89 protein-coding genes and 1 pseudogene are annotated in these 115343 nt (G+C 40.3%); 55 read left to right on the forward strand and 35 right to left on the reverse strand.

Annotated elements, in window-relative coordinates:
- Nucleotides 1-26: 26 nt before the first annotated feature.
- Nucleotides 27-683 carry an NAD(P)H-dependent oxidoreductase gene (locus K5Q58_RS07550; protein WP_220753338.1) on the forward strand — a complete coding sequence of 219 codons (657 nt, stop codon included), beginning with the start codon at nucleotides 27-29 and terminating at the stop codon, nucleotides 681-683.
- A 98-nt stretch (nucleotides 684-781) separates the two neighbouring features.
- Here K5Q58_RS07550 and K5Q58_RS07555 read toward each other — a convergent pair whose 3' ends face one another.
- The 6 genes from K5Q58_RS07555 to K5Q58_RS07580 all read right to left on the reverse strand — a co-directional run bounded on the left by K5Q58_RS07555 (nucleotide 782) and on the right by K5Q58_RS07580 (nucleotide 7740).
- Nucleotides 782-2065 (reverse strand): O-antigen ligase domain-containing protein, encoded by a 1284-nt coding sequence (locus K5Q58_RS07555; RefSeq protein ID WP_220753339.1) that lies wholly within the window; start codon nucleotides 2063-2065, stop codon nucleotides 782-784.
- Nucleotides 2005-3672, reverse strand: a complete 1668-nt coding sequence (locus tag K5Q58_RS07560; protein ID WP_259651274.1) for an exopolysaccharide biosynthesis protein — start codon at nucleotides 3670-3672, stop codon at nucleotides 2005-2007. The genes K5Q58_RS07555 and K5Q58_RS07560 overlap by 61 nt, the downstream gene beginning before the upstream one ends.
- A gap of 10 nt (nucleotides 3673-3682) precedes the next feature.
- The gene (locus K5Q58_RS07565) at nucleotides 3683-4891 is read right to left on the reverse strand and encodes a polysaccharide biosynthesis/export family protein (protein ID WP_220753340.1); all 1209 of its coding nucleotides are present in this window, start codon (nucleotides 4889-4891) and stop codon (nucleotides 3683-3685) included.
- Nucleotides 4892-4965: 74 nt separating this feature from the next.
- Complete coding sequence (locus tag K5Q58_RS07570) at nucleotides 4966-5361, reverse strand: STAS domain-containing protein (protein WP_220753341.1); 396 nt, start codon at nucleotides 5359-5361, stop codon at nucleotides 4966-4968.
- Between the two features lie 515 nt (nucleotides 5362-5876).
- Nucleotides 5877-6269 carry an ATP-binding protein gene (locus K5Q58_RS07575; protein ID WP_220753342.1) on the reverse strand — a complete coding sequence of 131 codons (393 nt, stop codon included), beginning with the start codon at nucleotides 6267-6269 and terminating at the stop codon, nucleotides 5877-5879.
- Nucleotides 6270-6504: 235 nt separating this feature from the next.
- Nucleotides 6505-7740, reverse strand: coding sequence for a SpoIIE family protein phosphatase (locus tag K5Q58_RS07580; protein WP_220753343.1), 1236 nt, complete (start codon nucleotides 7738-7740; stop codon nucleotides 6505-6507).
- A gap of 254 nt (nucleotides 7741-7994) precedes the next feature.
- Here K5Q58_RS07580 and K5Q58_RS07585 point away from each other — a divergent pair, with 254 nt between their 5' ends.
- Both K5Q58_RS07585 and K5Q58_RS07590 read left to right on the forward strand, forming a co-directional pair.
- Complete coding sequence (locus K5Q58_RS07585; RefSeq protein WP_220753344.1) at nucleotides 7995-11537, forward strand: PAS domain S-box protein; 3543 nt, start codon at nucleotides 7995-7997, stop codon at nucleotides 11535-11537.
- 100 nt (nucleotides 11538-11637) lie between these two features.
- Nucleotides 11638-13182, forward strand: a complete 1545-nt coding sequence (locus tag K5Q58_RS07590) for a sigma-54 dependent transcriptional regulator (RefSeq protein ID WP_220753345.1) — start codon at nucleotides 11638-11640, stop codon at nucleotides 13180-13182.
- 109 nt (nucleotides 13183-13291) lie between these two features.
- Here the strand turns inward: K5Q58_RS07590 and K5Q58_RS07595 are convergent, their stop codons facing one another.
- The 3 genes from K5Q58_RS07595 to K5Q58_RS07605 all read right to left on the reverse strand — a co-directional run bounded on the left by K5Q58_RS07595 (nucleotide 13292) and on the right by K5Q58_RS07605 (nucleotide 16562).
- Nucleotides 13292-14761, reverse strand: coding sequence for a capsule assembly Wzi family protein (locus tag K5Q58_RS07595; protein ID WP_220753346.1), 1470 nt, complete (start codon nucleotides 14759-14761; stop codon nucleotides 13292-13294).
- Between the two features lie 184 nt (nucleotides 14762-14945).
- Nucleotides 14946-15398 carry a hypothetical protein gene (locus tag K5Q58_RS07600; RefSeq protein ID WP_220753347.1) on the reverse strand — a complete coding sequence of 151 codons (453 nt, stop codon included), beginning with the start codon at nucleotides 15396-15398 and terminating at the stop codon, nucleotides 14946-14948.
- A gap of 540 nt (nucleotides 15399-15938) precedes the next feature.
- Nucleotides 15939-16562 (reverse strand): LysE family translocator, encoded by a 624-nt coding sequence (locus K5Q58_RS07605; RefSeq protein ID WP_220753348.1) that lies wholly within the window; start codon nucleotides 16560-16562, stop codon nucleotides 15939-15941.
- 104 nt (nucleotides 16563-16666) lie between these two features.
- Here K5Q58_RS07605 and K5Q58_RS07610 point away from each other — a divergent pair, with 104 nt between their 5' ends.
- From K5Q58_RS07610 to K5Q58_RS07620, 3 genes are all read left to right on the forward strand, one after another.
- Nucleotides 16667-17194, forward strand: coding sequence for a tRNA-uridine aminocarboxypropyltransferase (locus tag K5Q58_RS07610; protein ID WP_220753349.1), 528 nt, complete (start codon nucleotides 16667-16669; stop codon nucleotides 17192-17194).
- A gap of 31 nt (nucleotides 17195-17225) precedes the next feature.
- Complete coding sequence (locus K5Q58_RS07615; RefSeq protein WP_220753350.1) at nucleotides 17226-17603, forward strand: hypothetical protein; 378 nt, start codon at nucleotides 17226-17228, stop codon at nucleotides 17601-17603.
- 122 nt (nucleotides 17604-17725) lie between these two features.
- Nucleotides 17726-18187, forward strand: coding sequence for a hypothetical protein (locus tag K5Q58_RS07620; RefSeq protein WP_220753351.1), 462 nt, complete (start codon nucleotides 17726-17728; stop codon nucleotides 18185-18187).
- Nucleotides 18188-18282: 95 nt separating this feature from the next.
- Here K5Q58_RS07620 and K5Q58_RS07625 read toward each other — a convergent pair whose 3' ends face one another.
- The 10 genes from K5Q58_RS07625 to K5Q58_RS07670 all read right to left on the reverse strand — a co-directional run bounded on the left by K5Q58_RS07625 (nucleotide 18283) and on the right by K5Q58_RS07670 (nucleotide 35175).
- The gene (locus K5Q58_RS07625) at nucleotides 18283-20952 is read right to left on the reverse strand and encodes a glycoside hydrolase family 3 protein (protein WP_259651275.1); all 2670 of its coding nucleotides are present in this window, start codon (nucleotides 20950-20952) and stop codon (nucleotides 18283-18285) included.
- Between the two features lie 134 nt (nucleotides 20953-21086).
- Nucleotides 21087-21842 carry a DUF6445 family protein gene (locus K5Q58_RS07630; RefSeq protein WP_220753352.1) on the reverse strand — a complete coding sequence of 252 codons (756 nt, stop codon included), beginning with the start codon at nucleotides 21840-21842 and terminating at the stop codon, nucleotides 21087-21089.
- Between the two features lie 45 nt (nucleotides 21843-21887).
- Complete coding sequence (locus K5Q58_RS07635; RefSeq protein WP_220753353.1) at nucleotides 21888-23420, reverse strand: tryptophan halogenase family protein; 1533 nt, start codon at nucleotides 23418-23420, stop codon at nucleotides 21888-21890.
- Nucleotides 23421-23538: 118 nt separating this feature from the next.
- Complete coding sequence (locus tag K5Q58_RS07640) at nucleotides 23539-24552, reverse strand: cupin-like domain-containing protein (protein ID WP_220753354.1); 1014 nt, start codon at nucleotides 24550-24552, stop codon at nucleotides 23539-23541.
- Between the two features lie 48 nt (nucleotides 24553-24600).
- Nucleotides 24601-25320 carry a SapC family protein gene (locus tag K5Q58_RS07645; RefSeq protein WP_220753355.1) on the reverse strand — a complete coding sequence of 240 codons (720 nt, stop codon included), beginning with the start codon at nucleotides 25318-25320 and terminating at the stop codon, nucleotides 24601-24603.
- A 103-nt stretch (nucleotides 25321-25423) separates the two neighbouring features.
- Nucleotides 25424-27007 (reverse strand): tryptophan halogenase family protein, encoded by a 1584-nt coding sequence (locus K5Q58_RS07650; protein WP_220753356.1) that lies wholly within the window; start codon nucleotides 27005-27007, stop codon nucleotides 25424-25426.
- A 256-nt stretch (nucleotides 27008-27263) separates the two neighbouring features.
- Nucleotides 27264-30263 carry a TonB-dependent receptor gene (locus K5Q58_RS07655; protein ID WP_220753357.1) on the reverse strand — a complete coding sequence of 1000 codons (3000 nt, stop codon included), beginning with the start codon at nucleotides 30261-30263 and terminating at the stop codon, nucleotides 27264-27266.
- 932 nt (nucleotides 30264-31195) lie between these two features.
- On the reverse strand, nucleotides 31196-32203 hold the full coding sequence (locus K5Q58_RS07660; RefSeq protein WP_220753358.1) for a LacI family DNA-binding transcriptional regulator: 1008 nt from the start codon (nucleotides 32201-32203) through the stop codon (nucleotides 31196-31198).
- A 232-nt stretch (nucleotides 32204-32435) separates the two neighbouring features.
- The gene (locus K5Q58_RS07665; protein WP_220753359.1) at nucleotides 32436-33755 is read right to left on the reverse strand and encodes a glycoside-pentoside-hexuronide (GPH):cation symporter; all 1320 of its coding nucleotides are present in this window, start codon (nucleotides 33753-33755) and stop codon (nucleotides 32436-32438) included.
- Between the two features lie 85 nt (nucleotides 33756-33840).
- Nucleotides 33841-35175: a GH1 family beta-glucosidase gene (locus K5Q58_RS07670; protein WP_220753360.1), complete on the reverse strand. Its 1335-nt coding sequence runs from the start codon at nucleotides 35173-35175 to the stop codon at nucleotides 33841-33843.
- A gap of 298 nt (nucleotides 35176-35473) precedes the next feature.
- Here K5Q58_RS07670 and K5Q58_RS07675 point away from each other — a divergent pair, with 298 nt between their 5' ends.
- The 7 genes from K5Q58_RS07675 (at nucleotide 35474) to K5Q58_RS07705 (ending at nucleotide 45648) form a co-directional block, all read left to right on the forward strand.
- On the forward strand, nucleotides 35474-36787 hold the full coding sequence (locus tag K5Q58_RS07675) for a sugar MFS transporter (protein ID WP_220753361.1): 1314 nt from the start codon (nucleotides 35474-35476) through the stop codon (nucleotides 36785-36787).
- 87 nt (nucleotides 36788-36874) lie between these two features.
- Nucleotides 36875-39502, forward strand: a complete 2628-nt coding sequence (locus K5Q58_RS07680) for an exo 1,3/1,4-beta-D-glucan glucohydrolase (RefSeq protein ID WP_220753362.1) — start codon at nucleotides 36875-36877, stop codon at nucleotides 39500-39502.
- A 136-nt stretch (nucleotides 39503-39638) separates the two neighbouring features.
- Nucleotides 39639-41717 carry a glycoside hydrolase family 16 protein gene (locus K5Q58_RS07685; protein WP_220753363.1) on the forward strand — a complete coding sequence of 693 codons (2079 nt, stop codon included), beginning with the start codon at nucleotides 39639-39641 and terminating at the stop codon, nucleotides 41715-41717.
- 376 nt (nucleotides 41718-42093) lie between these two features.
- Nucleotides 42094-42912, forward strand: coding sequence for a 3'(2'),5'-bisphosphate nucleotidase CysQ (cysQ, locus tag K5Q58_RS07690; protein ID WP_259651276.1), 819 nt, complete (start codon nucleotides 42094-42096; stop codon nucleotides 42910-42912).
- 148 nt (nucleotides 42913-43060) lie between these two features.
- A complete protein-coding gene (gene mak, locus K5Q58_RS07695) occupies nucleotides 43061-43966 on the forward strand; it encodes a fructokinase (RefSeq protein ID WP_220753364.1) in 906 nt (301 codons plus the stop codon).
- Nucleotides 43967-44150: 184 nt separating this feature from the next.
- Nucleotides 44151-44930 (forward strand): ElyC/SanA/YdcF family protein, encoded by a 780-nt coding sequence (locus K5Q58_RS07700; RefSeq protein ID WP_259651277.1) that lies wholly within the window; start codon nucleotides 44151-44153, stop codon nucleotides 44928-44930.
- Nucleotides 44920-45648: a DUF2982 domain-containing protein gene (locus K5Q58_RS07705; protein ID WP_220753366.1), complete on the forward strand. Its 729-nt coding sequence runs from the start codon at nucleotides 44920-44922 to the stop codon at nucleotides 45646-45648. The genes K5Q58_RS07700 and K5Q58_RS07705 overlap by 11 nt, the downstream gene beginning before the upstream one ends.
- Nucleotides 45649-45734: 86 nt before the next feature.
- On the opposite strand, the gene K5Q58_RS07710 is transcribed toward K5Q58_RS07705, so the two are convergent.
- The 3 genes from K5Q58_RS07710 to galE form a co-directional block, all read right to left on the reverse strand.
- Nucleotides 45735-46163, reverse strand: a complete 429-nt coding sequence (locus K5Q58_RS07710) for a polymer-forming cytoskeletal protein (protein WP_220753367.1) — start codon at nucleotides 46161-46163, stop codon at nucleotides 45735-45737.
- 160 nt (nucleotides 46164-46323) lie between these two features.
- Entirely contained in the window at nucleotides 46324-46818 is a 495-nt protein-coding gene (gene napF, locus K5Q58_RS07715) for a ferredoxin-type protein NapF (protein ID WP_220753368.1), read from the reverse strand.
- Nucleotides 46819-46903: 85 nt separating this feature from the next.
- On the reverse strand, nucleotides 46904-47917 hold the full coding sequence (gene galE, locus K5Q58_RS07720; RefSeq protein ID WP_220753369.1) for a UDP-glucose 4-epimerase GalE: 1014 nt from the start codon (nucleotides 47915-47917) through the stop codon (nucleotides 46904-46906).
- Nucleotides 47918-48348: 431 nt separating this feature from the next.
- Here galE and phhA point away from each other — a divergent pair, with 431 nt between their 5' ends.
- The 6 genes from phhA to K5Q58_RS07750 all read left to right on the forward strand — a co-directional run bounded on the left by phhA (nucleotide 48349) and on the right by K5Q58_RS07750 (nucleotide 54188).
- Nucleotides 48349-49146: a phenylalanine 4-monooxygenase gene (phhA, locus tag K5Q58_RS07725; RefSeq protein WP_220753370.1), complete on the forward strand. Its 798-nt coding sequence runs from the start codon at nucleotides 48349-48351 to the stop codon at nucleotides 49144-49146.
- A 65-nt stretch (nucleotides 49147-49211) separates the two neighbouring features.
- A complete protein-coding gene (locus tag K5Q58_RS07730) occupies nucleotides 49212-49550 on the forward strand; it encodes a 4a-hydroxytetrahydrobiopterin dehydratase (RefSeq protein ID WP_220753371.1) in 339 nt (112 codons plus the stop codon).
- 216 nt (nucleotides 49551-49766) lie between these two features.
- Nucleotides 49767-51308, forward strand: coding sequence for a transcriptional regulator TyrR (gene tyrR, locus K5Q58_RS07735; RefSeq protein WP_220753372.1), 1542 nt, complete (start codon nucleotides 49767-49769; stop codon nucleotides 51306-51308).
- A gap of 378 nt (nucleotides 51309-51686) precedes the next feature.
- Nucleotides 51687-52673 carry a fumarylacetoacetate hydrolase family protein gene (locus tag K5Q58_RS07740; RefSeq protein WP_220753373.1) on the forward strand — a complete coding sequence of 329 codons (987 nt, stop codon included), beginning with the start codon at nucleotides 51687-51689 and terminating at the stop codon, nucleotides 52671-52673.
- Nucleotides 52674-52804: 131 nt separating this feature from the next.
- Nucleotides 52805-53455 carry a maleylacetoacetate isomerase gene (gene maiA, locus K5Q58_RS07745; protein WP_220753374.1) on the forward strand — a complete coding sequence of 217 codons (651 nt, stop codon included), beginning with the start codon at nucleotides 52805-52807 and terminating at the stop codon, nucleotides 53453-53455.
- A gap of 181 nt (nucleotides 53456-53636) precedes the next feature.
- Complete coding sequence (locus K5Q58_RS07750; protein WP_220753375.1) at nucleotides 53637-54188, forward strand: nucleotidyltransferase family protein; 552 nt, start codon at nucleotides 53637-53639, stop codon at nucleotides 54186-54188.
- A 23-nt stretch (nucleotides 54189-54211) separates the two neighbouring features.
- On the opposite strand, the gene K5Q58_RS07755 is transcribed toward K5Q58_RS07750, so the two are convergent.
- Nucleotides 54212-55330, reverse strand: a complete 1119-nt coding sequence (locus K5Q58_RS07755; RefSeq protein ID WP_259651278.1) for a hypothetical protein — start codon at nucleotides 55328-55330, stop codon at nucleotides 54212-54214.
- A 419-nt stretch (nucleotides 55331-55749) separates the two neighbouring features.
- On the opposite strand from K5Q58_RS07755, the gene ompW reads away from it, so the two are divergent.
- Entirely contained in the window at nucleotides 55750-56400 is a 651-nt protein-coding gene (ompW, locus tag K5Q58_RS07760) for an outer membrane protein OmpW (RefSeq protein WP_220753423.1), read from the forward strand.
- Nucleotides 56401-56498: 98 nt separating this feature from the next.
- Here the strand turns inward: ompW and K5Q58_RS07765 are convergent, their stop codons facing one another.
- Nucleotides 56499-57239 carry an SDR family oxidoreductase gene (locus K5Q58_RS07765; RefSeq protein WP_220753424.1) on the reverse strand — a complete coding sequence of 247 codons (741 nt, stop codon included), beginning with the start codon at nucleotides 57237-57239 and terminating at the stop codon, nucleotides 56499-56501.
- Nucleotides 57240-57377: 138 nt separating this feature from the next.
- On the opposite strand from K5Q58_RS07765, the gene K5Q58_RS07770 reads away from it, so the two are divergent.
- The 20 genes from K5Q58_RS07770 (at nucleotide 57378) to K5Q58_RS07865 (ending at nucleotide 82914) form a co-directional block, all read left to right on the forward strand.
- Nucleotides 57378-57791, forward strand: a complete 414-nt coding sequence (locus K5Q58_RS07770) for a YbaY family lipoprotein (protein WP_259651279.1) — start codon at nucleotides 57378-57380, stop codon at nucleotides 57789-57791.
- A gap of 93 nt (nucleotides 57792-57884) precedes the next feature.
- Nucleotides 57885-58829: a homoserine O-succinyltransferase gene (gene metA, locus K5Q58_RS07775; protein ID WP_220753377.1), complete on the forward strand. Its 945-nt coding sequence runs from the start codon at nucleotides 57885-57887 to the stop codon at nucleotides 58827-58829.
- A gap of 273 nt (nucleotides 58830-59102) precedes the next feature.
- Nucleotides 59103-61430, forward strand: coding sequence for an immune inhibitor A domain-containing protein (locus K5Q58_RS07780; RefSeq protein WP_220753378.1), 2328 nt, complete (start codon nucleotides 59103-59105; stop codon nucleotides 61428-61430).
- Between the two features lie 358 nt (nucleotides 61431-61788).
- Nucleotides 61789-63708, forward strand: a complete 1920-nt coding sequence (locus K5Q58_RS07785) for a GGDEF domain-containing protein (RefSeq protein WP_220753379.1) — start codon at nucleotides 61789-61791, stop codon at nucleotides 63706-63708.
- A gap of 552 nt (nucleotides 63709-64260) precedes the next feature.
- Complete coding sequence (locus K5Q58_RS07790) at nucleotides 64261-65448, forward strand: acetyl-CoA C-acyltransferase (RefSeq protein ID WP_220753380.1); 1188 nt, start codon at nucleotides 64261-64263, stop codon at nucleotides 65446-65448.
- Between the two features lie 141 nt (nucleotides 65449-65589).
- Entirely contained in the window at nucleotides 65590-67083 is a 1494-nt protein-coding gene (locus K5Q58_RS07795) for a CoA-acylating methylmalonate-semialdehyde dehydrogenase (protein WP_220753381.1), read from the forward strand.
- Nucleotides 67084-67357: 274 nt separating this feature from the next.
- A complete protein-coding gene (locus K5Q58_RS07800; protein ID WP_220753382.1) occupies nucleotides 67358-68515 on the forward strand; it encodes an acyl-CoA dehydrogenase family protein in 1158 nt (385 codons plus the stop codon).
- Between the two features lie 24 nt (nucleotides 68516-68539).
- Nucleotides 68540-69349: an enoyl-CoA hydratase gene (locus tag K5Q58_RS07805; protein ID WP_220753383.1), complete on the forward strand. Its 810-nt coding sequence runs from the start codon at nucleotides 68540-68542 to the stop codon at nucleotides 69347-69349.
- Entirely contained in the window at nucleotides 69349-70464 is a 1116-nt protein-coding gene (locus K5Q58_RS07810) for an enoyl-CoA hydratase/isomerase family protein (protein WP_220753384.1), read from the forward strand. The genes K5Q58_RS07805 and K5Q58_RS07810 overlap by 1 nt, the downstream gene beginning before the upstream one ends.
- Nucleotides 70465-70491: 27 nt before the next feature.
- Nucleotides 70492-71397 (forward strand): 3-hydroxyisobutyrate dehydrogenase, encoded by a 906-nt coding sequence (gene mmsB, locus K5Q58_RS07815; RefSeq protein ID WP_220753385.1) that lies wholly within the window; start codon nucleotides 70492-70494, stop codon nucleotides 71395-71397.
- A gap of 67 nt (nucleotides 71398-71464) precedes the next feature.
- A complete protein-coding gene (locus K5Q58_RS07820) occupies nucleotides 71465-72223 on the forward strand; it encodes an SDR family oxidoreductase (RefSeq protein WP_153916073.1) in 759 nt (252 codons plus the stop codon).
- A gap of 218 nt (nucleotides 72224-72441) precedes the next feature.
- Nucleotides 72442-72672, forward strand: a complete 231-nt coding sequence (locus tag K5Q58_RS07825) for a hypothetical protein (RefSeq protein ID WP_220753386.1) — start codon at nucleotides 72442-72444, stop codon at nucleotides 72670-72672.
- 330 nt (nucleotides 72673-73002) lie between these two features.
- Nucleotides 73003-74598 (forward strand): ABC-F family ATPase, encoded by a 1596-nt coding sequence (locus tag K5Q58_RS07830; protein WP_220753387.1) that lies wholly within the window; start codon nucleotides 73003-73005, stop codon nucleotides 74596-74598.
- 187 nt (nucleotides 74599-74785) lie between these two features.
- Nucleotides 74786-76780 (forward strand): methyl-accepting chemotaxis protein, encoded by a 1995-nt coding sequence (locus tag K5Q58_RS07835; protein WP_220753388.1) that lies wholly within the window; start codon nucleotides 74786-74788, stop codon nucleotides 76778-76780.
- Nucleotides 76781-76959: 179 nt separating this feature from the next.
- Nucleotides 76960-77766, forward strand: a complete 807-nt coding sequence (locus K5Q58_RS07840) for a bifunctional 2-polyprenyl-6-hydroxyphenol methylase/3-demethylubiquinol 3-O-methyltransferase UbiG (RefSeq protein ID WP_220753389.1) — start codon at nucleotides 76960-76962, stop codon at nucleotides 77764-77766.
- Nucleotides 77760-78164, forward strand: a complete 405-nt coding sequence (locus K5Q58_RS07845) for a hypothetical protein (protein ID WP_220753390.1) — start codon at nucleotides 77760-77762, stop codon at nucleotides 78162-78164. Before K5Q58_RS07840 ends, K5Q58_RS07845 begins: the two co-directional genes overlap by 7 nt.
- Before the next feature lie 454 nt (nucleotides 78165-78618).
- On the forward strand, nucleotides 78619-79497 hold the full coding sequence (locus tag K5Q58_RS07850) for a virulence protein (RefSeq protein ID WP_259651280.1): 879 nt from the start codon (nucleotides 78619-78621) through the stop codon (nucleotides 79495-79497).
- Nucleotides 79497-80417, forward strand: a complete 921-nt coding sequence (locus K5Q58_RS07855; RefSeq protein ID WP_259651281.1) for an alpha/beta fold hydrolase — start codon at nucleotides 79497-79499, stop codon at nucleotides 80415-80417. The genes K5Q58_RS07850 and K5Q58_RS07855 overlap by 1 nt, the downstream gene beginning before the upstream one ends.
- Nucleotides 80414-81727, forward strand: coding sequence for a DUF4056 domain-containing protein (locus K5Q58_RS07860; RefSeq protein ID WP_259651282.1), 1314 nt, complete (start codon nucleotides 80414-80416; stop codon nucleotides 81725-81727). The genes K5Q58_RS07855 and K5Q58_RS07860 overlap by 4 nt, the downstream gene beginning before the upstream one ends.
- Complete coding sequence (locus K5Q58_RS07865) at nucleotides 81727-82914, forward strand: BamA/TamA family outer membrane protein (RefSeq protein WP_220753391.1); 1188 nt, start codon at nucleotides 81727-81729, stop codon at nucleotides 82912-82914. The genes K5Q58_RS07860 and K5Q58_RS07865 overlap by 1 nt, the downstream gene beginning before the upstream one ends.
- A gap of 107 nt (nucleotides 82915-83021) precedes the next feature.
- Here the strand turns inward: K5Q58_RS07865 and K5Q58_RS07870 are convergent, their stop codons facing one another.
- The 6 genes from K5Q58_RS07870 to K5Q58_RS07895 form a co-directional block, all read right to left on the reverse strand.
- Nucleotides 83022-83462, reverse strand: a complete 441-nt coding sequence (locus K5Q58_RS07870) for a YiiD C-terminal domain-containing protein (protein ID WP_220753392.1) — start codon at nucleotides 83460-83462, stop codon at nucleotides 83022-83024.
- Between the two features lie 62 nt (nucleotides 83463-83524).
- On the reverse strand, nucleotides 83525-84169 hold the full coding sequence (locus K5Q58_RS07875; RefSeq protein ID WP_220753393.1) for a DsbA family oxidoreductase: 645 nt from the start codon (nucleotides 84167-84169) through the stop codon (nucleotides 83525-83527).
- Between the two features lie 121 nt (nucleotides 84170-84290).
- A complete protein-coding gene (locus K5Q58_RS07880; RefSeq protein WP_220753394.1) occupies nucleotides 84291-84602 on the reverse strand; it encodes an EthD family reductase in 312 nt (103 codons plus the stop codon).
- A 51-nt stretch (nucleotides 84603-84653) separates the two neighbouring features.
- Nucleotides 84654-85454, reverse strand: a complete 801-nt coding sequence (locus K5Q58_RS07885) for an SDR family oxidoreductase (RefSeq protein WP_220753395.1) — start codon at nucleotides 85452-85454, stop codon at nucleotides 84654-84656.
- Nucleotides 85455-85598: 144 nt separating this feature from the next.
- Nucleotides 85599-86420: an AraC family transcriptional regulator gene (locus K5Q58_RS07890; protein ID WP_259651283.1), complete on the reverse strand. Its 822-nt coding sequence runs from the start codon at nucleotides 86418-86420 to the stop codon at nucleotides 85599-85601.
- 466 nt (nucleotides 86421-86886) lie between these two features.
- On the reverse strand, nucleotides 86887-87480 hold the full coding sequence (locus tag K5Q58_RS07895; RefSeq protein WP_220753397.1) for a TetR/AcrR family transcriptional regulator: 594 nt from the start codon (nucleotides 87478-87480) through the stop codon (nucleotides 86887-86889).
- 108 nt (nucleotides 87481-87588) lie between these two features.
- On the opposite strand from K5Q58_RS07895, the gene K5Q58_RS07900 reads away from it, so the two are divergent.
- The 4 genes from K5Q58_RS07900 to yfcC all read left to right on the forward strand — a co-directional run bounded on the left by K5Q58_RS07900 (nucleotide 87589) and on the right by yfcC (nucleotide 92211).
- A complete protein-coding gene (locus K5Q58_RS07900) occupies nucleotides 87589-88407 on the forward strand; it encodes a peroxiredoxin family protein (protein ID WP_220753398.1) in 819 nt (272 codons plus the stop codon).
- A 96-nt stretch (nucleotides 88408-88503) separates the two neighbouring features.
- Nucleotides 88504-89019 (forward strand): BamA/TamA family outer membrane protein, encoded by a 516-nt coding sequence (locus K5Q58_RS07905; RefSeq protein WP_374758485.1) that lies wholly within the window; start codon nucleotides 88504-88506, stop codon nucleotides 89017-89019.
- Nucleotides 89020-89934: 915 nt separating this feature from the next.
- Nucleotides 89935-90417: an AAA family ATPase gene (locus K5Q58_RS07910; RefSeq protein WP_220753399.1), complete on the forward strand. Its 483-nt coding sequence runs from the start codon at nucleotides 89935-89937 to the stop codon at nucleotides 90415-90417.
- Between the two features lie 315 nt (nucleotides 90418-90732).
- Entirely contained in the window at nucleotides 90733-92211 is a 1479-nt protein-coding gene (gene yfcC, locus K5Q58_RS07915; protein ID WP_220753427.1) for a putative basic amino acid antiporter YfcC, read from the forward strand.
- An 80-nt stretch (nucleotides 92212-92291) separates the two neighbouring features.
- Here yfcC and K5Q58_RS07920 read toward each other — a convergent pair whose 3' ends face one another.
- Complete coding sequence (locus K5Q58_RS07920) at nucleotides 92292-94967, reverse strand: TonB-dependent receptor (protein WP_220753400.1); 2676 nt, start codon at nucleotides 94965-94967, stop codon at nucleotides 92292-92294.
- 558 nt (nucleotides 94968-95525) lie between these two features.
- On the reverse strand, nucleotides 95526-96602 hold the full coding sequence (locus K5Q58_RS07925; protein ID WP_220753401.1) for a methyltransferase: 1077 nt from the start codon (nucleotides 96600-96602) through the stop codon (nucleotides 95526-95528).
- Nucleotides 96603-96752: 150 nt separating this feature from the next.
- Here K5Q58_RS07925 and K5Q58_RS07930 point away from each other — a divergent pair, with 150 nt between their 5' ends.
- Nucleotides 96753-97286 carry a GNAT family N-acetyltransferase gene (locus tag K5Q58_RS07930; RefSeq protein ID WP_220753402.1) on the forward strand — a complete coding sequence of 178 codons (534 nt, stop codon included), beginning with the start codon at nucleotides 96753-96755 and terminating at the stop codon, nucleotides 97284-97286.
- Nucleotides 97287-97382: 96 nt separating this feature from the next.
- Here K5Q58_RS07930 and cysK read toward each other — a convergent pair whose 3' ends face one another.
- Nucleotides 97383-98348: a cysteine synthase A gene (cysK, locus tag K5Q58_RS07935; RefSeq protein WP_220753403.1), complete on the reverse strand. Its 966-nt coding sequence runs from the start codon at nucleotides 98346-98348 to the stop codon at nucleotides 97383-97385.
- Between the two features lie 361 nt (nucleotides 98349-98709).
- Between cysK and K5Q58_RS07940 the strand changes: the two genes are divergently transcribed.
- Both K5Q58_RS07940 and K5Q58_RS07945 read left to right on the forward strand, forming a co-directional pair.
- Entirely contained in the window at nucleotides 98710-99831 is a 1122-nt protein-coding gene (locus tag K5Q58_RS07940; RefSeq protein ID WP_220753404.1) for a beta-ketoacyl-ACP synthase III, read from the forward strand.
- Between the two features lie 20 nt (nucleotides 99832-99851).
- Complete coding sequence (locus K5Q58_RS07945) at nucleotides 99852-101084, forward strand: response regulator (protein ID WP_220753405.1); 1233 nt, start codon at nucleotides 99852-99854, stop codon at nucleotides 101082-101084.
- Nucleotides 101085-101260: 176 nt separating this feature from the next.
- On the opposite strand, the gene K5Q58_RS07950 is transcribed toward K5Q58_RS07945, so the two are convergent.
- Together K5Q58_RS07950 and cysZ are read right to left on the reverse strand one after the other, a co-directional pair.
- The gene (locus K5Q58_RS07950; RefSeq protein ID WP_220753406.1) at nucleotides 101261-103615 is read right to left on the reverse strand and encodes a carbohydrate binding family 9 domain-containing protein; all 2355 of its coding nucleotides are present in this window, start codon (nucleotides 103613-103615) and stop codon (nucleotides 101261-101263) included.
- Nucleotides 103616-103837: 222 nt separating this feature from the next.
- Nucleotides 103838-104602, reverse strand: a complete 765-nt coding sequence (gene cysZ, locus K5Q58_RS07955; protein WP_220753407.1) for a sulfate transporter CysZ — start codon at nucleotides 104600-104602, stop codon at nucleotides 103838-103840.
- Nucleotides 104603-104788: 186 nt separating this feature from the next.
- On the opposite strand from cysZ, the gene K5Q58_RS07960 reads away from it, so the two are divergent.
- The 8 genes and pseudogenes from K5Q58_RS07960 (at nucleotide 104789) to K5Q58_RS07995 (ending at nucleotide 115334) form a co-directional block, all read left to right on the forward strand.
- Complete coding sequence (locus K5Q58_RS07960; protein WP_220753408.1) at nucleotides 104789-108226, forward strand: chromosome segregation protein SMC; 3438 nt, start codon at nucleotides 104789-104791, stop codon at nucleotides 108224-108226.
- Nucleotides 108227-108246: 20 nt separating this feature from the next.
- Nucleotides 108247-109389, forward strand: coding sequence for a cell division protein ZipA (gene zipA / locus K5Q58_RS07965; protein ID WP_220753409.1), 1143 nt, complete (start codon nucleotides 108247-108249; stop codon nucleotides 109387-109389).
- A gap of 67 nt (nucleotides 109390-109456) precedes the next feature.
- The gene (gene ligA, locus K5Q58_RS07970; RefSeq protein WP_220753410.1) at nucleotides 109457-111463 is read left to right on the forward strand and encodes an NAD-dependent DNA ligase LigA; all 2007 of its coding nucleotides are present in this window, start codon (nucleotides 109457-109459) and stop codon (nucleotides 111461-111463) included.
- Nucleotides 111464-111651: 188 nt separating this feature from the next.
- Nucleotides 111652-112113 (forward strand): annotated as a pseudogene (locus tag K5Q58_RS07975) (DUF2919 domain-containing protein); the annotation flags it as partial.
- Nucleotides 112114-112451: 338 nt separating this feature from the next.
- On the forward strand, nucleotides 112452-113645 hold the full coding sequence (locus K5Q58_RS07980; protein ID WP_220753412.1) for an HD-GYP domain-containing protein: 1194 nt from the start codon (nucleotides 112452-112454) through the stop codon (nucleotides 113643-113645).
- A gap of 70 nt (nucleotides 113646-113715) precedes the next feature.
- A complete protein-coding gene (locus tag K5Q58_RS07985; RefSeq protein ID WP_220753413.1) occupies nucleotides 113716-114552 on the forward strand; it encodes an SDR family oxidoreductase in 837 nt (278 codons plus the stop codon).
- A 142-nt stretch (nucleotides 114553-114694) separates the two neighbouring features.
- The gene (locus tag K5Q58_RS07990; protein ID WP_153915639.1) at nucleotides 114695-114928 is read left to right on the forward strand and encodes an RNA-binding S4 domain-containing protein; all 234 of its coding nucleotides are present in this window, start codon (nucleotides 114695-114697) and stop codon (nucleotides 114926-114928) included.
- A gap of 10 nt (nucleotides 114929-114938) precedes the next feature.
- The gene (locus K5Q58_RS07995) at nucleotides 114939-115334 is read left to right on the forward strand and encodes a ribonuclease E inhibitor RraB (protein ID WP_220753414.1); all 396 of its coding nucleotides are present in this window, start codon (nucleotides 114939-114941) and stop codon (nucleotides 115332-115334) included.
- Nucleotides 115335-115343: the final 9 nt, after the last annotated feature.

Here is a 115343-nt window from a genome sequence, read left to right on the forward strand (position 1 = left end):
ATACAGAGTTACACACGGAGTAGAGCATGACACACCCAATTATTACTGATTTAAATAATCGCTACACTGCAAAGCGTTATGATCCGACTAAACGTGTTTCTGCCGATGACCTTGCTGTTATCTATGAAGCCATGCGCCTGTCTGCATCTTCAATTAATTCACAACCTTGGAAGTTTATTGTGATTGAAAGTGATGTAGCAAAACAAAGAATGCATGACACTTTTGCTAATAATTTTCAGTTTAATCAACCACACATTAAGGCTTGTTCTCACGTTATTTTATTTGCACATAATCCAAATTATACCCGTGAAGATTACGCTAAAGTCGTCGATAAAGGCATTGAGGATAAACGCACTAAAGCAGAAGATCGTGAAGCGGCATTTGGTGGTTTTGCTTTTGTTGAATTGAATACTGATGAACAAGGTAATAATGCGTCTTGGACTAAGTCACAAACCTATTTAGCTTTAGGCAATACATTACATGTACTGGCTCGCCTTGGTATCGACTCAACCACGATGGAAGGTGTCGATAGCGCATTAATTGGCGAAATATTTGCTGAAGAACTTGGTGGATTTAAATGCGAAGTAGCACTGGCATTTGGCTACCATCACAGCTCAGAAGATTACAATGCTAATTTACCTAAGTCGCGTTTAGCGAAAGAGCAAGTATTGACCGTTCTTTAAAGGTAACAAATCTATGATGCTTTAAGTTGGTAATGCATTACTTAAAGCATCTTTTATTTAATTTTAAAGGGCTATTTTTTAGTCAATATCATTTCACTTTATGCCGCTTCAAGGGCTTTTGCTTTGCTTAAAACATCATCTGGCTCTTCAGCCCTTAAGGCCATCCCCAAAATAATTAAACCTGGCCAGAATAAGTAAGCTAGGATTTCTAAGTTTTCTCCGAATGTGTATAAGCCAAGCATCAATAAAATTGCCATTCCTACTTTTGCTAATGGGTTACTGAATAGCCTGATGAGCAAAAAGATGAAAGTGACTAACATTGGGATAGCCAAAGCGACAGCGCCGACAACACCTTTAACGAATAGTAATCCGTACCATGTGTGATGTGAGCCGATAGGCATGTATTCCACCACATGAGGCCCCCGTTCTACAATGCCATGACCAAAGATAACCGCTTCATTTAGCCATCTCTCAACGGCAATGTCGGCTAACGTCTGCCTGACTCTAGTTGATCCCGCGCGTGCGGCTTTTACGGCGGCAATACTTTGCTCAATTTTTGAAATGGTTGACTCACCTATGACCCCGACAAATATCATCACTGGACTGAGTAGCAGGTATAACCATGGTGAACGGATAAAACGTAGTGTCGAGAAGAAACCAATTAACGCCAAATAACAAGCAATTGCGAGGCGAGATTGTGATATTAGTATCATTAATAAACTGCCAGCAAGCCCCCACCTTTTCCATTTTTGCTGTTTTTCTTGTATTGCAAAAATGAAATATAAGTTGCCTAACATACCTAATGCGGGAGCCCATGGGGTGAACAATCGCCAGCGGGGTACACCACTACCTGGGTCAATTTCATAAAGGCTGACATTAAAAAATTCAGGCCCTGGTCCACCGATAATACTTAAAGGCGAAACGTACAGTGTCGTGGGTAAACCCATTTTCCAAGCAAATAGAAAAAACGGGAACAGTAGGATTGTGTGCTTACAAACTCGGCAGCTGGCGCGGTAGATAATTTCAGGCCTGATTGGCAAGCAACCTATAATTGGAAAAATCGCCAATAATGCCCAACCTTTAGCCCAACCAATAGAGGACTTAATCAACTTGCCAGTCCCTAGGCCAAATTGCAGATGACCGACAACTAAGGCAATTAGCATCACCCACATGCCTAGTGCCCAAACATAGTGACTAATGCTAATACGGTATGCAGGTTGATGTGCGAGTTTTTTAAATATTAAGCGTAAAAATAGAATCCAAGCAATCACAGGTGCAATGACATATAACGCACCTAACAACCAAAATAAGTAACTGAAACTTATGCAGTTGTAGATGATTTTTTCGTCAACATTTTCCGCAGTAATGGTTTGCGAATCCATAAAATGCTTAATCCTACTAGTGACATGAATGAGGCGCACAAACCACCGAACGCAATGAGTATGACAGCCAACTTATCAGGTGATGAAGGCAAGCTTGGCGCAGACAGTAATTGCAGCATAGGGTACGCAGTGTAAATATCGGATTTACCCACATCCATTTTGGCCATTGCCGAAGTTAATACTGCTGAAGCAAGTTGATGCTCTCGCTGTAAGTCTGCAAGTTTAGCTGCATCGTCATTACTGTACTGAAGACGTTGCTCCCAGGTATTAATCTGAGATGTTAACGAGTCAACTTCAGATTGAGTTGCTTTTCGGTCTGATGCAATGGTGATGAATTCTTGCATCATTTCAGCTCGGCCATCTAAATCATTCACTGTTAGAATTTTAAGCAGTTCATCGTCTTGAAAACCAATAATGATTTTAAAGCGTTGTTGCATGCTTTTTAAAATACTGTCTAGCTCAGCTTGTAAAGTAACAAGCATAGGGTGTCTTGTTCCCAACCTTCCTGCATTTTCAATATATTGTGTATTTGCGGCATTATGTTTTTCAATCAGTTGTTGAAAAAGTTTATCGTTATTCAGTTTCAATAAAATAGCAGCTTGTGCATCGCTGATACCTAAGTGTTTTTCGTATAAAAAATAGCTGGCATTTAATCCTTGAAGCTCAGCTAACATGGTTACTTTACTGTGTCTTAATCGCTCAATCGTGATGGCGAGCTCTTTGAACTGATCAAGTGTTACTAGGCCACGCTCAGACTGGAAATCTAGTAATTGATTCTGGGTTTCCTTTACACGAGATGAATAACTTTTAAGGCCTCTTTTTATGCCTATTTCGCGCAAGGCTATTTCATCTGCACGTAAGTCAGTTAATATATTTTGCAATGAGCGATACATCGCCCATGCGCGCTCTTGAGCATCCTCAGGGCTTGCGGCTTTTACGCTATATTCCATTAAACCTGTTTGGCTCGGCAGTTTAAGTTTTGGCTTATTAATTGCTGAAGTCGGTACATCAAGGTAATGCGCTGCGCTTTGCATTAATAAGGTACTCATTGATATCGCTTTATAATTTTCTCGAGGATCAATGGCTGAGCTCATATAAGGTGACATGCTGGAAGTACTCGCTTGGCCAAGACTATCAAGACTTAACGATGATCCAGCTGCTGCACCGGGCAAAATCAGTACCCATTTACTGACATATTGAGTCGGTGCCAGATAGATAAAAATGGCTGCAAAAATCCAGATTATGAGTAATGAACCAAACGCTGTTTTAAGGTAAAGACGTTTACGTAACTTAGGTGTGAGTCTACTGCCTTCTAATGTCGCACGTTTAATCCAGTATAAGTATGCCAATTCAGAAAAACTTGTTTGCTCAATAGGTTCGTCTGCTGCTGTGTATTGAGCTTGTTTGACAGCCTCTTGTTTAGAAGCATCTTGTGAGGAAATACCTTGTTCGGTTTCTGATGTAGTTATCGCCTCTTCTTCAGAGGCGGGTTGGTTAACGGATGATGGTTGCGTGATGTTTTCACTAGCGTCTTGACTAGTGTTTTGACCGCTTTGTTTGCTATCCGTGCTCGTATGAGTCTTATCTTCATCATGAATTCGGCTCATTTATTACTCCTTACAACCATCCAATAAGGGTTGTTGGTACCACTAACTCAGTTACAGTTCGCGCTATTTCACGTATATTGGTCACACGTGAGTCGTAACAAGCTAAACCATCACCAGGAAGTAACACTGGGTTTGACTGGTCATTCCATGCGCTTTGAATCAGTCCATCTATTGAACGCTCAACAATATCAATTTGGTTCGAAAGTGGATTCTTAGTCACTAAAATAACGTATCGACTGGCATTGGTTGTTTGAGCCCCCCCAACACAGTTAGCTGCAATTGCACCATTTAATAATCGTGTACCATATGGGAAACGAGTCGCCTCACGATCGACCGCTGACTGGCTATTTGAGCTCGCTGGCTGTGTTAAGTTTGACATAAAAACCCTAATCCCTGGCGCTGTCAGTTGTGATGGTCTAGCTAATTGATCATTAAAAGAATGTGTTGATGGGACATGGATATGATCGCCAGCCATTAATGTCATGCTAGGTACTTTCTCACCAGTTAGCATACCACGTAAATCCATATTGAAAACCTGTCCATCACGAATCACTTTAATCGCAGATATGTCGGCATCTGGGCGCACTCCACCAGAGGATTTTACCGCTGCTGCAACGCTACGTTTAATCGCTTGATCACCTGCATAGTTACTACCGTCATCTTTTAATTCTATAGGCAATTTCTTGTTAATCATGTGCTGACCAGGTTCAAAAACAGCACCTGAGGTGGTGATTTCAATAGGTGCCCAGCTTATAGGTAAAATACTGATGCGAACGGCGTGCGCTAACATAAGATTTTCATCTATTAATAAGTCATTGATTAATTGGTTTAACTGTTTAAGCGTTAAACCTTTTGCTGCAATTGCAGGCAAGTAAGGTAGATAAATATTACCATCGGCATCGACTTCAACATCTTTACTAAATTCTTCGCCATTCAGAATCTTAACTGAGATTTTGTCACCAACTGATAATGATAAGGCTTGTTCAGTATCGACAATCATGGCTTTATTGCCAAATATTGGCGCTGTTGGAAAAGTGGTGTGATTTGAGGTTACTGCACTGACTTTGCGGTTGTATGGTGTTTGTTGACCAAAGTAATGACAGCTGGTTAATTGCTTTTCTAAATCACAAACGTCTTGCTGCGCTGGCTGCGAAGGGGTTACGCAAGCGGTTAAACTTGCGATCATTGCGATTGAAATTAGAGTATTAATCGTTTTCATTGCGTTATTCCCTATACGTTTTGATTCAGATATTGATTGATTCGCATGTGTTAAATGAGCTTGTTGTTTAAGTGCTAGCTAGCTAAATCTGCGATAACTCTTTTATCGAAATCTGAGTGCTCAACAATGCTGCTGTGACGCAAAAAATCCAGTGCGAGTTTTTCTGTTTCAAATATTTCAAAAATATGATGTAAGCGAGTCAATTCAATCAATGATCTCACTGCTGGAGTCGGTGATAACAATACGATGTTACCTTGATAATTCAGTGCTTGATTACGTGCAGAAATTAACACTGATAAGCCACTAGAATCGATGTACTCAAGATGCTGCATATCGATGACTAAACGGGTATGCCCTCTATCGATATAATCAACAAGTGCGGCTCGATAAGTTGGTGTGTGCGCCATAAACATTCTGATTGGTAGGGTTACTACGCTCGCATGTTGCGCTACTTTTAATTCAAATTTCATAACGTGCTCCTAGAAATTAATGATGCTTTACAGTGTGCCGGTGTTATTTCTAATTACGCTCAAATAGATATTGCAGGGAGTGTGCCAACTTTTAAGTTGTTTATTTACAGATGTTTACGTTGTTCTGTTGGAGAGTGGTTCATACTGGTTTGCTGTTTGCAAAGGGATATATTGCTGTTTGCAAAAGATTAACTAGGCGAGATTTTCGATTTTGCATTCTGCAAATAGCAGAAATAACGTGTTAATGGATTCAGTTTTACTGCAGAGGTAAGTCATTTAATGATTAGGTTTATAGCGGGGGGAAGCTCTAAAGGAGAAGTAAGAAGTAAGAATTAAGAAGTAAGAAGAAAATAATAAGCCGTTAAAAAGGGCTAACGGCTTAATTTAGTTTCGAGATGATAATACGGTTTTTGATTTCATTTAGTCACCTTGACTGTTTTCATTATTATGCAAATTCCTATGCTACTTCTCCTAGGCGTTAAATTTAGCATTGAGAAGTCATTAGCTTTCACAAATCACGCCTTTTGGAGGCAAAGCCTTAAGTGTGTACCAAGCACAGTTGCTTGCTTCTGAACTTGATCCATCCATTGCTCCATAATCCATAAACCTCGACCGTTGGGTTTATCAATTTGTGGACATTTCTTAGGCGTTGATAATTCGACAAATTCAGTATTATCTAGAATATCAATGACAATGTTTTCTTGATTGTTTTGCAGCATAACGGTGAGTGTTTCAGCATTTTCTGGACAGTGCTGAACGACATTGTTTACTGACTCTAAAATACACAGTATTAGCTTAAATCGTTGTTGTGACTCGATATTGTTAACGATTAAAAATGCTTCTATATCGTCATATATCTGCTCAGAAGTCATGTCATCTATTGCGATATTTATTTGTAAACTGTTCATAATAAATCCTTAAAAGCCGTTAAAAAATATTTGAAATTTGCGGCTTTGGTGAGTACTAAATCTGTCAAAATACTTTTTTACATTAATTAAGACGGTGACATTAATAGCTTGTTTTTGCTGATTAAATCTTTGTTTCGGTTTTAAGTGAACCTCTTGCCATACTTCAACATGAATTGGTGATGCCGGCGTTTACGTCGTCGATTCATTGTTAGCTCCTTTTTATTTGCTTGCTGTATTATTTACTCACTGTGGACATTAATGGCTCTATTTGTGAGTCTTCATTCTCATGCATGGGCGCAGTAAACAGTAATAGTGACATGTCGTCTTGAGGTTCATTTTGGTTCCACAAATTCAATACATAGGTTAAATGTTCAAGTAATTTATTGGCAGGCATTGCCTTTGCTTCTTGGCAACGCTGCTTGAACCTTTCTAAACCAAACATGCCATGTTGAGGGTGATTCACTTCATAAACACCATCAGAAAATAACAGCAGTTGTTCACCTGGGTATAGTTGGTATTCACCACTTTCATAGTGGCTATGTTTATCAATTCCTATCGGTAAACCTGAGGGAACTTCAAGTGTTTGCACATCTAAACTAGAAATTAAAAGCGGCATCGGGTGACCTGCATTACACATTTGAACTTGATGGGTTCTAGTATTAATTTTACCGATAATGACGGTTGCAAACTGGCCTAGATTGGCAGGATCATCAAAAAGGTTATTCAGTCTACTCATTAAGACTTCAGGGGGGAGTTGCCAATCCATCCGCTGTGGTGACAAACCTTGGGCTAAAGTAAAACTCAGCATGGCTGAACGTGCGCCATGACCAGACACATCAATCACGTAAAAACCAATCCAATCATCGGTAATTTTAAAGCATTGAAATATGTCTCCAGCAAGCTCAGCAGCAGGTTCAAAGTAATGTTTAATATCCCAATTATCGAAAGATAGATCTTCTTTGGGCAGTAGTGATTGCTGTAATGCGGCAGCTTGTTGCAACTCTGTTTGTTTATGACTGAGTAGGGTTTCAAGTTTTTTATTGCTATCTAGAATCGACTGCTTTGCTTGTATTAGCCTAACTGCGGCAAGAATTTTGACTTTAAGTACTGAGGCGAGAAATGGTTTTGTGATGTAATCATCCGCGCCTGTTTCCATGGCAAAAACCATATCTTGAGTTTTATCATTACCCGTTAATAATATAAAAAAGGCTGGATTATTGGTTTCTTTTAATCGTTTACAGAATTCGACTCCGCTCATTTTAGGCATTCGCCAGTCACTGACTATTAAGTCGAATTTATGTAATTTGCAGGTATCGAGTGCGGTGAGTCCATCTTCACACTGAGTGATGACAAACTCGACATCTTCTGGCTGGAAGCTCTTGATGAGGCTAGCAATGTAATAACGCTCACTAAAAGTGTCTTCGACTAACAAAATAGACAGTCTTTTTGCGGGAGCACTTGCATTTTGCATAGCTGTTTCCTAAAAATAAAGGGATATAATGTTTTAAAGCAATTTATGTTCCTAGTTTTATTTGTTGTTTATTATCATTGGTATAGGTGTTAATTCGCAATGTGCGACATTGTGTGTTTTCATTTTGCAAATTAATTTTTGCAAAATGCAACGAGGTGTTCCATAGTGAGTTGTGGCGTGCTAAATATTGTATATAGAATCAGTATTTACCCAACAATATGGATAGATGTGCAAACTGCATTAGGAGAAGGAATTTGTCTTTTAGATTAAAAGCAATCATTGCGATTGGGTTAATGCAAGCCGCGTTACTCTTAATGCTAATTTATAGCAGTTTAGGTGTTATTCAAGTTGCCAATCAGACAGAAATTCAACAGCAAGGCCACATATCTGCCATCTTGGTGGCTAATAGTGTAGACGTTAATAACCCACGTCAATCGATACTCCTTCTCAAGCAATCCCTAGAAGAGCACCACATAAGTCACATCGAATCAGTTCAAGTATTCAAAGGTGATATACGACTTTATGCCGCTCAACGAAATAGCCAAGGTGTTTTTGAATTACTTGATGCTGCAATGTCTGTGCGAACTGAGGACTTAGTCTTAGTTGAGGCCGAATCGAATAATGGTACGGGTATCGATATCAAGTTGATGGTCAATACCATTGAGTTTGATGCCAGTGTTGAAAATGTAGCGATTAAATACAGCGCATTGATGTTACTGGTTATTATTTTGATTTCTATTTTGTCTTGGTTTCAAGGCTTACAGCTTATTAAGCATGTATTTAATATTCAACATGCTTCAAAGAGAGTGCTTGAAGGGGAAATGGGAGTGCAGGTTGATGAACCTGGCACCCAAGATATTATCGATACCACCAATGCGTTTAATGAAATGCTAAAAACCGTCGATGAAGAACGTCACGATTTAAAAGGCGCGAATGTGCGACTTAATACCATTCTCGATTCTGCCGCTGATGGTTTTGTCATAATCGATGTCGACGGTGTGATTAATGAAGTGAACAATGCGGTAAATAAGCTGTTTGGTTACCAAAAGGAAGAGTTAATTGATGAAAACGTATCAATCCTCATGCCGATGGCAGACCGTTTTATGCATGATGGTTATATTCAAGATTACTTGAACGGTGGCGATGCTAAAATTATTGGCTTTAGTCGTGGTCGTGAGCTTCAAGCGCAGCATAAAGAGGGACACCTATTTCCTATAGAGTTATCAATTTCTAAAATGGAGATTGATGGTCAAGTGTTATTTTTAGGCTTTATAAAAGATGTATCCGAACTTAAAAACGAGCAAGCTTCAGCTGCAAGAACCCAATCGATTCACTTAGCCACGCTAGAGGCGAGTCATGATGCGTTAATTACCATTAATATTGCAGGGCGTGTAGAAGAGTTTAATGCTGCGGCGGTAAAACTATTTGGTTATGAGCGAGAAGAAGCCCTTGGAGAATTACTGGAAGATTTAATTATTCCTGATGGTTTTCACAAGGCGCACAAAAATGGCATGGACCATCACCGTAAGACCGGTGAAGGCCCTGTATTGAATAATCGAATAGAAGTACCAGCACACAATAAAGCGGGTGATGAGTTCCCTGTCGAATTAAGGGTCATCCCTGTTCAGCTTGGTGATGAGATGTATTACACCGCGTTTTTACGTAATATTTCAGAGCAAAAATCTAAAGAAGAAGAATTACGCCAAGCCAAAGAACAAGCGGAAGAAGGCAGTAAAGCTAAATCGCGCTTCTTAGCCACCATGAGCCATGAAATTCGCTCGCCTCTTAACGCTGTTTTAGGCAGTGTCGACTTATTACTTGATTCAAGTCTTGAAAAAGGTCAGCGAATGTATGCTCGCACAGCTAAAGAGGCTGGTTCGGTTTTATTAAGTACCATTAATGACATTCTCGACTTTTCAAAAATCGAAGCCGGCCAAATGGTACTTGAGCCGAAAGAGTTCGAGCCTGATCAATTAGTTGCACAAGTGCTGCAAATTCTATCTCATAAAGCTCATGATAAAGGCGTGCACTTAGCCAGTTACATTAACCGAAATGTACCGCAAATGCTGGTGGGTGATGCTCAGCGTATTAGGCAAGTTGTGCAGAACTTAGTGGATAATGCGATTAAGTTTTCGACCAGTGGTTGTATATCCGTTGAAGTATGGATCCCTAATCGCGGCAATGACAAGGTGGAACTATGTTGTCGTGTGACCGATCAAGGAATTGGGATAGGTGAAGCTTCCCAGGAAAAACTATTCCGTGAATTTTCTCAAGTACATGATACCCACACCACCAGTTACGCTGGGACGGGGTTAGGTTTGGCGATATGTTCAGAGCTGGCCAAAATGATGGGAGGCTCGATATCAGTAACGAGCACGCTAGGCGAAGGAAGTCAGTTCACATTATCTGTGCTATTGGATGAGTCCAGCCAAGCCACTAATCATAATGTGAGGCTGCCAGAGCATCCAAGAGTCTTATTACTACACCCTGATGAAACCGTATGTAAGCTAATTAAGAAGCAATATAGTCAATATGGCGTTGAAACTAGATATGAGCATCAGGTTAATAACGTATTTAATAGTGTTCGTGTGCGCGGACGTTTTGATTTGGTGATGATAGATGATACCTGTTTAATAGCGGCGAAAGAAAAAGAGATTGGCTTATTAAGAAGCGATTATTTGTTTGAGTCAGGTTATATCTCGGCATTATCTTCTGGAGGCCATAACGATATTCAGAAGACGATCTCATCTTTTGGGATAGAGGAATCAGTAAGCAAGCCACTAAGTCGTGAAATGTTACTGAGCCTGATAAGTGGCGCAACTGCAGATAATAACCATGAAAAGCCATTAGAAAAAATTGCGAGTTTGCCTGAAGGTTGCCGTATTTTATTGGCTGAAGATAGCCCTGCCAATCAAATGGTTGCAGGCACAATGTTAACTAACGAAGGCGCCGTGATGACTTACGCCAATAATGGCGTCGAAGCTGTAGAGCAAGCACTTAACCATGATTTTGATTTAATCCTGATGGATATCAGAATGCCTGAGATGGATGGTCTTGAAGCTTGTCAGAAAATTTTGGCTCATAAACCAGACCAAATTATTCTGGCAATGACGGCAAACGTGTTTAGTGAAGAGATAGCAGCTTGTAAAGCTGTTGGAATGTTAGATTGTATTGGTAAACCGGTTAATAAATCTGACTTGATTTCTGGTGTCAGTCATTGGCTTGGGCAAGTGAAGCAAGACTCGGCAATGGGAATGGGCATGCAATTAAATCATTCTGTTGATAGCGATATAGATTCTAACAATGTTTCTAATTGCGATGCTAATGCTAATGCTGATAAGCATGAGAAAGATACAGCAGCTGAAGCAACTGCAGTTAGTGAAAACACGATTTTAAGTGACACTAATACTAATACTGATACTGACACTGCTAGTGTAAGTAAAGAAGCTTCATTATTAAATCAGCAAGTGTTTGATGAATTACAACATGCAGTTGGTAAAGCCAGTTTAGCTAAAATGATGAATGTGTTTTATGGCGAAACTAAAATGAGGATTGATACCTTAAAAGAGCTGACGCCAGAAGGAAATCGAGAAGAAATTGAAGATCAAGTTCATACCATAAAGAGTAGTGCCGGTAGCTTTGGCGCACAAAAGCTATCAGAAGTCGCAACCGAGTTAGAAGCGGCTTCAAGAACAAGTGACGAGCCATTAACAGCACTGTTTGAACAAATATTTACAGTCTCTGAGCAAAGCTTATTACAGATTAAGCTGAGGTTTGATATTAAATCTGAAGATTAAATATCAAATCATAGTTATGGAAATCTGAATGGTTAAATAAAGAATCATTGGGTTAAGAGTCGTTGAAACAAAAGACATTGAAATAAAAAGGAATTACCTCATGGGATTTAGTGCCATTCTTGTAGAAGACAGCATGTCATTAGGCGCGTTATACAGTGAATACCTCTGCGCAGAAGGCGCGGAAGTCACCCATGTTAATTTTGGTGAAGACGCATTAAAAGAATTAGCGCTAAAGCAGCCTGATTTATTGGTATTGGATATCAAATTACCTGATATGTCAGGTATGGATATTTTGACGAAAGTACAAAAAGAATACCCAAATATTACGGTCATAATGATCACTGCCCACGGCACCATTGATTTAGCTGTCGATGCTATGCGTGCAGGTGCGTTTGATTTTTTGATTAAACCTTTTGATAGTAAAAGGTTGTCAATTACAGTTCGAAACGCCCTAAAGCAACGTGATTTACTCGCGTTAGTTTCAAACTATGAAAGTAGTTTACCGAAAACAAATTTTCATGGTTTTATTGGTGATTCATTGGCGATGCAAACGGTTTATAACACCATTGATTGTGTTGCGAACAGCAAAGCATCTGTATTTGTCGTGGGTGAAAGTGGCACAGGTAAAGAGGTATGTGCGCAAGCGATTCATGAAGCTGGAATTCGAGCGCAGGAACCATTTATAGCGTTAAACTGTGCATCTATACCTAAAGACTTGATTGAGAGTGAGATATTCGGCCACACCAAAGGGGCGTTCACCGGCGCTGTAAGTAATCGTGATGGCGCTGCAACACGAGCAGATGGTGGTACTTTATTTCTTGATGAATTATGTGAGATGGATTTAGAGTTGCAAAGTAAATTGCTGCGCTTCATCCAAACAGGTGTCTTTCAGCGAGTCGGTGGTAGTAAAGAAGAAAAAGTCGATGTACGTTTTATTAGTGCAACCAACAGAGATCCTTGGAAAGAAGTTCAAGATGGTCGCTTCAGAGAAGATTTATATTATCGCCTCCATGTTATTCCCATTGAATTACCGCCATTAAGGCAACGTGGAAAAGACGTTATTTCAATTGCGAAAAAACTGCTTAAACAATACAGCAAAGAAGAGGGTAAGACCTTTAAGCGTTTTAGCACAGAAGTTGAGCGTTGCTTCACTCAATATTCTTGGCCTGGTAATGTGCGTCAGCTGCAAAATGTCATACGGCAGGTTGTAGTACTTAATATTGCTGACGAAGTGAGTGTATCGATGCTTCCAGTTCAAGTTACAGCCGCGTTAACCTTAAAAGATAAGGTTGCTGGACAAGGAAGTACAATTGCGACAGTGACTGAGATTAATGCTAAATCATTATCTGAATTGGAAGCTCAAACGGAACAACAATTGCAATCATCTGTAGAATCATCTGTTAACTCACAACAAATTACCAGTGCAAGTATTGCTTCGAGTGCGTCAGCTGCTGTTGCTGAATCGGTCGCTAGCGCAGTGGTATCAGAAGAGGACATTCAGCCATTGTGGTTAACCGAAAAAATCACGATTGAAACTGCGATAGCACAATGTGATGGTAATATTCCCAAAGCAGCAGCTTTATTGGATGTAAGTCCATCAACAATTTATCGTAAAAAACAGCAATGGGAAGATAAAGGCTTATAACGACAGGTTCGTTTCAACGCTATAAAAAAGCCCATCAAACGTGATGGGCTTTGTTTCTATCATATTAAATACCAAGAATGATTTTTAACTTAACTCTTGCTATTGGGGGTTAAAAATCACGTTCCCAACCTGCATAGAAGGTGGTCTCCCAGTCGCTACTGGTGTCGATTTCTGGGTATTCGCTATAACCGACAGTACCACCAAGTTTGAGTTTTCCGTCATAGAAAGGGCGGTGATAGCTAGCATCTAATTGGTAAAGGCGTTCATAACGACCTGGAGAAACAGGGTTACCTCCACTTGGTCTTCCAGTATCAGTGCCGTCAAAGTTTAATTTGGCATAACGCAACTTAGTACTTAGGCTCTGCCCGTGCTCTAATTGGGTTATACCACCTAGAACCATCACTCGAGAATCATTATCATAGGTGCTACCGAGACTTCTTCCGTAATAGCGGTAACCATCTTGGTAGAATCCATGCTCATACATACAGTTATAAACATCTGACTCAATCCCACATGCTGCCGCTGTGTCAGAATACTCAGCAAAAAAGCGTGTGCTTAACTTAGCAATGTAGATATCTATGCCACCCATGTTGGATGCATTAATTAACTGGTTTTTTCCGTTGTGGTAATCTTCGTGAATTCGTTCGTAATAAATGCCGTATGGCACGCCCCAGGCAGTATCTGACCATCTGAAATCATAGCCTGCAAGCATGTTTTCTTGACCATTTTCATAGTCACCTTCATCGACGCCGCCATTGGTTAGGCCATCCCACCAATCAGATAAGCTATTACCATAGCCTTCACCGCCCCATTGCATGGTCCATGAAAAGCCAACTTCTAACTTAGAAATAGGCTTGAAGGTACCGCGTGCGCCCCAATGCTGGGTATCAGGTACATAGCGGTCACTTTCCATTTGGCTAAAACTGGTGGTAAATGTCCATGGGCCAATCCAGTTAAGCCATGGCGTTTCAAAAGCATTACTGTTGTTACGTGATAAAGTCACACCAGGCATTGGACGAGCATTGGTGGTTTGAATTAAGCCTGAATCCCAACCTGGTCCCCAGTACTTTTGCACAGCGCCGCCAGTGAGTATCCAGTTGCCAAGTTTCACCGCTGCAAAACTGTTATCAAGACGAGACTCATTACCATCAATAGCATCGTAATGATAACTTGCAGCAAGGCGACCACTAAACCAGTCTTGCGTCACTTCAGCAGTGAATTCTACTTCGGCTTTATCACGGTAATCATTACCGTAACCGATAAACCTAGCTTGTTCGTTCGCACCTGCAAGGCTGGCACCTAAATTGACCGCTTGGTGATCTTTGTTATAAGCGCGCATCACACGATGAAAAGCATCTTTTTGATGAACCGTCATCGGGCTTTCTGCAGCATTATCAAGATCTGATTTTATTCCAGACCACATTAATGGGAAAGTCGTTACAGGTTGGAGAATAATACCTGTATCGGCTAAAAGTTGAATGTCGGCGCGAAGTGGTAAGTCGGTAGGTTCAATCCACCAAGCCGCTTGTGTTGAAAAGCTACTCAGTAATGCTATCCCTGCTAGTATTTTTAACTTCATTTGGTTCTCATTTAGATGAAAGTGTTGCATCAAAAAATAAAAATAGGCTGTTATCAGTAATGATAACAGCCTATTGAATATGAGACCTAATATTGAAGTGAATTTTTTACTGCTTGTTACACATGAGTAAGAGGGTCAGAAACTATAGTTAATGTAATTAATATAAATGTTATACATTAGCCATTTAAACACTTTCATTAATACTTTGCGTCGTTTCAATATAAGTATTCAACATATCTTGTTGATTGTTCATGTTGGCAGCTTGAACGGTTGCAGCTCTAGCATCATCATTATTTTTAACCATATAGACTGAGGTTGCGCTCATCGAACCATCATTACCGTTAGCAACGCCAGCTAAGTCAGAATAGAACTGATATTGTGCTTGGGCTTTTTTGTAATGAACATAGTTCTCAACTTTTTCCCCGTCATTTGGCAGTGTTGGCTGAGTTTCTGGCTCAGAGTGTGTTTTAGCTGCTTCAGACAGAGATATTGCTTTAGCACTTAAGTTCACGGTATCTGATTGAGGGTTCGATTGGGCTATGGTTGAAGTCGCGATAGGTTGTGCAACTGCAGTGTTATTATCCACAGAACTTGAGGTATTGACTTGATAACTATTGACTGAAGATTGAACCTGCATTTCGAACTCCTAAATTAAAAATAATATTTATAACCACTCACCCAGACTAACAGTAGATGCTAATTCTAGAAGTTAATTGTAAACATAGTTCTTCACGGTATCAGCTGTTTTTATAATTGATTTGACTAAATATATGAGTCTATGAATTCAACTATAGCCTAGTTTAGCTTAACTGTTATTGAACCAACTCGTTATAAGCCATTTCTTGCTTATATAAGGTGAGGGTTCTATTTTCTTCAGCTAAATGAGCGATATCATTTAGAAACGGCATCTCGAAATCTACCCCAAAAGAACGGTATGAAAATATAAGTCATTATTATAATGTTTACGTGCAATGTGCGTCATTGGTTTATTTTTCCGCAGTAAAACGAGTGCGATCTGCGCAACATCTGTATGTTATAGGTTATATCTTTAGCTGTTTTATATTAACAATTGATCTTTGGTTTAACATGCTAGAGGTTGATTATGGTCTTGAACTAAGGTTCATTGTTTTAGAGAGAATGTAAGCTTATTGATAGAGTTTATTGTTTTTTGGGAAATTCAAATATTCACAGCGATTAATACTCCAGCGATAAGCATAATACTACCTGCAACTCGATTTATAACTCTATGAGCCTTAGCTGAACTGAATATTTTTTTAGCTTTTACAGCCATTAATGCATAACACAAGTTGATACTGCCAAATGCAAGGGTTGCAATCCCCATGACGATAGCTGCATCATTAAAGCTAATATTACTCGAAGGGACAAATGCTGGAAAAAATCCAACATAAAATATAATCGCTTTAGGGTTACTTAGTCCTATCATTAAGCCTGTTACTGTATTTTTAATTCCGTTTGAATATATTCCGTCTGTGATTTCGGTTATTTCAGCCGTATGTATTTTGCTAGAAATGAGTTGATACCCTAACCAGCAAAGGTAAGTGGCACTTAAGTATTTTATAACCACGAATGCTGTTCCCATTACGCTTGCTAATGCGGTTAGGCCAAACAGTGCAATACAAATAAATAAGTAATCTGCTATTAAAACCCCGACAAATAATTGTATTGCAGGGACTAAGCCGTGAGAAAAGGAGCGTGAAATTATTGCAAATACTACTGGGCCTGGAACCATTGCGAGGACTAGCATGGTAAATAAAAGGCTGAGTGATTGCTGTAGTTCCATTATAATTGTGCTTCCTGTGATATGAGTTGCTGAGCTTATCTTAATTAAATACAAAAACGCAATGTCCTCTTAATGCGTAATGCTGAGTTAAAAATCCTTTTAAAATGAAAATTATATTGCTCACCCATCAAAAAGAAACTACCAGACCGACTAATACTGGCCGTTGGGTCAAACAGATTATGGATGACAACGCGTTAGTTATTGAATGGGATAGAGTTAACCCAAATATTGATCTGATTAGATTCATAAATGAGGCAAGAGTAGGCTTACTATTTCCTGACACTACCCAGCAACATACTTTATCTAATTCTGCTGTTCATTCTGTGACTTCTTCTGTTCGTACTAGCGATAAAGAGACCAATGATGTGTCAGATTTTGATGCATTAATTATTATTGACTCTACATGGCAAGAAGCCCGTAAAATATACAATCGTAGTCCTTATTTAAAGGAACTAAAAAAGGTGTCAATTGATAGTTCTGTTGGTTCTATTTATGAACTAAGAAGAAATCAGCTAGAAGGTGGTTTGTGCACTGCAGAGTGCGCAGCGCATATTTTAAAACAATGCGGTAATTTACAATCCGCTGAGAAAATTATGGATTTACTTAGGTTACAAATCTCAGTTACAAATTGAATTGAAAGAATAGCGAGAACATGGACGTATTATGATTAGAAAATTATTAGCAGTCTTATTAATTCTATATGGGTTAATTGCTGCTATGTTATTGATGTTCGCACAGCCGACTCATACACAATGGTTTTATCAGTTTAGTTATAGCCTAGTGTTTATTGGTACTCCTTTTGCTGGGAGTTACTGCGTGCTTAAAGAAAATAGATGGGGAATATTTCCTTTGGTGTTTTTGTTTGCCACGCAAATCATAAGACCATTAACACCCTTTGAGTATTTTCCTTTTCAGGCGCCTTTTTCTCTTGCAATCCCTTTTGGTAACTTGTCACAGGGAGAAGGTTATCTAGTCGATTTTTTTGCTATTACCATGTTACTTGTTGTCGTCTTAATGTTAGCTAAACAGAAAGTTAAATAGGAATTGTGATTATATTTCGGAACTCGAGGCTAGTTATTCAGTCTTATTAAACATCAAATATCAAGTCGGTGCCTCCAATAGCGCTTTTGGGTAAGGTGTTCAAATAGATTAAGGGAAGAGTAATGTTTATCATCAAGGGATTGTTAATCACCGCTGCAGTAGTTGTTGCACTTTATCCATTATGGGGAGTATTGCAGCCAATGAGTTATTTGGCTGAAATACTAGAGACGTATCCATTTGCAAAGGGGGCTAATGAGGCGCAAATTAGAATAGCTTCAGGGTTACTTTTAATTAGTAACAGTATTATGAGCTTATCGCTTTTATTTATTTCATTTTACATAACACGTCCAATATCTACACATTTTTTAAAGTTATCTGCTTTATTGCTGATTAGTTACCCTTTAATATTAAGCGTTGTTGAAGTTTTTTCTTCTAAAGAGTTATCAAGACATTTGGACTCACCAATAGTTACGTTAGAGTTTTCAGCCATTAAATTGCTCTATATGGTATTCGGTATCGCTTTATTCGGCATTTATAAAACGCTAAAGCAAACAGAGCCTGCAAAACTTGGATCTAGAAGCTAGAAGTTAGAAACTGAAGAACGAATAACGTAAACCGAGAGTGAATTTGCTCGGTTTACGCAGTTTTGAAGGATGGACTTTAGCTCAGTTCTATTAAGCTATTGTTGATATTGAAAACTTTTATGTAATCGAATGTCTTCGACTGATGAACCAAGCATAACCTTAAACTCACCTGATTCAGCTAACCAGTCATTGGTTTTTACATCCCAAAACGATAAGTCACGCTTATTAAGATTAAAACTTACTTTGCCTGTCTGGCCAGCTTTAAGCCAAACTTTATCAAAACCTTTCAGCTCTTTAAGCGGACGAGGCACACTGGCCTTCATATCATAAAGATAAAGCTGCACAACTTCAGCGCCATCGGTTTTGCTGGTATTGGTGATACTGGCAGAAACAGTTAACGTGTCATCTCCGCTGAGCTTGCTACTGGAGAATTTAATATCGTCATAGCTAAATTCACTGTAAGACAAACCATGGCCAAACGGGAATTCTGGCGCAATTTTTTGTTGCTCAAACCAGCGATAACCAATAAATACGCCTTCAGAATATAACGACTCTTTTTCGTTATAGTCATTTAAAGCGATTGGCGCAGTATCTTGCAGCTTTTTAGGTAAAGTAATCGGCAATTTACCGCTTGGGTTAACATCTCCAAATAAGACATCGGTATAAGCATGGCCAGCTTCCATACCACCATACCATCCCCAAGCAATGGCATTCGCTTTTTCAGCCCAAGGCATTTCAACGGCAGAGCCACCAATTATGAATATTACGGTGTTAGGGTTAACAGACAATAGCTTGCTAATGATTTCATCTTGCTGGCCAGGTAATTTCATGTCTGGTCTATCAATGGATTCGCGGTCATCAGCATGGCTTAAACCTGCGTAATAAATGACCGCATCAGCACTTTTGGCAGCGTTTAAATACTCTGACTCTGAGTTATACAAGCTATTGGGTGTTTCCCAACCTAATGTGACATTTTTCTTACCTTGGTAAACTAATTTAAAGGCATAAGTTTCACCAGCTTTAAGTTCAATATCTTCATTAATCACATTGGTATGCTGAGCGTTTTGGCTAAATAATAGTTTATCATTAATCAGCAGAGAAACCTTACCATCACCTAGGACTTTTAATGTGTGTTTACCTGATTCCATCGGTTTGATATTTGCCTGTATTTCAACGTTTTGTTGCTGACCTTTGGCATCAAACTGCGGATCTGCTATCCATGACTCACTGGTTAACTGTTTAAGTTGATTATCTGCATAATAGTTAATTTGCCAAGAAGGGGTACCAGTCCAGTGACGTGTGGTTAAGTAGTCATTGGGAATAGGCATAAATTTGCTACTTGCTGGGCGCATATGCTGGATATTGACCTTGTTACCTACTTGCTCAAACTTGGCTTTTAGGCCATCAAGCGGGCTAACTTCATATAAAGCTTTTACCTCTGATGAACCGCCACCAAAACCGTGTCGTTTATCTGCGTTAGGTCCTAATACTAAGATGTTTTCGACCTTATTTGTATCAAGGGGTAATACTTGATTATTGTTCTTTAATAGCACCACGCCATTGGCCGCTATAGTGCGGGCATCTTCACGGTGGGCTTGAGTATTGCGCTCACCTGATAAACGTTGTTTGTCCATCATACCGATGCTTAATTGCACTCTAAGAATACGGCGAACTTTGTCGTCAAGCTCAGATTCAGGCACTTTACCGGCTTTTATCATCGCTAGTAGTGGATCTGCTAAAAAGTATTCATCATAACTTTCGACAGCGGTGCCCATTTCAATATCTAGGCCGTTCATGGCAGCGTCATAGGTATTGATGTCGACATTCCAGTCAGTAAGGAGCACACCTTCGTAGGCCCATTCACCTTTTAAAATAGTTTTAATAAGATGATGGCTTTGGTTAGCATTAGTGCCGCGAAACTCATTATATGCCCCCATAATGGCATGCACATTGGCTTCTTTTACAGCAGCTTCGAATGCGGGTAAATAAACTTCACGCAGAGTACGCTCATCGGGTTTCGCATTCACACCTGTACGGTTTAGCTCTTGGGTATTAAGGGCATAGTGTTTAACCGTTGCCCCTACGTCATTTTCTTGAATTGCCTTGACTGTGGGAACGACCAAAGTAGCAGCTAAATAAGGGTCTTCGCCCATGTATTCGAAATTACGTCCGTAAAGCGGCAATCTGGCAAGGTTAACCCCAGGCCCGAGAATAAGGTCTTTATTACGGTGGCGCGCCTCAGCGCCAAGAACATTACCATGAAGACTTGCCATTTCAGGATCCCAACTTGCGGCTACGGCCGTGAGTGGTGGTAGATAAGTTGAATAGTCATTGGTCCAGCCAGCAGGTGCCCAAGAGTTTCTGTCAATTTCGTAACGTACACCGTGGGGACCGTCAGACATCCACATTTCATGGATATTTAATCGCTCAATAGCGGGGATATGAAACTTACCGCCGGCATGCACCAGTGATACTTTTTCTTCTAAAGTGAGCTGTGGCAGTAAACGTTCAATTTCAGATTCAACCGTAGATAAGCGAGCTTGTAAGCGTTGTTGTTCGCTATTGCTAAGAACAGAAAGGGCATGAGATTGACTGACCATACTCTCTGAAGGTGCCGCAACCGTTACAGTTGTACTAAGCAATAACATTGAAGCTGAAATGGGCAATGAAACCGACAATGTTCTAAGCATACGATTATTGAACATTTTTGTGTCTATCACACCTTTTGTAAGCGCTTTCATTTTTGGCCGTTTTTTGGCTGTCATCTCAGGCTCCTTGCTGATTGGTTATTGATTAAGTATTGATTGGGATATCTGTTAAATGCTCTATTCGAGTGAGCAATTTTTGTGATGACTCATTTGAAGCTACACCTAGAAGCAATGTTAAATAGAACTAAATCCTAGCTAACATTGATAAATATATTGGCAGTCAAACGTCCAGTTTTGGGGTTACTGTCAATATCAGTTTGGTAATTAACTAAAGTCGAATGCAATAAATTCCCTGGGTATATGACCAAGCGATGCTGTTTGTATTCTATGTGATGATGCTGTTGATAATGCTCGTTACTTTCAACAAAATATTGAGCCGGAAAGGGGGCTAACTCTTGCAAATAGGGCTCCGCGGCTCTGAAGTATTTGTCCATGTTTGACTGGGTTATACGCTCATAACCTGTGGGTTGGTGCTTAAAAAATGCAGTGGCACCATGAGGGCTATCATTGAGATATTGGAGTACAGCAAAGTAATAAGGTGCTGGTGTGTCAAAGTGTGGAATACGCTGTAAAGTACTCAAGCTTTCAGGCTGTCGATTGATTAATGAAAAGTAAGTCGCTTGAGGTTTGATACGTAAATTAGTTGGGATCTTGTAAACATCATAAATTAATTGAAAAACATGGTTCAGCACTTCGATGACGTAATCTTTTGGCAACTTAGCCCTTACTCCTGGGTAGTAAGAGCCTTTATCTAAATCAAAGTCGACTTGGTTAGCACAGTGTTGTAGTTCAGAGATATCAGCAGTAAAGTTATCGATGACAATCACAGGTGTGCGCAGCTCACCGATATAATGAATCTCAGGCTTCATTGGCTTATTCACCAATATCAGCGGATTAAGATCTGTTATGTCCTGTGCTTGTTTACGCTGTGTATTTTGATCTGTCATATACAACCTTACTGACTCGCTATTTAAATAATACTACAAGTGGATTTACAACATTTTTGACTTGCAATAATTCTGCACAAAATCGTAATGATCAGGCAAGTTAGCTACTTTTTGCTTCGCTTTTAACTTTATATTACCTAAAAAATGCTCAAGCTCTTCATCTTCCATCATATCGACAATAGGGTGATATTGCTTAGGTGCGAGCCCTTGACCCATCATCACCTGTATCCATGAGCTTTCGCCAAATAACTCATTGCCGTGCTTATAGACTTTGCCTGAGGCATCAAACATATCGATACGATGCTGCAGCGACGCTGGCACACTCATGTTTTTACAATAGCGCCAAAAGCGAGTATCAGTGCGGTCAGTGACTTTATAATGCAACACAATAAAATCACGGATATTTTCAGTTTCAGTGCGGGTTTGTTCGTTAAATTCATTAATGTCTTCTTCAACAATACCTTGTGAAGGGAACATCTGGAGTAGGCGAACAATACCGCGTTGAATAAGGTGGATGCTGGTGGACTCTAATGGTTCTAAAAAACCAGATGATAGTCCTATTGCAACACAGTTTTTATGCCATGTTTTACGGCGGCTACCAGTGCGGAATTTGATCACCCGAGGGTCGGTTAACGGCTCACCTTCAATGTTGTTCATTAAGGTGGCTTTGGCATCTTCATCACTCATGTATTTACTGCAAAAAACGATACCATTACCGGTACGGCTTTGTAGTGGAATACGCCATTGCCAACCTGAATCTCGAGCGATTGAACGAGTGTATGGGATCGTTTTTTCGGTGGTTTTAGTTTGCACTGCAATAGCGCTATCACACGGTAACCAATGGCTCCAATCATCAAAACCTGTATTAAGTGTGCCTTCGATAAGCATGGCTCTAAAACCCGTGCAATCAAGGAATAAGTCACCCTCAACCAGTTCACCTGACATCAGCTTTAAACCACTGATATTACCAGTATCTTCATGCTGAAGAACATCTGAAATCTTGCCTTCTATACGGGTAATACCGTGTTTTTCAGCGATGACCCGTAAGAACTTGGCATAAAGTGTTGCATCCATATGATAAGCATGGTTGTAATCTTGATTCGGCAGCACAGCAAAGCGGCCTTCACGGGCTGCTAAATGCTCGGTGCAGTAATCGCCAATTTCACTGACGATACCGCGCTGTTGTCCTTTAAGCCAAAAATGTTGGAAACCACAAGCCCAGCAGTCTTTACCCAAAAATCCAAAGGAGTGAATATAGTCTTTGCCTACATCATGCCAATTTTCAAATGAAATCCCGAGCTTGAATGTGGCATTAGTCGCTGCCATGACATCTTGTTCTTTAATGCCCAGTAACCGATGAAAAATATGTAATGTGGGAATCGTGGCTTCGCCAACACCGACAGTACCAATCTCGTCAGACTCAACGAGTACTACTTCTAAATTTTTACCTAATAGTTTTGTTAATGCAGCGGCCGCCATCCAACCAGCAGTTCCGCCACCTGCGATAACCACTTTTTTAATCGGCTTGTTGCCAGTGTTAGCTTTACTGTTTTCATTACTGGAGTGTTGCTTTTGCATAACAGGATTTCCTTAGGACTAAGCCACTAAATAGTGATTTACTCTTTGTTATTCGTTTCTAAAGTTATCAATGAGCACTTTATTAATCAGTTATATGTTTAGTTGTGCTCATACACGATTATCGTTTTAGTTTATTAATTAAATCAGCTCTTAATTTTCTGGCATTTAATTCATCAAGCGGCTTGGTTTGCATCCCTTGGGCATCTTGGGGGATGTGACTAACATCATCGTCATCATGATCGAAAATATAATGATCGAAGTGTGCTTTCCAGGCTTGTCTTTGCGCTTTAGGTAGTGAGCGAAGGCTTAACATTGCCATAGCGAGGGCGTTATTGGGTCTACCAAGGTAAGCGGGCGTATCACGCCACCAGTGGGTAATTAATACGTTAAATGATTCAATACCACTCACTTGATGCCACCACATGCTTGGCACATAAAGTACATCACCAGCTTCAAGTTCTGCGGTTTTTGCAGCGGCTAATGCCTGCTTGTATTTAGGATATTTTTCAAAGTCTGGATTATCAAAATCAACCATACTGATTTCTTGACCACCGGGAGCAAACTCCATAGGGCCGATATACAAATTACTCACTTGTTCAGGTGGGAAAAGGGTAAAGGTTCGTTTGCCAACTACATTACAAGCGAGATTTTGAGGAAAATCAAAATGGGCTGCGATTCTTGATTGATTGCCTAGCCAAACACTGGTTAAAGGTCTAATAGGCTCAAGCTTTAAGCTATTGTCATCAGCTAACCCCGGCAGGAACTGATTAATTTCAGTAGAGCCCATATAAATGCTTGGTGGCAGTTCGTCATCTTTATGGGCGAATAGCTTATCAATTACTTGATTTAAATTAAGTTGAGCAGCTTGGTAATTAAAACCATTAACCTGCTCATTATAAAACACTCGGCCTTTATGTTTAGGCTCAACATAATAAGCCGTTACAGGTGTATCTTTATAAAAACTAAGTAAGTAGTCAGCTGCTGCTTTAGCGGAATCTAAACCAGCTTGCACAAGTGGCCATGCCAGACAAGCGCCTTTAAAAATGACTGGCTCATCCGTTTGAGCCATCATTAATGCGATATCAGATAATGGACAATTTTCAATTACCTTAACTGTCTGACTATGTTCCATCTACAACAACCTTGTTTACCTAGTTACGGCTAATGACATAGCCTAATGTTATTGAGCGTTTTTAAAATTCAATAACTGCCTGATATTGGATTGTGACGCCAAGGTCATATAGATTGCATTGAGATAACCTTGCTGATGGAGTTCTGCCAATGTTTCAGCTGGGAGAGCTGCGAGGGTTTCTTCATTAATGGTATAAAAACCGATCATCTGATGCTTTTCACCGTTATCTAACTCAATATCTAAAGTAAATGACTCAAGTAATTCGAGTTTGATTAAGGTTTCAATAAAGTTTTTGCTATCAATTAACCCATGGTGAATGGTTTCTAGCATTTCACCGACTTCATCAAGATAAGGCGTATTACCTCCATAAGGGAAGAACAACGGTTCACCTTCTTCCTCATTGATTCTTGGATGATTTGGGTCTAAGTGGATCACGCGTTGAATTTGTTCTACGCCATCTTCTTGAACGGTTTGCTGACCGATTAAAAATGGCTGACGGCGAACGGTTAATGGAATATAGGCAGCTTGCCATTTTCCATCTTGGAGGAATAGATTCTCTTTATGTTGGAAACCAAACATTGCAATTGAGTAAAATTGACCAGTATTGCTGTCTTTTTGAAAAAAGATGGGATAGTGCGCTTGAACACTTCTAAATTCGGCTGGGAAAGTCACTGTATACCAAAGATTGTCACCATACTTTTCTGAACGTTCGGTGATGATTTTTAGATCTTTATGATCGACACTATTAAGTAATACTGGTTTGTTCATGCTGACATCCTAATCAAATACAGCCATAGCTGTGCTTATTTTTTAATGATAATTTTTTAGTTTTAATGCTCATTTATTACAGCTCAAATATTCTTGTTTAGAGCTAAATCTTAGGTAATCCATATTGGGCAATTTTTGCCAATAACTCACGGTTAGTGGGCAAAAGTTGTTTCAATCCTTGGGTGCGTTTTACATTTTCAGCAAACAGTTGTTGTGCTCGGTTTTGCAGTGATGGTTTTAAATGGCTTGGGCTCATAGTTTGAAACTCCATGCCGTAGAGCACGAACTGAAAACTGGCGGCAGGAAATAATACATCGGTGTATTGAATATCATGCTTGTTTGGTGTTTGAGTTCGCCATAATTCAATTTGCTGTTGCAGTGAATCTGGTATGGTTGATGATTCACGATGGTCGTGCCAATAGTCACTGTCACTGCGTTTACTAAGCACATAATGTAACTTTAAAAATTCAATAATTTGTTGCCAATGCTGGCCAAACCTTTGATTGACTCGCGCAGCAATAATATCCATAACTTGTCTGTTACTCGGTAGCTGTTTTGCTAATGTATTGGCACTCCATTCAACTAATGCTAAAGCTGAAGCTTCAAGCGGCTCAATAAACCCAGAGGCCATGCCGATAGCCATACAATTGTTTTTCCAACATACTTTTCGATGACCAGGTGCAATCGATAGCTTTCTTATATCGAGGTTATCAACATCAATATTGACAGTGGGCCTTAGGTATTCAATTAATTGTTGTTCAGCTTGTGCTTGGTCAGTATGGCTTGATGAATATACATGACCGACCCCGCGTCTGGTAGGTAAGCCTATATCCCAAATCCAGCCATTGGTTTGTGCAGTCGAATGAGTACAAGAGGCAATTTCAGAATCAGCTTGTGGGTAAGGGACTTGTATAGCTAACGCAGAGTCGTTAAATAACACCGACTTTTGACACACAAAGGGAACGTTTAATTGCTCGCCGAGCAATAAAGATTGTACCCCAGTGCAATCGACAAAAAAGTCACCTTGTAGTTCTCCAGATTGTTTAGTCGATAAATGATTGATATCCCCACGGTCATTTTTATGAATTGCAGTCACATGGTCTCGAATGTGTCTGACACCAAGTTTTTCAGTGCAATGCTTTTGCAGTAATTGGCTAAATTTCCCTGCATCGAGGTGGTAGCCATAATTGTTTTGAAACTGATATTCGCCAGTGGTGATTTGTTTAGGCGCTAAACTGCACTGACTTAATTGATTTTGCTGGCCAACGGCATCAGCAAAGCTAACTTGCTCTTGATGAGGCAACCAGTAAGGGCAAAGGTCTAATTCATTAGTACCGATAGGCAAGCTAAAAGGGTGCAGATAATGATCTGCTGAACTGTTATTAGCTTGGTGATCATGAGTCCAATTAATAAACCGTGAGCCTTGCTTAAAACTCGCATCGCAGCTCATTAAAAAATCGGTTTCACTAATACCGATGTTTTTTAGCGTGGTACGCATCGAAGGCCAGGTGCCTTCGCCGACCCCAATGGTCGGTACATCAGGAGATTCTATTAAAGTAATATTGAGTTTAGGGGAGGGCGATAGTTTGCCATTATCAGCGTTATGCTCAGCAGCCAGTATCCCTGCTGTTAACCAACCTGCAGTGCCGCCGCCAACAATAATGATGTTTTGTATCGCTTGTTCCATGAGCTGCCTATTTTTAGTGTTATTGATAAGGCTATACTTTTGTTGTGCTAACTAATTTGAATTGAGGTAACACTTACCTAGCATTGAATATTTTTCAATCGCTTACAAGTGTTTGTAAGTAATAATTTGTAATAATGAAATAGAATTGTAAGTTCGTAAAAAAGGTGCAACTTCCTTGTTGCAAATTGGATGTAGCTTAAAAAAAGAGGTGACCATGGCGGCCACCTCAAACGACCTAATCTTTACAAAAGTACTATTAGAATGTGTAACGAGCACCTAGGCTATAACGAGCTCCAGTTTGGGTATAGTTAAGTACTTGGCTGTACGAACGACCATGAGTACGAGTATTTTCTTCAGTAATGTTTAAACCTTCAAAGAATACCGTTAGGCCTTCAACCGCAGCGATGTCATAACCAATATTGAAGTCAACTTGTGAGTATTCTTCGGTATAACTTGGGTTAGCACCAGTACCATCACCTGTTGAGTTCAAGAACTCATCACGCCAGTTCCATGCAAGACGTGCAGAGAAACCGTAGTTTTCGTAGATAGCAACAACGTTAGCTGTATCACTGATATTAGTTAGTACATTTTGTGGGTCATCACCTGGACGGTTTAAATTAGCATTGTCATAAGTGTCGCCCGCATCAACTAAGGTGTAGTTAGCTTGCATACCAAAGCCTGATTCACCGAAGAAGTGTTGAACTGCGAATTCCCAACCATCAATCACTGAACTATCACTACTGTTTGAAGGAGTAGTTAAAACAAAGTTCAAGTCTGGATCACCAGGGTTACCAGTAATCTCAATATTGCCGTTGTCTGGATTAAGTGTCACATTCGGATCAGTAGCACCGTAGTTGTCATAAATCCACTGACGTTGACCAATAGCCGTTGTTTCACCAGCTGCAATTGCTTCTTGAACATAAGCGCCATTTGATGGGTCTGGAATATTATAGATTGTTGAGTTAACTGGGTTACTATCGATAAAGTTCGTTACGTCTTTACGGAAGTAACCAATAGATACGTAACTTGCGTCAGCGTAGTACCACTCACCAGAGAAGTCATAGTTTGTAGACTCAAGTGGAAGTAGGCTTGGGTTACCGCTTGAACCACTACCACCGCCTCGGTTAGCGAGTGTACCGACTGTAGTACCACCTTGAATTGAGGTGTAATCAGGACGACCAATTGTTTCACTGTATGCTGCACGTAAGTAAACATCTTCTACCACTTCGATATTGAAGTTAAAGCTTGGTAAGAAGTAATCATAAGAACCTGTTTGCTTACCAAATACTCGGTTATCTGAAGTCGTGCTCTCAAGTGCGATTTCTGTTTCAGCAATCCAAGTAGCTTGGTCATATGAAGATACAGCTGACTTAGATTCAACATCGGTTTTTTCATAACGTACGCCGAAGTGAACATCAAATGGCATATCGCCCCAGTCACCTTCGTAGTTATATTGGATATAAGCTGATTGTGATTCTTCTTGAGTGAAACGGTCGGTATCGCTAGCGTAATCTGTAGATGGACAGAAGCCATTACCACAGTCACCAATTGCTGACGAACCATATAATTCAGCTGCACGAGCTCTAACAGCTTCAAAGTCCCAAAGGAAAATCACATCTTGTGGGTCGATAGATGCAGAACCTTGGTAATCAGAGAAGTCACCTTGTGAACCATCAAACTTATCTTGAACACTACCTGCTGGGAACCAAGAAGGGTCGAAATCGCCTTCAGCGCCAACACCACCCCAGTCATTACGCTGTACGTTTACTGATTGAGAGTGATTGTTTACGTCAGTAGCTGCGATACCAAAGTCAATGCTACCTGCTTCTTCAAAGACGTAAGTACCATTGATTTGAAGTTGCTCAACTTCTGATTTATTTCGAGCATTACCAAATACAGAACCAGTTACACGCATATCTTCAGGGCGAACAGCATTACCACCGCCAACAGCTAATACAGGAACATCGCCTGTGAAGTCTGTTGCAGCACTTGTACGAATAAATGCCGCCGTACTTAAGTTACTGTTACTACCATTTTTATTATTTGGTGAACGTTCAGCTTCTGAAGTATGGTAATCCAATGATAAGAATAAGTTATCAGTAGCATCCCACTCTAAGTTAAAACCTAAAGAACCACTTTCATCACGGGTACCGTAATCACCCGCAGCCATTGATAAATCAGCGCCGCCATCAGGGTAAGTTTCAGAATAAACCAGTGGAGAAGATACTGGGCCGTCAGACCAAGTACTTTCTTGAGTTGGAACAAAGTTAAACCATGCAGAAACATCGTGTGACTGTGTATCTACATCATTTTGCATATAGGTGTAGTCTAATGTTGCACGTAACGAGTCAATAGGCTCATATTGCAACACTAACTGACCGTTAGTTCGGGTACGTTGTTGCTCTTCAAAACGGTAAACCGTGGTTTGAGGAACAGCATATACATCTCCTTCACCTGGGCGGTTTATTTGATTGTCATCTTTTGGAACACCACCCCATTCAGCGTTATCGCCGCCCCAGTCTTGGTCAACAATACCTGGGAAACTACGCCAACCTGTACCAACTTGTGCTTGTTGGTTACCACTTTCACGTTCTTGGTAACTGGCAGAAATCGAAATACCAAATTTGCCATCTGCAAAAGTGTTTGAGTATAAACCTGAAAGTTCTGGTGTGACTGAGCCTTCATCAGTTGATTGATCATCAACAGCTTTAACACCAAAGGTCGCTTTTAAACCTGGAGAGCTTAATGGGCGATGAGTTAGAACATTAATGGTTGCACCGATACCACCAGTTGAGTTTTTCGCTTGGCTAGTTTTTTCAACTTCAACTGCACTGATTGCTTCAGATGCAATGTTGGCGAAGTCGAAAGAGCGAGAACCCGTTGTTACTGGCATTTGACGATTATTGAGCATAACCAAGTTTTGGTCTGCACCGAAACCACGAACAGATACACGGCTACCTTCACCATTTTGTCTGTCGATTGATACACCAGTAATACGTTGTAAAGACTCTGCTAAGTTACTGTCTGGGAACTTACCAATGTCTTCAGCGTTAATTGCATCTACGATACCGTCAGAGCTACGCTTTAAATCCATAGATTTAATTAAGCTTCCACGAATACCAGTGACCTTAAGTACTTCAATGTTTTCATCTGCAGCGACTTCGTCGGCTGCAAATGCTGGCATCATGGTACTTGCACTCAGTACTACCGACAAACTAGTGGCAATTCTGGTCTTTTTAAATGTTCTAAATTTCATCTAAGTCTCCCCTCGACTAGATCTCAGGCTACTACTCTCTGATTTTTTTATTCGGATTACGAATGAACGTAATGTGTTTTATTCATCATTTGTAAACGCTTTTAAAAGCCTTTATGTAAAAGTTAATGTAAGCGCTTACATAAAACTAGATTAATTTGTTAACAGCGTCAACAATAATTACTACAAAAAATTACAATCCGTTAACCTTGTTTTTGTACTAGCACAATTATCACTCTTGTAAGTTGTTGAAATCATTTGTTTAAAATAAGTAGATTACGATTCTCAACAAAAGTAATAAATGAAATAATTTTGTGATAGCGCTTACATTTTTTTTGTTTTATCTGGGTTAGGGAGGTGCTTTGTTGCAGATAGAGGAAGGTCATTTTGTTACAAAGACAGTTTCATCATGATACATAGTTAACTTTGCCTATTTTGTATGACAAATAAACAGTTCTTTATCAACAGAATAATGAGCGAAATTAAGCTCATTACGTAGGCATGTAAATGACATTGTTTATTGAGATAAGTTAACTATCTGAGATATCAAAAGTTGCAAAGAATCATTGGTTTTTTACTTTTAATAGGCTTAATTAGCTATTAATTGGCAATATTAAAGTTAATAGAAAGCCAAATCCAAACGTTACATGGGAAATGAGCAACAAAGTTAATTGAAAAGCTAGAAGAAAAATAACTTAAAAAGTCTTAGAGGCTATGGCATTTAAAAGCTTGAAAGGGTGGGACAAGATCTTTTTTAAAAAGAATTATTGATACAGATGACCTTTGAGCCTTATTGTCTCTAATACTGCTAATTAATTGTTGTACTTTGCCTTAAACAAGTGTGAAAAAAATGGGCAATAAAAAGCCGTAACTTAATATTTAAGTTACGGCTTATAAAGGTTAGCCTTTAAGCTTTAGTCTAAGATATCAAAGTATTACTTACTCATTGGCTTAGTCGCAGAGTCTCTTACGATAAGTGCTGGATTAAATGTGTTTTCAACTAATGGTTTAGGGTCATTATAAATATGCTTCAGCACCCATAAGGCTGCCATTTTACCCATTTCATGAATTGGGTTATTCACTGTGGTGAGTTTTGGTGAGATATATTGCGGAAAAGGAATGTTGTCGTAGCCAACAAACGATAGCTCTTCAGGAATACTCATGCCTTTCTTAAGACAAACCGCAATAGCACCAGAAGCCATTTGATCATTGGCACACACTACAGCTGTAAAGGGTTTATTAACTTTGAACAGTGCATCCATGGCTTCACTGCCACCTTGCTCTTTATAGTTTCCTTCGTAAAAAAGCTGTTGATCAAACTCAATGTTAAATTCAGCTAAAGCACGCTTATGGCCAGACAAACGGTCTTGCGAGTCGAGTTTAAACAGTGGCCCAGAAATATAGGCCAGGTCTTTGTGACCATGCTCCAGTATATGTTTTGTTGCTAGGTAACCACCAAGCTCATTATCTAGATATACACAGCGCTCACTGATTTCGTCAATGTAACGGTTAATGAGTACAATAGGAGTATTACCTTGGTGAAGCTTGATGAGGTATTCATCATCAACGGCTTCAACATCTAGAATTAATGCATCGCAGCCTCGGCTAATTAAAAACTCTACACCGTCTCTTTCTTGAGATTCGTCGCTGTGACCTGCTGCAATGATAACGTGCTTATTACCTGCACGAAGGGCTGTCTCAATTTCGGTCATCATCGGACCGTAGAATGGACCGTCAAGTTGCGAGACAAGAACGCCAACACTATTAGAGCGGCTAGACGCAAGTGATTGAGCAATGGTATTTGGGCGGTAACCCAATTGATCCATCGCACTCATCACTTTTTGTCTGGTTTTTTCACTGACCTTGGTGTTGTTATTCATCACGCGTGAAACGGTTGCCAGTGATACGCCAGCTAAGACTGATACGTCGTATATTGTCGCCATATATCCCTATTTAATACTGTTTAGCTTATGAAAATCAAAACGTCGGTTAGACTAGCATGAACTATTTAGCATAATCATTAAAAAAAAGTCTTAAACAGCGAAGAATAATGAAACAACTTAACTGTTAAATAGTTTTTTCTATTGAATGTATAAATTGTATCAGGCCATAAAACCGTTAACTATATACAATTTTGAATAGTTCATAAGAAATTCTTAAGCAATAAGTATCTGTTTATTGAGTTATTGCTGCATGCACTTCTTCAACTTGTTTATTGTCTAATTTATACCACTTCATCACTATTGCTACGATAATAGAACCTACAGCAGGGTAGATAGTGAATGAAATTAAAATACCTTGCTGAGTCGCTGCTGTTTGTTCAACATCGGCTTGATAACCATATAACGCTAGTAACCAACCTGCAGCTGCCCCGCCAATTGCGACACCTAATTTGATAAAGAAAATCACCGATGAATAAATCATTCCGGTTATTCTAACGCCGGTTTTATATTGGCCGTAATCAACAACATCAGCCATTTTAGCCCAAAGCAGTGGCGTGCCCATATTGAAGGTAAAGCCCCACAATATAAATAAGGCAAAAGCGATTTCAACTTGATCACCTGAGACAAAATAAGCAGCAATACAGAGGGCTGCAGCGATAAATTGAATCGTAATGTAGGCTTTGACTTTACAAACCCGTTTAGCTAATGGCTCAGCTAAAATACAACCAAAAATGTTACCAATCATACCTAAGGTAATAAAGAGAGTGATAGAGTCAGGCATATGCAAATAATATTTAACGTAATAAATCGCTAAACTGGTTTTAAGTACCATACCCGATAACAACCAAATTGCGGCAATAGAGAGGATGCGCCATTGGTCGTTTTGCCAAAGTAACTTGAAGTCTCTTTTAAAGCTCAAGTTTTGATCTTTAGGTGGGTGTAAACGCTCTTTAGTACCTAAAAAGCATAAGACAAACATCACTACGCCTAACGCACTCATTGCCGCTATTGTAAGTTGGTAGCCTTTTGCTTGGTCGCCTTGGCCGAAATATTCCACTAACGGTAAAGTTAATGCCGACACCATTAATCCGCCAATCATGGCAAATACAAAGCGATATGATTGGACTGACACGCGTTCTTTAGGATCTGCAGTTAATACACCGCCTAATGCACAGTAGGGAATATTAATAGCTGTATAAACCATCATTAATGCCGTATAAGTGACGAAGGCATATATCATTTTACCTTCTTCGGCTAAATCTGGTGTGGTAAAAGCAAGTACACTGATTAAGCCAAACGGCAGCGCGAACCACATAAGGTAGGGACGAAACTTACCCCATTTGGTTTCTGTTCTATCAGTTAATGCGCCCATTAGCGGGTCTGTTATCGCATCGATAAAGCGAACGGCAAGAAACATGGTGCCGACAAATGCAGGTGAAATACCAAAAATATCAGTATAAAAAAAGGTTAAAAACAACATTACTGTTTGGAACACTATATTACTGGCTGTATCACCTAATCCATAGGCTATTTTCTCTTTAACGCTAATCATGCGAACCTCTTTCGGGTCATTATTATTTTTAAAGTATAAAGTAGGGTATCAAGCACATACCTGTGCTGATTGGTGCCGGTAGTAATTATTTAGCTCTTTGGCTAATAAAATCACGATAAGCTAATCCGCTTCGCTTAATGGTGCGTTGTTGAGTTTGATAGTCAACATACACTATCCCGAAGCGTTTTAAATAGCCTTCAGCCCATTCAAAATTATCCATTAAGCTCCAAGCAAAATAACCATCTACTTTAACACCTTGCTCTATAGCATCATTAACCGCATTTAAATGCGCTTGATAATATTCAAGTCGGTCTAAATCATTTACAGCGTCATCAACAATTTTATCGTCCATCGCTGCGCCATTTTCGGTGATGTAAATTGGCGGCAATGTATAGGTGTTATGTAAGCTAGTTAATAAGTCAGTGAAAGCGGCTGGATAAATTTCCCACCCGATATCGGTTTTAGGGGCATCTTTCATGTCTATTTGGACAAATTGATTGTCACTGCAGGCTTGATATACAGCGCGGGTATAAAAGTTAATCCCCAAGAAATCAATTGGCTGGCTAATAATATCCATATCACCAGGTTCAATATTAGGTTTGTCACCATCATCAAAGTCATTAATGATGGCTGGATACTCACCATCCATAATGGGTTTCATGTACCACTGGTTAAAGTAGTCATCAGCGATTTGAGCAGCCTTTTTATCTGCGGGGCTATCTGAATAGGCATAACAAGGGGTGAAGTTGAGTACGATACCGTTTAAAGAGTCAGGGCTATTTTTTTGAATAACTTCCATCGCAAGACCGTGAGCTAATAATAAATGGTGAGCTGACTTACGTCCGAATGCTTTAGTCGCAAGCCCTGGAGCATGAATACCGATTTCATATCCTAAGTAAGAGCTACAAAAAGGCTCATTCAATGTGGCGTAGGAATGAACACGGTTACCTAGAGCTTGCGTTATTTTATCGGCATAGTCTTGAAAAAGATAAGCAGTGTTGCGGTTAAGCCAGCCACCTTGATCTTCAATGTGTTGTGGTAAATCCCAATGGTAGAGGGTTGCGTATACTTTAATACCACGGCTGATGAGTTCGTCCATTAGCTTGGTATAAAAGCTCACACCTTCTTGATTCAGGCTGCCATCTTGATTAATCACGCGTCCCCAAGAGATCGATAATCGATAAGCATCAACGCCCAATGACTGGATAAGCTCAACATCATTTTTCCATAATGCCACATGTTCACAAGCTTGCTTGCCGTCAGAACCATCACGAATTTTTTGTGGCGTCGCACAGAAGGTATCCCAGATACAAGGTAAGCGAGAATCTGCCGCTCCTTCAATTTGAAAAGAGGCGGTAGCAACCCCAAAAGTAAAATCCTTTGAGTGCATTTTAGAATCTGATGGTAAAGATATTTTCATATTTATTATTCACTTAATATGTTTCTGACGTATTCCTGTCAATTCAACTCCAATAGCTGAAACTCAAGCTGTTATTGAAGTGCTGTTACAATTTTTACTAACAAAAATCGTTGACTTTCGTTATCGGTATGTTAAAAATGAAAGCGCTTACATCGAGACTAGTGATTAATTAACAAAAGGTCAATAATTGATTTAGATAATTCTCGAAACAGCCTATCTGTGTACTACAAAAGGTGTAGAACAAGCGTGTTTAGATAGTCTTTGACCATAAATACATAATAATTAAAGAGGAAATGTCATGGCTAGCGCACCGGTAAATGCAGATGCTGCTGAAATGGGAAGTGTTCATCAAACGGGGAATTTCAAATTTGCCCTGATGGCATTAACGTCACTATTTTTTATGTGGGGTTTTCTAACCTGCTTAAATGACATCTTAATTCCTTATTTAAAAAATATGTTCGAATTAAGCTATACCCAAGCCATGTTAGTGCAATTTTGCTTCTTTGGTGCTTATTTTATTGTATCTATTCCAGCAGGGCATCTTGTCGGAAAAATTGGCTATCAAAAGGGCATTGTTACTGGGCTTGCCATTGCCTGTGTTGGCTGCTTGATGTTCTATCCATCAGCAAGTTACGCATCTTATTGGATGTTCTTGAGCGCTTTTTTTGTTCTTGCTGCAGGGATTACTATTTTACAAGTCGCAGCAAACCCATATGTCAGTGCACTTGGGCCTGCTGAAACGGCTTCATCAAGATTGACCATGACCCAGGCTTTTAACGCCTTAGGTACAACGGTCGCGCCATTTTTCGGTAGTTACCTTATTTTAAGCAACATGAGTCATGGCTCAGAATCAGGAGGGGCTGATTCGGCAGTGTCAACAGCAACGGTTGAAGCTGTTCATCAAGCCAGTACAGTGCAAGTGCCTTATTTAATGTTAGCTGGCGCATTATGTGTGTTAGCGATTATTTTCTTCGTTCTTAAACTACCAGTACTGGGTATTAATGAGCAAAAAGCTGACACAGATTCAACAGCAACAGGCAGTGCGTGGAAATATCCTCATCTTGTATTAGGTGCAGTGGGTATTTTTGTTTATGTCGGTGCTGAAGTCGGTATAGGTAGCTTTTTAATTAACTTTTTAACCCAACCTGATATTGGCGGCTTTACTGAAGCACAAGCAGCCAAGTACATCGCATACTACTTTGGCGGCGCTATGGTTGGTCGTTTTATTGGGGCGTTAGTAATGCAGAAAATTGCTGCAGGTAAAGTACTGGCATTTAACGCGACGTGTGCAGTGCTGTTAGTTGCAGTAGCAATGCTTGCAGAAGGCACCACAGCTATGTGGGCATTATTATTAGTTGGATTATGTAACTCCATTATGTTCCCAACGATTTTCAGTTTAGCGCTGGCTGATTTAAAACAACATACTAGTCAGGGCTCAGGTGTGTTGTGTTTAGCTATTGTGGGCGGAGCAATCGTGCCGTTATTACAAGGCATGCTAGCTGATTCATTTGGTATTCAATTGGCATTTATTTTACCGCTAGTTTGTTATGCATTTATCGCTTATTACGGTTTAGTGGGCAGTAAAGCCAAGCGTCCACAACAAGCGGTTTAATTAAGTTTTAACTGAGTGGCTGACATCGTGAATTCATTCAGGCAATCAAATTTAGACATTACTAAAAGAATAGATAAGGCAAAATTTATGAAAAAGGCAAATAGGGTTATCGCAAGGAAGCAATTAACGTTGCCACTGCAAATCATCGCCGTATTGGTTGGACTGTCTGCTTGCTCGGATGATGATAAAAAGGCTATCCCAACTGAAGTTGAGTCAGATCAACAAGTGGTAGTGAAAGTTGCACAAACAAATGAAGATGCTATCACAATGGAAAATAACATTGATATTTGGCCTACCTTAGATATTCCGTTAGCAAAAGACGCTGAACTTGAGGCGCGTATTTCTAAGTTAATGGATAAGATGACTTTAGATCAAAAAATTGCCCAAATGATCCAACCAGAAATTCGCGACATCACTGTTGAAGATATGCGTAAATATGGTTTTGGTTCTTACTTGAATGGTGGTGGTGCGTATCCCAATGATGATAAACACGCGACACCTGCTGATTGGATTAAATTAGCTGAAGATATGTATCAAGCCTCAATGGATGACAGCCTTGATGGCATCGCGATTCCAACAATGTGGGGAACGGATGCGGTACATGGTCACAACAACGTGATTGGCGCGACTTTATTCCCACATAACATTGGTTTAGGTGCAGCGAATAATCCTGAACTTATTCGAGATATTGCCGCGATTACCGCTAAAGAAGTGATGGTTACCGGTATTGATTGGGTGTTTGCACCAACAGTTGCAGTGGTACGTGATGATCGCTGGGGACGAACGTATGAAGGTTATTCAGAAGATCCTCGCATTGTGAAAGCGTATTCGCACTCAATTGTAGAAGGTTTACAGGGTAAGGTTGGTGATGACTTTTTATCTGATCAACATGTTATTTCTACCGTTAAGCACTTTTTAGGTGATGGCGGTACCGAGAAGGGCATCGATCAAGGCCAGAACATGGACTCTGAACAAGAGTTATTTGATATTCATGCTCAGGGGTATGTCGGTGGATTAACCGCTGGTGCACAAACTGTCATGGCATCATTTAACAGCTGGCAAGGCAAAAAAATTCATGGCGAGAAGTATCTGCTGAATGATGTACTAAAAGACAAAATGGGTTTTGATGGTTTTGTAGTTGGTGATTGGAATGGTCATGGCCAAGTTGATGGTTGTACAAATGAATCTTGTGCCCAAGCTGCAAATGCTGGTTTAGATGTATTTATGGTACCAACAAGTGCTTGGAAGCCATTATATGAAAACACGATTGCACAAGTAAAAAGCGGTGAAATTACTCAAGCTCGAGTTGATGACGCGGTTCGCCGTATTTTAAGAGTTAAGTTCCGCGCTGGTTTATTTGAAAAACCAAGCCCAGCTAACCGTGCTATTTCAGGTAAAACTGAATTAATTGGCGCCAAAGCACATCGTGATGTCGCAAGACAAGCTGTGCGTGAATCATTAGTGCTATTGAAAAATAACGCTAATATTTTACCGCTAGCACCTAATTCTAAAGTTCTTGTTGCTGGTGATGCTGCGGACAACATTGGTAAACAGTCAGGTGGCTGGAGTATTACTTGGCAGGGTACGGATAACTTAAACGAAGACTTCCCTGGCGCAACGTCTATTTATGCTGGTATTGAGCAAACAGTCAATGCGGCTGGCGGACAAGCTTGGTTAAGTGTTGATGGCCAATTTGAAGCCGTGAATAAACCCGACGTTGCGATTGTAGTATTTGGTGAAGAGCCCTACGCTGAAGGTAACGGTGATATTGATAACCTTGAATATCAGCGTGGTGATAAGCGTGATTTAGCCTTGCTAAACTCTTTTAAGTCACAGGGTATTCCAGTTGTTTCAGTCTTTATCAGTGGTCGCCCTATGTGGGTTAACCCTGAATTGAATGCATCAGATGCCTTTGTTGCTGCATGGTTACCGGGTACTGAAGGTGACGGTGTTGCTCAAGTATTATTTTCAAATGTTGATGGCAAAGTGAATGCTGACTTTGTCGGTAAGCTTTCATTCTCATGGCCAACGACACCGCAGCAAACCACAGTCAATGTGAATGATGAAAATTACCAGCCATTATTTGCCTATGGATATGGTCTTAAATACGGTGAAAAAAGCCAAGTTTCCGATAGTCTTTCAGAAGATAACTTTGCATCTGAAGCCAAACTTGAGCCGTTAGCTTTATTTGAACGTGCAGTGAAAGCGCCATGGAAATTGATTATTGGTACTGAGAGCACAATGGACACTGTAAGTAGCAGTATTCAACAGAATGATGCATTGACCCTAAGAACCTTTGATAAAGCTGTTCAAGAAGATGCTCGTTTGGTTAACTTTAACGGCACAGGTCTGGGTTTTGTTGGCTTAATCAGTAACTTCCCGCGTGACTTACGAGCTTATTCAAACAGTAATGCTGCCTTATCTGTTTTAATCAAAACCACCAATAAGGTTGAAAAACCTGTCATGCTGGGTGTTGCGTGTGATAGAGATTGCCGCGCAGATGTTGATATTGCTGGTGCTTTAAATTCTTCAGTTGGTGATTGGCAAACCATTAGTGTTGATTTGAAATGCTTTGCTAACCAGCAAGTTGACTTCGGTAATATTAATACGCCTTTCTATTTGGCAACCGATGGTAAAGCTGAAATTAACTTCAGTGATTTATTAATTGTTCCAAATGCGGCAGATGACGCCACGATTACCTGTCCAGCTTCATAACTAACCTTGCTACTTGGCTAGAAATTGGCTAGCCAAGTAGGTCTTTACTCCTGCACTGCTGTGAACTTGCAATTAACTTTGTAAGGGATTTTGTTGGATTTTTTTCAAGATTTTTTGCTATTTCCTTGGGGGGAAAATGAAAAAATTACCACCAGTTTTAACTCTCACTAGTGTTAGTGCTTTAGCTGCATTGTTAATCGCTTGCGGTTCAGACAATACATCAGAGGAGGTTGTAAATGATACCGCAGCCGCTGATAACAGTGTTGAACAACCACAAGAAAGTCCTTGGACGCTTATTTGGAGCGACGAGTTTGATGGGACTGCGATTGACTTAGATAAATGGAATCTCGCCCACAATTGTTATGGTGGCGGTAATCAAGAACATCAGTGTTATACCCAACGGGATGAAAACAGTAAGGTCGCTGACGGTTTATTGGTTATCACTGCAGAACGTGAAGATTTCAGTGGTCCAGCCGTTGCCTTGGGCGATCCTAATTATGATGCTGCAGACACTTCTAAACAGCAGCCATATACTTCGGCGCGATTAGATTCGACTAATAAAGGAGATTGGAAATACGGCCGCTTTGAAATCCGCGCCAAAATGCCACAGGGTCAAGGTACTTGGCCTGCAATCTGGATGTTACCGACAGACTGGGTTTATGGTCCTTGGGCAGGATCCGGTGAAATCGATATTATGGAGGCGGTAAACCTGAAAGTGGTCACAGAAGGCTCTGAACCTGAAGCTAAAGTGCATGGCACTTTGCATTACGGTAAAGCGTGGCCAGGCAATGTTTACTCAGGTGCTGAGTATACATTGCCAGAAGGCGCTAACCCTGCTGATGATTTTCATGTCTACGCCCTTGAATGGGAAAAAGATGAAATTCGCTGGTACGTTGATGATGTTCACTTTGCTACACAGCGCTCAACAGGTTGGTATAGCCAATACACAGACAGCGATGGCAATCTACAAAATGCCTTGGAAGATGGCCCATACAATCAATCATTTCATATGATTTTGAATTTGGCTGTCGGTGGTACTTGGGCTGCAAATGTCAATAATACGGGGGTAGATGAAAGTGTATTCCCACAAACTTTAGAAGTTGATTATGTACGTGTTTATGAGTGCAGTGTTTCGCCTGAAACTGGACAAGGTTGTGCTTCTATAGATGAAGCAGCAGCAGAAGTGGTCGAAGGACATTTAGCACCAGAAATTAGCACACCATCAACAGATATTGGTGCAGGTCCTGAGTTCATTATGTACAACGATGCCCTAGCTGAAGGGTTGAGTTTAGACAGCTATAACCCAGATAATTCAGTGACGTTAACCTCAGTTCAGGTTGAAGACCGTGGTGAAGTACTTCAATTGGATAAAGTGGGTGCAACGGGTAACGCGTATTTTGCTTACCCGCCAACAGCAGACTTGTCCCACTGGTCAGCTAACGGTGTTTTGGTATTTGATTTAAACGTGATGAGCACTGACAACGATGTCGATTTGTTGGTCAAAATTGACAGTGGTTGGCCTAATGTCAGTGATACTAATGTTGAACTACCTGCGTTAAATACTTGGACAGAAATTCGCTTACCGATTGATGAACTTGTAGCAAGTGGTAATCAATTTTCACCGGGTAGTTTTGCTGATTTAGCATCCGTTTCAAATCCATTTGTTATCGAGCCATTGGGTAATATGAGTTTGCAAATTGATAATGTGCGTTATGAATATGATGTGGCACAAACAGATGAACTGATTGTATATGATGATGCTGTCAAAGCGCCTTTTGAAATTGGTCATTATGCGGCAACAGGGAGTGTCGGGATTGAGCAAGTTGATGTGGGCGGTGATAACGGATTAGTAAGTCAATTTAGTTTCAATACAAACGAAGCGGTGGTTTATTTTCAAAGTCCTAATTTTCAACAAGATGTGAGTAGTTTTAATTTTGTTGAATTTGACTTAAATGTCACCACAGATCCCAGAGAAGTTCGAGACTTTAATATCAAAATTGATTGCGGACACCCTTGTAGTTCGGGAGATTTTGCTATCAATGCACCAGCAGTAGGCGCATGGACTCACTATAAAGTAGCCTTAGCAGATGTAGTAGCCAATACTGGTTCTAGTTTAGATTTAACCAAAGTTGATACGCCTTTAGTTGTTTTCCCTGCATGGGGAAATCAAAATGGTGTGGTCATGCAAGTTGATAACGTCATGCTGACTAAATAACTTGAACTTGGTTTAAGGCGTATTATTTAATCCTAGTTGGGTTTTAACAGTTTGAATACGAATGCAGTCAAGGCGTTGAGGGTTTTATGCTCATCGTTCTTGGCTTACTATCAAACTGAGGTTACAAATAAGTAACAATGGTGTGTTTGTTATTTAGGTTCGAATACGTAAATTAGGAATTTTTTATATAAGTGCATTCATACAAATGAATTTGTACAAGTACATTTATATAAGTGGATTCATATAAGTAATTTTAATAGGCAGTTTTTAATGTCTAAGACAAACTAAATAGTTATAAATCTTTAATACAGTCAATGGCATAATGTGAGCTGATTATTTTCTGGCTTAAAAGTCAGTATTTTCTAAGGAATGACCTTTGACAATTAAAGCATTAGAACAACAAATTAGTTTAACTAAAGCACAACTAGATATCGTGATTGCCATTGCTAGACAAGCAGGCGATGCCATTATGCAAGTGTATTCGACACCTGACTTGCAAGTAGAGCAAAAACAGGATGACAGCCCGGTAACAGCGGCTGATATCGCCAGCCACAATGTGATTGTGGGCGAGCTTGAAAAATATTTTGCTGATATTCCAGTGATGAGCGAAGAAGCTGCGGATATTGACTGGGACGTACGTAAAACATGGGCCACTTACTGGTTAATCGATCCATTAGATGGCACCAAAGAGTTTATTAAACGTAATGGTGAGTTTACCGTCAATATTGCGCTTATTCATCAAGGTAAAGCGGTTGCAGGTGTTGTTTACGCCCCCGTTTTAGATAAATGTTATTCAGGAATAGTAGGTCAAGGAGCTTGGCTTGAAAGTGATAATACGCAACAAGTATTGGATATCAGTGAGCAACCCATTAATGCTAAACCTATTGTCGTAGGTAGCCGCTCACATATTAGCCCAGGCCTTGCTGAGTACGTTGCCAATATTGGTGAGCATCAAATGCATAGCGTTGGTAGTTCGCTTAAGTTTTGTTTAGTAGCTGAAGGCAATGCCGATGTTTATCCACGTTTAGGATTAACAAGTGAGTGGGACACTGGAGCTGCGCAAGCCGTATTAGAAAGTGCAGGTGGTCAGGTGCTTAAATTCCCTGAGTTAACTCCACTTGAGTACAACCAAAAAGAAGATATTTTAAATCCGTATTTTATTGCCGCATCACCTAAATGGTTTGAGCGTAAATAGTTTTTGTATCAAGGTTTGATTGAACATCTGAGTGTATTTAAGTCATAGCACACAGTTATTTCATCAAGGATACAGGCTTTACACAATCAAGATTGCAGCACCAAATGCGTATTTAGCTACAAATTATAATTAAATGGAGAGAGAAGTTATGATGCGCATGGGTGTTGACCTTGGCGGGACAAAAATTGAGTTAGTGGCGTTAGCGGAAGATGGCAGTGAGCTGTTTCGTAAACGTGTTCCTACTCCTAAAAATTATCCAGGCACTCTAGATGCCATTATAGGTTTAGTGGATGAAGCCGAAGCTGAAACTAAACAAAAAGGTTCTGTTGGTGTTGGGATCCCTGGTGTGGTTTCTCCTTTTACAGGCTTAGTTAAAAACTCAAACTCGACTTGGATTAATGGTCATCCATTAGATAAAGATTTAAGCGCTCGACTTGATAGAGAAGTTCGCGTGGCAAATGATGCTAACTGTTTTGCGGTTTCTGAAGCTGTGGATGGCGCTGCAGCGGGCAAAGGTGTGGTCTTTGGCGTTATCATTGGCACGGGTTGTGGCGGCGGACTATCGATAAATGGTCGAGTTCATGGTGGCGGTAATGGTATCGCAGGTGAGTGGGGACATAATCCACTACCTTGGATGACATCTGATGAATTTAATTCGACTTCATGCTTTTGTGGCAATAAAGATTGTATTGAAACCTTTATTTCAGGTACTGGCTGGGTTCGTGATTTTCGCCGTGCAGGCGGTGAAGCGGATAGTGGCATTCAAATTTCTCAAATGATGTCAGAAGGACATCCGTTAGCCACACAAGCATTTGTGCGCTATATCGATCGTTTAGCGCGCTCACTAGCACATTTGATTAATATGATTGACCCTGATGTGATTGTTTTAGGTGGCGGGGTTTCAAACATTGATGCCATTTATAACGAACTACCAAAAGTATTGCCTAAATATGTCGTCGGACGAGAGTGCGATACCATTGTGGTTAAAAACCAATTTGGCGCTTCTTCAGGTGTTCGTGGCGCTGCTTGGCTTTGGGGCAAAAACGAACATTAAATTACAGTTTAAAATGTTTGAAAAAATATTTAACGGCGCTTTTTAGCGTCGTTTTTTATTGTGAAATTGATGATTAAAGTGATTGATATCTGCTTATTTTCGCAATCTACTTCAACAGTCGATACAATAGGGGAATTCCACTTTAGCTAACTCTAATTGAGCAGATTAACAGCAGATGAAATTGATGTTTTGGTTTAAAAAAGTCCTGTCGCAATTTGTCATGCCAGTTCCATTTATATTGATATGCTTATTTGTTGCGCTTTTTATATGGCGTTTTAAAGCTAAAAAACTCAAATCATTTGGTCAGTTCTGTTTAGCGATGGGGTTATCGGTTTTAATGCTATTGAGTAACTCTTTTATATCTGCCAATCTCGCAGAAAGTTTAGAGTCTAGATACCCTGTAAATGAACTCCCTCTAACACAAATAAATCAAGATGCATGTTATGTGATGGTGCTAGGTTCAGGACATCGCGAAAAGCAAAACATCAGCGCGGTGCAGCAATTATCATCTACGGCATTATCTAGACTTTCAGAAGGGATTAGACAGCTTAAGCTGGCTGGTAGTCACTGTACTTTAGTTGTCAGTGGTTGGAGCGGTGGGCTAACTCCAACTCCTCATGCTGTGATCATGAGACAAGCTGCCATTGAACTTGGTGTTGCTGCTGACAACATCGTTATTTTTCCTGATGCGCTAGATACCATTGAAGAGGCACAATCGATGAAATCGCTTGTGGGTAACACCCCATTTATTTTAGTGACTTCAGCAACTCATATGCCTCGCTCAATGATGATTTTTACCACCAATAAGCTTTATCCCGTTGCCGCACCCACTAACTTTCTAAGTTCGCTAGGGTACTGGTGGCGATTCAGTGCAGAAAATTTATTTATCTCTCAGCGCGCGATTCACGAATATGTCGGTATGCTTTGGATAAATGTTAAAGGGCTCATCACCAATGTCTTATGAAACACCTGAAACTGATAATCAGACCAACAAAAACAAAGGTCCAAACCAACAGACTACAAAAACACAGCTGATTAGTCCTTATGGCAAACGAAATGGCATAACACTCAGTGTGTTTGGCGCGATAGCGCTGTTTATCAGCCTTATTTTATTTATTAATGCTAAAAGCTTGTTTGGTATTGGCATTGTGTTATTTGGTTTCGGCAGTGTGAGCATAATTTTAGGTATCGCCAAAATTAATCAGCCTAAAGCCAGTTTTAAACTTACTGAGACAGGGCTAGATTTTTTTCACCAACGGGGCACAGTTCATATTGGTTGGGACAATATTCAAAGAGTGGATGTGTCACGGGTCACTCAAAATCTTGAGTTAATTGAACTACCCTACATTGGGTTTAAATTAAAACGAATAAACCCCATTCTTGATTGTATTTCACCGCGTTTGGCAACGGGTTTATTAACAGAGCAACGTCCATTGCTCATGACTGCTGCAACCCAAGATGAAGACTTACAGAGTTTAGAAACCTATTTAGGGGCCGAGTTTACGCCACTTGTAGTCAATGGGGATAGGTATCGTGGAGTGTTAGCAATGTTCGGGCATCGTTGCCAAACATTAGAGAGTCACTTAGGATTTCATCTTTATATTTCAATAGATAGCCTTGATAGACCACCCGCAGAGTTTGTTGAGCTATTACGCGAGTGGCAACAAGAGCATTTACTTTAATAGAGTTAACTTCAGTAAGGCTTACTTCAATAAGCCCATTGAGCTTAAGCTATTTAGTTTATGGCAGATAGCTCATGGCAGATAGCCTACACACTAACTGCAGAAAGCTGTGGGCTTTCAGCTGGTTCATCAGAAGGACTGACGACTTTTTCATTTAGCAAGCTGTTGTGCTCTAAGCTTTCATCATAGGCTTTGCGGTAACCAATAAACTGGCCGTTATCTAAGATTTCCATACGTTTACTGTATACTTCGCCATCGAAAGTACCTGTGTTAGTGATGGACAGTTTTTCACAGGTGATATTGCCACTCATTAGGCCAGATACTGTAGCTTCAATACAGACTACTCCGCCTGTTACCACGCCAGAAGGTTCTACTGTTACATTGCCAGATGCGCGAATTTCACCATTGATTTTACCAGCGATGAGCACATCTCCAGCGACTTTTATATTACCCGTTAATTCACAATCATTAGCGATGAAACTTAAGTTACTGGTAGGGCTTTTTTTACTAAACATGTAGGCTCTCTTTTTTCGCAAATTAGTCCACTATCAATAAGCGACCGAAATGGCTTTATTATAAAATTTAACAATTAATATAACGGCAAATAAAATCAAAAAAAACCATTAAATTTTGACTACCATGTCTTTTTCTGGCGGATAGTAGAATAAATCACTACTATTCACTGATTTTTGACTCATTGATACTAATTGACGCAGCAGGACAAGGGGATACACAAGCACCGCAGCCTGTACATGCATCGGTATCAACAATGGGTTTAGGCACTTGACCGACAGCCATTTTAAAGCTGATGGCGCGAGGATCGCAGGCATCTTTGCAACTTTGACACCAAACACCTTTATATGTCAGGCAAGAGTCATTAATGATGGCTTTGATCGTCCAAGGAGTAGCTTGAGTAAGATCAAAAATAGGTTCTTTACATACAAGAGCGCATTGCTGACAAAAAGTACACTCTTCTTCGGTAAATTTGATTTCAGGGAACCCGCCATCTCCTTTGATTAATACTTTGGTTTCGCATGCATCAATACAAGCATTGCAGCGAGTACACTCGTCGGTAAACTCGATTTCTGATTTAACCCATGGTGGCCTTTGTGCATCAAACTTTTTGCGACGAAACAAATTTCTGCGACTGTGATTAATTGATTGGCTCATATTTATTCCGATGACACTGATGTCGTAGTTTGACTATTACTTTAACGAACTCTTGATTTAACTTCAGAGCGATTGATTGCACTTTTTAATCGTTATAACCATTAGGATTAGTTGATTGCCACAACCAGCTGCTTTCAACCATTGACTCAAGTGTATGTACTGGTTGCCAGTCTAATTCTTCATAAGCAAGAGTAGCGTCGGCAAAGTATGCCGCAAGATCGCCATCACGACGCTCACTAAAACGGTATGGGATTTTCTTACCGCAAACTTGCTCAAAGGCCTTAATGATTTCGATTACGCTATAGCCGCGACCGGTGCCAAGGTTATAGGTTACGATTCCGGGCTGTTTAGCTAATTTTTGCAGTGCTTTTAGGTGGCCTTGGGCGAGGTCTACCACATGAATATAATCTCTAACGCCTGTGCCATCTGGGGTGAGGTAATCACTACCAAAAATGTACAGTTCGGGAAGTTTACCCACTGCAACTTGGCAAATAAACGGCATTAAGTTATTTGGTGTATCAGTTGGATCTTCACCAATTAATCCGCTTTCATGGGCACCGACAGGATTAAAGTACCTCAACACAGCAATATTCCATTGCTTATCAGCAATTTGTAAATCTGTTAATAGCTGCTCAACCATCAGTTTTGATTGGCCGTAAGGGTTAGTTGCACCTGTGGAAAAGTCTTCACGAATCGGTAAACTCTCAGGGATCCCATAAACTGTGGCCGATGAGCTAAATACCAATTGTTTAACGTTATGCTCTGACATCACCTGGCATAAAATAATCGTTCCTGTGACATTGGTCTCGTAGTACTGCAGTGGTTTATTGACCGACTCGCCAACGGCTTTTAAGCCAGCAAAATGAATTACCGCGTCTATTTGATGATCTGTAAAAATTTTATGTAATAAGGCTTTATTGAGCACACTGCCTTGGTAAAACACACAAACATTACCAGTTATCTTTTCGATACGATCTAGAGCGTTGACGTTGGCATTAGATAAATTATCTAAAATGATAACTTGCTGCCCAGCATTCAAAAGTTCAACAACAGTGTGGCTTCCAATGTATCCCGCACCGCCTGTTACTAAAATTGCCATGGTCTTTCCTTAACTCTGTAGAGCAACACTTTTTGTTGAGTCATGTGTCATATTACTAACTGTTTAGCACAACAGTGCTGAAATTGGGGCTGACCAACCTAATACAACAAAAGCTAACCTATTGTCGTTATTGTACTGAAGTTATCGGTTTGAATATAACATTTGTTGTTTTAAATCATTTTAAACCACTAAACCGTGAATCCGTAGCCTAGTAAACTGGGGATTTTTTCAATAGTTCTTCTTGTTTGTCAAACATTAACTACATTTTAGTTTATTGATTTTAAATGACTAAATAGCATTATATCGATGGTTGTAGTGAAAAGTTTACGTTTATAGCTACCACATGAACCAAGAATAAACCCTGAGGTTGTTAACAAATATGAAACCTTAGCACACTATGAAGGGAGAGAAGTTTACGTAAAGTGACACTTATGAGCAAAGTAACAAATTACACAGCAAAAATTCCTGACAGTCAGGGTTATATTCAGTACACAGATGTAGAACATGATGTGTGGCATGAGCTGTATCAACGCCAAGCGATCAATATGCCTGGCAGAGCTTGTGAAGCCTATATGAAAGGCTTAGATGCGCTGGCAATGCCAAGCAATCGGGTACCACAATTAAAAGAAATTGATAAAGTGCTAGTTGAAGCTACTGGCTGGAAAACCGAAGGCGTGCCTGCACTTATCTCATTTGGGAAGTTCTTCGAATTATTGGCGAATAAGCAGTTTCCTGTAGCCACATTTATTCGAACTAAAGAAGAATTTGATTATCTACAAGAGCCTGATATTTTTCACGAAATTTTTGGGCATTGTCCGCTATTAACCAATCCTTCATTTGCTCACTTTTCCCATATTTATGGGCAATTGGGACTTGCAGCTTCGAAAGAAGAAAGAGTTTATTTAGCACGTCTTTATTGGTTTACCGTAGAGTTTGGTTTAGTGAAAGGTGATGATGGTGAGTTGAATATTTATGGTGGCGGTATTTTAAGCTCACCAGGCGAGACCTTGTATGCATTAAGTGACGAGCCTGAACGAAAGCCGTTTGATTTAATTGAAGTATTAAGAACGCCGTATCGCATCGACATCATGCAGCCAATTTATTATGTCATTGACAGTGTTGATTATCTTGATGAAATTGCCGAGATGGACATTATGGCTGCAGTGACAGAAGCACGTAAACTAGGCATGCTTGAACCTAAGTTCGCACCTAAAACGATTGCTAGCTAGCCTTAACGATCGTTAGTTAACATTATAAAATTTAAATAAAAATACAATATTATTCAGGAGTTGTTATGTCTGATTTATCAGAGTTGAAGTGTGAAGCTTGCCAAATTGATGCCCCAAAAGTGACTGAGCAAGAAATGATTGAGTTCAGCAAAATGATCCCTGAGTGGCGCGTTGAAAATCGTGATGGGATTAATCAATTAGAACGGGTATATAAATTTAAAAACTTTAAGCTTGCGATGGTATTTACTAATCAATTAGCGGAACTTGCTGAAGCAGAGTTTCACCACCCGGGAATCTTAACTGAATGGGGCAAAGTCACCGTAACTTGGTGGTCACATTCAATTAAAGGCCTGCATAAAAATGATTTTATTATGGCTGCGAAAACAGACCAGTTAATCGGTTAATCATCTTAACTATTAATTTCAGCAGGTTACGTTAACGTAACCTGCCTTTGTACTTCCTCTGTTACAATTCTACTGTAAACAACACTTGCCACACGCCTCATAACCTTTTAACGTATCGCTCACAAATAAAGAAGGATGGTATTTCTCATTATTTTTTAATGAGTTTTCTTTAATCCTCGTATATTCCAGAAAATGACTGATAGGGAATAGTTGTATATGCGTTTGGAAGTGAGCTGTTTAGATCGCATCGGCCTTGCGAAAGATATTCTCGAAGTATTAGAAAACTATGGCATTAACTTAATCGCCATTGATGCCAGTAATAAAGGTTTCTTGTACTTACAATTTGCTGAAATTGGTTTTGAAACCTTAAGCGAATTAATGCCCCTTATACGAAAAGTAGAAAGTGTTCATGATGTTCGTACTGTGTCATTTATGCCTTCAGAACAAGAACATTATGCATTAAAAACCTTATTGCAAACCTTACCAGACTCGGTTTTTTCCATTAATTCAAAAGGTCGCATTCGCATTGTGAATGAATCTGCATTGCTGACCTTAAACATGCATGAGCATGAGGTCATTGATGAGTCATTAAATCATTGGGTTCAAGGTTTTAACTTTTCACGTTGGTTGACTGAAGCGCCAGTACTTGCACAAGCAACCCGAGTGCAAATTGGTAGTAACGAATACTTAGCCGAAATGCTGCCGATATATCTGCCGGATGAAAACAATGCCAGTATCCTTGCTGGCGCAGTTGTGTCGCTTAAATCTCCAGCAAGAGTGGGCAAGCAATTTAATGCACTGCAAAACCAAACCACAGGGTTTGACAACGTGTTAGCGGTGAGTGACAAGATGAAAGATGTGCTTAAGCAAGCAAAGCGCATGGCACAATTGGATGCACCGTTACTTATTACTGGTGAAACAGGTACAGGTAAAGAGTTAATGGCTAAAGCGAGCCATGACGCTAGCATGCGCCGTGAACATCCCTTTATCCCAATTAACTGCGCCGCACTGCCTGACAGCGTTGCTGAAGAAGAATTATTTGGATTCGTTTCTAATGACGGTCAAGTGGTAAAACGTGGTTTGTTTGAAGAAGCTAAGGGCGGCACAGTCTTCTTAGATGAAATAGCTGAAATGTCGAAAGCGGCGCAAGTGAAACTGCTTCGATTACTACAAGATGGCACCTTTAGGCGTATTGGTGGCGATGAAGAAGTAAGAGCCGATGTACGTATAATTTGTTCTACCCAGAAAAATCTGGCTGAGTTATGCCAATCTGGTGAGTTCAGAGAAGACTTATATTATCGCATTCATGTGCTGAGTTATCACATGCCGTCATTGCGCGAGCGTAAAGTCGATGTCATACCGCTAACGGAAATGTTCTTAGAGCACTACAGCCAGCAGCTTTCTAGTCCACTTCGTCGTATTTCAGCTACTTGCCGAGATTACCTATTTACCTATGCGTGGCCAGGCAATGTCCGTCAATTAAAGAATGCAATTTTTAGAGCTGTATCGATGTGGGATGGTTCTGCTGAGTTAACTGTGGAGCAATTAAAACTACCATCTTATGCTGAAGGTTTTGGCTATTTTGATGAAGAGTTCGAAGGCAGTTTAGATCAAGCCATGAAAGAATATGAAGCGAGTTTATTAAGACGCTTATATCCAGCTTATCCAAGCACTCGTCAATTAGCGAAAAAACTTGGGGTTTCCCACACGGCGATTGCCAACAAACTGAGAGATTACAAAATTACCAAAAAGCGTTAACGCTTATTAGAGTTGCGGTTGTCATCAGTGACTCGATGGTATAAACAAAGTATGTGTAACGATTTAATGCCAGCCATATGCTGGCATTGTCGTGTTTTTAAGACGTATATTGGCTTAATTGGCAATAAGTTGAGCAATGTATCAAAAGGTTTACAAAACTGCTGACACCTTGCAAAAATGTGATTTGCCTCACGCTATATTAATTTGGCTAAGCTTAAGGTATTTCTAGCCTTAAGAAGGCTATTTTTGTTGATATTAACCTGCGAAAGTCATGATTGAATCATCAGTTAACGAGATTGATGGATTCAATATACTTAGCAGCAATGATAATTTTATAAATTTAATATCGACCTTATTTGTACCTATTTAGGAGTCAAAATGAAACTTGCAAGTTATAACAACGGTCGCCGTGATGGCCAACTTATGTTAGTTAGCAAAGATTTAACTAAAGCCGTTGCAGTACCTGCTATTGCTAAAACAATGCAGCAATTACTTGATGCTTGGGATTTACTTAATCCTCAACTACAAGAGTTGTATGAAGCGTTAAACGCAGGTCAAATGGATAATGCAGTGGATTTTGACGAAGCTCGTTGTTTATCTCCGCTTCCTCGTGCTTACCAGTGGGCTGACGGTAGTGCTTATGTGAACCATGTTGAATTAGTGCGTAAAGCTCGTGGCGCTGAAATGCCTGAAAGTTTTTGGACGGATCCTTTAGTTTATCAAGGTGGCTCAGATTGTTTTATCGCACCTAAAGCTGATATTGAAATGGCCAGTGAAGAATATGGTATCGACTTTGAATCTGAAATTGCTGTCGTAACAGATGACGTTGCTATGGGCGTTGATACTGAAAATGCGGCTAAGCACATAAAACTATTAATGTTAGTAAATGACGTGTCGCTACGTAATCTTATCCCTGGTGAGCTAGCTAAAGGTTTTGGCTTTTTCCAATCAAAGCCATCAAGTGCATTTTCGCCAGTGGCAATCACTCCCGACGAGTTAGGGGACAAGTGGCAAGATTCTAAAGTTCATTTACCATTAGTGACCCACTTAAATGGTGAATTATTCGGCCGCCCAAATGCGGGCGTAGATATGACGTTTGATTTTAGTCAGTTAGTGGCACATGTTGCCAAAACTCGTCCATTATGTGCTGGCGCTGTGATTGGTTCAGGAACTATTTCAAACTACGACCGTAGTGCTGGTTCTAGCTGTTTAGCAGAAAAACGTATGTTAGAAATCATTGCAGACGGCAAGCCAGCAACGCCATTTATGCGCTTTGGTGATACCGTTCGCATTGAGATGTTTGACGAAAACGACAGCAGTATTTTTGGTTCTATCGATCAAAAAGTTGTCGAATACAAAGGTTAATCCTTCATATTAATGAAGCATTTAATTAATCAAAAGCAATAACGTTGTGCGTTATTGCTTTTTTTATACCTATTAAACACTCAGTTCAACACTGATAAGCTTTACGCAAGATTGATGAATAAGGATATACGATGAAACTATACGGCTACTGGCGCTCTAGTGCGGCCTATAGAGTGCGAATTGCACTTAATTTGAAGCAACTTAACGCTGAACAACTCTCAATTCATTTAGTTAAAAATGGAGGAGAGCAGCACAGTGAGATGTTTAGTCAGTTGAATCCACATCACTTAGTGCCAGCTTTAATCGATGAAGATGAGCAAGGGGAATTTACACTTACTCAGTCAATGGCCATTGTAGAGTACCTTGAAGAGCAATATCCTCAGCACCCGATATTACCAACAAACCTGAAAGAACGCGCTATAGTCCGCGCAATGTCGCAGTCTATTGCTTGTGAAATTCATCCGTTAGATAACCTGCGTGTATTGCAGTTTTTAGCCAAAGAAATGGGCGTGGATGAAGAAGCCAAAATGAAGTGGTATCACCATTGGATCCATCTTGGTTTTAAAGCGCTTGAAGTTCAATTAGCTGACACCGCCGGACAATTTTGTTTCGGTGATTCGCCGACAATGGCAGATATCTGTCTGATCCCTCAGGTTTATAATGCATACCGATTTAATGTCGATATGACACATTATCCAAACATCGTCAGGATTTGGCTGCAGTGTAATCAATTGCCTGCATTTGCCAATGCCGCACCTGAAGCACAAGATGATGCTAGTTAGGACTTTATTTCGAGATAATAATTCGTAAAGTTTACATGTTATTGAGTGAAGCCCGAAAAAGATTGTGTTAGCTTTAGCTGATAAAAGCACGCTATTGATTACATTTGTTGTCAACTCATTTGCAATGATTATGTATTAATATTCTGTTTTTATTGGCTATTAACCATTATCGGTATTTTCTATGAACTATGAAACTCAGTTAAAAAATTGGTTGTTAAGTGAACCAATAAGAATGTCTGCGCTTAAGTTAGTTGCGGATTTTTTTGCTGAAAATGAAGTTCAAGATTGGTACATAGCAGCAGGGTTTGTACGAAATCTAGTGTGGGATAAATTACACGATGCTCCGGTGTCTGAATTAAAAGATATTGACGTCATTTATTGGTGCCATGAAGAAACCAGTATTTATCGAGATAAACTCATTGAGTTGGCATTAACGGAGCAAATCAATTTACCTTGGTCTGTTAAAAATCAGGCGAGAATGCATAAGAAAAACAAGCATCCAGCTTACAGTTCTTGCTTAAATGCAATGTCATATTGGCCCGAAAAACAAACAGCTGTTGCAGTAAAGCTAGATGAAAATGATGAGCTTGTTATTAATTCGGTGTTTGGTTTGGAGACGGTATTCAACTTAACAGTTAATTATAATCCCAAAGCAGATGAGTCAGTTTTTATGAAGCGGGTATCAAGTAAACCTTGGTTTAATAACTATCCAAAATTGTCGTTAGAGCTATAGATCTAAACCCAAATAAGGCCTAACTAGATATTCTGAAACAAGATCTCTAATGTGAATGTAAGCACCACTTGATTGATTCTTTCAGCATCCTCTTCCTTAGTCCAAGTGTATTCAGGTGTTAATGCAAAAAACAGCCACTCTCTTAAATAGTTCTGACGATATGTTAGTCCAACACTGGCTGTCTCTATATAGTTGTACGGCTCAGTTACACCATTAATTCTTGCTTGATAACTGATTGCCTGTGTATCACTAATATATTGATAGAGTTGCAATCCTGTTCCTAATTCCCAACCATTATTTCTATTCTCATATTGAACCGCACTATTCCAGCGTAGTAAAAACTCGTCATTAAAAGCGTGTTCGAAATCGAACTCTGAGGTTTCACCGGTGACTTTTTTCTCTTGATATAGTGTCTGTGTAAATCGCCACAGGGTATTTTGAGATATTGGGTAGGTATAGCGATAGCGCGCTTCAATTTTAGGTTTAAAGCTGGCTTTTATGTTAAAGCTGGTTCTATCTTTTGCGTACCAGTCATAGCGCAAACTGACGTCGCGTTCATTGTCATCATCTGGGCTTTTGATAAATGAAAAGGGATCATCTTCGCCAGTTGAATCAAATATCAGCTTAAGCTTTTTACTCATACCAGGCAGATTCAAGTGAGCTTTGATATTAGAGCGATATTTAAAGCCTTCTTTTTCAAAATATGTAAAATCGTTGTACCAGCGAATAATGGTTCCCGCTCTTGCGTCGTCAGTAATTCGCTCATCAACAAAAAAGCTATCGAACCAAATTGCAGGCTGACAAAATTTGGTATTTAAATAAGCAAAGGTTTTGTCTAATGGCATATCGGTTTGCGAGCGGCTGTAGCAAGGTGAGTTTTCTATGCTTTCAGAGATAGACTCATCGACGTCTTTATTAACTGATTGCTGGTTTGACTCATTAGACTTTGTGGTTTTTTGAGGGTTAGCTTTAGTTTCCGTGCTTTTTGCAATGTCACTTTTAACACTACTTTCAATTTTGCTATTATTTTCAATCGTTCCCTCTAACTTTCTGTCCCTGATACTGCTTGTAATATTAGAAACGTGAGCAGCGTTTGCAGAATTGATACTTATCACAATTGAATTGATTGTTAGCCATAACATGGTTTTCCATTTACACGTCATTTGAAAAGAGCACTACCCAAAACTATTAAACACTTGTATCTCAATCGTATCATTTTTCGGCCTGTAAAGGTTTGCTAGATAAAATTTATTCACAGTTTGAATGTTGTAATTATGTAAGCAAAGTGCATATTTCAAGTAATTCTCTAGGGGCAGGGAAAGGACTATTAAGTGGTTATTTAATCGACAGTCGCGCTCTTTAAACATACATATAATAAGCATCTTTGTCATGAATTTAGTTGTTTTTGTGATCGAGATCAATCTAAGTGAGTACCTATTTAGGTGTAAGGGGTTTTATTGATCTGTATCAATATTGTAACGATTAAACTCTGGCAGTGTAGCGCCAATTGTTAAATGTGTTTACGTAAAAGCACTAATTATGTTGCATACATGGAGTCGTCATAATGAATAAAAAATTAGCCCTTAGTCTTGTTGCCGCCAGCATTTTATCTGCTGGAGTTTCTACTTCTGCATTCGCTCACCAAGCTGGTGATTTCATCGTTCGAGTGGGTGCTGCAGCCGTTGTGCCAAATGAATCAAGTCCAGTCATTGCTGGTATTTCTGAATTTAGTGTTGATGATAATACTCAAGTGGGTCTTAACTTCACCTATATGCTTACAGATAATTGGGCCGTTGAGTTATTAGCTGCGACTCCATTTAGTCATGATATTTCACTAGAGGGTGTGGGGAAAATTGCTGAAACTAAGCACTTACCGCCGACTTTAGTGGCTCAGTACTACTTTGGTGATGCAAACTCGAAATTACGTCCTTATGTTGGTGTTGGTGTGAACTTTACTAATTTCTATGATAACGAAATTACTAATGAAACCTCACTTGAATTAAACAATTTAAGTCTTAGTAACTCATGGGGTTTAGCTGCTCAAGTGGGTATAGATTATCAAGTGAATCAAAACTGGCTAGTCAATGCTTCAGTTTGGTATGCTGACATTTCAACAGATGTGAACTTCAATGCGGGTGAGACTGCATACCCTGAAACGACTGTTGATATTAACCCTTGGGTTTACATGGTCAGTGTTGGTTACGCTTTTTAGAGTTAGAACTATTTTGAAGATATCTTAATGAATTAATCTTCCCCCCAAAATAAACAGGAGCCTAGAGCTCCTGTTTTTATTTGATATTACTCAATATTTTACTTTTTCTTTTTAGCTTTCCAGTGACGGGTATTATAAATAAACTCTGGTAAGCCCATTGTTAACCAAGCCACTAAACGCCAACGCTTAGTCACATATACTCTCCGCTTACCTTTCTGCATCGCTTTGATGATTTGTGTCGCGACTTTAGGCAATGGCGGCAGCCACAATTTACTCTGCTGCATTGCTGCTTTATCTAATAAGCCTAATTGAATATCAGTGATGGTAATAGGTAACTTCAAGCGCTGTGCGTGCATACTCAAACCTTCAAGATAGTTTTGTGCATAAGCCTTTGAAGCATGATAAGCCACACTTGGTCCGCCACGTAAACCTGCGATTGAGTTTATAGCAGCAATTTGGCCGTAGCCTTGTTCACGCATCAAACGGAATGTCGTATTACAAATGGCGGTAAAGCCGCTGACATTCACATCAATAATATCTTGCTCTAATTGCCAAGGCAGTGATTCGTGATATCCATTTAATCCAGTATTGACCAATACCAGATGGGCACCATCCATGCTTAACCAGACTTTCTCTAATTGGCTAATAATTGCAGCTGGATTTTCAATATCCAATGGTAAAACGTCAACTTTAGTAGGAAGTTGCTGGGCAAACTCCTTCATGTCATCAGGATTTTGAACAAATAGCACTAATGAAACGTTTTGCTGCGCTAATTGGCTTGCGATTTCTTTACTAAGGTGTGAGCTAGCGCCCACTATTATTGCGTTTGCTTGTGTCATACGCTTTATGGCTTCGAAATGATGGCCTATCATAAAAACAACTGCTTTCGATAACAAGTAAGAATATTATTCAAGATGAGACGTATAGACTTCTAGAAGTCTTAATGTATGATAAGGAGATTGGTTATGGGGAAAACGATGAAACACACACTCGCTAAATTAGTAATGCCTGTTGCGTTATCTTTTGCGTTAGTTGTAGGACTGGTTGGTTGTGCTTCACATAATGATCTGGTGACGATTTCAGGCGATGTGATGTATCGAGAACGCATTGCATTACCAGCAGATGCGGTCATTAAAGTGCAGTTAAATGACGTCTCATTGCAAGATACAAAAGCGATTGTGATGGCAGAAATGATCACTGATAACGTGACAACACCGCATCAGTTTGAGTTTCAACTTGCCAGAGATCAGTTTCAACAAGGCCATACTTATGCAATTGGTGCACGCATCGAAGTTGATGGCAAATTGTGGTTTATCAATACCCAGTCTTACGTTGTAGACATTAATGGAACTGAACCCGTTAATGTACTCGTGAATAAAGTCGGTGGGTAATCATTACAGTGCATTGAGTTAATATCTTGATAATTAACTCAATGCAATAATGGTTTATTGCACCGAATGTTTTTGTATTAAAAGGTGCCTTTAATGCCGGTTAGAATTCCAGACAATTTACCTGCTGCAGAAATTTTAGAATCAGAAAATATCTTCGTGATGTCCGAAACTCGGGCTGCAAACCAAGATATTCGACCTATGCGGGTACTTATTCTAAATCTTATGCCAAATAAGATTGAAACCGAAACTCAACTCTTACGTTTATTAGGTAACACACCTTTGCAAGTGGACGTCGACTTATTGCGTATTCACGACAAAGCATCAAAGCATACTTCTATTGACCATATGAACACCTTTTATCGTGATTTTGAGGCGGTAAAAAGTAAAAACTACGATGGCTTAATAATCACTGGCGCGCCCCTTGGCCAATTGGATTTTGAAGATGTGGTGTATTGGGAGCACATAAAAGAGATTATTGATTGGTCGCAGCAACATGTAACTTCAGTATTATTTTTGTGCTGGGCCGCTCATGCTGGTCTGTTTCACTTATATGATTTGCATCGTAAATTATTAGATGAGAAACGCTCAGGGGTATTTTGTCACCGTCGTTCAACGAAACCGCATCCTTTGTTACGCGGATTTGATGATGAGTTTTTTGCACCGCACTCCCGTTTTGCTGAGATGAATGTGGAAGACATTAAACAACATCCAGATCTTGAAGTATTGGCAGAGTCTGAACAAGCTGGCGCCTATATTGTGCTGAGCCGCAATAGCCGTAACTTGTTTGTAATGGGTCACCCTGAGTATCAAAAGTCGACTTTACAAGATGAATACGAGCGAGATCTTGCACAAGGACTTAATCCATCAGTGCCGAGTCATTACTTTAGAAATGACGACCCAAACGAAGAAGCAATTGCAAGGTGGCACAGTCATGGCAGTTTACTTGTCAGTAATTGGCTAAACTATTACGTTTATCAGCTTACGCCATATGATCTTTCTGATATGAGCGGCATCACACCGTGGGAATCTGAAAATTAACTCTGTTACCTTTTTCTGAATAAACTCCGTTAAAACACTTGTTTGAGAGTCATTTAGTCTTACTAGATGGCTCTTTTTGTATATATGCTAAATATAAAAATACCCATAAGAATTAGAGATTGATGCTGGCTTCATACTTGGGGATGAAATGTTTTACCGACTATGTCGTCATAGAGTTTCTTCGGTTAGGATTTTTGAATACTTAGTTAACGTAGCCGAGTCTTTCTGAGTAGAAATTTCAAACGGAACTGATTTTTATACGAGGGTATTCAATTGAATAACAACAAATTAATCCCACTAGCGTTCGCTATTGCTGGGCTCTCAGGAAGTTTGCAGGCTGCAGAGCATGCTCCAATACCACAAACCGGTGCTTTTGATATGGTGATTGCTGATGAGCAAAAACTAATTCAAATGCTTAAAAATTCTGGAAAAATATCGCAAACAGCCTCTTTAAAAGAAGCTGAGTCGGCGCTAAAAGTGTATTTGAAAAAGCGTCAAGCTGAAGCAATCGTGAATGCAGCAGCTCAAGATGCAGCAATCACCAATCATTATTCAATGACTCAGGAAATTAAAAGTAAAACTAAAATGGACCGCCGCCACGAAGCATCGAAAGGCAGCTTAACAGGGCGCTCTATTCGTAATAGTCCCGGTAATGTACAAGAAGAGTTATATGATGGTCCAACTCGTGAAGCACGAGTTCTCGCTATTCTAATGGAGTTTCCAGATTTTGTTCATAACTCAATCTTGCCAGAAGAGTCAGGCATGTATTACGAGGATTATAATCAAGATCATTACCGTCAAATCCTCTTTGGAGATGATGGTTGGGTAGCACCAAATGGTCATCATGCCAATTCGTTTCGACAATTCTATGAAAAGCAATCTGGTGATAGCTACACTGTCACTGGCGATGTTGCTGGTTGGTATATGGCAACAATGCCAGCGGCATTTTACGGTAATAATGTCGATGGTGATGCCCGTAGTTTAATTCGTGAGGCGCTAACAGCGGCATCATTAGATCCAACATTAGATTTGAGTCAATTTGATATTGAAGATCGCTACGATCTTGATGGAGATGGTAACTATTGGGAGCCTGATGGATTAGTGGATCACGTGATGGTGTTCCATTCTACCGTGGGTGAAGAGGCTGGGGGAGGCCAAGTCGGTGAAGATGCTATTTGGTCACATCGCTGGAACCTCGGTGGTGTATACGGTATTCCTGGTTCGGCAACTGATGTTCCTTATTGGGGAGGTGTGATGGGGGCTTTTGATTATACAATTGCTCCTATTGATAGTGCTGTGGGTGTAATCAGCCATGAGTATGGCCATGATTTAGGGTTACCCGATGAATATGATACGCAATACACAGGTGAAGGCGAGCCAGTATCCATGTGGTCAGTCATGTCTTCTGGTAGTTGGGCAGGTGAATTAGGCGGTACTGAGCCTGTAGGCTTTAGTCCATTTGCTAAAGAGCATCTTCAAGCCACTCTTGGTGGTAACTGGCAACATGGTGCGATTGTTAACTTTGATGATATTCCTCGTCGTGGAGTTGTGGGTTTACTGGACCAAGCATCCAGTAAAGGAACGAATCATGATGTAATTAAAATTACCCTTCCTAACAAGGTGCAAGTGGTTACTGAGCCGACAAGTGGTGAGTATGCTTATTTCAGTGGTTCTGGAGATAACTTACAAAACTTGATGGGAATGGCTGTCGATTTAACAGCTGCTACAACTTCCTCAATTCAGTTCCAAACGTGGTATGACATTGAAACTGATTGGGATTACGCTTACGTAATGGCGGTAGGTGATTTTGGTCAAGTGATGCTAGAGGGTAATATTACCTCTACAACTAACCCAAATGATACCAATCTAGGTAATGGAATCACGGGGGCATCTTCAGGTTGGATTAATGCTGAATTTGATTTAACGTCTCTTGCTGGTAATGCGTTTAATTTATACGTCATGTATCAAACTGATGCTGCCGTTTCTAACCCTGGAATGTACGTTGACGATATTAGTCTAGTCGTTGATGAAGTAGAGACCTTTGCTGCGAATGCTGATTCATCGCCAGAAATGATGATGTTAGATGGCTTTGAAATATCTTCTGGCTCTTCTGAAACTGAGCATTATTATCTGGTCGAGTGGCGTACTCATCATGATGTTGATAGCGGCTTAGAGCATATAAATGTAGCTGGCCAACCGATGACCTATGAGAAAGGTATGTTGATTTGGTATGTCGATAATCAATTTTCTGACAACTGGGTTGGTGTGCACCCTGGCGATGGTTTCTTAGGTGTGGTTGATGCTGATCAAAATACCTTGTCTTGGAGTAATGGCAATGTTGCGACGACTCGTTATCAAATTCACGATGCAACCTTCAGAATAGATAGACCTGAAAAAATGTTTATCGATTTGTCGGAGCAATATGGCATCACTATGTATGATAACCGCACTCGTGCGCAACGTACATTTAGAGATTCGCGTGATTACACTGGCGGTGATTTACTTGACGCTGGACGAAATATTCCAGAATACGGACTAACGATTCGATTAATCAATCAAAGTGAAGACAGAAGTGTAGGTGCTGTGATGATTACCAAATAAAGTGTTTTGAAGCGAAAGCAGATTAAACCTTACAAAAAGCGCTGATATCAGCGCTTTTTTATTTTATTTTTTAAGCCTAATTACGGAGTAATCTATTGCAATTATTGTTTCTATAGCTAAGTTGAATGAGAAAAACTTAAACCTTAGAATTTTTGACTAATAATTGACTTTTAATCGCTTAAATACCTATGACTTAGTTTCTGATTTTTCACTGCTTTTCAGACAAAGTCACTATTGTTGTTATAATGTTAAAGTCGACATGGCTCAATAGGGACTTTCAGTGATTTTATACTCCTTCATGCATCACACACATACCAGACTTTGTCGATACGCTTCTGTCATTTCGCTATTGAGCGCAATGGCATTGAGCAGTTCAGTACTCGCAGGCGATTTTCTAACTACTGAAGCGGGGACTGCAAATGCCTCAAAAACAATCACGGAAGCTGCTGTTGAAGGCAGTAATGAAGTAAGAATTGAAGAATATCTCGAAAAGAATATTGAACAACTAAAACTCAAATTATCTACGATTGAAGCGACTGATGCCCGTTTAGCTTTTTTATTGGATCAAAAAGAGAAACTAGCTGATTGGAGCATACAACAACGAGCGCAGTTTTATCATTTGTTAGCGATTGAACAAGAGGCGAATGCGCAACTGGATAACGCTTATGCCAGCTACAATGATGCGATTGCGATACTTGAAACAGAGCCTGTGTCTGACATGCTGGTGACAAGTTACATTGAGCGCTCCTATATCATCTATTTACAAACTAACTCACAAGCCACTTATTGCCCTGACAGAGAACACGCATTAACCCTTGCTAGGCAATTAAGCTCCCCAGATATTCTCGTTAAAGCTCTGACTCAAAGTGCGTTTTGCTATGCAGATGTGGACCGATTCGAAGAAGGACTGAGTCGACTAGATGAAGCTTTGATATTAGCAAGAAAACATCAGTTTACGGCCAATAGACAAGCTATGATTTATAACTCCACTGGAGCTATTTATCGCTCTAATGGCTTACATAAATATGCCTTTGAGTATTTCCGTGAAGCTTATAATTTATGGCGTTCAGTTAACGATTATCAAGATATGTTTAACATGCTTCATAATATGGTGGGTGAATCGATAAAAGTATCGGATTGGGAAACGGCCGAAATTAATGTTGCTGCTTTATTTACATTAGCTGAGCAACACCCAGACTTTAACGATTTCCTGTTTTTTGCTTATAGTAATGCAGGAAGAACTCAGTTCTTTCAACAAAACTTTGATCAAGCTATCGAACATTTAGAGGCGGCATTACTGATAAAAGACACCACCAAAGAAACATATTTCATCGATTTGATTTATGGCTATTTATCCCTAAGTTATATGCAACAAAATGATGCTGAAAAAGCTTTTGAAATGGCATCTTTATTTATCAACTCTAATAGTTATCAGTCGAGTCCCATTTTTTTAAAATCTTCAGTATTGGCATTGGAGAAGTTCGCTGTTCAGGATTATCAGCAAAGCTTTAATTTATTACTCAATAGCCTTGGTAATGAACGAAAAACCTACGCTTCAATGATGGATAAAGATGTTATTTACTCTTCTTTAGAGCACAGTGCCAAAGTTTCAGAATACGAAGTGCAAATTCTTGAAAATCAGTTATCAATAAACTTACTCAAACTTAAATCAGAAACAGACAAGCAACAGATTTCAAAACTGAGCTTATTAGTCACAGCCCTTATTATTGCGGTACTTTTGGTGATAATGGCATTTTTAGTACAGTCGCGCCGTTTTTTTAAGCGTCGCTCGCAGACAGACTATATGACGGGGATTGCTAACCGTCGATATACCATGGAGAAGGGCGGAAAAATATTTGCAGCTGCGCAAAAACGCAATGAAACTTTGGCTGTCATTATTTTTGATATCGATAAATTTAAAGCCATTAATGATACATATGGCCATGGAATTGGTGATTTGGCGATTAAAGCCACGGCAAGTAAAGCTAGAAATTGGTTTAAGAAGCGTGATTTGCTTGGCCGAATTGGTGGTGAAGAGTTTTTATTGATTCTTCCAAATACTAATTTAGACCAAGCTGTGGATATTGCTGAACGTCTGCGTTTGAGTATTGAGCAACACCAATTTCAATTTAACGATATAAAACTTCAGTTTACAATCAGCTTAGGGGTTAGCGTAAAGTTGGATGACACAGAAAGTCTGGCTCAATTAATCAAATGTGCAGATACAGCGTTATATAAAGCAAAAAACAACGGACGTAATCAGGTGTTTTCAGCTTAGAGTCATTTACTTAATTAAGCTGACTGTATAAACCTAAACCCGCAAGCGAGTTTGTTGTGACTTAAATACATATAACCAAGTGCAAATGGTTTAGGCTCAGCTGTTGTTTATGATGGCAGCTTATAGCTTGACTATTATAGCTTGACTACCTAAAGTTTAGCCCTTAGACATTGCAGCAATCAACCTCGAAACCTTATCATAGCCCAACACCATGGTTTTCATATTCTAATACTCCACTTCCACACCTTAATACTTAATTCTTCCCCAGTATAGAGTTGTTCCATATCGGATGCTTAAAGGCCTTAATTAAGCTAATAACTCAGTTTAAGCTCAATACTGATTCGACTTTTAACTTACTTTAATCAAATTATTCAATATCTTATTGTGATTGTAAATTTTCAATGACAGCTATTTAAAATACTTGATGTTAATTTAATGGATTTTTCTTGCTTTACGTTAGCGTAAACGTCACAGTGTGAATATTGAACTAGATCACATTTTACTGTGTATTAATCTCGGCCATCTTGATAGCCGGTTTACAGCGGAGAAGTTATGAGCACTACATCACCACAAGATATCGTTATCGTCGCAGCAAAACGCACCCCAATGGGCGGATTTCAAGGCGCTTTATCAGCCGTTACATCACCTACATTAGCAGCTACAGCAATTAAAGGTTTAGTCGCGCAAACGAATATCGATACTCAGCAAATAGATGAAGTGCTAATGGGCTGTGTATTACCGGCAGGTTTAGGCCAAGCTCCAGCGCGTCAAGCAAGCCTAGGTGCTGAACTGCCGCTAAGTGTTGGCGCAACGACAGTCAACAAAGTTTGTGGTTCAGGCATGAAAACAGTGATGTTAGCTCACGATTTGATTAAAGCTGGCTCAAGTGAAGTGGTTATTGCAGGTGGCATGGAAAGCATGACTCAAGCGCCTTACTTATTGGATAAAGCCCGTGGTGGGATGCGTATGGGCCACGGGAAAGTGCTCGATCACATGTTCCTTGACGGTCTTGAAGATGCCTACACTGGCGGCGCAATGGGAACATTCGCTCAAAAAACGGCAGATGACTTTGGTTTAACCCGCGAAGGTATGGATCAATTTGCCCTAAGTTCACTCGAAAAAGCCAACGCGGCAATTAATTCAGGTGCGTTCAAACAAGAAGTTGTGCCAGTCACCATTACTAGCCGTCGCGGCGATGTCACTATCGATACTGACGAGCAGCCTGGTAACGCTCGACCAGAAAAAATTCCTACATTGCGACCTGCGTTTGCTAAAGACGGCACGATTACAGCGGCAAACTCAAGTTCAATTTCAGATGGCGCAGCAGCATTAATGCTTATGAGCCGTGAAAAATCTGAGTCATTAGGACTAGAAGTTATGGCAACCATTAAAGGCCATACAACTCACTCTCAAGAGCCTTCAATGTTTACAACTGCGCCAGTCGGGGCAATGAACAAGCTCTTTGACAAAGTGAACTGGTCTAAAGGCGATGTTGATTTATTTGAAATTAACGAAGCGTTCGCCATGGTAACGATGTTGGCGATTAGTGAATTGCAGCTTGACGAAACCAAAGTGAATATCAATGGCGGCGCGTGTGCATTGGGTCACCCAATTGGTTGTTCTGGTGCCCGCGTACTCGTGACCCTTATTCACGCGTTAAAAGCGAAAGGGCTATCAAAAGGTGTCGCATCACTTTGTATTGGTGGCGGTGAAGCGACTGCGATGGCTATCGAAGTATAAAAACAGCACGAATTATTCAACAAGACTCAAGTACTGAAAGAGCTCGGCAGTTATTGGCAACAATAATTAGCCATAATAAAAAAGCCGTCAGTACTTAACTTTTACAGAGCTTTGGGGCTCAACAGGGATTTAGGAAGCATCATGACAGTTCAAGTTAAACATTATATTAATGGCGAATTTACCGAAGGAGTGGGTTCACAGGTTATTTCAGTCACTAATCCAGCTGATAACAAGGTTATTGCTAACATCAATGCAGCAACGTCTGATGAAGTTAATCAAGCCATTCATAGTGCCAAAGAAGCATTTCAAACATGGAAAGAAGTACCTGTTTCTGAACGTGCCCGCGTGATGTTACGTTATCAGCACTTACTAAAAGAACATCATGATGAGCTTGCAACCATCCTTGCTCAAGAAACGGGTAAAACTTTTGAAGATGCCAAAGGTGATGTTTGGCGTGGTATTGAAGTCGCTGAGCACGCTTGTAATATCGCGTCTATGTTAATGGGTGAAACCGTTGAAAATGTGGCTCGTAATATTGATACCTACAGTTATACCCAACCTTTAGGTGTATGTGCGGGCATTACGCCGTTTAACTTTCCTGCGATGATCCCGTTATGGATGTTCCCATTAGCAATTGCTTGCGGTAACACCTTTATCCTTAAACCGTCAGAGCAAGATCCAATGACGCCACAACGTCTCGTTGAGCTTTTCGTTGAAGCTGGCGCGCCAAAAGGCGTACTGCAATTAGTGCATGGTGATAAAGCTGCGGTAGATATTTTACTAAATGATCCTGCAATTAAAGCCATTTCATTTGTAGGCTCAGTTGGTGTGGGTCAATACATTTATAAAACCGGTACTGATAATTTAAAACGCGTTCAAGCTTTTGCGGGCGCAAAAAATCACTGCGTTATCATGCCTGATGCGAATAAGCAGCAAGTGATTAATAACATGGTAGGTGCTTCAGTAGGCGCTGCTGGTCAGCGTTGTATGGCTATTTCTGTCGCAGTATTTGTTGGCGCTGCGAAAGAGTGGATTCCAGAGCTTAAAGAAGCATTAGCAAAAGTGCGCCCAGGGTTATGGAATGATGAAAATGCCGCTTACGGTCCTGTTATTAGTCCTGCAGCAAAAGAACGTGTACTTAAGCTGATTGCTCAAGGTAAAGAAGAAGGTGCAGAGTGTTTGCTTGATGGCAGCGATTGCACTGTTGAAGGTTATGAGTCTGGTAACTGGATTGGCCCAACCATGTTCAGCAACGTCACTACCGACATGGCAATTTACAAAGAAGAAATCTTTGGCCCTGTTTTATGTTGTATGGAAGCTGAAGATTTAGACCAAGCCATTGAACTGGTTAATAACAGTCCTTATGGTAATGGCACTTCTATTTTTACCGCATCTGGCGGTGCTGCACGTAAATACCAACATCATATTGAAGTGGGGCAAGTAGGGATTAATGTACCAATTCCTGTGCCATTACCATTTTTCTCATTCACAGGTTGGAAAGGCAGCTTCTATGGCGATCAACACGCTTATGGTAAGCAAGCTGTACGTTTTTATACCGAAACTAAAACCATTACTTCACGTTGGTTTGCTGACGAAGTGGTCAGTGGCCCGAACATGAGCATCGATCTTAAATAATTACCTAGAAGTGAACAATTAAGGCCTTCTTTTGGGAGAAGGCCTTAGATAATGCCAACGACTATTACTAACAAATCGCAAAATATTAAGTAAATAATCTAACCGTTAGTATTTGCCGAGACATGCCATTCAGCAGGATGCTGAATAACTGCAGCAAACAACAATAACTCCGCTAAGATCATTCGCACTATCGGGCAAGATAGCTCATACAAAAAGAGTTGCGATGATTGAAGCTTAAGTGACCACAGAGTCATAGTAAAAAAGGATTCAGACCATGGATTTTAATTTCAACGAAGACCAACGCCAATTCGCCGATCTTGCTCGTCAATTCGCAGCAGAAGAACTCGCACCATTTGCAGCCCAATGGGATGAAGAGCATCATTTTCCTAAAGATGTAATGAAAAAAGCTGGAGAACTTGGCTTCTGCTCACTCTATTCGCCTGAGTCAGAAGGTGGCATGGGGCTATCTCGTCTTGATGCATCAATCATTTTCGAAGAGTTATCTCATGGTTGTACTGCAACAACAGCCATGCTGACCATTCATAATATGGCAACTTGGATGGTAACGACTTGGGGCACAGAGTCACTTCGTCAGCAATGGTCAGAAGGCTTAACTACAGGTCAGTTATTAGCCTCATATTGTCTAACTGAACCAGGGGCTGGAAGTGATGCAGCATCATTGCAAACTAAAGCGGTAAAAGACGGTGATGACTACATTATCAACGGCTCAAAAATGTTCATTTCAGGTGCAGGTGAAACCGAATTATTAGTGGTAATGTGCCGAACAGGTGAAGCGGGTGCAAAAGGTATTTCTGCCATTGCAATTCCAGCAGATGCCCAAGGCGTTACTTATGGCAAAGCGGAAGATAAAATGGGCTGGAATGCTCAGCCAACGCGTTTAATTAGCTTTGAAAATGTACGTATTCCTCAAGCAAACTTACTAGGTGAAGAAGGTCAAGGCTTCACTTTTGCAATGAAGGGGTTAGATGGAGGGCGCATTAATATTGCCACTTGTTCAGTAGGTACAGCGCAAGCAGCATTAGAGCGCGCCACTGAATACATGAATGAACGAAAACAATTTGGTAAACCCATTGCTGCATTTCAAGGGCTACAGTTTAAATTAGCCGATATGGCAACTGAGTTAGTTGCGGCGCGTCAAATGGTGCGCTTAGCTGCGTTTAAACTCGATCAAAACGATCCTGAAGCCACGGCATATTGTGCAATGGCGAAACGCTTTGCGACAGATATTGGCTTTCAGGTGTGTGATAGTGCATTACAAATCCATGGCGGCTACGGTTATATCCGTGAATATCCGCTTGAACGCCACTTTAGAGACGTGCGCGTGCATCAGATTTTAGAAGGTACGAACGAAATTATGCGCCTGATTATTGCTCGTCGTTTGTTAGCCGAAAACGCCCACGCAATTTTATAAATGTCACCATTTAAGGAACGAATAATGACAAGCTCTGATTCAACGCAAACAAACGATGCAGCACAAGCAATTATAGAAACCATCAATGGTCATACGGCAATATTAACCTTAAATAACCCACCTGCGAATACGTGGACTGCAGACAGTTTAGTGCTGCTGAAAAATATCGTGGAGCGCTTAAATAGAGATAACAACATCTATGCATTGGTGATTACAGGTCAAGGTGAGAAGTTCTTTTCAGCGGGAGCCGATCTTAAATTATTTGCCGATGGTGACAAAGGTAATGCTGCGACAATGGCTAAATGCTTTGGCGATGCTTTTGAAACCTTAAGTGCATTTCGTGGCGTGTCTATTGCAGCGATTAATGGTTACGCTATGGGCGGGGGATTAGAGGTAGCGTTAGCCTGTGACTTGCGTATTGCTGAGTCTCAAGCGCAAATGGCATTACCTGAGGCTACAGTTGGTCTTCTACCATGTGCTGGTGGCACCCAAAACTTAACCGCTTTAGTCGGTGAGGGCTGGGCGAAAAGAATGATTTTATGTGGCGAGCGAGTTGATGCCGCAAAAGCTGAGCAAATTGGATTAGTTGAAGAAGTGGTAGAAAAGGGGCAATCATTGGACGCTGCAGTAACATTAGCTGCAAAAGTTGCTCGTCAATCACCAAGTAGTGTGACTGTGTGCAAAAAGCTGATTCAAGCTGGACGTACAATGCCCCGCACACAAGCTTTGCCATTGGAGCGCGAACTTTTTGTTGGCTTATTTGATACCCAAGATCAGGCTGAAGGCGTCAATGCCTTTTTGGATAAACGTGCGGCAAATTGGAAGAACTGCTAATGACTCAAGATGTAATATTTCAAACATTAGGCACCTTATCTGGTAAATCCATTGGGGTGATTACACTCAATATTGAGAAAGCATTAAATGCATTAAATCTTGATATGGTAAAGGCCATGACAAGCCAATTACGGGCTTGGAAAGACGATGATGATATCGCCTTTGTTGTGTTAGATGGTGCAGGTGATAAAGCGTTTTGTGCTGGTGGTGATGTGCGCGCAATTTATCATGCCTCAGTGGCAAACCCTGGGGAAATGACATCACAAGCCTGTGATTTTTTTACTCAAGAATACCAGCTTGACTATTTGCTGCACCAATTCGGCAAACCTGTTTTAGTGTGGGGTGATGGAATTGTAATGGGTGGTGGTTTAGGTCTCATGGCGGGCGGTAGCCACCGTGTGTTAACCGAGCGCAGCCGCATTGCTATGCCTGAAGTGACCATTGGTTTATATCCTGACGTGGGTGGCAGTTATTTCCTAAACAGAATGCCAGGAAAGTTAGGGCTATTTTTAGGCTTAACGGCTTATAACATGAATGCTGCAGATGCTTATCATGTGAATGTGGGTAACCATTTCATGGGCAGTGACGAGAAAGAACCATTATTTGATGCCATCGCTGAAGTGAGCTGGAGTGATGATGAAAGCTTAAATCATCAGCAGCTCACTTTGTTACTGAATAAAATGCAAGTCAGCTCAAGCGCACAACTGGGTAATAGCCCGCTAGCAGACTACCAGCCTCAAATTGATCAACTAATGTCTGGTGAAATTGAACAAGTGCATCATCAAATCACCACATTAGATACTGAGCTAGACTGGCTAAAACGTGCTCAAAAAACAGCATTAGCTGGCAGCCCATTAAGTTGGTTCTTAATTTTTGCACAAGCCAACTTAGGCACCACAAAAACCTTAGCAGAATCGTTTAAATGGGAACTCGGTGTGAGTGTTAATTGCTGCTCCAATGGTGATTTCTGTGAAGGGGTTCGTGCATTGTTGATTGATAAAGATCGTCAACCACAATGGCGTTTTAATCATGCAAGTGACGTAACAGCTGAAGCAGTGACTCAGTTACTAACATCACCTTGGGAAGCTGATAAGCACCCATTAAAAGGCATCTAGATAAAAGACAAGTAAAAGGAATTTAACATGGCTACAGTTGCATTTATTGGTTTAGGTAACATGGGCGGCCCAATGGCGGCAAATTTAATCAAAGCGGGTATGACAGTAACCGTTTTTGACTTAGTACCTGCTGCGGTTGAAGCGTTAACAGTGCAAGGAGCACTCAGTGCTAAAACTGCGTGTGGTGCTGCTGCGGCAGCAGATTATGTGATTACCATGCTGCCAGCAGGCAAACATGTGCATAACCTTTATATCGGTAACGATGAAAATAAAGGCCTACTTGATGTGGTCGCTAAAGATACCGTTTTGATTGATTGCTCGACCATTGATGCAGGTACGGCGCAAGTTGTCGGTGCTCATGCTGCTGAAAAAGGCATCGAGTTTATGGATGCACCGGTATCGGGCGGTACAGCAGGCGCAGCAGCAGGAACCTTAACCTTTATTTGTGGTGGTAGTGATAACGCTTATCAAAAAGCGCAAACAGTATTAACGGTTATGGGCGCTAATATTTTTCATGCAGGAGCTGCTGGTGCGGGGCAAATCGCTAAGATTTGTAATAATATGCTGTTATCAGTATTAATGGTCGGCACCAGTGAGTCATTGCAATTAGGTATAGATAATGGCTTAGACCCTAAAGTGTTATCTGATATCATGAAAGTCAGTAGTGGTGGTAATTGGACCCTAGAGAAATATAATCCTTGTCCAGATGTGATGGAAAATGTGCCTTCATCCAATGATTATCAAGGTGGCTTCATGGTCGACCTGATGGTTAAAGACTTAGGTTTGTCTCAGCAAGCGTCGGTAGCATCGAATTCAAGTACACCAATGGGAGCGTTAGCACGCAGTATGTACGTTAACCATGCCCGTCAGGGAAATGGCCGTCGTGACTTCTCAAGTATTTTTGAACAATTTGCCCCTGCGGATGAAAAGTAATCAATCTATGTTGATAGATTCAATTGAAATAGTGTCAGTTTAATTAAGAGTAGAAAGGATCCAGTTAATGGAAATTAAAGATAAGGTCGTAGTCATTACTGGCGGTGCTGGTGGTTTAGGTTTAGCCATGGCGCAAGACTTTGCTGCACAAGGCGCGCGTTTGGCGCTTATCGATGTAGACCAAGAAAAATTAGAACGTGCTTGTGCTGATTTAGGCGCTTCTACCGAAGTTCAAGGTTATGCACTGGACATTACTGACGAAGAGGATGTAGTTGCTGGTTTTAATTACATTTTAGAAGATTTCGGTCAAGTAAACGTGTTAATTAACAACGCGGGTATTTTACGTGATGGCCTAATGGTGAAAGCCAAAGAAGGCAAAGTGACTGATCGTATGTCTTACGAGCAATTCCAGTCAGTTATCAATGTAAACCTAACAGGCACTTTCTTATGTGGTCGTGAAGCGGCAGCAGCAATGATCCACTCACAGCAAGCTGGGGTGATTATTAATATCTCCAGTATCGCTAAAGCGGGCAACATGGGGCAGTCTAACTATTCAGCTTCTAAAGCGGGTGTAGCTGCAATGAGCGTAGGTTGGGCGAAAGAGTTGGCGCGTTACAATATCCGTAGTGCTGCCGTTGCTCCTGGTGTTATTGCCACTGAAATGACTGCTGGCATGAAACCTGAAGCATTAGAGCGTTTAGAGAAAATGGTGCCGGTTGGCCGTTTAGGTGAAGCGCAAGAAGTCGCTGCTACAGTTAAGTTCATTGTCGAAAACGACTATGTTAATGGCCGTGTATTTGAAATTGATGGCGGATTAAGCATGTAATGCTTTTGAAGTGACGCTTTAATAGCATCTGCTTTTGGCAACTTTTAACGCACTTCACGTTTGTTTTAAGCTCACTTCAAATAAGACTGTAATTGAATTAAAGCCAGCCTGTTAATGGTTGGCTTTTTTATTGATTAAATTATTGCTACCATCTTAGCAGCGTTTAACGCTAGTAAATACATAAGTTCAATACCGAAAAGTAAAAATAGGGATAAGAAATGGAAAGGCTAGAGAAAGCAATGCGGATGACTATGCTAACTGTGGGTATTGCAGGAATAGCAGTGATCTATTTTGGTTTTTTCTACTTACAATTCAATGACCAACACGGTATGACTATGCCTTGGTACTTTTTACTTTCACCATGGATTTGTGTCTATTTTGGTTTAAAGCAACAACAGCAAATCGATACCATTGCTTGGCTCACTAAAAAGTTTAGCTTTAAAAAGTAATCTCGATATAGCAAAGCATTTGCTGCAATAATGGCCGACCTTGTTGGCTATTTTTATATTGAAGTTAACAGACACTTTAAATTCATCAATTTCCCATCAAATTATCCTCCTAAAAGCCCTAAGTTAAGTTGAAAAAATAAGCTGAAATGCTATAGTACGCCGCCTAATTATTGTGACCATGCTTATTGTTTTAAGGGTGGTTTAAAACCAGTGCTATTTACATACAGCCGCTATACTCGTTAAGCAATACTCATTTTGTTAAACGCAGTGGCTAATAAAGTCGGCACTGGTTTTTTGTTTTTGTCATAACTTGAATTTTGGAATCTCATTTTGATTACTACAGCTAACATCACCATGCAGTTTGGTTCAAAACCACTGTTTGAAAATATCTCAGTTAAATTCGGTGGCGGAAACCGCTACGGTCTTATCGGAGCCAATGGCTGTGGTAAATCCACCTTCATGAAAATCCTAACCGGTGACCTTGAACCTACAAGCGGTAATGTTTCGATTGATCCAGGCGAACGCATGGGTAAGTTGAATCAGGATCAGTTTGCTTATGAAGCATTCTCAGTGGTTGACACTGTGATCATGGGTCACAAAGAGTTGTGGGAAGTAAAACAAGAACGTGACCGCATTTATTCTTTACCAGAAATGAGTGAAGAAGACGGCATTAAGGTTGCTGAGCTTGAAATGGAATTTGCTGAGATGGACGGTTACACCGCAGAATCTCGCGCAGGTGATTTACTGATGGGTGTAGGTATTGGTGTTGACCAACACTTTGGCCTAATGAGTGAAATTGCCCCTGGTTTCAAATTACGTGTACTGCTTGCTCAAGCGCTGTTTTCAGATCCAGACGTGCTGTTACTTGACGAACCAACCAACAACTTGGACATCGACACCATTCGTTGGTTACAAGAAATGCTTAACCAACGTAACAGCACCATGGTTATTATCTCGCATGATAGATATTTCCTAAACTCTGTTTGTACTCATATGGCTGATATCGATTACGCTGAGCTACGTGTGTACCCTGGTAACTACGATGAGTACATGATGGCAGCGCAGCAAGCTCGTGAGCGTTTGCAGTCAGACAATGCGAAGAAGAAAGCGCAAATTGCAGAGCTTCAAGGTTTCGTTGCACGTTTCTCTGCTAACGCATCTAAAGCGAAGCAAGCAACGTCACGTGCTAAGCAAATTGATAAGATTAAGATTGAAGAAATCAAAGCATCTAGTCGTGTTAATCCATTCATTCGTTTCGAACAAGAAAAGAAATTGTTCCGTAATGCACTAGTGGTTGAGCAACTAGCGAAAGGTTTTGACGAAAAGCCGCTATTCTCAGGCTTCGACATGATGGCTGAAGTCGGTGAGCGTATCGCTATTTTGGGTGAAAACGGTGTGGGTAAAACCACCTTGTTACGTACTTTAGTACACGACTTACCGCAAGATGCTGGTACTATCCAATGGTCTGAAAACTCAAATATTGGTTACTACGCACAGGATCACGAAGCGGATTTTGCTAACGACATGACTTTATTTGACTGGATGAGCCAATGGCGTAAACCAGAAGATGACGATCAATCTGTTCGTGGTATCTTAGGCCGTATGCTATTCGGTTCTGACGATATTAAAAAGTCAGTAAAAGTACTTTCTGGTGGTGAAAAAGGCCGCATGTACTTTGGTAAATTGATTATGCAAAAGCCAAATATTTTGCTGCTTGATGAACCTACTAACCACATGGATATGGAATCAATTGAGTCATTAAATAACGCCCTAGAAATGTATGAAGGCACACTGTTATTCGTTTCTCATGACCGCGCATTTGTATCATCGCTTGCTACACGTATTCTAGAAGTGACGCCAAACGGCATTAACGACTTCAAAGGAACTTATGATGAGTTCTTGGCCAGCAAAGGCGTTGAAGGATAAGTTAAAGTTTTTACTTTAGATGTCGATAGAAACCTGTAAGGCTAATTAACTAGCTGTTACAGGTTTTTTTTTGCGCGAACAACAACCAGCTACTATTTTGATCTAGAATTAAGTCGCCTTAATTACATCAAAGCATGTAATTAATCGCGAAATTGCATGGAGCACTTACTCTAAGGGTAAAGATACAATGAAATGGATTACTGACCTTAAAACGCTACACAAACTTCTTCTACTGATTATTCCACCCTTGGTTATTTGCCTCATATATGGCGGCATGTTTGTGCATAATAAATATGAAACCAAGTCAGAATTAACCACAGTACTTTCCTTAAGTGACCTCGCTGTTATTAATAGCGCACTAGTACATGAGTTACAAAAAGAGCGCGGTATGAGTGCCGGCTTTATTGGCTCTCAAGGGAAATCTTTTGCCAATGGTTTACCAAACCAAAGAGCAATGTCTGATAGGCAAATCAATACCTTTAATAATATTGCTGATATTGACGATTTTCCTGAGCAAATTAGTTCAACTCTTCGTCAAATTAAAAATGAATTACAGCAACTACAATCTATCAGACGCGCCGTTGATATCTTATCGATTTCAGTCGCCGATGAAGTGAAGTATTACACTGGGCTCAACACGGCTTTATTGTCAGTGGTCGATGAAACTGCAATGCAAAGCACTGACAGTGAGTTGTCATTAAAACTCGCCTCATTCGGGGCATTTTTACAACTTAAAGAACGTGCAGGTATCGAGCGGGCGGTATTAAGCACTACCTTTGGCCAGCAAGGATTTAAAGACGGAGTTTACGCCCGTTTTGTTACCTTAGTATCTGAACAAAATACTTACGCTGAACGTTTTAAAGCGTTAGCGACATCAGATTGGATATTGAAGTTTGATCATGCCAGTCGCTCGCGAGAAGTGAGTGACGTTGAACAACTTCGCCAAATCGCATTTTCCCAAAGTGTTGCAGCTATCAGTGAGCAAAACCCAGAAGATTGGTTTAAAACGTCAACAGGTAGAATCAATGTTCTGACAGATTTTGAACACTTCCTTGCTGATGATTTGATGACCTTAACTCAACATCGTTTAGGTTCTGCGAGCCAAATGATGTGGACATCATTATTAGCGCTGACAGTTTCCATCGTATTACTGGCGTGGTTGAGCCTGTCTGTATCAAAGTACCTTAACCGCAGCTTGAGTCATTTATTTGATAAAGTGACTCATGCAGGGAATAACTTCGATTTAAGTACCCGCATTGAACATCAGTCTGCGGATGAGTTTGGGCAACTTTCAAATGCCTTTAATGCCATGATGAATGACTTTGAAACTATTATTTTACAAGTTCGCCAAAGTGCTACTCAAGTGGTGGGCGTGGTTGAACAAGTCAATGGTTATACCCATACCATGAAACAAGATGTGGAGTTGGGTTACCTTGAAGCTGAACAAGTTGCTTCAGCCATGACAGAGATGAGCGCCACTGTAACGCAAATTGCAGCCAATGCAGTACAAGCTTCAGATGCGTCTTCATCTGCTAATAAAGAAGCACAAGTTGGTAATAATGACGTTAACAAGACAACGGTATCGATTAAGCAACTCGCTGAAGAAATCAACGAAGCATCTCTCGCTATTGAAAAACTTGACCAAGATGTGCAATCAATTGCCACTATTTTGGATGTAATTAGTGCTATTTCTGAACAAACTAACTTGCTTGCATTAAATGCAGCGATTGAAGCTGCAAGAGCTGGCGAGCAAGGGCGTGGTTTTGCGGTTGTCGCTGACGAAGTCAGAACTTTGGCTCAGCGAACTCAATCTTCTACCGATGACATTAAGCGCATGACTGACCGATTAAAGTCTGGTGCACAATTAGCTGTAAAAACAATGCAACGGGGCATGGAGAGTGCTGAGGAAAGTGTTAATGAGGTTGAGCATGCAGGGCAAGAGCTTAAGCAAATTGTGGCTGATGTGGATGTGATTGAGAGCATGAATCAGCAAATAGCTTCAGCAACTCATGAGCAAGCAGCAGTGGCGGAAGAAGTGAATCAAAATGCAATGAAAATCAGTGAAATTTATAATCAAACGCAACAAATTGCGGTATCCCTGAGTCAGCTTAATGAAAGCTTGCTAGAAGACGCTGCTGCGATGTCTGAACAAGTGCAAAAGTTTACTTTAAGCAAAAACTAAGCGAGTCAAAATTATTATAACTCTATGAGTTATTTGCGTTAATATTTAAAGCCGACCTAGATAATGTCGGCTTTTTTATAGACAATTGATAGGTAAATATTAGCGCTAAAATGTGAATCTTTATTTTACTTTGCTAATATGAGCCAATAATATTGAATAATTAAAGTATTGGATAAGTTATGGACTACCTTAGCGTCAATCAGCATGCATGGAATGAACGAGCTAAAATACATTTTGACTCTTCTTTTTATGACGTGCCAAGCTTTATCGCGGGTAAGTCATCATTGACTGAAATCGAATCAGCAGAGCTTACTAATGTTGCTGATAAGTCTTTATTACATCTGCAATGTCACTTTGGTCTAGACTCGTTATCTTGGGCGAGAAAGGGCGCTGTTGTCACTGGCGTTGATTTATCTGAGACGGCAATAAAAAAAGCTGAAGAGTTGGCGACTGAGTGCAATATTGCTGCAGAGTTTGTTTGTTCAGATGTCTATAGTTATACAGCTAAACGTCAGCATAGTTTTGATATTGTTTTTACCTCGTTTGGGGTCCTATGTTGGTTACCATGTTTAACCCTATGGGCACAGGTAATTAGTGATAACCTCAAAACTGGTGGAACATTTTATATGGCTGAGTTTCACCCTGTACAAGATGTATTAGAGGGTTATCCCTACTTTCACAAACCAGAGCCGGATGTGGTAGTTGAGGGCTCATATACTCAAGCTGAAGACTCTGCGATAGAAAGTGAGGCAGAGGTAACAACTGAAAATGAAAAGCAGACTATGGTGACTTGGGCGCATTCACTAAGTGAAGTGATAAATGCACTAATTCAAGCAGGTATTCGAATCGATGCCGTTAATGAGTTTCCATTTAGTCCTTATAATTGCTTTGAAAACCTTGTAGAGAAACAGCCAAATCAATTTCATTCCATGATAAAAGGTCAATCTATTCCGCTGGTTTTTTCCATCAAAGGAACTAAGTGTTAATGCTATTTGACTCAGGAAATAAACTGGATATTGCCAATCGCTGGGGTCGCATATTCTTCAAAATTTCAGCTGGTATTTCAACCGTGATTCTATTGATGTATCTAAGCTACTTTTATGTCAGTCCAAGTTTGACAATAGAAAATCGTTCGGACTTTGTTATTGAATCAGCAGTGATTAATCTGCCACTTAGCCGGATGGATTTTGGTGAAATAAGCACTGAAAAAGACAATACTATTTATTATGATTTAGCTCAGCTTGATGGCCAATACGAGTATCAATTATTGCTTAATAGTGGTGATATGCTCCAAGGGAAGTGCGGTTACGTGACGAACTTTGAAATTAATAAGCGTGCAGTACTTATTCTGAATGACATTGGCGAGATAAGTTGTAATTTTTAAGGCTCAATTAGCCTTTTGGTATTAAATCCATTTACCTAGTCATTAAACCATCGTTTATATTACTAGTTGATAATACCTAGTAAATTTTAAAGTTTGGCGATAATATTTTCATAGCTTAACTTGTCTAGTTTATTCCCCTATAAGATACACTCCTAACGTAATGTATCGCTATCGATACAAGTGTTGATTTTAGCTGCCAAGGCTACGTTGAGTGTTAAGTCCTTCACTTTTACTGTTATCAGTTTAACGATATATACAGGTGTATCATTAGAAATATCTTATTTCTATTTTTTTTAAGCTTAAATTAATATCAAGTCTCTATTATCCTCCCTCCCCAAATTCTGCTGTTTAATTTATCTACAACGATAAATGAAAAATTGAATGCATGCTGAGTCATTATTTTTAAGCTCAGCCCAAAGCTTTATGTTGAGTTTTTTAAGGATTACCAGTTCTAATGCTAAGAATTTTCACTGTTTTTTTATTATTTACTATCACCGCATTTAGTCAATTTGTAGTTGCTGACGATGCCATTGAAGTGCCGCAAAAATATCAGCGTGCATTTCCTATTTGGGCGCAAGAAGCGATTGATTTAGGTCATGAATTACCTAAGCCTTATGGCTTTAGCATTAATTATATGACGATGGACCAACCTCTTGTTGTCGATAGTGTTGCCTTTACGGGGTTAGGGGACTTCATTGATGACAGGATTTCCATCAATGGCAGTGAAGCACTACAAGATTCTGAAACATTAACCTTTCGTGCAGACATGTGGGTGCTGCCATTTTTGAACTTGTATGGTGTTATTGGCCATACGAAAGGCAGTAGTGTCGCTAATGTTCAGGTGGATGTTGATTTACCTTTCTTCCCTGAACTCGATCCTTTTGATTTTGAATTAAACTTTAAAGGAACAACCTACGGGGTTGGTGGCACCATTGTAGGCGGTATTGATAATTGGTTTGCGTTATTGGATGTGAACTACACTAATACCGAACTGGATATTCTCGATGGAGAAATTAGCACGATTGTTGTGTCGCCGCGAGTGGGCTACCGAACAAAAGTTTATGGCCAAGATCTGCAGGTTTGGGTCGGTGCTATGTATCAAAACGTTGAGCAAACATTCAGTGGATACCTCAAAGATATTTTACCTATCGGTGGTACAGAAATTGGTGAGTTTATCGGAGATGGTAAGTTTGAGGTTAATCAACATCTTGAAGATAAATGGAATACCTTAGTCGGTGCTCAAATAAGCCTAGGCAAAGGCTTTGATTTATTACTTGAAGGCGGTTTTGGTACTCGAACAAGCTTTATGGCTGGCATTGGGTATCGTTTCTAGTGACTTTTAAAACCTTGTTTTTCATCTTGATGTCAATATTGATAAGTGGTTGCTCTACTGTATCAATGGTTGATAACTATCAACAGAATCAACTGTCCAAGGCTGGGTTTGAACAGCGTCACTTGACACTTGATGAAGGCGGGGAGCTGCATTACTGGCAAGGTGGTTCCCCATCTGACTCAGTGATTATCTTACTGCATGGTTTTGGTGGCACCGGCATGACGAGCTGGTACGAAATCATGCAAGATTTAGTTCAAGACTATCATGTTATCGTACCTGACTTGCTTTGGTTTGGCAGCTCGTACAGTGATGCTCCAGCGACAATAATGAGTGAAACCCAATCGATTCAGCAGCTTATAAATAAGCTTTCGCTGACTGATGTGAGTCTTGTTGGTATTTCTTTTGGTGGCTTCGTGACATTTGATCTGATGATCAACGAACCAGAAATTGATAAAGCCGTGATGTTAGCAAGCCCTGGCATCGTATTTGCCGATGAAGACATGGATGCAATGACAAAACGATTTGGTGAAACTTCACCTGAATCGGTATTTGTGCCGCAAGATAAGGCAGGTGTCAGGCATCTACTAGAAAATACTTTTGTAAATTATCCTTGGTATCCAAGCTTTATTGATGAGCAAATATATCAAGTATATTTCGCTGATCACCTGACCGAGAAACAATCCCTTATTACTACGTTACCCGCTTATCGTGACCAACTTAACCCTAATGAGTTTAAAGACCATTTGCCACCATCATTACTTATCTGGGGTGAAAATGACATGGTGTTTCCACAGGAAAAGGGCATAGAGTTTTCTGAGTTTTTGAACGCGCCAATTATTATTATTCCAGACGCATCCCATGGCTTGAGCAATGACTTTCCCGAACAAATTAGTCAAATGATCAGAGACTTTATTCAATGATGTGTAATTATCAGCAAACTGCTTTAATGGGCACGATTTTACTTACGACTTTACTTGCTGGCTGTTCAACCAGTGAATGGCAGGTAAGTGCAACGCCTAATGAATCAGCAGTAGTCGCGGCGTTAGATAGTCAACCTGATCCGGCATTATTGCGCGATATTAGCTTGCCGTTGAATGCGCCAATCACACTGCCTACAAGTGTAAGGCCTTGCTGCGCATTTGGCAGCGGACAAAAGGTGAAGCTTGGCGCCATGACGATTCCATTTTATCGTCATGCTAATACCATATCTCTTGAAGACTTAGGTGCCCATGCTTATGAAGCTGGTAGCTTTAGCCACCAAAAATCAGCGCCCGATGAGGGTCGAAGTGGGGAGAATAATGGCATAATTTATACTCGTAAAGGCGGTTTTATTGATTTAGCCCACGTACGAGATACCGCAGATAATGCCGTGGCATTGTTTTATCAAATACACCCGCGTCTTGGTGAACCGCTCTCAATCTCTCTTCCATTTGAAATTGGCCCAAGAACCATTGAAATTGAGGCCTTTAAAGTTGGCCATTTAACAGCCGCTCAACGTTGGGAGTTAGCAGCTGCGATGGCAGTTCGTTTGGCTTATTCAATGGCTGAGGCTCATGAAATAGCTCAGTACCATGGTTATCGCAGTTTTGCACCGTGGACTGAAGATGTATCGGCTTACTCGCCAGAAGACCTTTATTCCAACATGTTAGGGTCAAAAATTGCGCTCGCGGTGCTGACTAACAATTTAGCCATGACACGCCAGCAATATAACTACCATATGACCTCATGGATATCAGCAACGCTGGCATGGTTAGAACCTGTTTCGGCGACAGAAACTGATGCTTTATTTGATGTTATTGATGGTTATTGGTGGGATGCTAACGAGCCAATGCCAAATAAATTTATGTTACTTAAACGTCACTATGAGTTAGGTGATAAGCAATCGCCATATTTGGTGCCTAAAGACATGGCCATAAAAAGTAACAACTGGTCAGCGCTTGAGCATATATATCATTCAGACAAAGCAGCGCATGATCTCACATTAGCCAATAATGTCCACGGCATTGTTATTGATGATGTCGCTAAGCAGTGGCTTTATGTCGATGCCAAATTTGAGGCAAGTTTTAACCATATACCTGAATCATTGTGGCGTGATGGATTTACACAACATGTCTTTTTTGAATTGAGCCAGTACAACCAAATATTAGACGAACAGATGCTACAGGACCATTTATCTCAGCGCCCGCAATTACCATTAGCGAAAGAGCAATCAACACAAGGGCAATTGTAATGTCGGTGAATCATTATTTTATCTCTGGGCTGTTGTCTGTTTGCATATTTTTTTCAGCAAGTGCATTAGCGACAGAGACAAGTCAACTGTCATCATCAGCAGGCGAGTCTTTAACAAGTGACGAAGAACTTGGCTGGCTTGAAGATTTTTTGCAAACTCTAGGTGCTGATGGTGAGTTTGATGCAGATAAACTGATTGATTTTAGTTTTTTACCTGGCCCTTTTTATAACCCCGAAATGGATTTAGGGGTAGGGATATCAGCCGTTGGTTTGTATCAAGTTGACCCTAATGATGAAGTGAGCCAGTTATCTTCTTTGGTGATCAATGGTTTAGCATCAATCAATGGCGCACTCGGTGTCGGCATCGAAAATAAAACCTTTTTAAATGAAGACCGTCAGCGGTTTTATTTAACCGCTGAAATGTTTGATATACCAGATGTGTTTTACGGCGTCGGTTATGATGAAAATCATCAAGATGATAATCGAGTCGACTTTAACGGTCGGTTAGTTCGAGTCAACCCGATGTTTTTACATCGGCTAACATCCAATGTTTTTGTTGGAGCAGGGTTTGATTTTAATTATGCCAAAGCGAGTAGCATCGACATGCTAGATTCAGATGTCGATGTTAGCCCTTTACTCGAAACATCACGCAGTGTCGGTGTTAACTTTTTAATTAACTACGACAGCCGTGACAATGTGCTTAATCCTGAACAAGGTAAAATAGCGCAAATAGACACGGGTATTTATCGTCAGGGTTTGGGCAGTAAAACTGACTTTGAAATCGTCAATGCACTTTACAGTACCTATTATCAAATGGGTGACTCTGATGTTCTTGCATGGCAAGTGCGTGGCAGATTTACCCATGGCGATGTGCCGTGGGATCAGCTGTCAAAAGCAGGCGGTGGAGATTTACTACGAGGTTACACTTCAGGTCGATACCGAGACAAACAAATGGTATTGGCACAAGTTGAGTACCGTCAAAACTTGTCTGGCCGTCATGGTATGGTTTATTGGGTTGGTGCGGGAGTGATTTCAGATACGTTCAGTGAATTAGCTTCAGCCGACATATTGCCTAATACCGGAATAGGTTATCGTTTCGAGGTTAAACCAAGGGTGAACCTAAGATTAGATCTAGCTTTCGGTGATGGCGATACTGGGTTCTACTTTAACGTCAATGAAGCATTTTGATGTCTTTTGCGGCTAACACCTAAGTCACTTTTGGACATTTCTGAGTTACAATTTTTTGAGCACTCTTACTTTACAGGTTACTTCTTGTATTGCTAAGCACTCAGTAATTACTTTTTATTAAAAACGACATATATACCCTCAAAAGTAGCGACCAATTCATCAGCACAAAATAGATTGCAGGCTATTTGAACACGTCCTTTGCCTTTACGTTGAAACGCACGATGAAACCGAGACCACATTGTATGGTTGTCATACTTACATATTGCACGAACATCACCATTGGCGGGTTTCAGGTATCGAATGTTATTTTCTTGAATAACAATTTGATGCTTTTCCACCTCCAATTGGGCATAAACTAAAGACCAACCAGCTAGAATACCGACAACAGATAAGCTGCCACCAAACACCGTATTCATGTGGTTGATGTTTATTTTTAATGGTGCGGTAAGCTCGATATTTTTGACGCTACAAGTATTCACCCCGATACCCAGAGATTTTGATACTGGTATATGATGATGAAGGTAGGCTTCAAGCTCTCTATTTTTCATATAGACCGTTACCTTTTCAGTACGCCAAAATAGTGTAAAAGCCGATTGAGTGGGGTCAAGAATTACACCTTAGCTAATTCAGTTAATACTTGCTTATACGTATCCACTGATTGGGCTCCTGAGATAGCACTCTCTCGATTGAATACAATCGTTGGAACTCCTGATATACCCGCTTTTTTCCACTGTTGTTCCTGCAATCGGACATGATTTCGCAGAATATCGTCATCCAGACTTTTCATTGCTTCTTCTACATTGAGACCCACACTTTGCAGTTCTTGCCTGAGAATGCTTTTGTTAGAAATATCTTTTTGCTCGCTATAAAACGAAGCAAATAATCGATTTTTAAGCTCGGTTTGCTTACCCACACTTTTTGCGTATTCGAGAAGAATATGAGCATCAAGCGTATTTACCGCTTTTAGTCCGTCAAAGTAATCGAACTTAAATCCAACGTCTTCTCCAAGCTCTGTCATCTCTTTTCTGAAACGAATACTGTCTTCTAATGTGGTGCCGTACTTTCTTTTGAGGTGGGCACGTAAGTCTTCACCTTCAGGCGGCATATCTGGATTTAGCTGAAACGGTTGCCACTCAATCTCAATGTTATCTTCCATACCAAGCTCTTTTATGGCGGCATCTAAACGCTTATAACCGATAATGCACCAAGGGCAAACCACATCTGACACAATATCTAATTTGATTTTTTTACTCATATTTTTCCTAATACTCCCATGATGTTAGCCTTTGATTTATTTTATAAAATAACATTAAGCAGAACCCAAATTTATTGGCTATTTGTATCCAGCTTATTTCACCAGTTGAAAATTGGCGGTTCTATATTTTTTGCTCGCAAAGCTGGATTGTCGGAGCGGTATTAGTGAAATTTGGCACATCGGCTTTTATCTTTTCTGCATTTGGACCAAAAGCTGTTTGAAATGACTCTATAGAATCAAATGAAATAGTACTGATTGCCACATAGGGTGCAGTTTCTCCGGGTACAACACTGGCAATCCCTGCATCGACAGTAGCCCCTTTTACGGCCTCTCCCAAAAGCTCGCCGATCATAGGAACATGTTTGTTGCAGTAGTAATCAAAATCAAAAATAACATCATCTTTATTTGGGTACAGTACGTATGCTTTAATCATTGTTATACCTTTTCTTTAAGTTAAGTTAAGTTAAGTTTTAAGTTATTGGGTTTACATTTTGTTCTTGGGCATTGCTTTGCCAATCATTGATTCACCCATGATGGCTTGCTTTTGGTGGGAGATTATTCCAGAAAGAATCGCCGCCATTCGATTGCGTTTACCGGGAACCACCACCGCTTTTTTACCTAAACCGTTGATAGCAATTTCGGCTACTTCCGCAGGATCTTTTGCAACCATTGGCAATTTAGACCAGTCAATACCATTGTCCGCAGTCATCGGTGTGCTTGTTAGCCCCGGAGAAAGAACGGTTACATCAATACCCTTGGGTTTAAGCTCGCCATGAAGAGAAGCACCTAGTTGTAGAACATAGGCTTTGGTACCTGCATAATTTGAAAAATATGGAGAAACCATATGACCAGAAAGGCTTGAAACCATTAGAATGCCACCGCGTTTTCTTTCCACCATAGCGGGTGTAAAGTGGTGAGTCAGTTGCAATACAGAGGTAACATTAAGCTGCACCATCTGTAATTCTTTAGCTAAAGATGTCTTAGCAAATGAACCATTTATTTCAACACCTGCTGCAAGTACCAACAAACCTATTTCTTGCTTCACCTGCTTAACTTTTTCAACCCCTTCAGTAGTAGCTAAATCTGCTGAAACAATCATTGTTTTAATTCCATAACGATCCGCAAGCAATGCTGCGTGCTCTTCAAGTTCTTTTTCTCGACGAGCAACCAAAACAATATTTAATCCCTTTGCTGCAATCTGGCTGGCCATTTCGGCACCGATGCCAGACGTTGCACCTGTGATAAGAGCCCAATCGCCATACTTTTCTTTAAAGCTGATACCCATAATTCGTTACCTTTATCTGTGTTTAATTGATGGGGTAATTATATGGAAATCAGAGAAGGTAGGCTCTTCAGAAAAGTTCAAATATTGCTCAGATTAGCTCAAACGAGCCAATCAGAATCTGAATAGAAGGAATAAGTGTGGTTGTCAGGCTAAACGAAATTCAGAGGGAGAAAGACCTGTTTGTCCTTTGAAGGTACGGTTAAAGGTGGAAACCGATTCGAAACCCGTTTCAAAAACGATGTCTGAGATACGTAAGTTATTATCTTTCAGTAACACCTTAGCTTTGTTGATTTTTAATTTGGTAATGTATTTCATTGGTGGTTCTGAATATACCTCTTTAAACTTACGTTTAAAGGTAGAAACACTCATATGACACAATGCCGCTAACTCATTCACATTCAGATCCGCATACAGATTACTTTGGATAATATCTTCAAATTTGGCAAAATTAGGTTTAAACATGGAAGCAAGAAAATCGACTTCGGACGGAGCACTGGTTCTTTTCGCCATAAGAATGACAAATTCACGTAACTTACTCTCGATAAGCAAATCATCCGCCAACTCTGGAGAGTCTAGCAATATGCTAATGCTGTCGCGATAGTGCTCAAGCAATCTATCCACTTCAACCTGCATAATATTATAATCAACCCTGTAGTTTGACTGGCTAATATCAAAGTTAAACAGTGACTGAAATATTTCAGGGTAAAGAAAGATGCCAATCGCTTCACCTACACCTTCATCATTAGGGTATTTGTTATTTTCATAAAAGTAGTTGGTGCATTTTGCTAACACTCCGCAGTTTTTGTTCAGTGAAACAGATTCTGTCTGCTCCCTGACGCTAAACTCGCCATTAGTAACAAACGCAAAACACGCTTCGCTATCAACAAATACACGTGGCATACGTTTGAAACTGGGTATATCTTGTTTTTTAAAAACAACACGTCCGTTATATTTGATTGTTTTCATTTTAAAGGCACCATTCAATGACACTACGATAAGTATAAAACAGATTAAAGCTGTCTACTCGCTCGGCTAACTGACTACGCGATGTATCTTCTAATTCAACACCCAGATAGCAGACCGTGTTACCTACCTTTCTATGCTCGAGTAATAGCTGTACCGCTCAAATGTTTTTAGTTTTTGCATAGACAAGTATCGCTTTAGTTCACCTCATAGAATGATTGCCATACAGGTTAGCGGCCAACCTAAGATTTGACGCTCATTTTCTGAGTAAGGAGCGATAGTACGAATAGCTAATCGCTTTGTGCTGACCTCTTTGGCTTGGTAAAAAGAAAGTCGCTGTTACTTAGCGAAGTAATCAAAATCCATGTCATTAGACTTTGTTGAGTTCTTGTCGTTATCTCAAGTATGGGAAGCCTTGTTTCTGTAACCAAATTTTCCATTCCATAACAAAGCTAGATTTGTTAATTATCTATTTTTCAAATGAACTAAATACAAGCATGAATGCACGTATAGATCGAGCAAGAGATTCATGTGGTCTGTGCCCTCTTGATTGAACTTTAAGACCTTGGCGAAACGTAAGAAAAAAGTCGGTTAGATGTTCTGCATCTATACCATCAACAAGTCGTTCTGTTTTCTCATATTGAGTAAAAAATGCCAGTACTGCGATACGACCTTGCTCAAACTTGCCTACAACATAGTCATAAAGATAAGGTTCGTTTGAATTTAGCTCAACAATACTGTTTGTCATTAAGCAGCCATAAGTGAGTAACTCATTCTCTGGATTTAAAAACTCACTATCAAATAAATATTGAAGATTTTCTGATATTGATTTATCCGTGTCGAGTTTCTTTAGTACCACAGACATGTGATGTTCAACATAGAAATCTACAATACATTTAAACACGGCTTCTTTGTTACCAAAAGCGTTGTAAATGCTGGTTTTTGTTAGTCCTGTAACCGTCGACAATTGATCCACTTTAGTTGACGCATAACCATGCTGCCAAAAATGTTTGGCCATAATCCCAAGTACTTCAACCTCATCAAACTGTCTTTTTTTTGCCATTTGCCTCAACAACCACCTGAAAATTCTTATTGACAACAATTGTACCAGTTAGTACATTAAATGCAATTGTACCAGCTGGTACATTTACTGTTCAATGAGGAACAAGCAATGTTTTCAGCTATAACACTATCACTACTTGGATTTGCCACAACGGTGATTGGAAGTCTGCATTACTTCCTAAAAGTTAAAAAGAACAACCCTCCCAAAAATCCTATCGTCCTTATGCTGGCACTTGGCGCAGGTGTTTTTCTGGGTTTAAGTGCACTGATATGTGGGGTGATAGATATGGATTGGAGCTTTGTTTTCGTTGCAATTATGTCCAGTTTTTCCATATTGCTTGGTGGTAAATTCATTTGGGTATTTAGTCAAAAAGACACCCCATTAGGTGATATTAAAGTTGCAATCGGAGAAACATTTCCACATTTCGGATCAATCACATATAAAAACGAAAAATTTTCAACTGCTGATCTAAAGAATCAGCGTGTGCTTCTTAAATTTTACCGAGGTGCTTGGTGTCCTTATTGTAGCGCCGAGTTGAAAATGCTTGATGAAATGAAGCCGATTCTTGACCAATATGGCATTAAGGTTGTTGCGTTGTCGGGAGATACAGCAGAGCAAGCTAAAGCGCACATCAAACGAGATAACTTAGACCTTCTTCTTTTGTCAGATCCAGAGTTGAAAGTCGTTAGACAATATGGCGTTGAACATCATAAGGCTTTAGGGGCTGACTCATCCAAAACCAAAACAGTATTAGGGTTACCATTTCCTACCTCATTTGAATACAAATCTATGTCTATCCCCACATCGATTTTAATTGATGAACATGGCGTCATCCAATGGATAGATCAGTCTGAAGATTATCGACTAAGAGCAAGTGAAGAACGATTAACTCAAGCCTTACGAAATGCTTTCACCATTAATAAATAATAAGAGAATTATTATGTTTAACTACCACGATATTGAAATCGCACCAGAAGCCTCAAAGGCAATGCCATTAACAGTGGGTGGCAATTTATTTGTTTAATTAACAACGACAGCCGTGACAATGTGCTTAATCCTAAACAAGGTAAAATAGCGCAAATAGACACGGGTATTTATCGTCAGGATTTGGGCAGTAAAACTGACTTTGAAATCGTCAATGCACTTTACAGCACCTATTATCAAATGAGTGACTCTGATGTTCTTGCATGGCAAGTGCGTGACAGATTTACCCATGGTGATGTGCCGTGGGATCAGCTGTCAAAAGCAGGCGGTGGAGATTTACTGCGGGGTTACACTTCAGGTCGATACCGAGACAAACAAATGGTATTGGCACAAGTTGAGTATCGTCAAAACTTGTCTGGCCGTCATGGTATGGTTTATTGGGTTGGTGCGGGAGTGATTTCAGATACGTTCAGTGAATTAGCTTCAGCCGACATATTGCCTAATAACGGAATAGGTTATCGTTTCGAGGTTAAACCAAGGGTGAACCTAAGATTAGATCTAGCTTTCGGTGATGGCGATACTGGGTTCTACTTTAACGTGAATGAAGCATTTTGATGTCTTTTTCGGCTAACACCTAAGTCGCTTTTGGACACTAACTTTTCACTTCATTTATATTGGGTTTGTTAAAGAAGATCATTACTTCAATCTAATCCATTGCCTGCCGCAGGCTTATGTGCAGATACAACTGCGAGACGCTACAAGTACGTCCCTGTAAGCTCTGCCAAAACAAATAACATCCATGTTAAACGGCCAGTTCGGCATCCATTTCTCTCGCTCAGAGCGTTTCACACAGTGAAACTTCGCCTTGTTTTGGAAGCTAGCTGCTGCATCTACACTGGGGTTATTACTTCTTCGATTTAGCTTCATTTGTGTATCCAGTAGGCTTGAGAACATCAAGAGAATCGCGTGAGTCCTGACATGGCCTTTCTCGCACATCCATGTGCTTTAAGGCATTTAGTGCATCCTGCACTTAAGATTCTGGCTAGTTTTCGAGGGGAAGGGACGCCCCCATCGGAAGCGTTAGTGATTTTTGAAGATGATCGAAGCGGAATACAAACGAAGTTTAAATCTGGATGATTCTCCGTTGGAAATTTTGCTGTTTAAATTTCGCCGGAGCGGCAAGGGATATCGAAAAGGGAAATGCTGTCGTTTCCCTTTCGTCTGGTGTGGGCGAAGCGCCACGACGTTAATCCAAACGGAGTTTGGAAATCCAGTGTAAAATCTACATGTCTAAACCTGATTTTTACTAAGTACCATGACGTAGAGTTTTCAAAATAGTAAACAAGGAATGGGGCATCAACGTGTTACCTGCGTCAGCTTTTCTCTGTTTATGGTGCTCTTAAAACTAAGTCTGCTTTAAGCGACATAAGCATCACCGGTTTAGGTTATTTTATTCCCAAACCAATCTATGCAACACTAAGCCATTAAACTGTTTTGTTAACGCTGCAATTTGAGAATCGAGGTGTTATTTTGAGTAAAATCGTTATCTTTGGAAACTCAGGTTCGGGTAAGTCAACCCTTGCTAAACAGTTAGCAAAACAAAACCGTTTAGCGCATTTAGATTTAGATACCATAGCTTGGCAGCCAACCAACCCACCTCAAAGAACATCGATTGCAGAGTCGAGTCAGTTAATTGATAAGTTCTTACAACATGACTCATGGATTATTGAAGGCTGTTATACCGACTTACTGGAATTAGCCACGCCTCATGCTGATGAGATAATTTTTCTAAACCTTCCCGTTACTGACTGTATTAGTAACGCCAAAAATCGCCCTTGGGAGCCCCATAAGTATTCTAGCAAACAAGCTCAAGATGCCAATTTGGAAATGCTCGTTGACTGGATTGCTCAGTATGATTGCCGCACCGATACCTTTTCAAAGCAGGCTCATGAAACGTTATATGCCCAATTTACTGGGAAAAAGATCATGCATCTTACTAACCGAACCACATAAGTTCACACCATATAAGTTCATAGCAAATAAGTTCATACCAATTAAGTTTATATAAGTGACAGACTAAGGCTTAAATAGTGTGCACTTCAATGATATTTATACCGTTTCTCTATTGGTTATGCTCAACTTAAAGCTAAACTGGGTGATGGGAATTTGCTATTAGCTATTGTAGTATGCCAATGGCTGCTAACTCAAAACGTGTGTTGGCACCATTCCATAAAACAATAACTAAATGGACTGTAAATGAATTCCCCAGATCAAACCCCAATTTCCTCAAATAACAGAATATCAGCTGTCGTTAACAGCTCACGGCAGATGCCAGATACTCTGGTGATTATTTTCTTTGTCGCATTAGCGGCTGCGTTATTAACTTATGTTGTTCCAATCGGTTCTTTTTCATCTCAAGATGCTCATTACGTGATTGATGGAGTTGAGAAAACTCGCAGTGTTATCGATCCCACATCATTTCAATATGCCTTGAATGAAGCGGGCGAGCCTAAGCTTGATCCCATTTCATTATTTAAAGGAAATGGCGAAATCGGTTTTTTTAATTTTGCCTTTGAAGGCATGGTGTCAGGTTCTAAATGGGGAAGCGCTATTGGTGTGATTATGTTCATGCTGGTCATCGGTGGCTCATTTGGGGTGGTCATGGCTACAGGGACAATTGATAACGGTATTTTACGGTTAATCGATAAAACCCAAGGGAATGAAAAACTCTTTATTCCGGTGATATTCAGTTTGTTCTCATTGGGCGGCGCGGTATTTGGTATGGGCGAAGAGGCGATAGCTTTTGCTATTATTATTTGTCCATTAATGATCCGCTTAGGTTATGACTCTATCTGTACTGTGATGGTGACTTATGTGGCGACTCAAATTGGTTTTGCCAGTTCGTGGATGAATCCATTTAGTGTAGCAATTGCCCAAGGAATAGCGGGCGTGCCAGTACTATCGGGTGCTGGGGTTCGCTCAGTGATGTGGTTTGGATTTACTCTTATTGGCATAGGATTCACTATGCGATATGCCAGTAAAATAAAGCGTAATCCTACTGAGTCGTTTAGCTATAAAACCGATCAGTTCTTTCGCGAGAATCAACAAGGTGATGTTAAAGATAGTCGTTTTAACCTTGGTGATATTTTGGTGCTACTGACGATTATAGGCACTATTGCTTGGGTGATATGGGGCGTGGTTGCACATGCCTGGTTTATTCCTGAAATCGCCAGTCAGTTTTTTACCATGGGGATAATTGTCGGCATCATTGGGGTGGTTTTTAAACTGAATGATATTGATATGAATAAAGTCGCGGTGAGCTTTAAACAAGGTGCTGGCACCATGTTGGAACCTGCTGTGTTGGTGGGTTGCGCCTCGGGTATTTTGCTTTTACTGGGTGGTGCAGGAGCCACTGAACCTAGCGTGCTCAACACTATATTACACAGTGCTGGTAATGTGATTGGCCAATTACCGACTGCGTTATCTGCATGGTTTATGTTGCTGTTTCAGTCAGTGTTTAATTTCTTTGTCACTTCAGGTTCAGGGCAGGCGGCGCTGACAATGCCGTTAATGGCACCGCTGGCTGATATTGTTGGCGTGACTCGCCAAGTAGCAGTTTTAGCTTTTCAGCTAGGAGATGGTTTTACCAATGTTTTGGTGCCAACGTCAGCTTCACTAATGGCTACATTAGGTGTGTGCCGTGTTGATTGGGGTAATTGGTTTGCGTTTATTTGGCGCTTTCTACTTGGCTTGTTTGTGCTGTCTAGCATCATTGTGGTAACTGCACATTATTTAGGTTTTAGTTAATCTTAGACATAAAAAAACGGCATCAGATACATTTGATGCCGTTAGAGTCGGGAGACACTTAAAGTTGTATTACATTAACGCTAGAACTTAACTTCACCTTCAACAAACCATTCACGTCCGCGAGCGTTGTATACGCCACGAGGGTAGTGAGGCCATGATGTGTTGGTTGGATCAAAGTTAGGACCTACGTCAAATAGGTTGACGATACCAGCAGTTAACTTCATGTTATCAGTGAAGTTATATGCTGATGTTAGATTCCACTTAGTTTGTGATGCGACTTCTAAATCTTCTTCATCAAAAGCTTCATCATCAATGAATGAGCTGTAAGACACACCATGCATACGTGCAGTATGGTAAGCACCTAGCGTGGTTTCAAAGTCATTAATGAAGTAGGTGAAGATCATGTTGGCACGGTACTGAGGTAATCCGCCATCTTCAATGTCGTCATCAACATCTGAAGTTGGGTTTAATTGACCTTCAGATAACAAAATGTAAGTACCATTAAAGTTAACTCGCAATTCACCCATGTCATTGAAGTCCCAGCTGTAACCAGCTGTTAAATCAATACCACGAACTTTTTGATACGCTAAGTTTTGCGCTACAGTGTTGATGTGAGTAATCGTGCCACTTGCATCACGAGTAATCATATCTTCATAGGTATCGTATTCTTGTGCGGCAGTTGAAGCGCTGATATCGCTTACCATGTCGTCAAGTTTCCATTCCCATAAATCAATCGATGCTTCTAAGCTATCGCCACCCCATACAGCACCGATGTTTGCTGTGTAGCCGGTTTCAGCTTCAAGCTCTTTGTTAGCGCCCGTTGTAGTATCAATGTGTAATTCGTTACAGATTTCATTGATGGTTGGATCTGGGTTGGTAACACCAGGTTGGCCACCCATTGCTTGACACTGTTTAAAGTCGATAACTTGAGTGAAGCCGTTGGTTGCATCGCCGTATACGCGGTGCATATCTGGGGCACGGAATACGCTGCTCCAAGAACCACGAACTAATAACTCATCAACTGGACGGTATTCTACGGTCACTTGTGGTGATAAATTGCCACCAAAGTCGCTATAGTGGTCGTAACGAAGCGCTGCTGCGATCGTTAATTCGTCCATTAATGGCACACTTAATTCTGCATAAGTTGCCCAGAAATCACGTTCGCCCGCACCAGATGAACCGCCTGTTGTTAGCACTGAACCATTTTGGGTTTCTGAATCAGATTCTGTTTCATAATCTTGTTCTGTGTATTCAGCACCAAATGCAAACATGGCATCGCCATCTGGCATTTCAAACGCCATACCGGTAATGTTTGCTTGAATGTTCTTTTGAGTAGACTGAGCTCGTTCAAATGGAGAGTAAGACGCTGCTTCAACATCTTCTTCAGACATATTTTCAAGTAATGAATTACCGTTTTCACCTGCAGTGATGTAATCGAACATGCCACCAACAGTGGCAAAACCGCTGCGGTAAACATCGACGTTGGTACGGCCGTAGTTTACAGACATATCCCAGTCGTACTCATCAGCTAAAACGCCTTGTAAGCCTGCTGAGAAGAAGTAGTTATTGGTGTTCGTTTCGCCACTACGGTTATCAAATTCGTGTAGACGACGAACATAGTAGTAATCGCCATCAGTGGCATTAGCGAAGTCACCACCAAGCCCGGTAGATTTGTTGAATGTCTTGCTCATCAAATCGCCGTAACTCACGGTTAAGTCATCACCTGAAACATTGATATCGTAATCATCAATAGCCATTGGTTCAAAATTGGTGGTTGATTTAGCATTAGCAAAATCAAGACGACCTAAGAAAGTGATATCGTCAGCTAGTTCATAGTTGAAGTTGGTCGTACTGATAAAGCGGTAGCTTTCAGGTTCTAAGTCACGCCATTCTGAACGGTCAAAACCACAAATACTGCGGGCATCGTCCCAGAAGAATCCGCCATCAGTACATTCTTGTGGTGACAGCGAACGAGCACCAGTTCCTGTACCCGCAATACGAGCACCATAAGAGCTGTATTGTGAGTAATCACTGTGAGGGACTTTATCTGTATGTAGTCCGAAGTTTTCACGATCTGTGGCTTGTAATGCTTCATTACTGCTGAATTCAATGAAAGTTGATACGTTGCCTTTTTCGTTTGAAGAACCTAATGAAAGTGCGATACGGTCATTCATTCCGCCGCCTTCCATGGTGTCGCCATGACGGTATTTAAGGGCTACGCCGTCAAAATCTTTTTTCAAGATGATGTTGATAACACCACCAACTGCATCAGCACCGTAAATAGCTGAACCACCCGATTGCAGAACTTCAATACGTTCAACCGCTTCCATTGGAAGGTTGGCAGTATCAACAAAGTTATCCGTTCCGCCGGCAGGTTTTGGGTACTGGTTTAAACGCTTACCATCAATAAGCGTTAATGTACGGCTTGCTCCAGCGTTACGTAAACTGATTGAAGATGCTGCAGGGGTAAAACCATGGACTTCTTGTGTCGTCATCGCACCAGTAGTTGATGTGAGGTTTTGTAGTGCATCTTGAATTGTCGTGAAACCTTGTTTAGCCATGTCGTCAGCACTAAGTACAGTAACAGGGGTGGCGGTTTCTAGATCGGTACGTTTAATACGTGAACCGGTAATTTGAATTCGTTCTACATCAGCACCTTCTTCTGCAAGTACTACTGGCGAACTTAGGGCTGCGGTAAACGCACCACCTACCAATGCAATGCGAATTGCGCTGGCCAATCTTGAATTAAGCTGCATCTCATCTCTTCCTTATCACTTTTATTGTAACCGCGTTTTTATTTAGTAAATCTCATTGCTAACTTGTAAATCTGGTTAACAAGAGTTTGCGGGAGGTGGATAAAACCATACTTATTCAACATAAACAACGGACTGTTTACATGTTGATTTTGTTGATTTTGTTACAGCTTAGTTGGTTGAATGTAATCCTGATTTAACAGTTTGTTCTGGGATCTAATTTGTTTGTGGAAAGGAGAGGTCTAGATCAAATAAATTGATGGATTTTTAGCTCGATTAGACTTTGATGTGTGTGTTTTTAGTGTTGAGGTTGTTAATGATTTGAGTGTTTGCAGGCTGGGGAGTGATTTGCTTGAAATGTAAAATGTTACAGAGTGCATCATTTTTACAATGAAGATTTAATGTTGCGTAATTGGATTTGTGAGGTTAATCACTATTTAACATTTACTCTGTTCTCTGTAATGCCTAGCTTTGGAAGGGATGTTGACGAGTTTGGATAGCATTTAAATGTTAAAAAAGCCCTTAATGGGCTCTTTTAAATATTAACAAGTTAAAGAATGTTCACGACGGTTTTATTTTACAACGCAGTAATGTGTGGCCTAAACCAATATTATCGACATCTTCATCGACATAAAGTCCAGCTTCACTGATCATCTTTAACATATCTTTACTGTGGTACATTCTACTGTAGCCATTGGCAATAGCGGTAAAATAAAGCGATGTGGCATTAACGCAGTAAGCACCAGCTTCATACGGTTGTCTGTCCCAGTATGTTTCTAATATGCACAGTTCACTGCAGGGGGTCATTGCTGCCACTGTTCGTTTTAAAATAGTGACGATTTGTTGTTTTGAGAAACAATCCAGAAATTGGCTCATCCAATACAAATCAGCGCCTTGGCAAAACGGTTTGTTTTCATCTAGTAAGTCTGTTTCGAAAGGGAGTACTCGTTCTGCAACATTATTATTGCGCGCATTTTCCATCGCAACTGCTAACTGCCCTGGTAAATCCATGATGGTGATGTTGACGTTAGGATCATAACTTGTACAAGCAAAAGCCCATTTACCCGTATTGCCGCCAACATCCACGATATGCTGTGGTTTAGATTTAAAAATCATTGGCAAGAGGCTGTCAAAAGCATGATCGGAATAATAATGATCAAACTCGAACCAACTTTGTTTAGTTTGTTCTGGCAGTTGGCTTAAACCAGGGTAAATGGTCTCCCAATCACCTAAGTGTTTCAGACCTGCTGCATTGCCTTGCTTAAGTGATGCTTCAAGTTCAAATAAGCCTTGATAACAAACATCATGGATGAAGTTTAGGTTTTTAGATGCCATGTCATCATGCAGTAGAAAGTGACCAGTTTTATCCAAACGATAATGGTCATCTTTACACCAAAATAATCCCATACTCAGGCCCATATCCAGTAATACGTGAATCGCATATTCTGACAGGTCATTGTTTTCGGTGAGCTGTACCAATGTAATGCCATTTTCACCGGTGTCATCAACTTGTTTGAGTATGTCAAATTGGCTAAGGCAGCGAGCGACTTGGAAGCTGACTGGTGCAAAGGCAATTTTTTGTGCTTCAAATTTTGCATCGAAAGCGGATATTTTTTTAGGTGATTGGTAAAAAGACATAAAATGAGTCAATTTCTTGGAGTGGAGTTAAAAGTATGCGGATGTTAACAAACGTAATGACATAAGAATTTGATCTAGCTCTATTCCTGATTGAAATAGATGATGTAGCGATGTATCTATGGAGCCATAGTTATTTTCAATGGATATAAAATGATTAATACAGAGCGTTTAACGCTTAGAGAATTCACTTTGGACGACGGTGAATTCATTTATCAACTAATGAACTCACCTTTATATATTGAGTTTATTGGCGATCGCGGTATTAAGACATTAGAAGATGCACAGGCATTTTTATCAACCAATCTTATTCGAAGTTATGAGATTAATGGTTATGGGCTATTTGCCGTTATTCGAAATCAAGATGAATGCGTAATTGGCATGAGTGGCTTAGTAAATCGGGAAGGACTGCCTTATACCGATATAGGTTTTGGCTTTTTACCTCAATATATGGGAAAAGGGTATGCCTATGAGTCTGCAAAAGCTGTGATGGATTATGCTAGTGGTACCTTAGGCATAGCACCGATTTTAGGTATAACCAGTTTGGAAAATACTGCTTCAATTAGTTTACTTAATAAACTCGGTTTAGTGCATCAACAACGGATTTTATGGGGAGAAGAGCAGGAATTAATTTTAATGCTCAGCACCGAAGAGATTAGCTCTAGTCTTACTCTTGCAATGAGTTAAACTCATTGCATGATTTCAGTGAATCCTCACCTTGAGACATAAAAAAACCAGCATTTGCTGGTTTTTTGATTTACTGCTAACTATTTCAATAAATGATTATTGAACGTTTTCGCTGTCACCAAATGCACCTGCGAATAGTGCTGATGATAAGTAACGCTCAGCGGCAGAAGGAAGAATAACAACGATATTCTTGCCTGCAAATTCTGGCTTTTCTGCAATACGGTTTGCGGCTACAACGGCTGCGCCAGAAGAAATACCTACTAGGATACCTTCTTCTTCCATTAAACGACGTGCCATTTCAATAGCGTCGTCATTGCTAACGGCTTCAACAAGGTCAACCATATCTAAATCTAAGTTGCCAGGGATAAAACCTGCGCCAATACCTTGAATTTTATGTGGTCCAGGAGTTAAGTCTTGACCTGCTTTTGCTTGCGCGATAACAGGTGAGTCAACTGGCTCTACTGCAATAGATACAAGGTCTTTGTTTTTGCTTTTTAAGTAACGGCTAACACCCGTAATCGTACCACCAGTACCAACACCAGCTACAAATGCTGCAACTTCACCATCAGTATCATTCCAGATTTCTGGACCTGTTGTCTTTTCATGAATTTCAGGGTTAGCTGGGTTGCTGAATTGGCCTAAAATAAGGTACTTAGCAGGATCAGATTGGCGAATTTCTTCAGCTTTATCAATCGCACCTTTCATTCCTTTGGCGCCTTCTGTTAGCACTAGATTAGCACCTAAAGCTTTAAGCAATTTACGGCGCTCAAGGCTCATAGTATTTGGCATAGTTAGGGTTAATTTGTAACCGCGAGCAGCTGCAACATATGCAAGTGCAATACCTGTATTACCTGAAGTTGGCTCTACAAGCTCTACTTCTTTAGTTAGAGTGCCTTTCTTTTCAGCATCCCAAATCATGTTTGCGCCAATACGGCACTTAACACTAAAACTTGGATTACGTGCTTCAACTTTGGCTAACACTTTACCATTGCTTACTCGATTAAGGCGCACTAGTGGGGTATTACCTAGCGTATATGAATTGTCTTCGTAAATGTTGCTCATGGTTTGCTCCTATGTTGGCATTGTCTAATGATAATCGGTTTAGGGGGCTTTAACAGTGATACTTTGTTATTCGTTATTCCTTTTAGTTATTAAAGTTAACTCAATTATAATAATAAAGCATCTTCTTATATAACAAGATGTTAGTTAAGCACGCTAATAGGTTGTTGATGGTCTGACCATCGTTAAATCAACATTTAGTGCTTAATGAATAGCAAAGATAGTAATAGACTGAGATTACAGAAACGCAATTTATCCTTCTTTAATGGGCGAGTTATAAACCTGTATAACCGTTTCCAAGATTAAGCATTGTAAATTTACGATAAATTGCTGTATTCACCAATATAGATATGGCAGACATAATATGAATAAAGTGGTTATCTCAGGTAGTGGTTTATATACACCGCCGCACAGTGTCAGTAATGATGAGTTAGTTGAAAGTTTTAATACTTATGTTGACCAGTTTAATCGACAAAACCAAGTAGCAATTGATGCGGGCGACGTCATGCCTTTATCGCACTCATCTTCTGAATTCATTGAAAAAGCATCAGGCATTAAAAGTCGTTATGTGATGGTTAAAGATGGCATATTAGATCCAAATATTATGATGCCGCTTATTGAAGATAGACCATCAGATTCGTTATCGATGCAAGCTGAAATTGGCATTGAAGCGGCTAAACAAGCGCTGAATCAAGCGCAGCTGAGCGCTGAAAATATCGATTTAGTCATTGTTGCCTGTGCTTATACTCAACGTTCATATCCAGCAATCGCCATTGAAATTCAACAAGCGATGGGCACCAAAGGATTTGCTTATGACATGCTGGTGGCCTGTTCATCAGCGACGTTTGCCATAGTGAATGCGGTTAATGCAGTTCAATCAGGAACGGCATCAAGAGTGTTAGTGATTAACCCTGAAATATGTTCGCCACAAGTGAATTACCGTGACCGTGACAGCCATTTTATTTTTGGTGATGTAGCGACAGCAGTTGTGGTGGAAAAAGCCTCATTAGCCCAATCCGAACACGCCTTTAATGTGCTTTCAAGCCAGTGCTTTACAGATTACTCCAATAATATTCGCAGTAACTTTGGTCATATTAATCGCTGCGATCCCGATACAGCAAACAGCAGTGACAAGTTGTTCCACCAACAAGGCCGAAAAGTATTCAAAGAGTTGCTGCCGATGATCTATCAACATTTAGATAAGCAGTTGGCAGAAGAACAGATACAAGCTAATGAATTTAAACGTTTATGGTTGCATCAAGCGAATATAAATATGAATATGTTTGTAGTTCGTAAACTTCTCGGTGATAATGTTACAGAAGGTAAAGCTCCTGTAGTGTTAGATGAGTTTGCTAACACTGCGTCAGCCGGGTCGATTATTGCATTTCATAAATATAATCAAGATTTTAAAACCGGTGATTTAGGACTCCTGTGTTCATTTGGTGCTGGCTATTCTATTGGGAGCATCATTCTCGAAAAGACCTAATAGTAAAATAGGTGAATTAATTGCGAATTCTGATTGTTGAAGATAACGAAGCTGTATCTAAAGTCCTTCGGCATTTATTAATGCAAGACTTGCATTGTGAAGTTGACATAGCAGCTGATGTGTCATCAGCTAATGCATTATTAGAACAGCATAAATACTTTGTCGTTGTAGCAGAATTAAATTTACCAGATGCTCCAGATGGTGAAATAGCCCAACTTGTATTGATGTCATATCAAACACCCTGCATTGTTTTATCCTCTAACCTTGACTCTCGTCAGCGTAAAAAACTCCTTAAATTAGGCATTGCAGATTACGTTCTTAAAGAGAATCGTTTTAGCTATGAATATGTAGTTAAACTGGTGGCTCGTTTAGACCAAAATCAACATGTAAAAGTTCTAGTGGCTGATGATTCTGTTGTGAGTCGTAAGTTCGTTAAGGTTTTATTAGAACAACAGTTATTTACAGTGCTTGAAGCATGTGATGGCGCAGAAGCGATTCAGGTTTTAAATGAAACCCCTGATATTCAATTGCTGATTACTGATTACAACATGCCAAATGTTGATGGCTTCGAGTTAATTCTAAAAGTACGCGAAAAGTTTAGCCGTGAAGATTTAGCCATTATTGGTCTATCAAACGATACGGACGAAAGTTTATCTGCTCGTTTTATCAAAAATGGTGCTAATGACTTTTTACAGAAACCATTTGTACATGAAGAGTTTCATTGCCGCGTATTAAATACCTTAGACTCGCTTGATATGCTGCGTAGTCTCTGGGAGCAAGCTAACCGAGATTACCTGACGAAAGCTTATACTCGCCGTTATTTTTTCAAGCAACATGAAAAAGATGTCAGTGAGGCAGGGCAATTAGCCTTAGGATTAATTGATATCGATTTCTTCAAAAACGTCAATGATACCTATGGCCATGATGTGGGCGATCAGGTTTTATTTGAGTTTGCTAAGCGTTTGAAGAGTGCCTTTGGTCAGCACTTTACCGTTGCCCGTTTTGGTGGTGAAGAATTTGTGGTGGCATTTAAAGGCCTAGACGGCGAGCGCGCATTTACTGTGATGGATAAATTTAGGCAGCAACTTGCTGCGCAGCCATTTGCAACTGACGCTGGTGAATTAACCGTTAACTTTAGTTGCGGAATAGCGAGTGCTGAAAACACAGATATTAATCTAGATACCATATTACATCGCGCTGATTTGGGGCTGTATGAAGCTAAAGAAGCTGGACGTAATCGGGTTATTTATTGATAGTTTTTATTTGAATAACACACATTAAAAAGGACTGCTAAGCAGTCCTTTTTTATTCACTGATATTTTAGCTTTTATTAGGTTCTTTAGCTTTTTAAAGCTGAGTAGATAAGCCGTGCTTAACACTTAATTTGTTGAGGTGAACAGCTAAACTAAAACTAAAACTAAAACTAAAACTATAGCAACCAAGCATAGCTAACTTTCATAAAATAGGTTTCATCTCTTTTAGTCAGTGAATCAATATCATCATTTGAAATTAATCCATCAGAGTAACCCACATAAAACACACTTTGTGGGTTGAGTTTATAACCGTATAAAATTTCATTGCCTAACTGTTGGTATTGCTCATTTGGCGACTGATATTTGTATAAATCAGGGTCACGTTCAATATCAGTATAAACACTGGTTAAGCGTAAAAAACTGTTTAAGGTGATCTGCCAGTTAAGACGCAAGTCAGTTAGGTTTGCAGTAAATAAACGTCCTTCATCGACATCTAACGCTTGGTATTTATGGTTAACATCTAAGATGACAGATTCGGTAATTTTCCACTCAAAAGCAGGATTGAACATGGTGATGGTCGCAGGGCGATCATTGGCATAATCAATATCATCACCATAGTTCATATCAAACTCTAACTTTAAAGATTCGATAGGGACAAAATTAGTGTAAAACCACATTAAATCAAGTGTATACATTGTAGTGTTGTCATCAATGGCAAGTGATGAACTGTCCTGACGGCGCCCGACTCGGTCTTTGTGAACAAAACCACTGGCAATATAGCTTTGCCAACCACCATTAAGGCGGATTGCAGCTTCTGCTTCTTGTTCGATTTTTTCATTATTTTGATTATGGGTAATATCCCAGTCGCCACCAAACTCAACCTTGTTAAAGAAGCTATCTGTTGGGTACCAATAGTGATTACCACCTGCAACAAATTTACTGGCATCGATTCTTTCAATAAAGCCTAAGTCGGCTCTAAAATCTTCCCCAATAGATTCATAACGAGAAAATGCTCGCCAGTTACGTTGCTCATGGTCATAACTTATTCGGTACATACTGTCTGAAAAATTATCTTGTTTTTTGGTTCGTAACACTCGCTCGTTGTAATCACAATTACCTGTTTCGCATTCTTGTGGTGGGGTTGAGCAATCATCACCATTACAAAACTGCTGAAAAAAATCCTCTGGGTATTCGGTATCTGAAAACACATATTGAGCAGTGAAAGTATCTTGCTGTGTGGGTTGCCATTTCGTATCAAGACTAGCCACATAGTTATGGTAGTTGTCGGATTGTTTAGCTGTCACTAGACCGCCAAAGGATAATTCTTTACTTGGATCGAATCGATATCTTGCTGCGAGGTTATAGCTTTCTTCGTCAATGGTCGCGACGTCCGAGCTTAAGTTGCCAGGTACTAAAAAATGGGTTTGTTCATCATTTGCAGCGAGAACAGCTAGTGTGTGGTCATCTGTTTTGCTGGTAAGTTTTACCCCGTAATCTGGCGAGCTGATATTTCGGGTATGCAGCAAACTCAGTTGAGTGTCGAAGTAGTCTTTATTGTCTAGGAAGAAAGCGCGTTTTTCAGGGTAGAACAAGGCAAAGTTGTTATTGACATCAAGCTGGCCTGAATCCGCTTCAACTTGCGAAAAGTCTGGATTAATGGTGGCATTTAATAATGTAGTCGGTGTAATACCCCAACGTAAATCAAGGCCAACTTCAACATTGTCGTCATCTTCCCAAGGTTGGTTAGGGTTTAACTCTCGATTACTGTTACGTGAACCTACCACTGATGGGGTTATTTGAATATCTTGCCCTTGCTGAGCACCAGCAAGGCCAGTCGCTGTACCAAGCTGACATAGCTGACATGAAACATTACGGTCAATTTTGTGGCTAGATAATCTATGGGTTTCATTACGAGGGTAAAAACGAACTAACTCAATCCCCCAAGTCTGAACATCTTTATTATCATCAAAATTAAACAGGCGAAGTGGTAGTTCAACTTCGACTTGGTAACCTTGGTCTGTCAGTTTACCGCTGCTGTACCAAATACCATCCCATGCATCGCTTTCTTGGCCTGTTAACTCATTTTCTATGGAATCATTTTGCACCCCATAAGGGTTAATAAAAAACTGATAGGCAAGACGGGCATTATTGAAGGTGTCGAGCTTAATACCCACTTGATCGTCACCCCAAGAGTTATCTCGATCTCGTAAGTTGGCTCTTATTTTAGATGGGTCGGTGTCATGGGCGATAAAGGCGACAAATAAACTGGTTTCAGTAGCAAATATTTTGGCATCAGTGGTCACCGGCGCGGCGATGTTTTCACCCGGCGAAGTTTCGTATTTGAGCTGAACTTTTGCTGCTTGTTGCCATTGAGGTTCTGATAAATCGCCATCTACTTCGATGCCTGCTTCTAAAGTGGGAATATTGACATTAAATTGTGCAGGGTCGCCGGCTAATGCTGAGGCTGATACGGTAGAGCCCGCCAATAACAATCCAGTTAAAAGAGTTTGAATCGATAAGGTTTTATTCACAATGCACGCTGATTTTTAATTTAGTTTGTGCAATTGTCGCAAATACTTTTAAAAAGGTCGTTAATTATTTGTAGGATATTGGTTTCAAATTGTTACTGGACTGAAAGGTCACCAGTTGAATTAAATATGTAAATTAATAAATGTGTCAAATAAAAAGCCCCAACTAAATAGTCGGGGCGGTTACATAGGTTTTAGTGTTTCGTCAATATGGCGCTAATTTGCCTATTCAGGTGCGATTTCTGGGTGTTTGTAGGCTTCACGGTATTTATCTACCCACATTGCTGTTGCACCGCAAATGGCGACCGGCATGACAATAAAATTTACTATCGGGATCATCGAAAATAATGTCACGGCAGCGCCAAAGCTATAACTGGTTCCTTTAGTTTGGCTAAGGGCGAATTTCATATCATTAAAGGGCACCTTGTGGTTATCAAATGGGAAATCACAATATTGAATTGCCATCATCCATGCGCTAAATAAAAACCATAAAATCGGTGCGGCAGTTTGCCCGACAACAGGGACAATAAATAATACTAAAAAGATTAATGCGCGGGGCAGATAGTATTTAAGCTTTATCCACTCTCGGCCCATTATGCGGGGTAAATCTTTGATTAAATCAATAGTGGTGCCAGAGTTTAATGATTTACCTGTAAGGTGCATTTCTACTTTTTCAGCCAATAAGCCATTAAACGGGGCGGCAATCCAGTTCATGACAGAGCTGAACACAAAGGACAACACCACTAATAAACTGACTATTGCCAGTGGCCACAAGAAGAAATTCAACCAAGTGAGGTACTCTGGTATTTGGCTATTCATCCAACCAAAGAGCTCATCTAATTTGCCTACAGCAAAATAAATTGCGGTTGAGAATAATACCAAGTTAACCATTAATGGAATGAATACAAAGGTTCGAAGACCCGGCTGTTTAATCAGCTTAAAGCCATCTATAAAATAGTTAACGCCACTTTTTACGGGTTTGACTGCCATCTAATACGTCCTTGAAAAAACTACTTATTACTGATTGTGGTGATGCATTGGTCGGAAAACAAGCCTTAAAGTGTGTTTAAGTCATAAAAATCGTTACAAAATGCAGCGTGATTGGTAAAGTTAGTAAAATGTCTATCCTAGACAAATTGATTATTTTTCATCCTTACGGACGACCATAAAAGCACAATGCGATTAAAACAAATAAAACTTGCTGGCTTTAAGTCGTTTGTTGACCCTACCAAAATTCCCTTTAACCATCCCTTAACGGCCATTATCGGTCCAAACGGCTGTGGTAAATCCAATGTGATTGATGCTGTGCGTTGGGTATTGGGTGAAAGCAGTGCTAAAAATCTTCGTGGCGACTCAATGATGGACGTTATTTTTAACGGTTCCAGCGCGCGTAAGCCTGTATCTGTTGCTAGCATTGAGCTTAGTTTCGAAAACCTCGATGGTCGTTTATCTGGTCAGTACGCCAGTTATCAAGAGATATCAGTAAAACGCCAAGTGAGCCGAGAAGGTGACTCTAATTATTATTTGAATGGTCAAAAGTGTCGCCGCAAAGACATTACCGACCTATTTATGGGGACCGGGCTTGGGCCACGAAGCTACGCTATTATTGAGCAAGGCACCATTTCAAGACTCATCGAGTCTAAACCTCAAGAGCTAAGAGTATTTATTGAAGAAGCGGCGGGAATATCTCGTTACAAAGAGCGTCGCCGCGAAACGGAAAACCGTATTCGTCACACCCGTGAAAATTTAGAACGCTTAAGTGACATTAGATTAGAACTTGGCAGTCAGCTAGAAAAATTAGATCAACAAGCACAAGCAGCAAAACAGTATCGCGAATTGAAACAACAAGATCGTAATTTACACGCACAATTGCTAGTGATGCGATATCAAGAATTGCAAAGCCAAACTGATGGCCTTGCAAAAGAGATGCAGCAACTTGATGTCAGTATCGCAGCAGCCAATGCTGATGGAGAAAGCACAGAGCTTACGTTAACCCAGTTAAAGGCGCAGTTAGCTGATTTATCAGACTCAGAACAAAGCTTAGTGGCTGAGTTTTATCAAGCTGGCACTGAAATCGCCAAACTTGAACAACAATTAAAGCATCAGCAGCAACAAGACTCGCAACTTGAAAAACAACTGCAGGATTTGCTGAGTCAACAACAAACTGCCACCGAAGAGTTACAAGCGCTTAGCCTGCAAGAGAAACAACTCAATACCGATGTTATCGGCTTAAAGCCGAATTTACAGTTTGGTGAAGCAGAACTGCAAACCATTGACGAGCAATTGCATGACGTTGAAGAAAGAGCATCTGATCTACAACAACATTTAAGTCTACTTTCTGATTCTGTCTCTAATGCAAAAATGGAAGCGGCGCTCACTCAAAACAAACTCCAGCATCAGCAATTAACCTTAACTCAGCAACAGCAGCAATTAATCGAGTTGAAAGCTGAACAGCAACGTAATATCGATGAAAATAGCCAAGCTGAATTGACTCAACTTGATGCGCAAATAAATGCTTTTACCCAACAACTTGAAGTTGAAGATGAAGTGAAGCATCAGCTCAGTGAAGATTTAGACGAAAGACAGGCTAACTTGCAGCAATTGAGTGATCAATATCAGCAGAATAAACAGCATTTAACCTCATTAACGGCTCGTCATGACTTAATTGACCAATGGCTGAGTAATAATGAACCTGATGACAACCAAGCCCTTTGGCAAGTGGTTGAGGTGACGCCCGGTTGGGAGCAGGCGGTTGAGCTCGTTCTGCAAGGTGTGCTGAATACTGCGGTTCATCCAACTAATATTGACGATGTTGAACAGGCGTTAGGATTTACATTTAATCCTGATGCAGGCACAGCTAACGAGCAGTTTTCAGCGCCTGTTAATTTAACTCCATGGTTAAACAAAGTCACTTGGGCTGAAGATGTTGTGCAAGCGAAACATCTATTAGCCACGAGCGCTTTAATGGATGAAGCTACTTTAATTGCCAGTAAAGATGGTTATTTGTTAGGACATGGTTTTGTTATCAGCAAAACAGAAGGTAAGCAATCTGAACTTGCGTTAAAAAATGAGCGCCAACAGTTATCATTGCAAATTGAACAATTACAGGCGCAATTACTCAAAGAGCAAATAGCAGTTAGTGAATTGACTCAGCAAGTGGCAGATGTGCATGGGCAAATGAGCGCTTCGCAAGCTAAATGTCATCAACTGCAACTAGATTGCAGTAAACTTGATGCTCAAAGCCAAAGCCTACTTAAACAACAACAAGATAATCAGCGCAGACGAGCAAGCTTAGATGAGCAAGTTGCCAACTGCGAAAATCAAATTGGTCTAGGTGTGCTGCAAGTTGAGCTGTTAACCGCAGAAGCAGAGCAGCTTAAAAGTTTGCATCAGCAACAGATGAGTGAGCAACAACAAGCCAATCAAGGCTGGCAAACGGCAAGTAATCAGTTACGAGAATATAAAACTAAGCGCAGTCAGCAGGACAGAGAGGTGGTTCAGCTTCGCCACCAATTGCAGCAACTGCAAACTCAAGCCGCTGTGACTCAAGCTCAGCTGAGTAAACAACAGCAACAATGTGATGCTTTAGTAGAGCAAATTAGTTCACTTAGACTATCGCAACAGCAAAGCAATGAATCATTGGGTGATAAGCAGCTTGAACAACTGCAGCAGCAACTAGCTCAGCAGCTAGACGTTCAGCAATTAAAGCAACAATTGTTAAATTCAAATCGCACTCAACAAGCAGAGTTACAATCTCGGTTAGATAGTGCGGTATTGATTCAAAAACAACAGCTTGGTGGCCTTCAAAACTTGACTCAATCGCTCAGCGGGTTAAAGTTACGACGTGAAGGTTTAAAAGGTCAGGCTAATGGTCAGTACCAATTACTCGAAGAACAACAAATTAATATTCAGGCGGTGCTAAAACAGATCCCTGAAGATGCCAAAGTCAGTATTTGGCAGAAAAATCTTGATAAAGTAAGAGCTAGGATCAGTCATTTAGGCGCAATTAACCTCGCGGCGATTGAAGAATTTGAACAACAAAGCGAACGTAAAGCTTATTTAGATAATCAAGATGATGATTTGAATAAAGGGTTAGCAACGCTTGAAGAGGCTATTCGCAAAATCGATAAGGAAACCCGAAGTCGATTTAAAACCACTTATGATGCGGTGAATGCTGATTTATCAAAACTATTTCCGAAGGTATTTGGTGGCGGTAAGGCTTACCTTGCACTGACTGATGACGATTTACTTGAAACTGGTGTGACGATTATGGCTCAACCACCAGGTAAGAAGAATAGTACAATTCACCTTCTTAGTGGTGGAGAAAAAGCGCTAACCGCTTTATCATTAGTATTCGCCATATTTAGATTGAATCCAGCACCTTTTTGTATGCTAGATGAAGTTGATGCACCTCTAGATGACGCCAATGTTGAGCGCTTTTGCCGCTTACTAAAAGAGATGTCACAGAGTGTGCAATTTGTTTATATCAGCCACAATAAAATTACGATGGAAATGGCTGATCAATTAATAGGTGTCACTATGCATGAACCAGGCGTTTCACGTATAGTCGCAGTAGATATCGATGAAGCGGTGGCGTTAGCCGACGCGGAATAAACAGGATTACAGGGTCACCAATGGAAGATTTTCAACTGGTTTTGTTTGTACTAGGTGCAATAGCAATTATCGCAGTACTAGTTCATGGTTTTTGGTCTATTCGTAAACAACAACCTAAAACCCTAAAAGACAACCCGATGACGGGGTTTTATAAAGACCAATCACAGCAACGTGATTCCCAAGGTTTTGATGCTGATGGTATTGGTGAAGTCAGGCGTGTTTCGACCGAAAATGACTCAGCGGAAGAATCATCAGCGACAATGCAAGCTAGGTCTTCTCAGCAAAGCATGTCTTCTCAACAAAATAAACCTGTTGATCATAATACGTCTTCTCATAATGATGTTGAAATTAACGAAGCTGGCTCTAAAAAGGGCATTGGTTTACAAAATCAATCAGCAGTCAATTCACAGGCGCCAAGTTACAACCCTGGCCGTAAAGAACCTGTATTACAAACAGCTGCTGTAGAGCCGCAAGTTTCTTTTGAACCAGTAGCTGACAATACTTTTGAAAAGCCTGCGCCAGAAGCCGAGTCACATGTTCCAACTCAACAAGCTTTGTTTGCTGAAGACACTTTTGAGGCTGTGCAACAAGCACCGACTCAAGAATTAAAAACAGAAGCATTTACTGAAACTGCACCGGTTGATGAATATCCCGCTGACTTTGACGCAGAACCTCAATTTGAGCAAGCAGCTGAAACGGTAGCTAAACCGTTAACTGCTGAACCATTAAAAGAAGCAGAGGAGCCATTAGGCGACCCACAAGACGTACTAGTACTGCACGTTGTTGCCCGTGAAGGTGAACAATTACATGGTGCTGAACTACTGCCTTGCCTATTATCATTAAACTTCAAGTTTGGTGATATGGATATATTCCACCGTCATTTGGATAACGCTGGCAATGGCAAAGTCTTATTTTCGATGGCTAACATGTTAAAGCCGGGTGTGTTTGACCCTGATAACATGGAGCAATTCGTGACTCAAGGTGTAGTGTTATTTATGACATTGCCTTGTCATGGTGATCCGTTAATGAACTTCTCAATCATGCTTAATTCAGCTCAGCAACTTGCTGATGATTTAGGTGCTGAAGTGATGGACGATAAACGTCTAACTTGGACAGAAACCAACAAACAACAATATTTAGCAAGAATTAGGGCTGTATCATAAACCCTGATTGATTTCTTTTTTATGAGGCCGCGCTTGCGGCCTTATTTGTCTTTAGATGAGTAATTTTATGCAAGACATTAAAACCGAACTACAGCAAATAAGCACTGAGCTTCATAGCCACAACATCCGTTATTACGTTGATGATGCGCCCAGCATTCCTGATGCAGAATATGACAGATTAATGCAACGTTTGATTGCAATTGAAACTGCTCATCCCGAGTTAATCAGTAGTGATTCACCGACCCAGCGAGTGGGCGGTGCGCCGTTAGCCAAATTTGATCAAATTACTCATTTAAAACCGATGTTGAGTTTGGATAACGCGTTTGAACAAGCAGATTTTGAGGCGTTCAATAAACGGGTCACCGATAAAGTTGATACCGTGAGCTATTGCTGTGAGCCCAAGCTTGATGGATTAGCTGTCAGCATTTTATATCGCAATGGAGTCCTTGAACGCGCTGCCACCCGAGGCGACGGTGCTGTAGGTGAAGATATCACTGAAAATGTCCGTACCATTAATTCTGTACCGCTAAAGCTGCGGGGTGATAATTACCCAGAACTATTGGAAGTACGCGGTGAAGTGATTATGCCAAAAGCTGCATTTGATGCCCTAAACGAACGTCAATTAAGCAAAGGTGAAAAGGTATTTGTTAACCCTAGAAATGCAGCCGCAGGCAGTTTGCGTCAATTAGACAGTAAAATAACCTCAACCCGCGCCTTAGGTTTTTACGCTTATGCTCTAGGCGTGGTTGAAGGTGAAGTGACCCCATTAGCTGACAGTCACTTTGGCCAACTTAACCAGTTAAAAGGTTGGGGCTTACCATTAAGTCAAGAAGTTAAAGTGTGTGACACCCTGCCTGAAGTGTTTGCCTACTACGCTGACATAATGGCAAGACGAAGCGCACTGTCTTATGAAATTGATGGTGTGGTGATTAAGGTTAACGACATTACCAAGCAAACGACTTTGGGCTTTGTCGCACGTGCGCCTCGCTGGGCTATCGCTTACAAATTCCCAGCTCAAGAAGAAATGACCTTACTAGAAGAAGTTGATTTTCAAGTGGGCCGTACAGGCGCGGTTACGCCAGTTGCTAGGTTAAAACCTGTTTTTGTTGGCGGTGTGACGGTATCCAATGCCACTTTGCATAATGCTGATGAAATTGCTCGATTGGGTGTAAAAGTAGGTGATACCGTTATTATTCGCCGTGCGGGTGATGTTATCCCACAAATAGTCGCTATCGTGCCTGAAAAGCGCCCTGAAGATGCTAAAGATATTACATTTCCAACAGAGTGCCCAGTTTGTCAAAGCTTGGTTGAACGCCTAGAAGGCGAGGCTGTTGCTCGCTGTAGTGGCGGTCTATTTTGCGAAGCTCAACGTAAAGAAGCGATTAAACACTTTGCTTCACGTAAAGCACTTAACATTGATGGTATGGGCGATAAAGTTGTTGAACAACTCATTGATAAAGAGTTAGTTCAAAGCCCTGCAGAGCTATTCACCATTACTGCGTCAATGGTCACCATGCTTGAACGAATGGCAATGAAATCTGCCACTAAACTTATTGCAGCCATTGATGATGCTAAAAAAACGACCTTGTCGCGTTTTATCTATGCCTTAGGAATCCGCGAAGTCGGTGAAGCTACAGCTGCGAACTTAGCGAGTCACTATAAAACCTTAGAGGCGATAAAAGCCGCTAACGTTGATGAATTAATGGAAGTGGATGATGTAGGTGCTATTGTTGCTAAACATATTTGCCACTTTTTCGCTCAGCCTCACAACCTCGAGGTGATTGATAAACTTATTGAAGCTGGGGTAAGTTGGCCAGCAATTGAAGCTGTGGATGAAGCAGAGTTAAGCCTTAAAGGTCAAACATGGGTCTTAACTGGGACTTTAACCCAGTTAAATCGTAATGATGCAAAAGCGCAATTACAAGCAATGGGCGCTAAAGTGGCAGGTAGTGTGTCTAAAAATACTGATTGTCTTGTTGCTGGTGAAGCAGCAGGCTCAAAATTGGCTAAAGCGCAAGATTTAGGGATAAAAATCATGGATGAAGACCAGCTTTTGGCTTTATTGAATGGTTAACCTAATACTTTAAGTAATAAGCCCTGAGCATTAACTCCTGTGCCCCATATGTATGTCGGTATGGGAGTTATTTACAGTGATATTACTGTTTAGATTTGGCATCTCGCTTGTTTTATGAGGTTTTGCCCTCATGTGTATTAAACAGTGACAGATTTTTTTAAATCTAAATCGTTAATAATAGGTACTCAGTGAATTTCAGTAATATCACTTGGCTAGATGAGAAAGGCCACATTAAACCACCCTTATTTTTGTATTTGATACTGATATTTTTGGCTCGTGGATGGTGTGTGTTTGCAGCATCGCTAACTCAGTTTAATGACCGCTCTGGTTTAGTCCGTTTATTTTATCCTGATAAAAGCGATTTTTTAATGGCATTAGTTGCAGGTGTCGGGGCTGTTATTATTTATGCGCTTATTATCGCAGAAAGAAAACGTGCACCGCAGTTTGCTAGGCCATTATTTAATAAGATTAAATACGGACTTTGGCTATTATTAATAGTCGATGCCATAATATTAAATCAACGGCTTATGCATGATGATTTTTTGTTTCGTGTTAGTTTTGCATTAGATGCGCTGTTTATCTTTTGGTCTTGTATCTATTTACTGAAGTCAAAGCGACTTCATTATTATTTTAATGACTGGCAGCAAGAGACAAACTATCAGCAAGCTGAGAAGTTAAAACAACAAGAAAATCCTTCTGAACCCGATGAAGACAGTGATAAGCAATTAATTGAACAAGCGGTGGATGACCATCATATAAAGCATTACAATCGACCAAGAAATCACAGTGCTTTATCACAGCCTTTAACGCCTAGCGATGGCCATTCAGATAATGAGGAAGCCGATGATGAGAATGAAAGCGCAGAAGCAATATTGCAGAAAAAGTAACAACTAATAAATAACAATGAATAAGTAAGTGAACAGGGACTATTACTCTGTTCGATGCAATTACCCAATGGATTAAATGGATATTTCGAAGGTAAGCAATAGTGTCAAAAACGGAATCAATTAATATACCTTTGTCACAATTGGTGGTTGGCCTGACGGTTAAACTGCCAATTTCGTGGTTCAATAATCCATTCTTCAGAAATAAAGTCCCCGTGACATCTCGCGCAGAAATCGAATTAATAAACAGCCTAGATATCACCTATGTAACGGTGATTGATGGTCATCATTTGTTAGCAAATGATGAAGACGTTAAAGAAGTGGTTGTTGAAGAGGTTGTGGCCGAGTTTGATATTCAAGGTGCGATAAAAAAATCGGTTCATTCTAGTCAGCAAAGGTTTAACAAGGCAGCTAGCGACTTAAGGCCTGCTTTTAGTAAAGTCATCAGCGATGCAGAAGTCTCATATAGAGAATCCGCCACAGTGGTTGAGCAATTGATGACTCACCTCAACGAAAGTAAGCAACCTGAAATTGTTTTTGTAACCAGTGTGGATAAAGAGCTTAGTATTACTCAGCACAGTGTGTCAGTTGCGGTGTTAGCAATGATGATGGCAAATAGTATTGGCTTGAGTCACAGCGAATTACGTGATTTAGCGTTAGGCTGTGTTTTCCATGATGTCGGCAAACTTAAAATTCCCGATGCAATTAGACGAAAACGCACAGATTTAACCACTGTTGAAGTTAATTATATGAAAACTCACCCAAATCTTGGTTATGAAATGCTAGATAGAAGTGGGTTATTTCCAGCGTCCGTGCTCGACATCGTGCTGCATCATCATGAGTTTTTAGATGGCAGTGGTTACCCCAATAAACTCACCGAAATTAAAATTCCTAAGTTGACTCAAATAGCGGCACTGGCAAATGACTATGCAGGCTTATTGATGAAGACTGGTTCACCGCAAGTGGCGCTGGGAACATTATTCAAAACTAGAATGGGCAAACACTCAAAAGACTTGATACAAGTATTAGTAAAAGTGTTGGGAATTTATCCACCAGGCTCAATAGTAAAACTATCTGATGGCAAGATTGCTAAAGTGATGATGACGTCACCTGAGTCAAAACAGCCTCATGTTTATAGTTGTAATGATCGCGGTGGACAGGCAACGTTTCGCTGTTTAACTGATGAAGATGTGACGATTATTGAAACTATTAAAATCGAATCTTTGTCAGAAAAATTAATCAGCACTTTACAAGCTAATAGCCCAGTTTGTTTCTATATTAGTCATATCATTGAGTAGCGTTCGAATAACGATCGAATTAATTCATCACACAATACCTTTAAACTCATATTACCCTCGGAATAATTAAATGAACAAAGTAGCAATTGTCGGCTGCGGCTGGTTCGGTTTACCGCTGGCTCAGCAATTAGTGAAAGATGGGCTGTTAGTGGCAGGCACTAAAAGAACTCAACAAGGTTGTGATGAGTTAGTTCAACAAGGCATTACACCGTTTGAGCTGGATTTAAGCCAAGTTAATGAGCAAACGATAGAGCATGATACGACGAGATTAGCGCCTCTTTTTGATGCTGATGTTCTAATTGCCAATATTCCACCAGGGCTAAGGCGGGGGGAGAGCCATTATCTAACGCACATTCAGCGGCTGAAGCAGCTCATTAATGGTCATGAGTACAAACGGGTGATTTTTATCAGTACCACAGGTGTTTATCCTCCAACGGATAAAGATATGTTTGAAACTGATGCCACGGCTTATGATGATAAAAGTGCGGTTTTGCTTGAAGCTGAATCTCATTTTGCTGCGATGCAAAATAGCTGCATTATTCGCTTTTCAGGATTGATTGGGCCTAAGAGGCACCCTGGGAAGTTCTTTGGGGGAAGGCAAGATATTGCTGGTGGTAATGTTGCAGTAAACCTTGTTCATCTTGATGATTGTATTGAAGCGATTCGCACTATTTTACAAGCGACTGAAAAAGGCACTGAAGTTGCGAGTATTTATAATTTAGCGGCGCCCAATCACCCCTCAAGAGCTGATTTTTATCAAGCTGCCGCAGTGCATTTAGGCTTGGATGCGCCGCAGTTCAATCACCAAGTTTTGCCAAGTAAGACCATTATTGGCAATTTAATTTGCCAACAGCTAGGTTTCAACTATATTCATCCCGATCCTGTTAAAATGCTTGATGCTTGTTAGTCCAGTTAATTAATTTTAAGTTGAATTGAGCTCAATCAATTGTTTCAACGATTGATTGCTTTACTGGCAGGGTTTAAGCATTGGTATTAATCCATGTTCAGGTATAATGCCGAGCATATTTATGATGAAAGGCCAATATTAAATGAGCAGCGAAGTTGCAGAGTTCCCACTATTAAGTGGCGATGAGTTTGTAGAGTTATATAAAGTATTAAAAGTACAAGGTTTAGTAGATGGCGGCGGCGCAGCTAAGCACGTTATCTCTGAAGGTTTCGTTAAAGTGAATAACGAAGTTGATACTCGCAAGCGTAAAAAATGTGTTGTGGGTGATGTCATTGAATTTAATGGCGAGCTCATTAAAATTGTTGCCAGTGCATAAGGACAGAACAATGCAATTTCCTGATGATGATAATGGTAAAATGTTAGCGGCTATGGCTGAATCTGGTATCGATTTATCGGTAGCATTGGATGTCGATTTCTTTTTAATTTTTGATGATCAGCGTGATGCTGAGTCAGCGCTTGAAGCATTAGCACAAACTGATCTTAATGGTGAGTTAGAGCTTAACTTCAGCGAAGAAATCGAAAAGTGGGAACTGATTGTTTGTTTAAACATGGTACCTAGCTATGACGATTTAGTCGCAAAAGAGATTGAGCTGAATACCTTTGCTCAAGAATTTGACGGCATGACTGACGGGTGGGGCGTAATGCAACATCAAGAAGGCGATGATGAGTTTGCTGACGAAGATGATCATCAATGTGATGATAATTGTTCACACACGCATTAATTTGCGTTG

Origin of the sequence: Shewanella sp. KT0246 (genome assembly GCF_019654955.1) — a bacterium.
Taxonomy (GTDB): domain Bacteria; phylum Pseudomonadota; class Gammaproteobacteria; order Enterobacterales; family Shewanellaceae; genus Shewanella; species Shewanella goraebulensis.

Coding starts and splice junctions, on each gene's coding strand:
- K5Q58_RS07550 (WP_220753338.1), top strand. CDS start 27: ATGACACACCCAATTATTACTGATTTAAATAATCGCTACACTGCAAAG.
- K5Q58_RS07555 (WP_220753339.1), bottom strand. CDS start 2,065: ATGGATTCGCAAACCATTACTGCGGAAAATGTTGACGAAAAAATCATC.
- K5Q58_RS07560 (WP_259651274.1), bottom strand. CDS start 3,672: ATGAGCCGAATTCATGATGAAGATAAGACTCATACGAGCACGGATAGC.
- K5Q58_RS07565 (WP_220753340.1), bottom strand. CDS start 4,891: ATGAAAACGATTAATACTCTAATTTCAATCGCAATGATCGCAAGTTTA.
- K5Q58_RS07570 (WP_220753341.1), bottom strand. CDS start 5,361: ATGAAATTTGAATTAAAAGTAGCGCAACATGCGAGCGTAGTAACCCTA.
- K5Q58_RS07575 (WP_220753342.1), bottom strand. CDS start 6,269: ATGAACAGTTTACAAATAAATATCGCAATAGATGACATGACTTCTGAG.
- K5Q58_RS07580 (WP_220753343.1), bottom strand. CDS start 7,740: ATGCAAAATGCAAGTGCTCCCGCAAAAAGACTGTCTATTTTGTTAGTC.
- K5Q58_RS07590 (WP_220753345.1), top strand. CDS start 11,638: ATGGGATTTAGTGCCATTCTTGTAGAAGACAGCATGTCATTAGGCGCG.
- K5Q58_RS07595 (WP_220753346.1), bottom strand. CDS start 14,761: ATGAAGTTAAAAATACTAGCAGGGATAGCATTACTGAGTAGCTTTTCA.
- K5Q58_RS07600 (WP_220753347.1), bottom strand. CDS start 15,398: ATGCAGGTTCAATCTTCAGTCAATAGTTATCAAGTCAATACCTCAAGT.
- K5Q58_RS07605 (WP_220753348.1), bottom strand. CDS start 16,562: ATGGAACTACAGCAATCACTCAGCCTTTTATTTACCATGCTAGTCCTC.
- K5Q58_RS07610 (WP_220753349.1), top strand. CDS start 16,667: ATGAAAATTATATTGCTCACCCATCAAAAAGAAACTACCAGACCGACT.
- K5Q58_RS07615 (WP_220753350.1), top strand. CDS start 17,226: ATGATTAGAAAATTATTAGCAGTCTTATTAATTCTATATGGGTTAATT.
- K5Q58_RS07620 (WP_220753351.1), top strand. CDS start 17,726: ATGTTTATCATCAAGGGATTGTTAATCACCGCTGCAGTAGTTGTTGCA.
- K5Q58_RS07625 (WP_259651275.1), bottom strand. CDS start 20,952: ATGACAGCCAAAAAACGGCCAAAAATGAAAGCGCTTACAAAAGGTGTG.
- K5Q58_RS07630 (WP_220753352.1), bottom strand. CDS start 21,842: ATGACAGATCAAAATACACAGCGTAAACAAGCACAGGACATAACAGAT.
- K5Q58_RS07635 (WP_220753353.1), bottom strand. CDS start 23,420: ATGCAAAAGCAACACTCCAGTAATGAAAACAGTAAAGCTAACACTGGC.
- K5Q58_RS07640 (WP_220753354.1), bottom strand. CDS start 24,552: ATGGAACATAGTCAGACAGTTAAGGTAATTGAAAATTGTCCATTATCT.
- K5Q58_RS07645 (WP_220753355.1), bottom strand. CDS start 25,320: ATGAACAAACCAGTATTACTTAATAGTGTCGATCATAAAGATCTAAAA.
- K5Q58_RS07650 (WP_220753356.1), bottom strand. CDS start 27,007: ATGGAACAAGCGATACAAAACATCATTATTGTTGGCGGCGGCACTGCA.
- K5Q58_RS07655 (WP_220753357.1), bottom strand. CDS start 30,263: ATGAAATTTAGAACATTTAAAAAGACCAGAATTGCCACTAGTTTGTCG.
- K5Q58_RS07660 (WP_220753358.1), bottom strand. CDS start 32,203: ATGGCGACAATATACGACGTATCAGTCTTAGCTGGCGTATCACTGGCA.
- K5Q58_RS07665 (WP_220753359.1), bottom strand. CDS start 33,755: ATGATTAGCGTTAAAGAGAAAATAGCCTATGGATTAGGTGATACAGCC.
- K5Q58_RS07670 (WP_220753360.1), bottom strand. CDS start 35,175: ATGAAAATATCTTTACCATCAGATTCTAAAATGCACTCAAAGGATTTT.
- K5Q58_RS07675 (WP_220753361.1), top strand. CDS start 35,474: ATGGCTAGCGCACCGGTAAATGCAGATGCTGCTGAAATGGGAAGTGTT.
- K5Q58_RS07680 (WP_220753362.1), top strand. CDS start 36,875: ATGAAAAAGGCAAATAGGGTTATCGCAAGGAAGCAATTAACGTTGCCA.
- K5Q58_RS07685 (WP_220753363.1), top strand. CDS start 39,639: ATGAAAAAATTACCACCAGTTTTAACTCTCACTAGTGTTAGTGCTTTA.
- mak (WP_220753364.1), top strand. CDS start 43,061: ATGATGCGCATGGGTGTTGACCTTGGCGGGACAAAAATTGAGTTAGTG.
- K5Q58_RS07700 (WP_259651277.1), top strand. CDS start 44,151: ATGTTTTGGTTTAAAAAAGTCCTGTCGCAATTTGTCATGCCAGTTCCA.
- K5Q58_RS07705 (WP_220753366.1), top strand. CDS start 44,920: ATGTCTTATGAAACACCTGAAACTGATAATCAGACCAACAAAAACAAA.
- K5Q58_RS07710 (WP_220753367.1), bottom strand. CDS start 46,163: ATGTTTAGTAAAAAAAGCCCTACCAGTAACTTAAGTTTCATCGCTAAT.
- napF (WP_220753368.1), bottom strand. CDS start 46,818: ATGAGCCAATCAATTAATCACAGTCGCAGAAATTTGTTTCGTCGCAAA.
- galE (WP_220753369.1), bottom strand. CDS start 47,917: ATGGCAATTTTAGTAACAGGCGGTGCGGGATACATTGGAAGCCACACT.
- phhA (WP_220753370.1), top strand. CDS start 48,349: ATGAGCAAAGTAACAAATTACACAGCAAAAATTCCTGACAGTCAGGGT.
- K5Q58_RS07730 (WP_220753371.1), top strand. CDS start 49,212: ATGTCTGATTTATCAGAGTTGAAGTGTGAAGCTTGCCAAATTGATGCC.
- tyrR (WP_220753372.1), top strand. CDS start 49,767: ATGCGTTTGGAAGTGAGCTGTTTAGATCGCATCGGCCTTGCGAAAGAT.
- K5Q58_RS07740 (WP_220753373.1), top strand. CDS start 51,687: ATGAAACTTGCAAGTTATAACAACGGTCGCCGTGATGGCCAACTTATG.
- maiA (WP_220753374.1), top strand. CDS start 52,805: ATGAAACTATACGGCTACTGGCGCTCTAGTGCGGCCTATAGAGTGCGA.
- K5Q58_RS07750 (WP_220753375.1), top strand. CDS start 53,637: ATGAACTATGAAACTCAGTTAAAAAATTGGTTGTTAAGTGAACCAATA.
- K5Q58_RS07755 (WP_259651278.1), bottom strand. CDS start 55,330: ATGTTATGGCTAACAATCAATTCAATTGTGATAAGTATCAATTCTGCA.
- K5Q58_RS07765 (WP_220753424.1), bottom strand. CDS start 57,239: ATGACACAAGCAAACGCAATAATAGTGGGCGCTAGCTCACACCTTAGT.
- K5Q58_RS07770 (WP_259651279.1), top strand. CDS start 57,378: ATGAAACACACACTCGCTAAATTAGTAATGCCTGTTGCGTTATCTTTT.
- metA (WP_220753377.1), top strand. CDS start 57,885: ATGCCGGTTAGAATTCCAGACAATTTACCTGCTGCAGAAATTTTAGAA.
- K5Q58_RS07785 (WP_220753379.1), top strand. CDS start 61,789: ATGGCATTGAGCAGTTCAGTACTCGCAGGCGATTTTCTAACTACTGAA.
- K5Q58_RS07790 (WP_220753380.1), top strand. CDS start 64,261: ATGAGCACTACATCACCACAAGATATCGTTATCGTCGCAGCAAAACGC.
- K5Q58_RS07795 (WP_220753381.1), top strand. CDS start 65,590: ATGACAGTTCAAGTTAAACATTATATTAATGGCGAATTTACCGAAGGA.
- K5Q58_RS07800 (WP_220753382.1), top strand. CDS start 67,358: ATGGATTTTAATTTCAACGAAGACCAACGCCAATTCGCCGATCTTGCT.
- K5Q58_RS07805 (WP_220753383.1), top strand. CDS start 68,540: ATGACAAGCTCTGATTCAACGCAAACAAACGATGCAGCACAAGCAATT.
- K5Q58_RS07810 (WP_220753384.1), top strand. CDS start 69,349: ATGACTCAAGATGTAATATTTCAAACATTAGGCACCTTATCTGGTAAA.
- mmsB (WP_220753385.1), top strand. CDS start 70,492: ATGGCTACAGTTGCATTTATTGGTTTAGGTAACATGGGCGGCCCAATG.
- K5Q58_RS07820 (WP_153916073.1), top strand. CDS start 71,465: ATGGAAATTAAAGATAAGGTCGTAGTCATTACTGGCGGTGCTGGTGGT.
- K5Q58_RS07825 (WP_220753386.1), top strand. CDS start 72,442: ATGGAAAGGCTAGAGAAAGCAATGCGGATGACTATGCTAACTGTGGGT.
- K5Q58_RS07835 (WP_220753388.1), top strand. CDS start 74,786: ATGAAATGGATTACTGACCTTAAAACGCTACACAAACTTCTTCTACTG.
- K5Q58_RS07840 (WP_220753389.1), top strand. CDS start 76,960: ATGGACTACCTTAGCGTCAATCAGCATGCATGGAATGAACGAGCTAAA.
- K5Q58_RS07850 (WP_259651280.1), top strand. CDS start 78,619: ATGCTAAGAATTTTCACTGTTTTTTTATTATTTACTATCACCGCATTT.
- K5Q58_RS07860 (WP_259651282.1), top strand. CDS start 80,414: ATGATGTGTAATTATCAGCAAACTGCTTTAATGGGCACGATTTTACTT.
- K5Q58_RS07865 (WP_220753391.1), top strand. CDS start 81,727: ATGTCGGTGAATCATTATTTTATCTCTGGGCTGTTGTCTGTTTGCATA.
- K5Q58_RS07870 (WP_220753392.1), bottom strand. CDS start 83,462: ATGAAAAATAGAGAGCTTGAAGCCTACCTTCATCATCATATACCAGTA.
- K5Q58_RS07875 (WP_220753393.1), bottom strand. CDS start 84,169: ATGAGTAAAAAAATCAAATTAGATATTGTGTCAGATGTGGTTTGCCCT.
- K5Q58_RS07880 (WP_220753394.1), bottom strand. CDS start 84,602: ATGATTAAAGCATACGTACTGTACCCAAATAAAGATGATGTTATTTTT.
- K5Q58_RS07885 (WP_220753395.1), bottom strand. CDS start 85,454: ATGGGTATCAGCTTTAAAGAAAAGTATGGCGATTGGGCTCTTATCACA.
- K5Q58_RS07890 (WP_259651283.1), bottom strand. CDS start 86,420: ATGAAAACAATCAAATATAACGGACGTGTTGTTTTTAAAAAACAAGAT.
- K5Q58_RS07895 (WP_220753397.1), bottom strand. CDS start 87,480: ATGGCAAAAAAAAGACAGTTTGATGAGGTTGAAGTACTTGGGATTATG.
- K5Q58_RS07900 (WP_220753398.1), top strand. CDS start 87,589: ATGTTTTCAGCTATAACACTATCACTACTTGGATTTGCCACAACGGTG.
- yfcC (WP_220753427.1), top strand. CDS start 90,733: ATGCCAGATACTCTGGTGATTATTTTCTTTGTCGCATTAGCGGCTGCG.
- K5Q58_RS07920 (WP_220753400.1), bottom strand. CDS start 94,967: ATGCAGCTTAATTCAAGATTGGCCAGCGCAATTCGCATTGCATTGGTA.
- K5Q58_RS07925 (WP_220753401.1), bottom strand. CDS start 96,602: ATGTCTTTTTACCAATCACCTAAAAAAATATCCGCTTTCGATGCAAAA.
- K5Q58_RS07930 (WP_220753402.1), top strand. CDS start 96,753: ATGATTAATACAGAGCGTTTAACGCTTAGAGAATTCACTTTGGACGAC.
- cysK (WP_220753403.1), bottom strand. CDS start 98,348: ATGAGCAACATTTACGAAGACAATTCATATACGCTAGGTAATACCCCA.
- K5Q58_RS07940 (WP_220753404.1), top strand. CDS start 98,710: ATGAATAAAGTGGTTATCTCAGGTAGTGGTTTATATACACCGCCGCAC.
- cysZ (WP_220753407.1), bottom strand. CDS start 104,602: ATGGCAGTCAAACCCGTAAAAAGTGGCGTTAACTATTTTATAGATGGC.
- K5Q58_RS07960 (WP_220753408.1), top strand. CDS start 104,789: ATGCGATTAAAACAAATAAAACTTGCTGGCTTTAAGTCGTTTGTTGAC.
- zipA (WP_220753409.1), top strand. CDS start 108,247: ATGGAAGATTTTCAACTGGTTTTGTTTGTACTAGGTGCAATAGCAATT.
- ligA (WP_220753410.1), top strand. CDS start 109,457: ATGCAAGACATTAAAACCGAACTACAGCAAATAAGCACTGAGCTTCAT.
- K5Q58_RS07985 (WP_220753413.1), top strand. CDS start 113,716: ATGAACAAAGTAGCAATTGTCGGCTGCGGCTGGTTCGGTTTACCGCTG.
- K5Q58_RS07990 (WP_153915639.1), top strand. CDS start 114,695: ATGAGCAGCGAAGTTGCAGAGTTCCCACTATTAAGTGGCGATGAGTTT.
- K5Q58_RS07995 (WP_220753414.1), top strand. CDS start 114,939: ATGCAATTTCCTGATGATGATAATGGTAAAATGTTAGCGGCTATGGCT.